This window comes from Rhodococcus sp. BP-241 (assembly GCF_019836145.1).
GTDB lineage: Bacteria > Actinomycetota > Actinomycetes > Mycobacteriales > Mycobacteriaceae > Rhodococcoides.
In genome coordinates this window covers 57,672-173,014 of sequence record NZ_JABUEI010000007.1, presented here as the reverse complement: position 1 = coordinate 173,014, position 115,343 = coordinate 57,672, and the positions used below count along the sequence as shown (strand labels likewise).

General features: G+C 69.5%; 106 protein-coding genes, 1 tRNA gene, 1 other RNA gene and 1 pseudogene (2 of these 109 cut by a window edge). 34 read left to right on the top strand and 75 right to left on the bottom strand.

Annotated features, from left to right (window positions below; genetic code table 11):
* From pyk to HQ308_RS15705, 8 genes are all read right to left on the bottom strand, one after another.
* Positions 1–999, bottom strand: the 5' portion of a protein-coding gene (gene pyk / locus HQ308_RS15740) for a pyruvate kinase (RefSeq protein ID WP_222647071.1). 420 nt of this gene lie to the left of the window's left edge; 999 of the gene's 1,419 nt are visible here — the first part of the coding sequence; it begins with the start codon at positions 997–999; the stop codon falls past the left edge of the window.
* Positions 1,000–1,098: 99 nt separating this feature from the next.
* Entirely contained in the window at positions 1,099–1,824 is a 726-nt protein-coding gene (locus HQ308_RS15735; RefSeq protein WP_222647070.1) for a TM2 domain-containing protein, read from the bottom strand.
* On the bottom strand, positions 1,802–2,812 hold the full coding sequence (gene lgt, locus HQ308_RS15730; protein ID WP_222647125.1) for a prolipoprotein diacylglyceryl transferase: 1,011 nt from the start codon (positions 2,810–2,812) through the stop codon (positions 1,802–1,804). Before lgt ends, HQ308_RS15735 begins: the two co-directional genes overlap by 23 nt.
* Positions 2,812–3,615, bottom strand: a complete 804-nt coding sequence (gene trpA / locus HQ308_RS15725) for a tryptophan synthase subunit alpha (protein WP_056448083.1) — start codon at positions 3,613–3,615, stop codon at positions 2,812–2,814. The genes lgt and trpA overlap by 1 nt, the downstream gene beginning before the upstream one ends.
* A 20-nt stretch (positions 3,616–3,635) precedes the next feature.
* The gene (trpB, locus tag HQ308_RS15720; RefSeq protein ID WP_027506783.1) at positions 3,636–4,895 is read right to left on the bottom strand and encodes a tryptophan synthase subunit beta; all 1,260 of its coding nucleotides are present in this window, start codon (positions 4,893–4,895) and stop codon (positions 3,636–3,638) included.
* A gap of 55 nt (positions 4,896–4,950) precedes the next feature.
* Positions 4,951–5,760: an indole-3-glycerol phosphate synthase TrpC gene (gene trpC / locus HQ308_RS15715; RefSeq protein WP_027506784.1), complete on the bottom strand. Its 810-nt coding sequence runs from the start codon at positions 5,758–5,760 to the stop codon at positions 4,951–4,953.
* A gap of 114 nt (positions 5,761–5,874) precedes the next feature.
* Positions 5,875–6,534, bottom strand: coding sequence for a TIGR02234 family membrane protein (locus HQ308_RS15710; RefSeq protein WP_222627037.1), 660 nt, complete (start codon positions 6,532–6,534; stop codon positions 5,875–5,877).
* Complete coding sequence (locus tag HQ308_RS15705; RefSeq protein WP_231476445.1) at positions 6,531–8,072, bottom strand: anthranilate synthase component I; 1,542 nt, start codon at positions 8,070–8,072, stop codon at positions 6,531–6,533. The genes HQ308_RS15710 and HQ308_RS15705 overlap by 4 nt, the downstream gene beginning before the upstream one ends.
* Positions 8,073–8,212: 140 nt before the next feature.
* Here HQ308_RS15705 and HQ308_RS15700 point away from each other — a divergent pair, with 140 nt between their 5' ends.
* The gene (locus tag HQ308_RS15700; RefSeq protein WP_222627041.1) at positions 8,213–8,719 is read left to right on the top strand and encodes a MarR family winged helix-turn-helix transcriptional regulator; all 507 of its coding nucleotides are present in this window, start codon (positions 8,213–8,215) and stop codon (positions 8,717–8,719) included.
* Positions 8,720–8,729: 10 nt separating this feature from the next.
* Here HQ308_RS15700 and hisI read toward each other — a convergent pair whose 3' ends face one another.
* From hisI to nadA, 13 genes are all read right to left on the bottom strand, one after another.
* The gene (gene hisI, locus HQ308_RS15695) at positions 8,730–9,092 is read right to left on the bottom strand and encodes a phosphoribosyl-AMP cyclohydrolase (RefSeq protein ID WP_056447928.1); all 363 of its coding nucleotides are present in this window, start codon (positions 9,090–9,092) and stop codon (positions 8,730–8,732) included.
* Positions 9,089–9,862, bottom strand: a complete 774-nt coding sequence (gene hisF, locus HQ308_RS15690) for an imidazole glycerol phosphate synthase subunit HisF (RefSeq protein WP_027506789.1) — start codon at positions 9,860–9,862, stop codon at positions 9,089–9,091. The genes hisI and hisF overlap by 4 nt, the downstream gene beginning before the upstream one ends.
* Positions 9,859–10,704: an inositol monophosphatase family protein gene (locus HQ308_RS15685; RefSeq protein ID WP_222647069.1), complete on the bottom strand. Its 846-nt coding sequence runs from the start codon at positions 10,702–10,704 to the stop codon at positions 9,859–9,861. The genes hisF and HQ308_RS15685 overlap by 4 nt, the downstream gene beginning before the upstream one ends.
* Positions 10,701–11,453, bottom strand: a complete 753-nt coding sequence (gene priA / locus HQ308_RS15680; protein WP_037186668.1) for a bifunctional 1-(5-phosphoribosyl)-5-((5-phosphoribosylamino)methylideneamino)imidazole-4-carboxamide isomerase/phosphoribosylanthranilate isomerase PriA — start codon at positions 11,451–11,453, stop codon at positions 10,701–10,703. The genes HQ308_RS15685 and priA overlap by 4 nt, the downstream gene beginning before the upstream one ends.
* A gap of 52 nt (positions 11,454–11,505) precedes the next feature.
* Entirely contained in the window at positions 11,506–11,745 is a 240-nt protein-coding gene (locus tag HQ308_RS15675; RefSeq protein WP_222647068.1) for a hypothetical protein, read from the bottom strand.
* Positions 11,742–12,410, bottom strand: coding sequence for an imidazole glycerol phosphate synthase subunit HisH (gene hisH / locus HQ308_RS15670; protein WP_222647119.1), 669 nt, complete (start codon positions 12,408–12,410; stop codon positions 11,742–11,744). Before hisH ends, HQ308_RS15675 begins: the two co-directional genes overlap by 4 nt.
* Before the next feature lie 59 nt (positions 12,411–12,469).
* Positions 12,470–13,087: an imidazoleglycerol-phosphate dehydratase HisB gene (hisB, locus tag HQ308_RS15665; RefSeq protein ID WP_222647117.1), complete on the bottom strand. Its 618-nt coding sequence runs from the start codon at positions 13,085–13,087 to the stop codon at positions 12,470–12,472.
* Positions 13,088–13,121: 34 nt separating this feature from the next.
* Entirely contained in the window at positions 13,122–14,258 is a 1,137-nt protein-coding gene (locus HQ308_RS15660) for a histidinol-phosphate transaminase (protein WP_222647067.1), read from the bottom strand.
* Positions 14,255–15,592, bottom strand: a complete 1,338-nt coding sequence (gene hisD, locus HQ308_RS15655; RefSeq protein ID WP_056447913.1) for a histidinol dehydrogenase — start codon at positions 15,590–15,592, stop codon at positions 14,255–14,257. Before hisD ends, HQ308_RS15660 begins: the two co-directional genes overlap by 4 nt.
* A 135-nt stretch (positions 15,593–15,727) precedes the next feature.
* Positions 15,728–16,195, bottom strand: a complete 468-nt coding sequence (locus tag HQ308_RS15650) for an SRPBCC family protein (protein ID WP_027506797.1) — start codon at positions 16,193–16,195, stop codon at positions 15,728–15,730.
* 37 nt (positions 16,196–16,232) lie between these two features.
* Positions 16,233–17,102, bottom strand: coding sequence for a carboxylating nicotinate-nucleotide diphosphorylase (gene nadC / locus HQ308_RS15645; protein ID WP_056447907.1), 870 nt, complete (start codon positions 17,100–17,102; stop codon positions 16,233–16,235).
* Positions 17,099–18,721 carry an L-aspartate oxidase gene (locus HQ308_RS15640; RefSeq protein WP_222647066.1) on the bottom strand — a complete coding sequence of 541 codons (1,623 nt, stop codon included), beginning with the start codon at positions 18,719–18,721 and terminating at the stop codon, positions 17,099–17,101. The genes nadC and HQ308_RS15640 overlap by 4 nt, the downstream gene beginning before the upstream one ends.
* A complete protein-coding gene (gene nadA / locus HQ308_RS15635; RefSeq protein WP_222647064.1) occupies positions 18,718–19,755 on the bottom strand; it encodes a quinolinate synthase NadA in 1,038 nt (345 codons plus the stop codon). The genes HQ308_RS15640 and nadA overlap by 4 nt, the downstream gene beginning before the upstream one ends.
* Positions 19,756–19,835: 80 nt before the next feature.
* Here nadA and HQ308_RS15630 point away from each other — a divergent pair, with 80 nt between their 5' ends.
* Positions 19,836–20,591: an NUDIX hydrolase gene (locus HQ308_RS15630; RefSeq protein ID WP_081821419.1), complete on the top strand. Its 756-nt coding sequence runs from the start codon at positions 19,836–19,838 to the stop codon at positions 20,589–20,591.
* On the opposite strand, the gene HQ308_RS22970 is transcribed toward HQ308_RS15630, so the two are convergent.
* Both HQ308_RS22970 and HQ308_RS15620 read right to left on the bottom strand, forming a co-directional pair.
* Positions 20,584–21,660: a GGDEF domain-containing protein gene (locus HQ308_RS22970; RefSeq protein ID WP_222647062.1), complete on the bottom strand. Its 1,077-nt coding sequence runs from the start codon at positions 21,658–21,660 to the stop codon at positions 20,584–20,586. The two genes, HQ308_RS15630 and HQ308_RS22970, sit on opposite strands and share 8 nt — an antisense overlap.
* 113 nt (positions 21,661–21,773) lie before the next feature.
* Entirely contained in the window at positions 21,774–22,349 is a 576-nt protein-coding gene (locus HQ308_RS15620; RefSeq protein ID WP_222647060.1) for a DUF2567 domain-containing protein, read from the bottom strand.
* Between the two features lie 66 nt (positions 22,350–22,415).
* Here HQ308_RS15620 and HQ308_RS15615 point away from each other — a divergent pair, with 66 nt between their 5' ends.
* From HQ308_RS15615 to treY, 4 genes are all read left to right on the top strand, one after another.
* A complete protein-coding gene (locus tag HQ308_RS15615) occupies positions 22,416–23,012 on the top strand; it encodes a TetR/AcrR family transcriptional regulator C-terminal domain-containing protein (RefSeq protein WP_222638640.1) in 597 nt (198 codons plus the stop codon).
* Entirely contained in the window at positions 23,009–23,938 is a 930-nt protein-coding gene (locus tag HQ308_RS15610; RefSeq protein WP_056447895.1) for an NAD(P)/FAD-dependent oxidoreductase, read from the top strand. The genes HQ308_RS15615 and HQ308_RS15610 overlap by 4 nt, the downstream gene beginning before the upstream one ends.
* An 80-nt stretch (positions 23,939–24,018) precedes the next feature.
* Positions 24,019–26,331, top strand: a complete 2,313-nt coding sequence (glgX, locus tag HQ308_RS15605; protein WP_222647058.1) for a glycogen debranching protein GlgX — start codon at positions 24,019–24,021, stop codon at positions 26,329–26,331.
* A 9-nt stretch (positions 26,332–26,340) separates the two neighbouring features.
* The gene (gene treY / locus HQ308_RS15600; RefSeq protein ID WP_222647057.1) at positions 26,341–28,689 is read left to right on the top strand and encodes a malto-oligosyltrehalose synthase; all 2,349 of its coding nucleotides are present in this window, start codon (positions 26,341–26,343) and stop codon (positions 28,687–28,689) included.
* Positions 28,690–28,768: 79 nt separating this feature from the next.
* Here treY and HQ308_RS15595 read toward each other — a convergent pair whose 3' ends face one another.
* The 15 genes and pseudogenes from HQ308_RS15595 to prfB all read right to left on the bottom strand — a co-directional run bounded on the left by HQ308_RS15595 (position 28,769) and on the right by prfB (position 42,708).
* A complete protein-coding gene (locus HQ308_RS15595; RefSeq protein WP_222647055.1) occupies positions 28,769–29,563 on the bottom strand; it encodes a DUF1295 domain-containing protein in 795 nt (264 codons plus the stop codon).
* Positions 29,560–30,855: a cyclopropane-fatty-acyl-phospholipid synthase family protein gene (locus HQ308_RS15590; protein WP_222647053.1), complete on the bottom strand. Its 1,296-nt coding sequence runs from the start codon at positions 30,853–30,855 to the stop codon at positions 29,560–29,562. Before HQ308_RS15590 ends, HQ308_RS15595 begins: the two co-directional genes overlap by 4 nt.
* Positions 30,852–32,126, bottom strand: a complete 1,275-nt coding sequence (locus HQ308_RS15585) for a cyclopropane-fatty-acyl-phospholipid synthase family protein (protein ID WP_222647115.1) — start codon at positions 32,124–32,126, stop codon at positions 30,852–30,854. The genes HQ308_RS15590 and HQ308_RS15585 overlap by 4 nt, the downstream gene beginning before the upstream one ends.
* Before the next feature lie 156 nt (positions 32,127–32,282).
* Positions 32,283–32,909 (bottom strand): annotated as a pseudogene (locus HQ308_RS15580) (DUF1365 domain-containing protein); the annotation flags it as partial.
* 41 nt (positions 32,910–32,950) lie between these two features.
* Positions 32,951–34,249 carry an NAD(P)/FAD-dependent oxidoreductase gene (locus HQ308_RS15575; RefSeq protein WP_222647052.1) on the bottom strand — a complete coding sequence of 433 codons (1,299 nt, stop codon included), beginning with the start codon at positions 34,247–34,249 and terminating at the stop codon, positions 32,951–32,953.
* A 59-nt stretch (positions 34,250–34,308) separates the two neighbouring features.
* Positions 34,309–34,965, bottom strand: coding sequence for an alpha/beta hydrolase (locus tag HQ308_RS15570; protein WP_222638647.1), 657 nt, complete (start codon positions 34,963–34,965; stop codon positions 34,309–34,311).
* Positions 34,966–35,087: 122 nt separating this feature from the next.
* Positions 35,088–35,458: a transfer-messenger RNA gene (gene ssrA, locus HQ308_RS15565) on the bottom strand.
* A 62-nt stretch (positions 35,459–35,520) separates the two neighbouring features.
* Positions 35,521–37,038 (bottom strand): SDR family oxidoreductase, encoded by a 1,518-nt coding sequence (locus HQ308_RS15560; RefSeq protein ID WP_051613594.1) that lies wholly within the window; start codon positions 37,036–37,038, stop codon positions 35,521–35,523.
* Between the two features lie 69 nt (positions 37,039–37,107).
* On the bottom strand, positions 37,108–37,977 hold the full coding sequence (locus HQ308_RS15555) for a DMT family transporter (protein WP_155957108.1): 870 nt from the start codon (positions 37,975–37,977) through the stop codon (positions 37,108–37,110).
* The gene (gene smpB, locus HQ308_RS15550) at positions 37,974–38,447 is read right to left on the bottom strand and encodes an SsrA-binding protein SmpB (protein ID WP_027506811.1); all 474 of its coding nucleotides are present in this window, start codon (positions 38,445–38,447) and stop codon (positions 37,974–37,976) included. The genes HQ308_RS15555 and smpB overlap by 4 nt, the downstream gene beginning before the upstream one ends.
* Before the next feature lie 87 nt (positions 38,448–38,534).
* Positions 38,535–39,440, bottom strand: a complete 906-nt coding sequence (ftsX, locus tag HQ308_RS15545; RefSeq protein ID WP_027506812.1) for a permease-like cell division protein FtsX — start codon at positions 39,438–39,440, stop codon at positions 38,535–38,537.
* 69 nt (positions 39,441–39,509) lie between these two features.
* A complete protein-coding gene (gene ftsE, locus HQ308_RS15540) occupies positions 39,510–40,199 on the bottom strand; it encodes a cell division ATP-binding protein FtsE (protein ID WP_027506813.1) in 690 nt (229 codons plus the stop codon).
* 53 nt (positions 40,200–40,252) lie between these two features.
* Positions 40,253–40,705: a hypothetical protein gene (locus tag HQ308_RS15535; RefSeq protein ID WP_056447871.1), complete on the bottom strand. Its 453-nt coding sequence runs from the start codon at positions 40,703–40,705 to the stop codon at positions 40,253–40,255.
* Positions 40,702–41,526: a mechanosensitive ion channel family protein gene (locus tag HQ308_RS15530; RefSeq protein WP_081821432.1), complete on the bottom strand. Its 825-nt coding sequence runs from the start codon at positions 41,524–41,526 to the stop codon at positions 40,702–40,704. Before HQ308_RS15530 ends, HQ308_RS15535 begins: the two co-directional genes overlap by 4 nt.
* Before the next feature lie 66 nt (positions 41,527–41,592).
* The gene (gene prfB, locus HQ308_RS15525; protein ID WP_027506816.1) at positions 41,593–42,708 is read right to left on the bottom strand and encodes a peptide chain release factor 2; all 1,116 of its coding nucleotides are present in this window, start codon (positions 42,706–42,708) and stop codon (positions 41,593–41,595) included.
* Between the two features lie 57 nt (positions 42,709–42,765).
* Here prfB and HQ308_RS15520 point away from each other — a divergent pair, with 57 nt between their 5' ends.
* The 4 genes from HQ308_RS15520 (at position 42,766) to HQ308_RS15505 (ending at position 46,612) form a co-directional block, all read left to right on the top strand.
* The gene (locus HQ308_RS15520; RefSeq protein ID WP_051613595.1) at positions 42,766–43,590 is read left to right on the top strand and encodes an inositol monophosphatase family protein; all 825 of its coding nucleotides are present in this window, start codon (positions 42,766–42,768) and stop codon (positions 43,588–43,590) included.
* Positions 43,591–43,629: 39 nt separating this feature from the next.
* Complete coding sequence (locus HQ308_RS15515) at positions 43,630–45,048, top strand: acyl-CoA dehydrogenase family protein (RefSeq protein ID WP_027506817.1); 1,419 nt, start codon at positions 43,630–43,632, stop codon at positions 45,046–45,048.
* A 31-nt stretch (positions 45,049–45,079) separates the two neighbouring features.
* Positions 45,080–46,300: an acyl-CoA dehydrogenase family protein gene (locus HQ308_RS15510; RefSeq protein ID WP_056447862.1), complete on the top strand. Its 1,221-nt coding sequence runs from the start codon at positions 45,080–45,082 to the stop codon at positions 46,298–46,300.
* A 102-nt stretch (positions 46,301–46,402) separates the two neighbouring features.
* Positions 46,403–46,612: a hypothetical protein gene (locus tag HQ308_RS15505; RefSeq protein ID WP_037186691.1), complete on the top strand. Its 210-nt coding sequence runs from the start codon at positions 46,403–46,405 to the stop codon at positions 46,610–46,612.
* A 99-nt stretch (positions 46,613–46,711) separates the two neighbouring features.
* Here HQ308_RS15505 and HQ308_RS15500 read toward each other — a convergent pair.
* A tRNA-Met gene (locus tag HQ308_RS15500) sits at positions 46,712–46,788 on the bottom strand.
* Between the two features lie 462 nt (positions 46,789–47,250).
* On the opposite strand from HQ308_RS15500, the gene HQ308_RS15495 reads away from it, so the two are divergent.
* Entirely contained in the window at positions 47,251–47,781 is a 531-nt protein-coding gene (locus HQ308_RS15495) for a transglycosylase family protein (RefSeq protein WP_027506819.1), read from the top strand.
* A gap of 400 nt (positions 47,782–48,181) precedes the next feature.
* Here HQ308_RS15495 and HQ308_RS15490 read toward each other — a convergent pair whose 3' ends face one another.
* On the bottom strand, positions 48,182–51,178 hold the full coding sequence (locus HQ308_RS15490) for a UPF0182 family protein (RefSeq protein WP_222638652.1): 2,997 nt from the start codon (positions 51,176–51,178) through the stop codon (positions 48,182–48,184).
* Between the two features lie 178 nt (positions 51,179–51,356).
* On the opposite strand from HQ308_RS15490, the gene HQ308_RS15485 reads away from it, so the two are divergent.
* Positions 51,357–51,995: a PPA1309 family protein gene (locus HQ308_RS15485; protein WP_231476446.1), complete on the top strand. Its 639-nt coding sequence runs from the start codon at positions 51,357–51,359 to the stop codon at positions 51,993–51,995.
* A gap of 17 nt (positions 51,996–52,012) precedes the next feature.
* Here the strand turns inward: HQ308_RS15485 and HQ308_RS15480 are convergent, their stop codons facing one another.
* A complete protein-coding gene (locus tag HQ308_RS15480) occupies positions 52,013–53,038 on the bottom strand; it encodes a PDZ domain-containing protein (RefSeq protein WP_056448064.1) in 1,026 nt (341 codons plus the stop codon).
* A gap of 133 nt (positions 53,039–53,171) precedes the next feature.
* Here HQ308_RS15480 and HQ308_RS15475 point away from each other — a divergent pair, with 133 nt between their 5' ends.
* The 3 genes from HQ308_RS15475 to HQ308_RS15465 all read left to right on the top strand — a co-directional run bounded on the left by HQ308_RS15475 (position 53,172) and on the right by HQ308_RS15465 (position 56,949).
* Complete coding sequence (locus HQ308_RS15475; RefSeq protein WP_027506823.1) at positions 53,172–54,551, top strand: zinc-dependent metalloprotease; 1,380 nt, start codon at positions 53,172–53,174, stop codon at positions 54,549–54,551.
* Between the two features lie 122 nt (positions 54,552–54,673).
* Positions 54,674–55,555: a hypothetical protein gene (locus HQ308_RS15470; protein WP_222627077.1), complete on the top strand. Its 882-nt coding sequence runs from the start codon at positions 54,674–54,676 to the stop codon at positions 55,553–55,555.
* 83 nt (positions 55,556–55,638) lie between these two features.
* A complete protein-coding gene (locus HQ308_RS15465) occupies positions 55,639–56,949 on the top strand; it encodes an AarF/ABC1/UbiB kinase family protein (protein WP_222647051.1) in 1,311 nt (436 codons plus the stop codon).
* Positions 56,950–56,972: 23 nt separating this feature from the next.
* Here the strand turns inward: HQ308_RS15465 and HQ308_RS15460 are convergent, their stop codons facing one another.
* The 3 genes from HQ308_RS15460 to HQ308_RS15450 all read right to left on the bottom strand — a co-directional run bounded on the left by HQ308_RS15460 (position 56,973) and on the right by HQ308_RS15450 (position 59,945).
* Entirely contained in the window at positions 56,973–57,317 is a 345-nt protein-coding gene (locus HQ308_RS15460; RefSeq protein ID WP_155957109.1) for a WhiB family transcriptional regulator, read from the bottom strand.
* Between the two features lie 151 nt (positions 57,318–57,468).
* Positions 57,469–57,726: a hypothetical protein gene (locus tag HQ308_RS15455; RefSeq protein ID WP_222647049.1), complete on the bottom strand. Its 258-nt coding sequence runs from the start codon at positions 57,724–57,726 to the stop codon at positions 57,469–57,471.
* An 89-nt stretch (positions 57,727–57,815) separates the two neighbouring features.
* On the bottom strand, positions 57,816–59,945 hold the full coding sequence (locus HQ308_RS15450; protein WP_056695803.1) for an ATP-dependent DNA helicase UvrD2: 2,130 nt from the start codon (positions 59,943–59,945) through the stop codon (positions 57,816–57,818).
* Between the two features lie 136 nt (positions 59,946–60,081).
* Here HQ308_RS15450 and HQ308_RS15445 point away from each other — a divergent pair, with 136 nt between their 5' ends.
* Complete coding sequence (locus tag HQ308_RS15445) at positions 60,082–60,309, top strand: mycoredoxin (RefSeq protein WP_037186837.1); 228 nt, start codon at positions 60,082–60,084, stop codon at positions 60,307–60,309.
* 20 nt (positions 60,310–60,329) lie between these two features.
* Here the strand turns inward: HQ308_RS15445 and nudC are convergent, their stop codons facing one another.
* Together nudC and HQ308_RS15435 are read right to left on the bottom strand one after the other, a co-directional pair.
* Positions 60,330–61,205 carry an NAD(+) diphosphatase gene (gene nudC / locus HQ308_RS15440; RefSeq protein WP_056448061.1) on the bottom strand — a complete coding sequence of 292 codons (876 nt, stop codon included), beginning with the start codon at positions 61,203–61,205 and terminating at the stop codon, positions 60,330–60,332.
* A gap of 87 nt (positions 61,206–61,292) precedes the next feature.
* Positions 61,293–62,363: a TrkA family potassium uptake protein gene (locus HQ308_RS15435; RefSeq protein WP_027506830.1), complete on the bottom strand. Its 1,071-nt coding sequence runs from the start codon at positions 62,361–62,363 to the stop codon at positions 61,293–61,295.
* 159 nt (positions 62,364–62,522) lie between these two features.
* Here HQ308_RS15435 and HQ308_RS15430 point away from each other — a divergent pair, with 159 nt between their 5' ends.
* A complete protein-coding gene (locus HQ308_RS15430; RefSeq protein ID WP_261769633.1) occupies positions 62,523–62,954 on the top strand; it encodes a hypothetical protein in 432 nt (143 codons plus the stop codon).
* Here the strand turns inward: HQ308_RS15430 and HQ308_RS15425 are convergent, their stop codons facing one another.
* Positions 62,955–66,311, bottom strand: a complete 3,357-nt coding sequence (locus HQ308_RS15425; RefSeq protein WP_222647047.1) for an ATP-dependent DNA helicase — start codon at positions 66,309–66,311, stop codon at positions 62,955–62,957.
* Entirely contained in the window at positions 66,308–69,697 is a 3,390-nt protein-coding gene (locus tag HQ308_RS15420) for an ATP-dependent DNA helicase (RefSeq protein ID WP_222647045.1), read from the bottom strand. The genes HQ308_RS15425 and HQ308_RS15420 overlap by 4 nt, the downstream gene beginning before the upstream one ends.
* Before the next feature lie 112 nt (positions 69,698–69,809).
* Between HQ308_RS15420 and HQ308_RS15415 the strand changes: the two genes are divergently transcribed.
* Positions 69,810–70,631 (top strand): alpha/beta fold hydrolase, encoded by an 822-nt coding sequence (locus HQ308_RS15415; RefSeq protein ID WP_222627086.1) that lies wholly within the window; start codon positions 69,810–69,812, stop codon positions 70,629–70,631.
* On the top strand, positions 70,628–70,930 hold the full coding sequence (locus tag HQ308_RS15410; protein WP_027506835.1) for an MGMT family protein: 303 nt from the start codon (positions 70,628–70,630) through the stop codon (positions 70,928–70,930). The genes HQ308_RS15415 and HQ308_RS15410 overlap by 4 nt, the downstream gene beginning before the upstream one ends.
* Positions 70,931–70,937: 7 nt before the next feature.
* Here HQ308_RS15410 and HQ308_RS15405 read toward each other — a convergent pair whose 3' ends face one another.
* A complete protein-coding gene (locus tag HQ308_RS15405; RefSeq protein WP_056447838.1) occupies positions 70,938–72,419 on the bottom strand; it encodes a PLP-dependent aminotransferase family protein in 1,482 nt (493 codons plus the stop codon).
* 75 nt (positions 72,420–72,494) lie between these two features.
* Here HQ308_RS15405 and HQ308_RS22665 point away from each other — a divergent pair, with 75 nt between their 5' ends.
* Together HQ308_RS22665 and HQ308_RS15400 are read left to right on the top strand one after the other, a co-directional pair.
* Positions 72,495–72,629 carry a hypothetical protein gene (locus HQ308_RS22665; RefSeq protein ID WP_261769634.1) on the top strand — a complete coding sequence of 45 codons (135 nt, stop codon included), beginning with the start codon at positions 72,495–72,497 and terminating at the stop codon, positions 72,627–72,629.
* A 33-nt stretch (positions 72,630–72,662) separates the two neighbouring features.
* Positions 72,663–74,459, top strand: coding sequence for an NTP transferase domain-containing protein (locus HQ308_RS15400; RefSeq protein WP_156380533.1), 1,797 nt, complete (start codon positions 72,663–72,665; stop codon positions 74,457–74,459).
* Here HQ308_RS15400 and HQ308_RS15395 read toward each other — a convergent pair.
* From HQ308_RS15395 to HQ308_RS15360, 8 genes are all read right to left on the bottom strand, one after another.
* Positions 74,401–75,129 (bottom strand): sirohydrochlorin chelatase, encoded by a 729-nt coding sequence (locus HQ308_RS15395; protein ID WP_222647044.1) that lies wholly within the window; start codon positions 75,127–75,129, stop codon positions 74,401–74,403. The genes HQ308_RS15400 and HQ308_RS15395 overlap by 59 nt on opposite strands.
* Positions 75,126–76,331, bottom strand: coding sequence for a uroporphyrinogen-III synthase (locus HQ308_RS15390; RefSeq protein WP_222647113.1), 1,206 nt, complete (start codon positions 76,329–76,331; stop codon positions 75,126–75,128). Before HQ308_RS15390 ends, HQ308_RS15395 begins: the two co-directional genes overlap by 4 nt.
* Positions 76,331–76,786 (bottom strand): nitrite reductase small subunit NirD, encoded by a 456-nt coding sequence (nirD, locus tag HQ308_RS15385; protein WP_051613601.1) that lies wholly within the window; start codon positions 76,784–76,786, stop codon positions 76,331–76,333. The genes HQ308_RS15390 and nirD overlap by 1 nt, the downstream gene beginning before the upstream one ends.
* A 101-nt stretch (positions 76,787–76,887) precedes the next feature.
* Entirely contained in the window at positions 76,888–79,401 is a 2,514-nt protein-coding gene (nirB, locus tag HQ308_RS15380) for a nitrite reductase large subunit NirB (protein ID WP_222647043.1), read from the bottom strand.
* Between the two features lie 47 nt (positions 79,402–79,448).
* The gene (locus HQ308_RS15375; protein ID WP_222647041.1) at positions 79,449–80,984 is read right to left on the bottom strand and encodes an FAD-dependent oxidoreductase; all 1,536 of its coding nucleotides are present in this window, start codon (positions 80,982–80,984) and stop codon (positions 79,449–79,451) included.
* Positions 80,981–83,146 (bottom strand): molybdopterin oxidoreductase family protein, encoded by a 2,166-nt coding sequence (locus tag HQ308_RS15370; RefSeq protein WP_222647039.1) that lies wholly within the window; start codon positions 83,144–83,146, stop codon positions 80,981–80,983. The genes HQ308_RS15375 and HQ308_RS15370 overlap by 4 nt, the downstream gene beginning before the upstream one ends.
* Complete coding sequence (locus tag HQ308_RS15365; protein WP_373425225.1) at positions 83,143–84,615, bottom strand: nitrate/nitrite transporter; 1,473 nt, start codon at positions 84,613–84,615, stop codon at positions 83,143–83,145. The genes HQ308_RS15370 and HQ308_RS15365 overlap by 4 nt, the downstream gene beginning before the upstream one ends.
* A 134-nt stretch (positions 84,616–84,749) precedes the next feature.
* On the bottom strand, positions 84,750–86,066 hold the full coding sequence (locus HQ308_RS15360; RefSeq protein WP_222647037.1) for an MFS transporter: 1,317 nt from the start codon (positions 86,064–86,066) through the stop codon (positions 84,750–84,752).
* An 87-nt stretch (positions 86,067–86,153) separates the two neighbouring features.
* Between HQ308_RS15360 and HQ308_RS15355 the strand changes: the two genes are divergently transcribed.
* On the top strand, positions 86,154–86,849 hold the full coding sequence (locus tag HQ308_RS15355; RefSeq protein WP_037186716.1) for a FadR/GntR family transcriptional regulator: 696 nt from the start codon (positions 86,154–86,156) through the stop codon (positions 86,847–86,849).
* Here the strand turns inward: HQ308_RS15355 and HQ308_RS15350 are convergent.
* From HQ308_RS15350 to HQ308_RS15340, 3 genes are all read right to left on the bottom strand, one after another.
* Positions 86,846–87,700, bottom strand: coding sequence for a TIGR02569 family protein (locus tag HQ308_RS15350; RefSeq protein ID WP_027506841.1), 855 nt, complete (start codon positions 87,698–87,700; stop codon positions 86,846–86,848). The two genes, HQ308_RS15355 and HQ308_RS15350, sit on opposite strands and share 4 nt — an antisense overlap.
* 82 nt (positions 87,701–87,782) lie before the next feature.
* Positions 87,783–88,961, bottom strand: a complete 1,179-nt coding sequence (gene moeB, locus HQ308_RS15345; protein WP_222647036.1) for a molybdopterin-synthase adenylyltransferase MoeB — start codon at positions 88,959–88,961, stop codon at positions 87,783–87,785.
* Between the two features lie 19 nt (positions 88,962–88,980).
* Complete coding sequence (locus HQ308_RS15340; RefSeq protein ID WP_051613603.1) at positions 88,981–89,994, bottom strand: DUF3152 domain-containing protein; 1,014 nt, start codon at positions 89,992–89,994, stop codon at positions 88,981–88,983.
* Between the two features lie 149 nt (positions 89,995–90,143).
* Between HQ308_RS15340 and HQ308_RS15335 the strand changes: the two genes are divergently transcribed.
* Positions 90,144–90,794 (top strand): TetR/AcrR family transcriptional regulator, encoded by a 651-nt coding sequence (locus HQ308_RS15335; protein WP_027506843.1) that lies wholly within the window; start codon positions 90,144–90,146, stop codon positions 90,792–90,794.
* An 82-nt stretch (positions 90,795–90,876) separates the two neighbouring features.
* On the opposite strand, the gene HQ308_RS15330 is transcribed toward HQ308_RS15335, so the two are convergent.
* On the bottom strand, positions 90,877–91,110 hold the full coding sequence (locus tag HQ308_RS15330) for a DUF3107 domain-containing protein (protein WP_027506844.1): 234 nt from the start codon (positions 91,108–91,110) through the stop codon (positions 90,877–90,879).
* 109 nt (positions 91,111–91,219) lie between these two features.
* Positions 91,220–91,951, bottom strand: coding sequence for a ferritin-like fold-containing protein (locus HQ308_RS15325; protein WP_051613614.1), 732 nt, complete (start codon positions 91,949–91,951; stop codon positions 91,220–91,222).
* A 320-nt stretch (positions 91,952–92,271) separates the two neighbouring features.
* Here HQ308_RS15325 and HQ308_RS15320 point away from each other — a divergent pair, with 320 nt between their 5' ends.
* Positions 92,272–93,942 carry a DEAD/DEAH box helicase gene (locus HQ308_RS15320; RefSeq protein WP_037186721.1) on the top strand — a complete coding sequence of 557 codons (1,671 nt, stop codon included), beginning with the start codon at positions 92,272–92,274 and terminating at the stop codon, positions 93,940–93,942.
* Positions 93,943–93,958: 16 nt separating this feature from the next.
* The gene (locus HQ308_RS15315; RefSeq protein WP_222647034.1) at positions 93,959–95,191 is read left to right on the top strand and encodes a PQQ-binding-like beta-propeller repeat protein; all 1,233 of its coding nucleotides are present in this window, start codon (positions 93,959–93,961) and stop codon (positions 95,189–95,191) included.
* A 3-nt stretch (positions 95,192–95,194) separates the two neighbouring features.
* Here HQ308_RS15315 and HQ308_RS15310 read toward each other — a convergent pair whose 3' ends face one another.
* A complete protein-coding gene (locus HQ308_RS15310; RefSeq protein WP_222647032.1) occupies positions 95,195–95,989 on the bottom strand; it encodes a ParA family protein in 795 nt (264 codons plus the stop codon).
* A gap of 96 nt (positions 95,990–96,085) precedes the next feature.
* On the bottom strand, positions 96,086–97,657 hold the full coding sequence (locus HQ308_RS15305) for a DHA2 family efflux MFS transporter permease subunit (RefSeq protein WP_222647030.1): 1,572 nt from the start codon (positions 97,655–97,657) through the stop codon (positions 96,086–96,088).
* Positions 97,658–97,829: 172 nt separating this feature from the next.
* Here HQ308_RS15305 and HQ308_RS15300 point away from each other — a divergent pair, with 172 nt between their 5' ends.
* Positions 97,830–98,489, top strand: coding sequence for an acid phosphatase (locus HQ308_RS15300; protein WP_081821426.1), 660 nt, complete (start codon positions 97,830–97,832; stop codon positions 98,487–98,489).
* Positions 98,490–98,516: 27 nt separating this feature from the next.
* On the opposite strand, the gene HQ308_RS15295 is transcribed toward HQ308_RS15300, so the two are convergent.
* Complete coding sequence (locus HQ308_RS15295; protein WP_027506850.1) at positions 98,517–98,939, bottom strand: hypothetical protein; 423 nt, start codon at positions 98,937–98,939, stop codon at positions 98,517–98,519.
* An 87-nt stretch (positions 98,940–99,026) separates the two neighbouring features.
* Between HQ308_RS15295 and HQ308_RS15290 the strand changes: the two genes are divergently transcribed.
* Both HQ308_RS15290 and HQ308_RS15285 read left to right on the top strand, forming a co-directional pair.
* On the top strand, positions 99,027–99,992 hold the full coding sequence (locus HQ308_RS15290; RefSeq protein WP_027506851.1) for a diacylglycerol kinase family protein: 966 nt from the start codon (positions 99,027–99,029) through the stop codon (positions 99,990–99,992).
* Between the two features lie 259 nt (positions 99,993–100,251).
* Positions 100,252–100,506 carry a WhiB family transcriptional regulator gene (locus HQ308_RS15285; RefSeq protein WP_027506852.1) on the top strand — a complete coding sequence of 85 codons (255 nt, stop codon included), beginning with the start codon at positions 100,252–100,254 and terminating at the stop codon, positions 100,504–100,506.
* A 75-nt stretch (positions 100,507–100,581) separates the two neighbouring features.
* Here the strand turns inward: HQ308_RS15285 and HQ308_RS15280 are convergent, their stop codons facing one another.
* Positions 100,582–102,096, bottom strand: a complete 1,515-nt coding sequence (locus HQ308_RS15280) for a sensor histidine kinase (protein ID WP_222647029.1) — start codon at positions 102,094–102,096, stop codon at positions 100,582–100,584.
* 52 nt (positions 102,097–102,148) lie between these two features.
* Entirely contained in the window at positions 102,149–102,364 is a 216-nt protein-coding gene (locus tag HQ308_RS15275) for a biotin/lipoyl-binding carrier protein (protein ID WP_027506854.1), read from the bottom strand.
* Between the two features lie 139 nt (positions 102,365–102,503).
* On the opposite strand from HQ308_RS15275, the gene HQ308_RS23075 reads away from it, so the two are divergent.
* A complete protein-coding gene (locus tag HQ308_RS23075) occupies positions 102,504–102,578 on the top strand; it encodes a 50S ribosomal protein bL37 (protein WP_110293457.1) in 75 nt (24 codons plus the stop codon).
* Between the two features lie 64 nt (positions 102,579–102,642).
* Here HQ308_RS23075 and rsrA read toward each other — a convergent pair whose 3' ends face one another.
* Together rsrA and HQ308_RS15265 are read right to left on the bottom strand one after the other, a co-directional pair.
* Positions 102,643–102,915 carry a mycothiol system anti-sigma-R factor gene (gene rsrA / locus HQ308_RS15270; RefSeq protein ID WP_027506855.1) on the bottom strand — a complete coding sequence of 91 codons (273 nt, stop codon included), beginning with the start codon at positions 102,913–102,915 and terminating at the stop codon, positions 102,643–102,645.
* Positions 102,912–103,538, bottom strand: coding sequence for a sigma-70 family RNA polymerase sigma factor (locus tag HQ308_RS15265; protein WP_037186858.1), 627 nt, complete (start codon positions 103,536–103,538; stop codon positions 102,912–102,914). The genes rsrA and HQ308_RS15265 overlap by 4 nt, the downstream gene beginning before the upstream one ends.
* A gap of 288 nt (positions 103,539–103,826) precedes the next feature.
* Between HQ308_RS15265 and HQ308_RS22660 the strand changes: the two genes are divergently transcribed.
* From HQ308_RS22660 to rsgA, 4 genes are read left to right on the top strand one after another with little or no spacing between them, the layout of a single operon-like run.
* A complete protein-coding gene (locus tag HQ308_RS22660; RefSeq protein WP_261776164.1) occupies positions 103,827–103,955 on the top strand; it encodes a hypothetical protein in 129 nt (42 codons plus the stop codon).
* A gap of 26 nt (positions 103,956–103,981) precedes the next feature.
* Positions 103,982–104,491, top strand: a complete 510-nt coding sequence (locus HQ308_RS15260) for an aminoacyl-tRNA deacylase (protein ID WP_222647028.1) — start codon at positions 103,982–103,984, stop codon at positions 104,489–104,491.
* A gap of 2 nt (positions 104,492–104,493) precedes the next feature.
* Complete coding sequence (gene aroA, locus HQ308_RS15255) at positions 104,494–105,780, top strand: 3-phosphoshikimate 1-carboxyvinyltransferase (RefSeq protein ID WP_308115792.1); 1,287 nt, start codon at positions 104,494–104,496, stop codon at positions 105,778–105,780.
* Positions 105,781–105,788: 8 nt separating this feature from the next.
* Entirely contained in the window at positions 105,789–106,766 is a 978-nt protein-coding gene (gene rsgA, locus HQ308_RS15250) for a ribosome small subunit-dependent GTPase A (protein ID WP_155957112.1), read from the top strand.
* Positions 106,767–106,785: 19 nt separating this feature from the next.
* On the opposite strand, the gene HQ308_RS15245 is transcribed toward rsgA, so the two are convergent.
* The 5 genes from HQ308_RS15245 to HQ308_RS15225 form a co-directional block, all read right to left on the bottom strand.
* Positions 106,786–108,036: a fatty acid desaturase gene (locus tag HQ308_RS15245; protein WP_027506859.1), complete on the bottom strand. Its 1,251-nt coding sequence runs from the start codon at positions 108,034–108,036 to the stop codon at positions 106,786–106,788.
* 79 nt (positions 108,037–108,115) lie between these two features.
* Positions 108,116–109,381, bottom strand: coding sequence for a fatty acid desaturase (locus HQ308_RS15240; RefSeq protein WP_056447798.1), 1,266 nt, complete (start codon positions 109,379–109,381; stop codon positions 108,116–108,118).
* Positions 109,382–109,524: 143 nt separating this feature from the next.
* The gene (locus HQ308_RS15235) at positions 109,525–110,640 is read right to left on the bottom strand and encodes a ferredoxin reductase (RefSeq protein WP_027506861.1); all 1,116 of its coding nucleotides are present in this window, start codon (positions 110,638–110,640) and stop codon (positions 109,525–109,527) included.
* A 100-nt stretch (positions 110,641–110,740) separates the two neighbouring features.
* Positions 110,741–111,256: a hypothetical protein gene (locus HQ308_RS15230; protein WP_222647112.1), complete on the bottom strand. Its 516-nt coding sequence runs from the start codon at positions 111,254–111,256 to the stop codon at positions 110,741–110,743.
* A gap of 48 nt (positions 111,257–111,304) precedes the next feature.
* Positions 111,305–112,729 (bottom strand): wax ester/triacylglycerol synthase family O-acyltransferase, encoded by a 1,425-nt coding sequence (locus tag HQ308_RS15225; RefSeq protein WP_222627115.1) that lies wholly within the window; start codon positions 112,727–112,729, stop codon positions 111,305–111,307.
* 253 nt (positions 112,730–112,982) lie between these two features.
* Here HQ308_RS15225 and HQ308_RS15220 point away from each other — a divergent pair, with 253 nt between their 5' ends.
* Positions 112,983–113,534: an Rv3235 family protein gene (locus tag HQ308_RS15220; protein ID WP_222647026.1), complete on the top strand. Its 552-nt coding sequence runs from the start codon at positions 112,983–112,985 to the stop codon at positions 113,532–113,534.
* A 30-nt stretch (positions 113,535–113,564) separates the two neighbouring features.
* Here HQ308_RS15220 and secA read toward each other — a convergent pair whose 3' ends face one another.
* Positions 113,565–115,343: the 3' portion of a preprotein translocase subunit SecA gene (secA, locus tag HQ308_RS15215; RefSeq protein WP_027506864.1), read on the bottom strand. Its footprint extends 1,134 nt past the window's final position; only the last 1,779 of its 2,913 coding nucleotides appear in the window; its start codon lies beyond the right edge, outside the window; its stop codon occupies positions 113,565–113,567.

The following is a 115,343-nucleotide window of genomic DNA, read 5'->3' as shown; positions in this document are numbered from 1 at the left end:
GACGGTCTCCACGATGCGTGCCATCGTGCGCACCGTCTCCATGACGAACTTGCCGACGGAGGTCTCGCCGGACAGCATGACGGCGTCGGTGCCGTCGAGCACCGCGTTCGCGACGTCGGACGCCTCCGCGCGGGTGGGACGCGAGTTCTCGATCATCGACTCGAGCATCTGCGTGGCGACGATGACAGGCTTGGCGTTGGCGCGCGCGATCTGGATGGCGCGCTTCTGCACCAGCGGCACCTGCTCGAGCGGGAGCTCGACACCGAGGTCACCACGCGCGACCATCACCGCGTCGAACGCGAGGACGATGGCCTCGAGGTTGTCGACCGCTTCCGGCTTCTCGATCTTGGCGATGACGGGGACCCGGCGGCCCACCCGGTCCATGATCGCGTGCACCAGCTCGACGTCGGCCGGCGACCGCACGAACGACAGTGCGATGAAGTCGACTCCCAGGGCCAGAGCGAACTCGAGATCCTCGGTGTCCTTGTCCGACATGGCGGGAACCGACACGTCCATGCCGGGGAGGGACACGCCCTTGTTGTTGCTGACGGGGCCGCCCTCGGTCACGCGGCAGAGGACGTCGTTGCCCTCGACACCGGTGACGACCAGACCGACCTTGCCGTCGTCGACGAGGAGGCGATCGCCTTCCTTGGCGTCCTGCGCGAGTTCCTTGTAGGTGGTGGAGACCCGATCGTGGGTGCCCTCGCACTCCTCGACCGTGATGCGGATCAGCTCACCGTTGGCCCAGGTGGTCTTGCCCTCCTTGAACCGGCCCAGCCGGATCTTCGGACCCTGCAGGTCGGCGAGGATGCCCACGGCCTTCCCGGTGGCGTTCGACGCCGCACGCACCCGCTTGTAGTTCGCCTCGTGGTCGGGGTAGTCGCCGTGGCTGAAATTCAGCCGAGCCACATCCATTCCGCTCTCGACGAGTTCCTTGATTCTCTCGTCGGTGGCAGTCGCCGGTCCCAGGGTGCATACGATCTTCGTCCGTCGGGTCACGGGCGCAAGCCTAGTCCCCGCCGGACCCGATTCCTATCGACGACGCCGCTCTATGTCCTGACAATTGGGCTACTGGCCAGTAGTTAACCGGGAGGTCGTTCAGGGTTTGAGAAGTCGGCCGTTCCCGTCGCGGACCTTGCTCACGAGCATCACGATGCCGTCGACGAGGCACCACAGCCAGACGGCCGCGTAGAGCGGGATACCGATCAACGCGCCGATGATCGTCACGGTCAGCAGGACGCTCACGATGAACGACACGAGCTGCGCGACGCCGAGCACCGTCGAGCCGATGTAGAACCGGCCGATGCCGAGCGGCAGACCGAAGAGCAGCGGGGCCAACTGGAGAACACCTGCCGTCACCTTCGACTTGTCGCCGAACGGTTCACCCGTCCCCATGTCTCGACCGAACGGCGCCATCGGATCGACGCCGTAGCCGCCCGCGAACGGTGGCTGCCCGTACTGCGGCTGCTGACCGTACTGGGGCTGACCGTACTGCGGCTGGGCGTACTGGGGCTGACCGTACTGGGGCTGGGCGTACGGGGTGTCCGCGGCCGGCCGTGCGGACCAGTCCGTCGACTCGGGCTCACGATTCCAGGAGCCGTACTCGCCGACCGGGTAGCCGAAGGCAGCCGTGTCACCGGCCGACGGTTCGGGGTACGTCCCCGGCGACGGGTAGGACGGGTAGGCGCCGGAACCCGGACCCTCGCCGAAACTGGCGTTGGTGTTCCACCCCGGACCGGGAGTGCTCCCGGTGACGTCGTCGGACCCCACGGGGTCCGAGCCGGTCGACTTCTTCGTCAGGTCAGGCTTGTCCGGATCGGTCACGTCCCTCGTCCTCACTCGTCGTCGGGGTGGTCACCTCGTCGGTGGATCGGTCCTCGTCCTTCGCCGGAGCATCGGCGTCCGCCTCGTCCGTCACCTCGCCGTCAGGCTCGACCTCGTCGGTCCGGGTGCGCAGCGTGGCCGGTTCCTCACGACCCTTGGGCGCGAGGACGACGTACGCCAGCGCGAGCAGGAAGACGATGCCGGAGGTGAACGAGTTGACGCGGATGCCGCCGATCAGCGTCGCGAAGTCGCTGCGCATCAGCTCGATGACGAAGCGTCCGGCGCAGTAGCCCGCGACGTACAGGGCGAAGATGCGGCCGCGTCCGAGGCGGAAGCGACGGTCGACCAGCACCAGGAGCACGACGACAACGACGTTCCACAACAGTTCGTACAGGAACGTCGGATGCACGACCCGCTCGACGATTCCGGTGGAGACGCCGGCGAGGGAGTCGACCCGACCGTTGGCGTCGACGCGTTCGTAGATCTCGAGGCCCCACGGCAGGGTGGTGTCGCGTCCGTAGAGCTCCTGGTTGAAGTAGTTGCCGATGCGGCCGATGGCCTGCGCGAGGAGGATGCCCGGCGCGACGGCGTCGCCGAAGGCCGGGAGCGGTATCCCGCGTCGCCTGCAGGCGATCCACGCGCCGACACCACCCAGGAAGACGGCGCCCCAGATGCCGAGACCGCCCTGCCAGATCTTGAGGGCGTCGATCGGATTGCCACCCTCGCCGAAGTACGTCGGCGCGTCGGTGATGACGTGGTAGAGCCGACCGCCGATGAGACCGAACGGCACGGCCCACACGGCGACGTCGAGGACGGTCCCCTTGTCGCCGCCGCGGGCGACCCAGCGGCGGTCACCCCACACGATCGCGACGACGATGCCGACGATGATGAAGAAGGCGTACGCCCGCAGTGCGAGCGGCCCGACGTACCAGACGCCCTGCGGCGGACTGGGGATGTAGGCGAGCACGGCGGTGTTCGCCGCGAGCATCACGACGCGGCCTTCGCCGACCGCACGCCCTCGGCGAGTTCTGCGGTGAGCGCGGAGACGGCGCCGACACCCTGGTCGACGGCGGAGACGAGCGCGGATCCGACGATGACGGCGTCGGCGTACGCGGCGATCTCCGCGGCCTGGGCACCGGAACGCACCCCGAGGCCGATGCCGATGGGGATGTCGGAGTGCACGCGGATGCGGGACACCAGTGCGGGCGCGGCCGAGGACACCGCATCGCGGGCACCCGTCACGCCCATGGTCGACGCGGCGTAGACGAAACCGCTGCTCGACTGCACGGTGCGCGAGAGACGCTCCTCCGTCGACGACGGTGCGACGAGGAAGATGCGATCGAGCCCGTGCTCCTCGGAGGCGCCGAGCCAGTCGCCGGCCTCGTCGGGGATCAGGTCCGGCGTGATCATGCCGAGGCCGCCCGCCGACGCGAGATTCGCGGCGAACTCGGTCACGCCGTACTTCATGACCGGGTTCCAGTACGTCATGACGACGGCCTTGCCACCGGCGTCGGCGATGGCCTCGACCACGGTGAAGACGTCGCGGACGCGGGCGCCGTTGGCCAGGGCGCGCCCTGCGGCGGCCGCGATGGTGGGGCCGTCCATGACGGGATCGGAGTACGGGACGCCGACCTCGATGATGTCGCAGCCGCTGTCGACGAGCGCGCGCACGGCGTCGATCGACTCGGGCACCGTCGGGAACCCGGCGGGCAGGTAGCCGACGAGGGCGGCGCGGTGCTCACCGCGGGTGTGGTCGAAGACCGGGCCCAACCGCGACGGACCGGAGTGCACCGGGATGGGGGTGGGGGTGCTCACGTCACGTTGCCCTTCTCGTCCAGGATGCCGAACCACTTCGCGGCGGTGTCGACGTCCTTGTCTCCGCGACCGGAGAGGTTGACCAGGATCATGGCGCCGTCACCGAGTTCACGGCCGAGCTTCACGGCACCCGCGATGGCGTGCGCGGACTCGATCGCCGGGATGATGCCCTCGGTCTTGCACAGCAGAGTGAAGGCCTCCATGGCCTCCGTGTCGGTGATGGGTCGGTACTCGGCTCGCCCGATGTCGTTGAGGTACGAGTGCTCCGGTCCGACGCCCGGGTAGTCGAGCCCGGCGGAGATGGAGTGCGAGTCGATGGTCTGACCGTCCTCGTCCTGCAGAAGGTACGAGAAGGCGCCGTGGAGGGCGCCGGGCGAGCCCGCACCGATGGTCGCGGCGTGGCGACCCGTCTCGATGCCGTCGCCGGCTGCCTCGTACCCGATCAGCCGGACGTCCGCGTCGTCGATGAAGGCGTGGAAGATGCCGATGGCGTTCGACCCGCCGCCGACGCACGCGGCGATGGCGTCGGGAAGCCGGCCGTGATCGTGCAGCATCTGCGCGCGTGCCTCCATGCCGATGATGCGCTGGAAATCGCGGACCATCATGGGGAACGGGTGCGGTCCGGCGACGGTGCCGAAGCAGTAGTAGGTCTCGTCCGCGTTGGTCACCCAGTCGCGCAGCGCCTCGTTGATGGCGTCCTTGAGTGTGCGCGAGCCGGACGTCACCGCGACGACGTCGGAACCGAGGAGCTTCATCCGGGCGACGTTGAGGGCCTGACGCTCGGTGTCCACCTCGCCCATGTAGACGAGGCACTCGAGGCCGAGCAGCGCACAGGCCGTGGCCGTGGCGACGCCGTGCTGGCCCGCGCCCGTCTCGGCGATGACGCGGGTCTTGCCCATCCGCTTGGCGAGCAGCACCTGGCCCAGCACGTTGTTGATCTTGTGCGAACCGGTGTGGTTGAGGTCCTCGCGCTTGAGGAAGATGCGGGCCCCACCGGCCTGCTTCGACAGATTCGCCGCCTCGAAGATCGGCGACGGGCGACCGGTGTAGTCGCGCTGCAGACGATCGAGCTCGTCGAGGAAGTCTCGATCTCCGCGCGCCTTGGCGTACTCGGTGGTGACTTCCTCGATGACGCCCATGAGCGCCTCGGGCACGTAGCGGCCGCCGTACTTACCGAAGTGTCCGCCGAGGTCGGGGTCGTGATCGGTGCGATCGGTGATGCCGTCGCTCGAGTTCGGAAGATAGCTGGTAGTCACGGTGTCGAGTCTGCCCGATGACACACCGGGACGACGAGCCGGGTGGAGCCTGAAATCAGCGCGCAGGCTTCGGGCAGGAGGGGTGCGTTCCGGCCGCGACCAGGTCACGCACCGCGGACCGCGGGTCGCCGCTGGTGACCAGTCCCTCACCGACGAGAACCGCGTCGGCACCCGCTCCGGCGTAGGCCAGGAGATCGGCGGTGCCGCGGACGCCGGACTCGGCGACCCGGATGATGTCCGACGGCAGGCCGGGCGCGATGCGGGAGAAGGTGTCCGGGTCGACGTCGAGTGTCTTGAGGTTGCGGGCGTTGACGCCGATGACCTTGGCGCCGGCCTCGAGCGCGCGGTCCGCTTCCTCCTCGGTGTGCACCTCGACCAGCGGGGTCATGCCGAGCGACTCGGTGCGGTCGAGCAGGGACGCGAGGGCGTCCTGCTCCAGAGCCGCGACGATCAGCAGGATCATGTCGGCGCCGTGGGCGCGAGCCTCGTGGATCTGGTACGGCCCGACGATGAAGTCCTTGCGCAGCACGGGGATCTCGACGGCGCGACGCACGGCGTCGAGATCGTCCAGCGATCCGCGGAAGCGGCGCTCCTCGGTGAGCACGCTGATGACGCGCGCTCCGCCCGACTCGTAGGCACCCGCGAGCACGGCGGGGTCCGGAATGTCGGCCAGCGCACCCTTGGAAGGGCTGGCGCGCTTGACCTCTGCGATGACGGCGATGCCCGGCTCGATGAGCGCGGCGGCGGCGTCGAGGGCCGGCCGCGCGGCGGCGGCGGCCTTCTTGACGGAGGCGAAGTCCACCACGGATTCACGGGCCTGCGTGTCGGCCCGTACACCGTCGAGGATCGAATCGAGAACGGTCATCGGTGTCCCCCGCGTCCTTCCGCCAGAGTGGTGAATGTCTGCTCGACATCGCAGTGGATGTGTGGCGCTGCTCATCCGGTGCGCTCAGAGTAGAGGCCGGAGTAACACCACCGACTAGCGGGTCTCACCGCCGCGGGGTCGGTCGTCGACACCGGTGGCGTCGTCGGTCACGGTCGGGTCGGCACCGGAGTCCAGCGCGTCCCAGATGGCCCGCTCGCTCGGTTCCTCGTCGGCGTCCACGGCGGCAGACCGAACGTCCTGTTCGGCGCGCTCACGGCGCACCGCGGGACTGTCGTACCGGGCCGACAGGCCGGCCTTGGAGCGGGACGTGCGCGCGACCACGACGGCGGCGGCCAGCGCGAGCAGACCGCCCAGGAGCGCGAGTGCGGCGGGCGCGCGGCTCGCCTCCGCGGAGAGGACCTCGGCACGACCGGGTAGTTCCGCCAGCGCGCCGGCGCGCTCCGGATCCACGCCCGAGACGATCAACTGCACCGCGGGGACGGCGGCTCCGACACCGACGAGCGCGACGAGCACCGCGAGCAGTACCGTCCACCGTCCGCGGATCGCGAACAGGGCCGCCACCGCAGCGATGGCCGCGATGGCCAACGGCGTGGTCGCCGCGGCCCACGTACCTCCGACGAGCGAGGACGTCTGCTGCTCCCCCAGCCCGTCCGAGCTGACGACCCGGACCCAGGTCATCCGCGACGACGCCCACAGCGCCAGCGCCGCGAGAGCCAGGAGCAGCGCGGCGAGACCGACGCCCCCGCGTTTCACTCGGCGCCTCCGACGGTGGTCACCGTCTCCGCTGCGGCCACCGCGCTGAGCACCGCCATCGCCTTGTTGCGCGCCTCGGTGTCCTCGTACTCGGCGACCGAGTCGGCCACCACGCCGGCACCCGCCTGGACGTACGCGGTGCCGTTCTTGATGAGGGCGGAGCGGATGCAGATCGCCGTGTCGGCGTCCCCGTCGAAGTCGAGGTATCCGACGATGCCGCCGTAGACGCCGCGGCGGGTCGGTTCGAGTTCCTCGATGAGCTCCATCGCCCGCACCTTGGGAGCGCCCGACAGCGTGCCCGCCGGGAAGCAGGCGCGGACGGCGTCGAGTGCGTGCCTGCCCTCGTCGAGCCGACCCGTCACCGTCGACACCAGGTGCATGACGTGGCTGTAGCGCTCGACGTGGCGGTACTCGGTGACCTTGACCGTGCCCGGCTCGCAGACCCGCCCGAGATCGTTGCGTCCGAGGTCCACCAGCATGAGGTGCTCGGAGTTCTCCTTCTCGTCCACGAGGAGGTCCTTCTCGAGCAAGAGGTCGTCCTCCTCGGTGGCGCCGCGCCACCGGGTCCCGGCGATCGGGTGCGTCGTCGCGACACCGTCGGCGACCGTCACGAGGGACTCGGGGCTCGACCCGACGATCGAGAACGCGGTCTCGCCGTCCGCGCCGGGGACGTGCATCAGGTACATGTACGGGCTGGGATTGGAGCGTCGGAGCATGCGATAGACGTCGAGCGGCGTCGCGGTGGTCTCCATCTCGAAACGCTGGGACAGCACCACCTGGAACGCCTCGCCCGCCTCGATCTCCTCGACCAGGCGGTGCACGTCGGCGCCGAACCCCTCGGAGGTCCGCTGGCGCCGGAACTGCGGCTCGGGTCGCGAGAACGACGCCACCGTGGACTCCGCGGCGGACGACAGTGCGAGGGTCATGCGGTCGAGCCGTGCCACCGCGTCGTCGTACGCCTCGTCGACCCGCTCGTCGGTGCCGTTCCAGTTCACCGCGTTGGCGATGAGGGTGATCGCACCCTCGTGGTGGTCCACCGCGGCCAGATCGGTCGCGAGGAGCATCACCATCTCGGGGATCTGCAGATCGTCCTCGGTGAGGTCGGGCAGTCGCTCGATGTGGCGCACCGCGTCGTAGCCGAGATACCCCACCATCCCACCGGTGAGCGGGGGCAGGTCCGGCAACCGTTCGGAGCGGAGCAGCTCGATGGTGGCTCCGAGTGCGTCCAGCGGATGGCCACCCGACGGGGCACCCGCCGGAGTCTCCCCCATCCACGCGGCCTCGCCGTCCACGACCGTGAGCGCACTGGGGCTGCCCGCACCGATGAACGACCACCGGGACCACGACCGCCCGTTCTCGGCTGATTCGAGCAGGAACGTGCCGGGCCGGTCACCGGCGAGCTTGCGGTACGCCGACAGCGGAGTCTCGGAGTCCGCGAGGACCTTGCGGACGACGGGGACCACGCGATGGACGGCGGCCAGTTGGCGGAACTGCTCCCGGGTGGTGGTTCCGGGTGCCGGGTCCTTCTGCGAATCCATGGGTGTCATCTTCCCGGGTGCCGTCCCGCCGGGTTCGGGAGGTGCCGAACGCGGTGGTCGCACGGGCGGTGGGACACTCGACGAGTCGGAAACCGAACTGGTCGGTCGTGATCCGGCACGAGGAGAGGAACGCGCACCCGATGACCGCGACACCGCCGTCCGAGACACACCCGGACGAGATGCGCTGGCTCACACCGGCACAGCAGGACGCCTGGCGCGTGCTGGTCGCCTTCGTGACCCGGTTGCCCGCCGCGCTGGACACCCAGTTGCAGCGCGACTCCGGACTGACGCACTTCGACTACTTCGTGATGGCGACGCTGTCCGAGGCTCCGGATCGTCGGCTGCGCCTACGTGACCTCGCGGACTTCGCCAACGCGTCGCTGTCCCGGCTGTCGCACGTGATGACCAAGCTCGAGCGCGCCGGATGGGCCCGGCGGGAGAGCATCAGCGGCGGCCGCGGCTCCCACGCCGTTCTCACGGACGAGGGGTACGCGAAGGTGGTCGCCACGGCTCCCGGCCACGTCTCCACGGTGCGGTCACTCGTGTTCGACGGGCTGGACGACGAGCAGGTCGAGACGATGCGAGCACTCGCCGAGGTCATGGTCACCAACCTCGACGCCGGCATCGCCCGCGACGGCGGTGGCTGACCGCCGGTACTCAGGCGGTCGGGGGCTCGCTCAGCAATACGTCTGCGTCGAAGCACGAGTGATCACCGGTGTGGCACGCGCCGCCGGTCTGATCGACCGTCAGCAGGATCGTGTCACCGTCGCAGTCGAGGCGGACCTCGTGGACGTACTGTGCGTGTCCGGACGACTCGCCCTTGACCCAGTACTCCTGCCGTGACCGCGACCAGTACGTGCCCTTGCGCGTCGCGAGCGTCATGGCCAGGGCCGTGTCGTCCATCCACGCGACCATGAGCACGTCACCGGTGCCGCGTTCCTGCGCGACGGCGCACACCAGTCCGTCGTCGGTGCGCTTGAGACGGTCGGCGATCGCCGGATCGAGAACGGGGGCGCTCATCGAACCTCCACACCGTCCGCGCGCAGAGCGCCCTTGACGTCGCCGATGGTCATCTCGCCGAAGTGGAAGACGCTGGCCGCGAGAACGGCATCGGCACCCGCGGCCACGGCGGGCGCGAAGTGCTCGACGGCGCCGGCGCCGCCACTGGCGATGACCGGGACCCGGACGGCCGCGCGGACAGCGGTGATCATGGCGATGTCGAAGCCGGCCTTCGTGCCGTCCGCGTCCATCGAGTTGAGCAGGATCTCGCCCACCCCGAGTTCGGCCCCGCGGTGTGCCCACTCCACGGCGTCGACGCCGGTACCGCGGCGGCCGCCGTGCGTGGTCACCTCCCAACCGGACGCCGTCGGCGCCTCGCCCTCGGGCACCGTCCGGGCGTCGACCGACAGCACGATGCACTGCGATCCGAATCGAGAGCTCAACTCGCGCAACAACTCCGGTCGCGCGAGCGCTGCCGTGTTGACGGACACCTTGTCGGCGCCCGCTCGCAGGAGCGTGTCCACGTCCTGCACGGTGCGGACACCGCCGCCCACGGTGAGCGGAATGAACACCTGCTCCGCGGTGCGGGTCACCACGTCGAGCATCGTGGCGCGACCACCGGACGACGCGGTGACGTCGAGGAAAGTCAACTCGTCGGCACCTTCGGCGTCGTACTTCGCGGCGAGCTCGACCGGGTCACCCGCATCGCGCAGATCGGCGAAGTTGACACCCTTGACGACGCGACCGGCATCGACGTCCAGGCACGGGATGACGCGTACGGCGACACTCATCTCCGGACTCCTTCCCGCGCGCGCGATGTCGGTGTGTACGTGGACGGCTCGCCGACTCCGGCGAGCACCTGCAGCAGTTCCTCGTGCACGCCGGGGGCTGCGGCGAGCACCGACGTCGAGGTCACCGTCCACGGCTCCCCCGCCAGATCGGTGACGATCCCGCCGGCGGCGCGGACCAGCATCGCTCCGGCGGCGTTGTCCCACGCATGGTGGCCGAACACGATCGACGCACCGAGTGTTCCCGCCGCGGTGTACGCGAGGTCCAGTCCGGTCGACCCGTGCATGCGGATCCGTGAGGAGACGCGGCTGATGTCCGAGAGCACCTGTACCCGATAAGCGCCGGGCAACCGGCCGCGGCTGTCGATGTTGAACGCACCGAATCCGACGATGGAGGAGGCGAGTGCGGAGGTGGGCAGCGCGGGGAGCGCCTCCCCGTCCCGGTGCACGGGTCCGCCCTCCACCGCCCAGAAGCGTTGGCCGATCAGCGGAAGCCACGTCAGACCGATGACCGGGCGCCCGTCGACGAGCAGCGACAGCAGGGTGCCCGCCGTGGGCAGCCCGAACGAGTAGTTGAAGGTCCCGTCGATCGGATCGAGCACCCACACGGTGCCGGACTCGACGGGTGGCCCGCCGAACTCCTCGCCGTGCACGGGGATCTGGGTATGCTCCTGCAGTTCCTCGACCAGCCGACGTTCGAGCTCGAGGTCGACCGCGGTGGCGAAGTCGTCCGGCCCCTTGGCCACGGCGCTGGGCGCGCCGGCGCCCGCGACGAACCGCTCGTGGGTGCCGTCGAGCAGGGTGCGCGCGGTGGCCGCGAGAGCGTCCAGGTCCACGGCGGTCACGTCGCCGACGATGCGCTGTCCGCGACGGCGGCGAGGGCCTCGGGCAGCGTGAAGCGGCCGGCGTAGAGGGCCTTGCCGACGATGGAACCCTCGACGCCCTTGTCGGTCAGCGTGGCGATGGCGACCAGATCCGCGACGGTGGACACTCCGCCGGACGCGATGACCGGCGCGTCGGTGACAGCGCAGACCTGTTCGAGCAGTTCGAGATTGGGGCCGGTCAGAGTGCCGTCCCGCGTGACGTCGGTGACCACGTACCGCGAGCACCCGTCGCGGTCGAGCCGCTCCAGCACCTCCCACAGATCGCCGCCGTCACTCACCCAGCCGCGACCGCGCAGGCGGTGCTCACCGTCGACGATGCGCACGTCCAGTCCCACGGCGACACGATCGCCGTACTCACCGATGGCGCGGCGGCACCACTCCGGATCCTCGAGTGCGGCGGTGCCGAGGTTGACGCGCGCGCAGCCCGTCGCGAGCGCTGCCCGCAGGCTCTCGTCGTCGCGGATGCCACCGGACAGCTCGACCTTCACGTCGAGTTCCCCCACCACGCTCGCGAGGAGGTCGCGGTTCGAACCGCGGCCGAAGGCGGCGTCCAGATCTACCAGATGCACCCACTCGGCGCCGTCGTTCTGCCAGGCCAGCGCGGCGTCGCGCGGAGAGCCGTAGGCGGTCTCGCTGCCTGCCTCTCCCTGCACGAGACGAACAGCTTGACCATCGGCGACATCGACTGCGGGGAGAAGTACCAGGCTCACGTTCGACGAGGTTACCGGCACGATCCGCGGCGACACCGGGCAGGGCGGCGCGTCAGTCGGACGGCTCGGACCCGTCGGGCTCCTCGCCGAAGGATCGGCGAACGGACGCCTTCGCCACCGGCGACGCGCAGACGCCTGTGGCGACGAGTCCGACGGCCACCACCAGCAGCCCCACCGGACCACTCGGCTGCAGCAGCCAGAGGACGAGCGTGGTCGCGGCGAGCACCAGGGTCGCCGCACCGAGGACGAGCCCGGTGTGGCGACCCAGTGAGAACTCGCGGGGCTCGCTCATCCGAGGGTGCGGAGCCAGTTCTCGAGCAGCGTGGCGCCGGCGTCGCCGGACTTCTCCGGGTGGAACTGTGTCGCGGAGAGAGGGCCGTTCTCCACCGCCGCGAGGAACTCGCCGCCGTGATCGGCCCACGTGAGAACCGGAGCGGCAAGCGACTCGCTCGGTGCCATCTCCCAGTCCTGCACGCCGTACGAGTGCACGAAGTAGAAGCGCGTGTCGGGATCCATGCCCGCGAACAGCACCGAGTCCTCGCCCGGGCGCACCGTGTTCCAGCCCATGTGCGGGAGCACCTCGGCCTGCAGCTTCTCCACGGTGCCGGGCCACTGGCCGCAGCCGGTGGCGGGCACGTCGAACTCGACGCCGCGGTCGAACATGATCTGCATGCCGACGCAGATGCCGAGCACGGGGCGGCCCCCGGCGAGCCGCTTGTCGACGAGCTCGTCGCCGCGCACCGACAGCAGACCGTCCATGCATGCGCCGAACGCGCCGACACCGGGCACGACCAGTCCGTCGGCCTGCAGCGCGACGCGGTGGTCGGACGTCACCGTGACGTCGGCGCCCACACGTTCGAGCGCGCGCTGCGCCGAGTGCAGGTTGCCGGAACCGTAATCCAGCAACGCGACAGACTTGCCTGCCCTTCCCGGCCGGCCTCCTGCCTTCCCGCCGATCTCCGGCCGGCCTCCGGCCTTCCCGCCGATCTCCGGCCGGCCTCCGGCCTTCCCGCTGCTCACAAGCTTCCCTTCGTCGACGGCACTCCCGAGACCCGCGGATCGGGCTCGACGGCCGCGCGGAGGGCGCGAGCGACGGCCTTGAACTCGGCCTCGGTGACGTGGTGCTGGTCGCGTCCGTACAGCACCCGGACGTGCAGTGCGATACGCGCATTGGACGCGATCGACTCGAAGACGTGGCGGTTGATCACCGTGGCGTACGGGGTTCCCGGGTAGCCGCCGATGATCGCGTGCAGCATGTGCTCCGGTTCCCCGGTGTGCACGCAGTACGGCCGACCGGACACGTCGACCGAGGCGTGTGCCAGCGTCTCGTCCATCGGAATGAACGCGTCACCGAAACGGCGAATTCCCTTCTTGTCGCCGAGTGCCTGGCCCAGCGCCTGTCCGAGGACGATAGCGGTGTCCTCGACCGTGTGATGCGCCTCGATCTCGATGTCGCCCTTCGCGTGCACCGTGAGGTCGAAACTCGCGTGCGTCCCGAGCGCGGTGAGCATGTGGTCGAAGAACGGCACACCGGTGGATACGTCGACGATGCCGGTGCCGTCGAGATTCAGCTCCACCGTGATGGACGACTCCTTGGTGGTCCGCTCGATGCGCGCGATGCGGTTCGGGGTCATGATGCTGCTCACTGGTCGGATCCTCTGCTGGGGTTCAGGTGGCGGGGGCGGACGAGTGGACGACGTCCTCGGACAGGTCGGCGCTGACGTCGAGGAACCGATCGTTCTCGGCCACGGTGCCGATGGTGACGCGGAGATGCCCCGCGATGCCGACGTCGCGGATGAGCACGCCCTGATCGAGGTACCGAGACCACACCGCGGGCGCATCGTCGAACAGGCCGAACAGCACGAAGTTGGCGCTGCTGGGCACCACTCGGTAGCCCAGGACGGCGAGCCGGGCGACGACGCGATCACGCTCGGCCGCCAGCTCGGCCACCGAGGCCAGCGTGTCGTCGGCGTGGCGCAGTGCGGCGCGCGCGGCAGCCTGGGTGAGCACCGACAGGTGGTACGGCAGCCGCACCAGGAGCAGTGCGTCCACGACGGCCGGAGCGGCCACCAGGTACCCGAGTCGCCCACCCGCGAACGCGAAGGCCTTGCTCATGGTCCGGCTGACGACGACTCGGCTGGGGAACTCGTCGATGAGGTCGACCGCGCTGGGCGCCGCCGAGAACTCGCCGTACGCCTCGTCGACGACGAGGATCCCGGTGGTCGCGGAGGCGAGACGCCGGAGGTCGTCGAGCGAGAGACTGTGTCCCGTCGGGTTGTTGGGGCTGGTGACGAACACGACGTCCGGCGTCATCGACTCGATCGCGGCCACGGCCGCGTCGATGTCCAGCGAGAAGTCGTCACGCCGATGCAGATCGAGGAACTCGGTCTGGGTGCCCGCCGAGATGATGGGGTGCATCGAGTACGACGGCACGAATCCCAGCGCCGTGCGTCCCGGCCCCCCGAATGCCTGCAGCAACTGCTGCAGGATCTCGTTCGATCCGTTCGCGGCCCACAGGTTGTCGACGGTGACGGGCACCCCCGTACGGGCCGCCACGTACGCGGCGAGATCCGTGCGCAGTGCGACGGCGTCCCGATCGGGATAGCGGTGCAGCGACGCTGCCGCCTCCCGCACGGAGCGGGCGACGTCCTCCACGAGCGCTGCCGACGGTGGGTGCGGGTTCTCGTTGGTGTTGAGCTGCACCGGCACCTCGAGCTGCGGCGCACCGTACGGAGACTTCCCGACGAGCGAGTCGCGCAGCGGCAGGTCCGACAGTGCGGTCCCGGCGCCGGGCGCGGCCGTCACGATCGGCTCTCGAACCGCACGCGGACGGCATCACCGTGCGCCGGCAGATCCTCCGCGTTCGCGAGGGCGACGACGTGCTTCGCGACGCCGTCGAGAGCGTCGCGCGAGTAGTCGACGATGTGGATGCCGCGCAGGAAGGTCTGCACCGACAACCCGGACGAGTGACGGGCGCATCCGGCCGTCGGCAGGACGTGGTTCGACCCGGCGCAGTAGTCGCCGAGGCTCACCGGCGACCACGGTCCGACGAACACCGCTCCGGCGCTGCGGATGCGGCCCGCCACCTCGGAGGCGTTCTCGGTCTGGATCTCGAGGTGTTCCGCGGCGTAGGCGTCGACCGTGCGGATGCCGTCGTCCACCGTGTCCACCAGCACGATGCCCGACTGCTCACCGGACAGCGCCGTCGCGACGCGTTCGGAGTGCTTGGTGGTGAGCGTGCGCTCGGCGACCTCGCGCGTGACGGCGTCCGCCAGGGCGACCGAGGTGGTGACGAGCACGCTCGCCGCCAGCACGTCGTGTTCGGCCTGCGAGATCAGATCGGCGGCGACGTGCACCGGGTCGGCGGTGTCGTCGGCCAGGATGGCGATCTCGGTGGGCCCGGCCTCGGAGTCGATGCCCACCGCTCCACGGCACAACCGCTTCGCCGCGGTGACGTAGATGTTGCCCGGGCCGGTGATCATGTCCACGGGCTCGAGCGGCGCACCGTCGGTGTCCACGCCGCCGTAGGTGAGCAGTGCGACGCCCTGGGCACCGCCGACCGCCCAGACCTCGTCCACGCCGAGCAACGCTGCCGCCGCCAGGATGGTGGGGTGCGGGAGGCCGCCGAAGTCCGCCTGCGGCGGCGAGGCGACGACGAGGCTGCCGACGCCGGCGACCTGCGCGGGGACGACGTTCATGACGACGGACGACGGGTACACGGCGTTGCCGCCCGGTACGTACAGTCCGACTCGCTCGACCGGGACCCACTTCTCGGTGACGGTTCCACCGGGGACGACGGTGGTCACGGTCTCGGACCGACGCTGATCCTCGTGCACGATGCGCGAACGCTCGATGGACACCTCGAGTGCCGCCCGCACGTCGGGATCGAGCTGGTCCAGAGCCTTCTCGAGCTCGGCGGCCGGGACTCGCACGGAGTCGGGACGCACGCGGTCGAACGTCTCGCTGTACTCGAGCGCCGCGTCGGCGCCGCGCTCACGCACCGCCTCGACCACCGGGGTGACCAGATGCAGCACCGAGTTCACGTCCACTCCACCCCGTGGGAGAACCGCGCGCAGCTCGGCGGTGGACGGAGAGCTGCCGCGTAGATCCACGCGTCGCAACTCGGTGCGGGCAGTCATGGGTGATCCTCTCGGGTCGAGCAAGGGCGCGCCGGTCGGCGCACGTCGATTATCGCTCGAGCCCCGACCGGCGCCCCGAGGGGGACGATCCACCTGGTCCCACCGACCGGCCTCCGGCCTGCCCGCACCATGGTCTCAGGAGTAGCGGGCTGCCAGCTTCTCCAGCGTCTTCGTGATGCCGTTCGCGTTCTGTGCCGTCTGCTTGGTCACCTCGAGCATCTTCGGGATCTTCGCCGTTCCGTAGACGAACGATTCCGTCACCTCTGTGGACGAGGGGCCCACCGCGACGAACTCCCAGCGCCACTTGTGGCCCAGCGGGTGCTGCCACTCGATCACCTTGGTGTCCCCGGTATCGGTGAACTCCGTGACGGTGCTGGTGATGCGGTAGGGCACGCCGAACTGCTTCATGCCCACCGAGAACTTCGCTCCGCGCGAGAGCGTCGTCGGACCCTTCACCGTGTCCTTCACCGTTCCGGAGCCGTCCAGCTCGCCGTGCCGGTGCGGATCCGCCACCTGAGCGAAGAGGTCGTCGGCAGGGGCGTTCACGGTCACGCGGCGGGCGATGACGCGATCGCCGCGGTCCACAGTGCTCACAGATGTCATGTGCGGTCCTGTGCCCGGATCCCGCTCACGCGAAACGTCACTCGAAGTCGAGCCCCAGGTCGAGCACCGTCACGGAGTGGGTGAGCGCGCCGACCGCGAGGAAGTCCACACCGGTGCCCGCGTACTCGGCGGCCGAGTCCAGGGACAGCCCGCCGGACGATTCGAGCTTCGTCGCGGGAGCTGCTCGATCCCTACGTTGCACCGCCATCTGCGTCTGCCACAGCGGGAAGTTGTCGAGCAGCACCAGGTCGACGCCCTCGGCCAGCACGTCGTCGAGCTGCTCGAGAGTGTCCACCTCGACCTCGCACGCGATGTCCGGCGCCGCGGCTCGGACGGCGCGCAGAGCCGCCACCACCGAGCCCGCGGCGACCACGTGGTTGTCCTTGATCAGTGCCGCGTCGCCGAGGCCCATGCGGTGGTTCTGCCCGCCGCCGGCACGCACGGCGTACTTCTGCAGTGCACGTAGCCCGGGCAAGGTCTTGCGACTGTCCCGTACGACGCATCCCGTGCCGGACACCGCGTCGACCCACGCCGCGGTCGCGGTCGCGATGCCGGACAGGTGGCAGAGAATGTTGAGCATCGTCCGCTCCGCGGTGAGCAGGGCCCTGGTCGGTGCCTCCACCGACAGCACCACATCACCCGGCTCGACCCGGGTGCCGTCGGCGATCCGGGAGAGCACGACGTGGTCGCCGATCACCTCGTCGAGCACCGCCAGCGCGGCGTCGAGGCCCGCCACGACGCCGTGTGCCCGCGAGACGACCGCGGCGCGGGTGCGCGCGCCCTCGGGCACCGTGGCGAGGCTCGTCACATCGGGCCCGTATCGGAGGTCCTCCTCCAGCGCGCGGCGCACGACGAGGAGGATCTCGTCCCGATCGACGGGGTCGAGAGCAGCGGCGGGTGTGGTCATGAGACTCCTATCGGGCCGACCTGGTCGGCGCTGCGGGCATTCCGCACGATCGCGAGGCTGCCGTCGTCGGCCAGCCGGAAGACGGTGCTGCGGCGCTGTGCGTCGTCGGACCGGGGGTGATCGGCGCGGGTGTGCGCACCCCGCGTCTCGGTGCGGGCGAGAGCTGCCGAGGCGGTCGCGGACGCCAGCAGTGTCAGTGCGGCGTCCTCGACGTCGTGGGTCGACCTGAGCTCGCGCGGGACAGCGGCTCCCACGATCGCCGCTGCCTCGCGCAGACCTGTGTCGTCGCGGACGACGCCGACGTGACGGGTCATCGCGGACTGGAGGACGTCCCTGTCGAGCCGGGGCGCCCGGTGTCGCGCAGACGGATCGCCGGACGTCAGGGAGCGGACGGACACCCGGTCTCGGGCGCTGCGAGCCACTCGGGTCCCCAGCACCACGCCCTCGAGCAGCGAGTTCGACGCGAGACGGTTCGCTCCGTGCAGTCCTGTGCGGGCCACCTCGCCCGCGGCGTGGAGCCCGGCGACGCAGGTGCGGCCGTACTCGTCTGTGACGACACCGCCGCATGCATAGTGCGCTGCAGGGGCCACCGGGATCGGCTGCTCCGTCGGGTCCACGTCCTGAGCGAGGCAGGCCGCGGTGACGGTGGGAAAACGCAGGGCCATGTCGGGCACGGACCGCGCGTCGAGAAAGACGTGATCGGCGCCGCTCTCGGCCAGCCGAGCGGCGATCGCCCGGGACACGACGTCGCGGGGAGCGAGATCACCCAGCGGGTGCACGCCCGCCATGATCGAGCGGCCGTCCGCGTCGACGAGACGCGCGCCCTCACCGCGGACCGCCTCGCTGACCAACGGGAGCCGCCCGCGGCCGCCGGGGCGGAACAGCACGGTCGGGTGGAACTGCACGAACTCGACGTCCGCCACGTCCGCGCCCGCCCGCAGTGCGAGAGCGAGGCCGTCGGCCGTGGCGCCGGACGGGTTCGTGCTGGCCGAGTACAGCATTCCGGTGCCACCGGTGGCGATCAGCACGGCGGGTGCGTGCACCACGCCGAGGTTCGCGTGGAGATCGTCCGGCGAGAGCGAGACGAGCACGCCCGCCACACCGCGATCGCCGACCAGGACGTCGAGCACGGTCGCGCCGTTCACCGTCGCGGGCGCCGCGGACGACAGAGCGCGCTGGATCTCCCGCCCCGTGGCGTCGCCGCCCGCGTGCACGATGCGGCCGACCGAGTGGCCGCCCTCACGGGTGCGGGCCATGGAGCCGTCCGCGCCGCTGTCGAACCGAGCACCGATGCCGGTGAGCACACTCAGCGCGTCGGCGCCGGCCCCGACGATCGAGCGCACCGCGGCCTCGTCGCACAGACCGGCGCCCGCGACGATCGTGTCGCGCACGTGGGCCTCGACGTCCTCGCCGAGCGCGACGGCCATGCCGCCCTGGGCGTACTGCGTCGCCGTACCCGCCGCGTCCTTGCTCAGCACCAGCACGCTCAGCCCGGACCGGGTCGCCTCGATCGCCGCGGCGAGACCGGCGACTCCCCCGCCGACCACGACGAGATCGGCCGCGGCCTCCCAGCCCGGAGCGGCAGCGACACTTCCGCCCGGAGTGGCCGCAGTGGTCACTCGCCGCCACCGGGCGAGCCGATGGCGATCATCCGCTCGACGGACGCGCGTGCGCGTTCGGCCGTCGCGACGTCGACGTGCACCTCGTCCTTGCCCTCCGCGAGGCACCGGAGCAGCGCCGCGGGGGTGATCATCTTCATGTACGGGCAGGACGCGCGGTCGTTCACGGCCTGGAAGTCGACACCGGGCGCCGCCTTGCGCAGCTGGTGCAGCATGCCGATCTCGGTGGCGACGAGAACCTGCTTCGCACCCGTGGTGCGCGCCGCGTCGAGCATGCCGCCGGTCGAGAGGATCTTGACGCGGTCCTCGGGCACGAATCCCTCGCCGGCGAGGTAGAGCGCGGACGTCGCGCAGCCGCACTCGGGGTGGACGTAGAGCTCGGCCTCGGGGTACGCCTGCGACCGTGCGGTGAGCTCGTCGCCGTTGATGCCGGCGTGGACGTGGCACTCACCGGCCCAGATGTGCATGTTGGTGCGACCGGTCTGCCGACGGACGTGGGCCCCGAGGAACTGGTCCGGCAGGAAGAGCACCTCGCGGTCCGGGTCGATGGACTGCACGACCTCGACCGCGTTGGACGAGGTGCAGCAGATGTCCGTCAGTCCCTTCACCTCGGCGGTGGTGTTCACGTACGACACGACGACGGCGTCCGGGTGCTCGGCCTTCCACTCGCGCAGCTGGGCCGCGTCGATGGAGTCGGCGAGAGAGCAGCCCGCCCGCTCGTCGGGAATGAGGACCGTCTTGGACGGCGCGAGGATCTTGGCGGTCTCGGCCATGAAGTGCACGCCGCAGAAGACGATGGTCTCCTCCTGCGCCTCGGCGGCGATGCGCGAGAGCGCGAGCGAGTCGCCGACGTGGTGGGCGATGTCCTGGATGGCGGGCAGCTGATAGTTGTGCGCCAGGATCGTCGCGTTCTTCGCCTCTGCCAGGCGCAGGATCTCCTCGGCCCACTCCGGGCCGGCATCGACGCCGGCGTAGCCCGTCGGTCCGTCGAAGACCGCGGAGTTCCCGCCGAATCGCGTGGTGGTGATCGCCATGTCGTGCTCCTCGCGTGCGTCCAGCGCTCGCGTGCGCCGGTGCCGATCCGCCGGAATGGACCCGACGGGGTTTTCGACTTATGATCGAAAACGTGATTCATCGTAGCACCGCCGCCGACGGACCGACCGGAAGTGCCCCCGATCCGGCCACCCGACCGGTGCACGAAGTGCTGTCCGTCGTCTTCCAGGTGCGCGAGCTGCAGCCCCGCGAGCCTGCCGAATTGTGCGTGCTGCTGTGGCAGCGCGCACTCGCCCCGGCACGCGGAACCTGGTCACTCCCCGGCGGGCTCCTCCGGGACGACGAGAACCTGACCGACTCCGCGCGACGTCAGCTGGCGGAGAAGGTCGACGTGCGCGAGGTACGCCACCTCGAGCAGCTGTCCGTCTTCTCCGATCCCGGGCGCGTCCCCGGCGATCGCCGCATCGCCTCGACGTTCCTCGGTCTGGTCCCCATCGTCGGGGACCCGCGACTTCCCGTCGACACTGCGTGGCACCCGGTCGCGACGCTCCCCGAGACCGCGTTCGATCACGGCACGATGGTGGCGCACGCCCGCGCGAGACTGGCGGCCAAACTGTCGTACACCAACATCGCCTTCGCGCTCGCGCCCGTCGAGTTCAGCCTGTCGACCTTGCGCGACATCTACTGCGCCGCACTGGGTTACCAAGTCGACACCACCAATCTCCAACGGGTGCTCACCCGGCGGGGCGTCATCGAGTCCACCGGCCACACCGCTCCCCCGGGCCCGTCCGGAGGACGTCCCGCCGCGCTGTACCGCTTCCGGGACAGCGCACTACGTGTGACCGACGAGTTCGCCGCGCTCCGACCACCTACGTGAGAGTGCCGTAGCCGACGACGGCATCGCCGCCGTCCGCCTTGGCGGAATACATCGCTCGATCGGCACAGATGAGAAGCACCTCCACGTCGTGCGAGGTGACGACCCGCTCCTCGCGAGCGACCCCGATGCTCAGACTCGACTCGTGGTCCGACCGCGCCGTGTAGGCGCTGCGCAGCCGCCGCGCCCGGTCGAGCACCTCGTCCATCGGCAGCGCGGTCACGACGGCGAATTCCTCCCCGCCGGTGCGGGCCGTGATCGACGGAGACGGGAACATCTCGTCGATGGTGTCCGCCGTCCGACGGATGACGAGGTCGCCGTGGTGGTGTCCGAAGCGGTCGTTGATCGACTTGAAGCGGTCGATGTCGATGACCACCGCGACGAGACCGTTCCGGGTGCCGAGCAGTTCGCCCGCCGCGACGGTGAGTCCCCGCCGGTTGCGCAGGCCGGTCAGCGGATCCACGTACGCGGCGGTGACGTCGCCGCGTTGCAGGAACTGCAGGCGGTAGATGGAGATCGGTGCGAGGAAGAGAACCATCACGATGAGCAATCCGTAGGTGACGGCGAGCGAGGTGCGCGCCGCTCCGAGCACGGACTCCGAGCCGATCGCTCGGACGAACAACCCGACGCACACCACCACGGTGAGGGAATGGTGGACGGCGAACACCCGCGGCGTGTGGAACGTCGCCACGTAACTGCTCGCGACGCCGAACAGGATCGCGCAGGGCAGCACGGCGAGCGGGTCGGACAGCAAGAGAAGCACCACGGAGAGTCCGACGTCTGCGTACACGACGAAGGCCGTCGACATCCGGCGTGAGGGCCACGGTCCGCGGATCCAGGCGAGCCCGACGCCGGCGGTCCCCACCGCGTTCACGAGCACGATCGTCAGTGCTGCTCCCGTCGGCGCGGTCGGCGGGGCGAGTCCGGCGACGACGTACAGGACGGAGAACAGGAGGCAGGACAGACCGATGAGGACGCGGGTCGAGCCGAGCGCGGTGTTCGTCTCGAAGTAGTGGACGGTCCACGCGTAATCGACGGGTCTGGTCAACCACCGCCGAATGGTGTTCGCCACGTCCTGGAGACCCTCGCCGTTCGAAGAGGTCGGCCCCCGCCCGCGGCCCGTCGTGGGCCGCCCTGAGAGCGCTCATTCAAGCAGACGAACCCGGCGTCCGAGACCCGAACGGATCACTCCTCGGGGGACTCGTCCCGACCCAGATCGTCCGACGGCGACAGCGCCGTGACGAGAACGAGCGTGACCGCCGCAGCCAGAGGTTGCGCGAGCAGAGCCAGCCACGTCGAGACACCGGGGGCGAGTGCGACGACATCGCCGCGAAGGGCGCCGTCGGCACTCGGATACCGCACCGCGCCCACGGCGAGGCCGGCACCGATCGCCGCGGCGGACGCCAGCGCCGACGCCACCACGATGTCGAGGACCAGACGCGGCCCTCGCTCGGCCACGCGAGCCCAGACGGCGACCGTGGTCAGCACCCCGGCCGCGGCGGTCACGCAGAGGAACAGAGCGAGTGCGTCGAAGCGATGATCGCTCTCGCCGGTCAACACGATCGCGCGGCCGTCACCGACGGCAGCGACGTGCTCCACGGGCGCGAGCAGAGCCCACAGGATCCCGAGGACGGCACCGACCACCGCGGTCGCGAGCACGATCCGGATCGAACGCCGGGTGAACGCGCCGCGCGACGGCCGACCCGCATCGCCGATCCCGGGTGCGGTCGAGGCGAACCCCGTCGTGTCGACATCACTCACGTCGGCCAGCCTAGGCTGTCACTGCGTGGCCGACGGGCCCGCGACACGAGTCGGGAGAGGTGCGGAATGCAGTTGCGCAGAGACGACGTCGTCGACGGCGCACTGACCATTCTCGACGACTACGGTCTCGCCGACCTCACGATGCGCCGATTGGCCGGCTCGCTCGGTGTGGCGCCCGGCGCGCTGTACTGGCACGTCGCGAACAAGCAGGCGCTGCTCGGCGCGGTGTCCGATCGCATCCTGAGCCGCCTCGACGCCGTACCCGCTGCCGTCACCTCCGATGTGCTGGACGCCGTGCGCGGCCGCGCTCACGGACTTCGAGACGCTCTCCTGGCTCACCGGGACGGCGCCGAGGTGGTCGCCTCCAGCCTGTCCGCCCGCACGGTGACGCACCCCGTGCGGACCACGGTCGTCGACGATCTCCGCGCCACCGGGCTGACCCCGGAGGACGCCGGACACGCCGCGGACGCCCTGCTCTACTACGTGCTGGGTGCGACGAGCGACGAACAGTCCCGGCTGCAGATGGAGTCCGCGGGTGCGCTGGCCGCGGATCGACACCCCGACGACGGTGACCTCGATCGAGATGCCACCGCTCGGTTCGATTTCGGCCTCGAACTCTTCGTCGACGGCGTCCGGAGCCGCGTCCGTACGCTGAACGAGTGACCTCCTCGACCTCTCCCGTCACCGTCCTCGGAGCCGGTATCGCCGGTGCCGCGTGCGTTCGCGTGCTCCGCGACGCCGGTGTCCCGTTCGTGCTGCGTGACCGGGGCCGCGCCGTCGGCGGTCGAATGTCGTCCCCCGAGTTGCACGGACGCCGAGTCGATGTGGGCGCCGGCTACTTCACCGTCCGCGACGACGGGTTCCGGGACGTCGTGTCCGACTGGGCCTCTCGCGGTCTCGTGCACGAGTGGACCGACACCTTCACGGTGGTGCGGGCCGGGGCGGAGCCGGAACAGAAATCGGGACCCACGCGGTGGGGAACGCCGGCGGGCCTGCGATCTCTGGTCAAGGACCTGCTGTCCGGCATCCCTGTCGACGCCACCGAGGCTCGGGCGTTGCCCGACGGACACGTGGTCCTGGCCATGCCCGACCCGCAGGCCTCCCGCCTGGTGACCGTGCCCGACGCCGTCGACTACGACCCCGTCGTCGCGGTGGTCCTCGGGCTCACCGACGACGACGCCGCCGGACTCCCCTTCCCCGACGCCGCCTTCGTGTCCGACGACGCGGACGTCGAGTTCCTCGCGCGCGACGGCGCACGCCGGGGCGACGGAGCCGCGGTCCTGGTCGCCCACACGTCCGCGCAGCGCGCCCGGCGACACCTCGACGATCCCGCCGGTGCGATCCCCGCCGTCGTCGACGCCGTCGCCGCGCTCACGGGCATTGGCACTCCGATCTGGACGCACGCCCACCGCTGGACCTTCGCCAAGCCCGCCTCCCAGCACGACGCGAGCCACGACATCGTCTCGCACGGAGACCGTCTGGTCGGCTTCGCCGGGGATCAGTGGTGCCCGGAGGGCTCGCCCCGCGTCGAGAGCGCCTGGCGATCGGGCACCGACCTCGGGCACGCGCTGATCGCACGACTGGGCTGAGCCCGGGCGACCGACGCTCCGGCCTGCGACGGACCTCGCCGACAGGTGTCCTTCGCCGCTGCCGGGATAGGGTTCCGAGCATGTCCGTCGACCATGCACACGAACCATCGATCCAGGTATGGCCCGGCAGCGCGTATCCCCTGGGCGCCACCTACGACGGCGCCGGAACCAATTTCGCGCTCTTCTCCGAGGTCGCCGAGGCCGTCGATCTCTGCCTCATCGACGCCGACGGTCACGAGACCCGCGTCCGCCTCGAAGAGGTCGACGGGTACGTCTGGCACGCCTACATCCCCCAGGTCCAGCCCGGCCAACGGTACGGCTACCGCGTGCACGGCCCGTGGAATCCCGGAGCGGGACAGCGGTGCGACGCGAGCAAGCTGCTGCTCGACCCCTACGGCAAGGCGTTCGTCGGATCGTTCGACGGTGACCGCTCGCTCTTCAGTTACGACATCGACATCCCCGAACGTCCCGTGCCCGCAGCGCAGGAGAACGACGACGCCGTGCATCCCGGCGAGGCGCACGTCGCCGGCCCCGCGGGATCGGCCACCGCGTCGCGCACCGTCGACGCGACCCGCGCCAACGTCGCGACTGCCAGAACCGTTGCACCCGAGCCCGATCCAGAGCCCGAGCCCGAGAACCACTTCCCCCAGCACGACTCGCTGGGGCACACGATGACGACGGTCGTCGTCAATCCGTTCTTCGACTGGCAGAACGACCGCTCGCCGCGTCGCCCCTACAACGAGACCGTCATCTACGAGGCCCACGTCAAGGGCATGACGATGACCCACCCGGACATCCCGGAGGATCTGCGCGGTACGTACGCCGGTCTCGGCCATCCGGCCGTGATCAGCCACCTGGAGAAGCTCGGCGTCACCGCCATCGAACTGATGCCGGTGCATCAGTTCATGCAGGATCAGACACTGGTGGACAAGGGACTTCGCAACTACTGGGGCTACAACTCGTTCGGTTTCATGGCCCCGCACAACGAGTACGCGTCCTCCCCCATGGCCGGTTCGGCCGTGTCGGAATTCAAGACGATGGTGCGCTCGTTCCACGAAGCCGGCATCGAGGTGATCCTCGACGTGGTCTACAACCACACCGCCGAGGGCAACCACATGGGTCCGACCATCGCGTTCCGCGGCATCGACAACGCCGCGTACTACCGGTTGGTCGACGACGACCCGTATTTCTACATGGACTACACGGGCACGGGTAACAGCCTGAACGTCCGTCACCCGCACACCCTGCAGCTGATCATGGACTCCCTGCGCTACTGGGTCACCGAGATGCACGTCGACGGCTTCCGCTTCGACCTCGCATCGACCCTGGCTCGCGAACTGCACGACGTGGACAAGCTGAGCGCGTTCTTCGACCTGGTCCAGCAGGACCCGGTGGTGAGCCAGGTCAAGCTGATCGCCGAGCCGTGGGACGTCGGTGAGGGCGGCTACCAGGTCGGCAACTTCCCCGGTCTCTGGACCGAGTGGAACGGCATGTACCGCGACACCGTCCGCGACTACTGGCGCGGTGAGCCGGCGACACTCGGCGAGTTCGCGTCGCGGCTCACCGGATCCTCCGACCTCTACGAGGCGACGGGTCGCCGCCCCGGTGCGAGCATCAACTTCGTCATCGCGCACGACGGCTTCACGATGCACGATCTGGTGTCCTACAACGACAAGCACAACGAGGCCAACGGCGAGGACAACAACGACGGCGAGAGCCACAACCGGTCCTGGAACTGCGGTGTCGAGGGGCCGACGGACGACCCCGAGGTGCTGTCGCTGCGCGCCCGTCAGATCCGCAACATGCTGGCGACGCTCATGCTCAGCCAGGGCACGCCGATGCTCGCGCACGGCGACGAGATGGGCCGGACCCAGCAGGGCAACAACAACGTCTACTGCCAGGACTCCGAACTGGCCTGGATGGACTGGTCGCTGGCGGAGACGAACGCCGATCTGGTCGAGTTCACGTCCCGCGTGATCGCACTCCGCAACGACCACCCGGTGTTCCGTCGACGACGCTTCTTCGAAGGCCGGCCGATCCGCAAGGCGGAGCAGACGCGCGACATCGCGTGGCTCACCCCGACCGGCGAGGAGATGACCGAGGAGGACTGGGACAGCGGCTTCGGCAAGTCGCTGGCGGTGTTCCTCAACGGCGAGAACATCCCCGAGCCCGACAACCGGGGCAACCGGGTCGTCGACGACACGTTCTACCTGTGCTTCAACGCCCATCACGAGCCGATCGACTTCACCACACTGGACGGCAAGTACGCCGACGAGTGGACCGTCGCGCTCGACACCGCCTCGGCCACCGGAGCCGACGATCGAGTCATCGTCGCCGGCACCGCTGTCGAGGTGCAAGCACGGTCACTGTTGGTGCTACGGAAAACGGGGTAAGGAAGCGACATGAGCCACGCGATCACCTCGACCTATCGATTCCAGCTACGGGGTGATCGCTTCACTCTCCGCGATGCCGCGTCGCTGGTTCCCTATCTCGCCGAACTCGGTGTCTCCCACGTCTATCTGTCGCCGATCCTGACGGCGGCCGAGGGCTCCACCCACGGGTACGACGTCACCGATCCGCGCACCGTCTCCGAGGCACTCGGTGGTCGAGCCGCTCTCGAGGACCTCGTCGCCGAGTGCCGGTCCCATGGCCTGGGCGTCGTGGTCGACATCGTGCCCAACCACCTCGGTGTGGCCACGGCGCGGGAGAACCCGTTCTGGTGGGACGTGCTGAGACACGGACGCGCATCGCAGTACGCCTCGTGGTTCGACATCGACTGGGCCGGTGCGGAGCGCATCGCGCTCCCCGTGCTGGGCGACGATGCCGACGTGAACGAACTCTCGGTCGACCGGTCGGGAGACGAGGCCACGCTGGCCTACTACGAGAACCGCTTCCCGGTGGACCCTGCGACCGACGACGGCGGGGACGACGCGAAAGCACTGCACGACAAGCAGTCCTACGAACTGGTCGGATGGCGCTCCGGGCGCATCGGGTACCGCCGGTTCTTCTCCGTCAGCGACCTGGCCGGTCTCCGTCAGGAGGACCCCGCGGTCTTCGACGCGACGCACGCCGAGGTCGGCAGCTGGTTCCGCGACGGTCTCGTCGACGGTGTGCGCGTCGACCATCCGGACGGGCTCACCGCACCGGCCGAGTATCTCGCTCGCTTGCGGGGCGTCGTCGGACCCGACTCGTGGCTCGTCGTCGAGAAGATCCTCACCGCCGAGGAGCCGCTCGACGTCACCCTTCCCGTCGACGGAACCACCGGGTACGACGCTCTCGCCGATCTCGGTGGGGTGTTCCTCGACCCGTCGGGCGAGGAGCCGTTGACGCGACTGTCGTCGGACGTCACCGGCCACGCGGGGGACGCACACTGGGTGCACGAGGCCGAGCGGACCATCAAGGCCGACACGGCGAGCACACAGCTCGCTCCCGAGGTGCGGCGCCTGGTCGCGGCGATCGCCCGCGACACCGGAACGTCGTTCGACGCCGACCTCGCCCGCGAGGCCGTGACCGAGATCGTCGCCCGCATGCCGGTGTACCGCTCCGACTACGCGCCGCTGGCCGGCATGCTGCCCCGCCTGCTCGGCGACGTCGCCGCGGATCGCCCCGAACTGGTTCCCGCCCTCGATGTCGTCGCGGCCGCCGTGGCCGCACGCGGCGAGGCGTCGGGACGTCTGCAGCAGGTCGCGGGCGCCGTGATGGCGAAGAGCGTCGAGGACTGCATGTTCTACCGCACGTCGCGGCTGGTCTCGCTCCAGGAGGTCGGCGGTGACCCGTCCCGCTTCGGTCGGTCGGTGCCGGAGTTCCACCTCCGCCTGTCCGAGCGGGCCCGGCTGTGGCCTGCCGCGATGACGACCCTCTCGACACACGACACCAAGCGCGGCGAGGACGTCCGGGCGCGCATCGGCGTGCTGTCTCAGGTGCCCGACCTGTGGCGCGCGTGCCTGAGCGACTGGGAGGAGCAGGCTCCGTCGCCCAACGGGTCCACCGGACTCTTCTTGTGGCAGAACATCGTCGGCACCTGGCCGACCGACGGCGTGGTCACGGACGAGTACCGCGAGCGACTGCACGCCTACGCCGAGAAGGCCATCCGCGAGGCGGGCTCGTACACCGGCTGGAACGACGTGGACGAGGACTTCGAGTCTGCCGTCCACACGTGGATCGACGGCATCGTCGACGGAGCGGTGGCGCCCTCGCTCACGACGTTCGTCCAGCAGATCGCTCCGCACGCATGGAGCGATTCGCTCGGACAGAAGCTCCTCCACCTGGCGGGTCCCGGCATCCCGGACATCTACCAGGGCACGGAGCTGTGGGAGGACTCTCTCGTCGACCCCGACAACCGCCGGGACGTGGACTACGACGCCTGCAAGGCTCTCCTGGACATCGACGGGACGCCGGCGCTCGACGCGAGCGGCGCCGCCAAGTTCCACGTGACCCGGTGTGCCGCACGGCTGCGCCGCGACCGTCCGGACAGCTTCGTGGGCGGGTCCTACGTTCCGGTGTTCGCGACCGGCGCCGCCGCCGACCACGTCGTGGCGTTCGGTCGTGGACCCGCCGACGGTGACGCCGACGTCGTCGCCGTCGCCACGCGGTGGTCGATGCGCCTCGGCGAGGCCGGATGGGGTGACACCTCGCTGGCGTTGCCGGACGGTGAGTGGACCGACCTCGTGAATGGTGGGTCGTTCAGCGGAACGGTCACCGTGTCCTCACTGCTCTCCGCGCTCCCGGTCGCGCTCCTCGTCCGACGGTGACCTGATCTCGAGGTGAACCGGTCACGCGCGCAGACCACCCCTCCTCGGGGCTGCGTGCGTGACCGGAAGTCGGGCCCGCTCAGGCCTTGCGGGGCGGGAGCGGAACGAAGTAGCTGGTGCGCTGCTGGTACTCGCGATATCCGGGCCGCTCCGCCATGTGCTGCTCGAGCAGCCGCGCACCCGTCGCGAACACGAGGAAGTACGTCATGGCAACCGGCGAGAGGACGGTCAGCACACCGGGCCAGTGCGCCGCGGAGACCAGGAAGATGCCCCACCAGACACAGGCATCACCGAAGTAGTTGGGGTGGCGCGTGTACCGCCACAAGCCCCGGTCCATGATGGTGCCCTTGCGGGACGCGTCCGCCTTGAAGGCGTCCATCTGACGATCCCCCACCGTCTCGAAGACGATGCCCAGGACCCACAGAGCGACGCCCACCGCAGTGACGACGCCGAACGATCCGTCGGACACGGCGGCGACCTGCACCGGCAGCGACACGAACCACAGCGCGACACCCTGCGTGAGATAGATCTTGCGGATCGCGTACACAGCGGGGCTGCCCGGCGCGTTCGACAGCATCTTCTCGTACCGCGGGTCCTCGCCCTTGCCCCGTGAGCGGCGGAACATCGAGACCGCGAGACGGGTGCCCCAGGCTCCGACGAGCACCAGCATCAGCACTCGCCGCCACCCGTCGCCGGACCCGGCCAGTGCCGCGGCGATCGCCACCGCGACGAAGCCTGCCCCCCAGCTCACGTCGACCACGTTGTGCCGACCGATACGGAAGCCGACGACCGCGGTGACGGTGAGGGCAACCGCCACCGCCAGCAGGGAGAACGCCGACACGACGGCCAGATCGGACCAGGAGAAGTCCGTCATCCGTGCGTCCGCACCAGCGGCATCGAGGACACGCCGCGGTCGTCGGGGCGGACGGACAGGATCTGGTCGACACCCATCCGGCCGTCGCGGAACGCCATTCCGCCGCCCACGAGGTACAGACGCCACACCCGCGCCACCTCGTCTCCGACGAGTGCGACCAGATCGTCCCAGCGGCTCTCGAAGGTCGCGTACCAGGCGTCGACGGTGCGGACGTAGTGCTCGCGCAGGGCGTGCACGTCGCGGACCTCGAGACCCGACTCCTCGATCATGGCGACCGTCGCGCCCACGGGCCGCATGTACATGTCGGGGGCGATGAACGACTCGATGAAGGCACCGCCGCCAGGGTTGTCCCCCGCCTTGCGCGACATCTGCTGCACCAGCACCCGGCCGCCGGGCACCACGTTGTCGTGCAGCGCCTTCGCGTAGATCGGATAGTTCTTCTCGCCGACGTGCTCGCCCATCTCGATGGACGCGACGGCGTCGAAGGGGCCGTCGGGCACCTCTCGGTAGTCCTGGATGCGGATCTCCACCCGGTCCTGCAGGCCGCGGTCCGCGATGCGCTTGTCGATGAAGGCCTTCTGCTCGCGGGAGATGGTGACGCCGACGACCTGCGCGTCGAAATGTTCCGCCGCGTGCAGGCTCAGCGACCCCCATCCGCACCCGACGTCGAGGAACCGCATTCCGGGGCGGCCGAGGCCGATCTTGCGGCACACGAGGTCGAGCTTGTCGCGCTGCGCGTCCTCGAGGCCGTAGTCGGGCGAGTCCGACGTCCAGTAGCCGCTCGAATACGCCATCTGCGGGTCGAGCACCATCTCGTAGAACTCGTTCGACAGGTCGTAGTGGTGGCTGATCGCCGCGCGATCGCGCACCAGCGAGTGCAGCCGACCCTTGATGACCGCCTGCGAGGCGGGGGCGGGAAGAGGGCGGGCCTGCTTCACCCCGACGACACCGAGCGACGCCGCGGTGCGGATGAGCTCGACGATCGCCTTCGGGCTGGGCCGCACGGCCGTCAGCCGACGGGTGCGCACCACGTCCCACACGTGCGTCAGCGCCTCGTCGAGGTCACCTTCCACGTCGAGTTCACCGGTGACGTACGCCTGAGCAGCACCCAGTTCCCCCGGGCTCCACAGCAACCGTCGCAGGACGTTCGGGCTGTACAGCGTCACCTTCGGCGCGTCGGTGGGGCCGGCGGTCGAGCCGTCCCACGCAGTCAGGTGCACCGGCAGCGCGCCGCCGACGAAGGGGGCGATCAGGTCTTCGAGCCGTGCGGCCACGGTGGGGGTGCCGGTCATCGGTCGCTCCTTCGTTCGAGCAGGATCTGCTGGACATCGATGTAGCCGGAGCCGAAACCGGCCTCGGAATAGCAGAGGTAGAAGTGCCACATGCGGGCGAACACGTCGTCGAAGCCCAGCATCCGGGCCTCCTCGCCGTGCGCGTGGAAGCGCTCGTCCCACAGGCGCAGGGTGCGGGCGTAGTGGTCGCCGATGGACAGACGCTCTCGCACGCGCAGCGTCGTCTCCTTCTCGGTGATGCTCTCGATCGCGCGGATCGACGGGAGGAACCCGCCGGGGAAGATGTACTTGTGTACCCACGTGTACGTGTTGCGCGTGGCCAGCATGCGCTCGTGCGGCATGGTGATGGCCTGGATCGCCACCTTGCCTCCGGGGGCGAGCAACGAGTCGATGGTGCGGAAGTACTCGCCCCAGTACTGGTGTCCCACGGCCTCGATCATCTCGACGGACACGATCGCGTCGTACTCGCCGTCGACCAGTCGGTAGTCCAGGAGATCGACCTGGACCCGGTCGGCGTGGCCGGCGGCGTCGATGCGCTTGCACGCGAGTTCCAGTTGCTCGGTGGACAGGGTCACCGACCGCACCGTGGCACCGCGTTCGGCGGCGCGGATGGCGAGTTCGCCCCAGCCCGTGCCGATCTCCAGGACGCGTGTTCCCGCGGTCACTCCGGCGCGATCGAGCAGTCGATCGATCTTGGACCGCTGCGCGGCGGCGACGTCGTCCCATCCGGGCTGCGGGGTCAGCGACGGGAACAGCGCGCTCGAGTAGGTCATGGTCTCGTCCAGGAACAGTTCGAACATCTCGTTCGACAGGTCGTAGTGGCGCGAGATGTTCGAGCGCGTGTTGCTCGTGGTGTTGGTCTCGGAGACCGGCTGCTTGGGGATGTACAGGCCGCGCAGGCGTTGCAACCACTTCGGGATGAGGGTCGCCATGCGTTCGGCGAAGACACCGAGTGCCGCCGTGAGATCGGGCGCGTCCCAGTCGCCGGCCATGTAGGCCTCGCCGAATCCGATGAGCCCGCTCTCCCCCACGCGCGCCGCGAAGTCGCGCGGGCGGTGGATCGTCATCACCGGGGCGCTGGGATCGTTCGCGCCACCTCCGATGACGACGCCGTTCGGCATCTCGACCCGGATCGCGAGATGCTCTGCCGCCCTGCGGAAGAGAGCGTCGGCGACGGGCGCGGCGAGGCGCGCTTTGACGGTGACCGGCGCCGTCGCGATGGAGGGCCAACGTTCGGCGTCGACGGTCGATGCCACGGCGTACTGAGTCATCCTGGTGCCTTCTGATCGAGGGAGTACTGCCGAGCCGAGCGGAGTGGAGAGCGGACCGTGCCGGTCCACCACGGCGGGTACGTCGCCGCGCATCGGCGGACGCGGAACCGTGCGGAGCCCACGCGCCCACAACCCGATCCCCTGACGCCGGATACGCGCGGTGACCACGTGCGGGGCGAGGGGGGCTCGTGCGAGAACGCCCAGGACGCGGCCCGTCGTCGCGGGGCGTCCGGTGCCGGACATGACCGCGACGAACGGGGGGTGCCCGTCCCGGAGCAGCGTGATCGACAGGGCGAGGGAGCCGTCGGGCTCCGGGAGGCGCATCGCGTACTCCCCGCTGACGTCGTTGAACGGCGAGACGTAGAACTCCTTGGGCGTGCGCGCCGCCCCGCGCGCGTCCGTGTCCAGCAGGTAGCGGTGACGTTCGCCGTAGGTGTTGTGCACCTCGGCGACCACGTGCTCGACGCGGTCGGCGACATCGTGCAGCCAGTAGACCGTCAGGGGGTTGAAGACGTACCCGAGAACACGAGCGTTGGTCAGCATCGTGATCCGCCCCGCGACGGGTACCCGGCCGTGTGCCCGGAGGAAGTCGTCGAGATTGGCCCGCAGCGTCGCCGACGGATCGCCCACATGGTCGGCGGCGTCGATCTTCGCGAACGGCGCGAGCGGACCGGGCAGCGACGGGAGTGCGTCGATGTCGACGAACCACGAGTAGCTGCGATACGTGAACTCGTTCTCGATCGGCTCGCGCCGAACGTGCCTGATGGAGGTCTCGTAGATCATGGCGGTGCGAGTACCGGCCGCGGCGCGGGTGTCGACGGCGGTCATGCCCAGACCCCGCCGAGACGTTCCGCCGCGCGCAGGCCCGAGGCCGCACCGTCCTCGTGGAAGCCCCACCCGTGGTAGGCGCCCGCGAAGGCGACCAGGTCGGTGTCGAGCTCCCCGAGTCGCGCCTGCGCGGCGACCGACTCGGACGTGTAGAGGGGATGCTCGTACCGCATCGTCTCGAGCACGGCGGACGGGTCGAGTGCGGCACCCTCGGCCGTGGGATCGTCCTCGTCGCCCAACGTCACGAGGTACCGGGAGCCGGTGTCGGGCAGCCGCTGCAGCCGTGACATGTCATAGGTGACCACCACTCCGCCCGGCGCCGCATCGCACGCCGGCATGCGGTAGTTCCACGAGGCGCGGGCACGCCGCAGACGCGGGAGCACGCTCTCGTCGGTGTGGAGCCGAGCCACGTTGGGCGAGTACGGCATGGCACCGAGAACGAGGTGCTCCGTCGAGGTGGGCTCGGCGAGCATCTTCAGCGCCTGCTGGGGATGCGTCGCGACGACGACGGCATCGACCGTCTCCGTGTGCCCGGAGGCGTCCTCGATCTCGACCGACCGGTCGCCCCGACGGATGGCGGCCACCGGTGTGCCCGAACGGATGTCGGCGATCGTCTCGGCGACACGCTCGACGTAGCGGGCGGATCCACCGGTCACGGTGCGCCAGGTCGGCGAACCTCCGACGCCGAGCATCCCGTGATGCTCGAGGAACGAGAAGAGGTACCGGGCCGGGTAGTCGAGGGCCCGAGACGGCTCGCACGACCACACGGCGGACACGAGGGGCGTCATGAAGTGCGATTCGAAGTACTGCGAGAACTCGTGCCGGGCAAGCACATCGGCGACCGTCGCATCGTCGTCGCCGGACGCGAGCAGCGCACGGGCGACACGGTGAAAGCGGGTGACCTCGAGCAGCATCCGCAGGTAGCGACCGCGGACCACGCTGCCGGGGCCGGGGATCAGCCCGGAGAGGCCCTGCCCACCCGAGTATTCGAGCCCGCATCCGTCGCAGCGGATCGACATGCTCATGTCCGATTCCTGTGTCGGAATGTCCAATTCGCGAAACAGTCGCTGCAGTGTCGGGTATGTCCGGTCGTTGTGGACGATGAAGCCCGTGTCCACGGGCAGATCACCCTGCGGGGTGGACACGACGTGGGTGTCCGCGTGACCGCCGAGACGGCCGTCGGCCTCGTACAGCGTGACGCGAGCAGTCTTCGACAGCACGTACGCTGCCGTGAGGCCGGCGACGCCGGCGCCGACCACGGCGATGCGCCGGTCGGTGTGAGCATCGTGAGCCATGTGTCTTCTCCCTACGTGATGCGATCGGCCGGCCGCTGTGCGTCGGACCGCTCGCAGTGTCACTCGGGTTTCGTAGACGACACCTCGCGCGATTGGTCGACGACGAACTCCCGTACCCGCCGCGACCATGTCCGCGGTGATCGAAGCATGAAGTGACCCGCTCCCGCCATCGGAACGAACGAGGCGTCGACACCGCGCGCGGCGGCGCGTTCGGTCGCGGCGCGGGACGCGACGGGGTCGGTCCACCGGTCGACGGTGCCGTGCAGGACCAACAGGCGCTGATCGGCGCGCAGGGTGTCGGTCTCCCTGCCATCGGGCCACCACGGCGCCAGCGCGACGAGAGCCACGACGTCGGGGTGCCCCGCGATCGCTGCTGCCGTGCGACCGCCCATGGAGTGACCGAGCACGGTGATGGGAGTCCCCGGTCCGTACGTGTCGCGGATCTGCTCGCACGCCCACCACGCGTCCGCGACGGGACTGCGGTCGGCGCCGTTCCAGCCGCGGTACCGGTACTGCAACTGGGTCACCGCGACCGATGGCCCCGTCGCGCGCCGGAGCATGCGCGTGAAGGGGACCATGCGCAGAGCCGACAGCTGCCACGGACGGGCACGGTCGTGGCTGGTCACCTTGCCGCCGTGCAGAACCAGCACCGCGGAGTCGGCGGGCCCGGACCGGAGCCCGTGCAGAGTCGGGGCCGCGACGTCGTCAACACTCATGGTTCTTGATTCGGGGCGCTCCGGCCGCTGGATGCCTGGCAGTGGCGAACGTCGCGCCCTCACTGCCGGACGTCAGGGGGGTGACACGACGACGGCCGGACACCCGATGGTGTCCGGCCGTTCGGTGGAGCTGCCGGGAATCGAACCCGGGTCCTGTGTCGGTTTGTCAGGGCTTCTCCGTGCGCAGTCTGCTAAGCCTCTACTCGGATCTCCAGATCTCGCAGACAAGCCTGGATGACGATCCCAGCCACTGTTTGATGTCCCACATCACTCCGTGACCGAGTGACCAGGTGAGCCCTCTAGCTGATGCCAGTACCCGACCCGAGGGCAAGATCGGACTGACAGACACGCAGTCGCTACTTAGGCAGCGAGTGCGTAGTCGCGCTGATTGGAATCGGCGCTTATATTTTTGCGATGACGCTTGCGGTGGTCTCTCGCCTGCACCGGCACGCTTCCCCTGACTAGACGCACACAGTCGAAACCGTTCAGCCCCTTTCCTCCGCTGTGGCGAAGTCTCGTCCCACCGGTCTTCCCGGTGGACACGTCAGTCTAACGTCATCCGACGCGGGTTTCATCCCGTTTGTCACCGGTGTCGGCCGCGCGTTCGGCCTTGCCCGTGATGTTCTCGAGCATTCCGCGGAAGATCACACCGTGGAACGGCATGATGGCGAACCAGTACAGCCGTCCGCCCAGCCCCCGCGGGAAGAAGATCGCGCGCTGCTCGTAGCGGGAGCGGGTCCCGCCGTCGCGCGGAAGGACGCGCAGTTCCAGCCAGGCACCTCCGGGCGCCTTCATCTCGGCGCGCAGACGCAGCAGCGACCCGCGCTCGATCTCTTCGACGCGCCACCAGTCGAGTGCCTCGCCGTTGACCAACCGACGCGGATCCCGACGACCGCGCTTGAGTCCCACGCCCCCGACGATCTTGTCCATCCAGCCGCGGATGACCCAGGCAGCGGGGAACGAGTACCACCCGTTCTCACCACCGATGCCCTCGACGACGTCCCAGAGCAGTTCCGGTGGTGCGTTGCAGTCCTGTGCGCGTTCGTCGACGTACACCACCTCACCGGCCCAGTCGGGGTCCGACGGCAGCGGATCGGAGGGGGCGCCGGCATCGGTCGCGTTGGACCACGTGGTCTCCACCTCCCCGTCCTCGATGCGCCGCAGCGCGAGGTGCACGGAATCGGCGAATGTGGTCAATCCACCCTCCGGCGGAGGGACGACCGTGTCGATGTCCTGTTCGTGGGCGATGGCGTCGTACTGCAGTGACTCGATGAGGGGCATGGCCAGTCCGCGTGGGATCGGCGTGACCAACCCGATCCAGTGACCGGCGAGTCGGGGAGTCAGCACCGGCAACACCAGCATGCGACGCTTGCGCAGACCCGCCACACTCGCGTACTCGTTCATCATCTCGCCGTACTGCAGGACGTCCGGCCCACCGATGTCCCAGGTACGGGAAGTCTCGAACGGAGCGGTCGCCGACTCGATCAGGTAGTGCAGCACGTCGCGGACGGCGATCGGCTGGATCTGGTTGTGCACCCACTTGGGGGTCGTCATGACGGGCAGTCGATTGGTGAGGTGCCGGATCATCTCGAACGACGCGGATCCGGAGCCGATGACGACACCCGCCTGCAGCACCACGGTGAAGACGCCGGACTCGATGAGGATCCGGCCCACCTCGGCACGCGATTCGAGGTGCGGGGACAACGCGCCGGTCACCGGGTGGAGGCCGCCGAGATACACGATGCGCTGCACTCCGGCGGCCTTCGCCGCTTCGGCCACGTTCTCCGCACTCCGACGCTCCGCCTCGGCGAAGTGGTCGGATCCCCCCATGGAGTGGACGAGGTAGTAGACGACGTCGACGTCCCGGAACGCATCGTCCAGCGACTCGCGATCACTCAGATCGCCCTGCACCACCTCGACGTCCGCAGCCCACGGCACGTCGCGAAGCTTCTGAGGCGACCGGGCGAGGACGCGAACCCGGTAGCCGGCCTCCGTCAGTCGCGGGGCGAGTCGACCGCCGATGTAGCCCGTCGCTCCGGTGACCACGACACGGGCGCCTGCTTCGGTGTTCATGCATTCCATTCGTAGCAGAGGAGCACCTCGAGTGTGGCGCCCACCCGGAGCGCGACCACCGCCAGGTGGTCAGGCACCCGCGGTGATCAGCCCGACCGCGCCCAGGGCGATGACCATGCCGACGATCTGCACCTTGGCCACCCGCTCCCCCAGCATCACCATGGCCAGCAGCACGGTCGCGGCGGGATACAGCGAGGCGATCACGCTGACGAGGGACAGCAGCCCACCCTGGAAGGCATAGAGCAACGCGGCGTTGGCGGCGACGTCCAGAAGAGCGATCCAGGCGGCCAGCTTCAGAACGCCGCCACGGGGGAACGAGAACATGCCGGTGCCGAGGGCGACCGCCCACACGAGGGCGGTGGCGGTGACCCGGTTTGCCAGCAACGGCCACAGACCCGCGTCGTCCTCCCCGGCCCGGTCGAGAAAGATGAACGTCAACGCGAATGCCAGACCGGAACCGACGGTCAGCCATGCCACCCGGGGCGTGAATCGCAGAGTCCGTCCGCCGGCCACGTCACCTGCGGCGTCGTCGGGTGACTCCTTGCTGACCATGAGCACGGCGACCAGCGCCAACGCGATGCCGATGTATGCCAGGACGCCGGGTCGCTCGCCCAGGACGAGCCCGACGCCGACCGGTACACCGGCCACCAGAACGGCCGTGATCGGCGACACGACGGCCATCGGCCCGGCGGCGAGTGCCAGGTAGAACCACCACACGGCGACACCACCGGCCAGTCCGGACAACGCACCCCACACCACGGACGACGCGGTGAGAGTGCCTCCGACGAACGGCATCACCGCCGCCACGACGAGTACCGAGACCGGGTACGAGACGATCACCACGCGCAGCGCGGCGACGCGTCGAGACGCGACTCCTCCGACGAAGTCGCTGACGCCGTACCCGAGCGCCGCGATCAGCGCGAGGACGATCGCGGTCAGCGCATTCCCTTTATGCGACGACCGAGCTCACGGGTGACCTCGCGTTCCGCCGTTCGGCGAGCCAGGTCCTGACGCTTGTCGTAGTCCTGCTTGCCCTTCGCCAGGGCCAGCTCGACCTTCACCTTGCCCTCGTTGAAGTACATGGAGAGCGGTACCAGCGTCATGTTGCCCTCACGCGTCTTGCCGATGAGGACCTCGATCTCCCGCTTGTGCAGCAGAAGCTTGCGGTTGCGCCGCGGCGCGTGGTTGGTCCAGCTTCCCGCCATGTACTCGGGAATGTGCAGGCCGCGCAGCCACACCTCGCCGTCGTCGACGGTGGCGAAGGCATCGGCCAGCGACGCCTTCCCGTCACGCAGGCTCTTGACCTCGGTGCCGACGAGGGCGACTCCGGCCTCGTAGACGTCGAGGATCGTGTAGTTGTGTCGCGCTTTGCGATTGGTCGCAATCGCCTTGCGACCTTTCTCCTTCACAGCTGGAACTCCTTCGGGCGCGGATGGACGTGACTTCTGACAACCATAAGGACTCCGTCCACCCGTTTGTTCCGGGTGCCGGGTGCGCTACTGCCGGACGTACAGGCGCAGGGTGATGTAGGAGGTGATCGTGGCCATGCCGACGCCGACCAGAAGCAGGATCGGCGAGACCAACAGGACGTCGCTCGTCGTCACCCGAGCCAGGATGTTGGCCTGGTACAGGTCGTCCAGCACCGAGTCGATGAACGCCGCCTTGGCGGTGAACAGTCCGGCGATGGCGAGCACCGCACCCACCAGCGATGCCGCGATGGCCTCGAGCAGGAAGGGCAGCTGCGTGTACCACCGCGTGGCGCCGACCAGGCGCATGATGCCCACCTCGGTCCGACGGGTGAACGCGGCGATCTGCACCATGTTGGCGATCAGCAAGACCGCCGCGACGGCCTGGACCACAGCCACCGCGAACGCGGCGTTGCGGACGCCCGCGAGGACGCTGAACAGCCGGTCGACCAGTTCGCGTTGGTTGAGCACGCTCTGCACACCCGGCCGCGCCCCGAACTCGTCGTTGATCACGCCGAACCGCTCGGGATCGCTGAGCTTCACCTTGAACGACGCGGGGAAGCTCTCGGGTGACACCAGGGACGCCAGCTCGGGCTGATCCTTGAAGACGCGATCGGTGGCGTCGGCGACGGCGTCCTCCCGGTTGAGGTACTGCACCGACACCACGGACGGCGTCGATTCGAGGTCCGTGCGGAGGCCGGCGCAGATGCCCGAGGTGCAGTCCGGGTCGGTGGTCGAGATGTCGTCGGTCAGGAAGATCTGGACCTCGACGCGATCCAGGAAGATCTGCTGCGTCTTCCCCGCCATCTGCACGACCAGCAGGCCACCACCGAACAGACCGAGGGAGATGGCGGTGGTCAGCACCATCGCGATGGTCATCGTGATGTTGCGGCGCAGTCCGGTGAGAACTTCGCCGAGAAGGAAACTAGCGCGCACGGTTCACACACTTTCTTCGAGAGGTCGTTGCGCCGAGGCGCGAGCAGGGGACGGAGCCGAGAGCGGGATCTAACGACCCACGCCGTACACCCCTCGTGCCTCGTCGCGGACCACCCGGCCGTTGTCGAGCTCGACGACGCGGCGACGCATCGAGTCGACGATGTGGTTGTCGTGAGTGGCCATGAGGATGGTGGTGCCCGTGCGGTTGATGCGCTCGAGCAGCAACATGATGTCCTGGCTGGTGTCGGGGTCCAGGTTGCCGGTGGGCTCGTCCGCGAGCAGCACGAGCGGCCGGTTCACGAAGGCGCGGGCCACGGCGACTCGCTGTTGCTCGCCGCCGGACAGCTCGGACGGCAGACGATCCGCCTTGCCGGACAGGCCGACCAGCTCGAGCACCTCCGGCACCGTCCGCTCGATCACCCCGCGCGGCTTGCCGATCACCTCGAGGGCGAACGCGACGTTCTCCGACACCGACTTGTTCTGCAGCAGGCGGAAGTCCTGGAAGACGCATCCCATGCTCTGCCGCAGCTTCGGCACGCGCCGCCCGGCGAGCTTGTTCACGTGGAAGTCCGCCACCGTGATGTCGCCCGAGGTCGGCATCTCCTCGCGCAGGAGCAGGCGCATGAAGGTCGACTTGCCCGAGCCCGACGGCCCGATGAGGAAGACGAACTCGCCCTTCTCCACCTTCACCGACACCTTGTCCAGCGCGGGTCGAGTCGAGGACTTGTAGGACTTCGAGACGTTCTCCACGCTGATCACGGGTCGCCAGTGTAGCCGCGCGTCCCGACGGTGCCGCTACAGCGACGCGCGGGTCAGTTCGTTCCGCTCGGCAACGGCAGACCGGGGATGGTCGGCAGCTGGAACCCGGGCGCTCGCGTCGTCGTGCCGGTGGTGGTCGTGGGCGCCGGCGCGGTCGTCGTGACACCGTCCTGCGGCGAGGCCGGATCAGTCGTGGTCGGCACGGGCGTCGTGGTCGACCGGAACGTGGTGGTCGTCGGGGCGTAGGTCTCCGCCGGGGGCGGCGCCTCGGACGACGACGGCGCGGGCGGGACGTACACCGGCGAGTTCTCGTTGAGGGTCGGGTCGAAGCGCACGTTGTTCCACAGCACCAGTACTGCCAGGAAGGCGAGCACCATCACCACGGTGGTCGTGCGGAAACGGCCGAGGATGCGCGCCGGTATGCGCGACATCCACCCGGGGCGGAACGTCGATCGCGGAGCGTCCGGGTGCTCGGTCGCCGAGCTCTCGGGTTCGTTCGAGGTCACTGTTCGCCTCCCACGGGACGGTCGGCGGAGAGTTCGGGCGAGACGGTGATGCCGTCGTTGCGCAGTGTCAGAGCGATGCGCGCGCGGAGCTCACGTCCCACCTCGAACTGCTTGCCCGGCAAGGTACGGGCGACGAGGCGCAGGTTGACCTGGTCCACCTCGATGCTCTCGACACCCATGACGGTGGGCTCGTCGAGCAGCAACTCGGTGAGCCGACCGTCGCGGTAGGCCTCCTCGCCCACCGACTTCAGCAGCTCGGTGACGCGCGAGAGATCCGCGGACGGCGGCACCGGCACGTCGATGACAGCGCGCGCCCAGTCCTTCGACAGGTTGACCGCCTTGACGATCTGCCCGTTGGGCACGGTGATCACCTCGCCCTCGGCCGACCGCACCCGCGTGACGCGCAGTGTCACGTCCTCGACGGTGCCGATCGCGTCGCCCGCGGTGCCGGTGATCGCGAGCTGGACCACGTCGCCGTACCCGTACTGACGCTCGGTGATGATGAAGAACCCGGACAGGATGTCCTGGACGATGCGCTGGGCACCGAAACCGAGCGCGGCACCGAGCACGGTCGCCGGAGCCACGAGGCTGGTGATCGGGAAGCCGAGGCGCTGCAGGACCCGGATGGCGACCAGCACGTAGATGAGTGCCACGACCACCCAGGTGACGACCTGCGCCACCGAGTGGCGGTGTTTCGCCGCCTCGGTGCGCACGAGCGCGTCGGTCTGCTGGTAGGTCCGGTCGATGCGGCCGGTGATCTTGCCGCCGGCCCACCCCACCGCCCGCGCCGCGAGCATGCCGCCGAGGATCCACAGGATCATCTCGAGGAAGTTGTTCTGGAGCCAGAAGACGAAATCGGGAGGCAGTGGCCAGAAGGCGCTCACCTGTTACTCCTGCTCTGCACGCATACGCCAGCGGATGCCCGACTCGATGAAGCCGTCGATGTCACCGTCGAGCACCGAGGACGGGTTGTTGACCTCGTACTCGGTCCGCAGATCCTTCACCATCTGGTACGGGTGCAGGACGTACGAGCGCATCTGGTTACCCCAGGAGCTGCCGCCGTCGCCCTTGAGGGCGTCCATCTCGGCGCGCTCCTCCTTGCGCTTGACCTCGAGCAGCTTGGCCTGCAGCACGCGCATGGCGGACACCTTGTTCTGCAGCTGCGACTTCTCGTTCTGGCAGGTGACGACGATGCCGGTCGGAATGTGGGTGAGCCGCACGGCGGAGTCGGTGGTGTTGACAGACTGACCACCCGGTCCCGACGAGCGGTACACGTCGACACGGATGTCGTTCTCGGGGATCTCGATGTGATCGGTGGTCTCGACGACCGGCAGCACCTCGACCTCGGCGAAGGACGTCTGGCGGCGACCCTGGTTGTCGAAGGGGCTGATGCGCACGAGACGATGCGTGCCCTGCTCGATCGACAGAGTTCCGTAACTGTAGGGCGCCTTCACCGCGAAGGTGGCGCTCTTGATGCCGGCCTCCTCGGCGTACGAGGTGTCGTAGACCTCCACGCCGTATCCGTGCTTCTCGGCCCAGCGGATGTACATGCGCATCAGCATCTCGGCCCAGTCCGCGGCGTCGATCCCGCCGGCGCCGGACCGGATGTTGACCAGCGCGTCACGCTTGTCGTACTCACCCGACAGCAGGGTCCGCACCTCGAGCAGCTCGACGTCGGTGTGCAGGGAGACGCGCTCGGCGTCCGCCTCCGCGAGCGCCTCGGCGGCGGCCTCGCCCTCTTCCGCCTCGGCGAGCTCGTACAGCACCGGAAGATCGTCGAGCCGCTGGCGCAGTGCCTCGACCCGCCGCAACTCGGTCTGCGCGTGCGACAACGCGCTGGTCACCTGCTGGGCGTGGTCCTGGTCGTTCCACAGCTCGGGGTCGGCAGCCTGGTGTTCGAGCTCGTCGATCCGGCGACGGAGTTCCTCGATGTCGAGCACCGACTCCACGGTCTTGAGGGTGGTGTCGAGTTCAGCGATGTCAGCGGATACGTCAGGATGCACGCGCCCGAGGTTACCGGCAACGACCGACGGGCCCGCACCGCAGTAACGTCCTGTGCCGTGACCGACCTCGCCGACGATCTCACCCTCGCCCTCCGTCTCGCGGACGCGGCCGACGCCATCACCACGGCGCGATTCCTGGCCGTGGACCTGCGCATCGAGGACAAGCCGGATCTCACCCCCGTCTCGGACGCGGATCTGGCCGTCGAGACCGAGATCCGGCGGCTGCTCGGCGAGGTCCGACCGGGCGATGCGGTGTTGGGCGAGGAGTTCGGCGGCGACGCCGTCCTCTCCGGGCGTCAGTGGGTGCTCGATCCCATCGACGGCACCAAGAGCTTCGTCCGCGGTGTGCCGATCTGGGCGACGCTGGTCGCGCTGCTCTCCGACGGCGTGCCGGTCGTGGGAGTGGTCAGCGCTCCCGCTCTCGCGCGGCGATGGTGGGCGGCCGACGGGCTGGGAGCGTTCGCACGCTTCGGTGCCGGCGAGCCGCGACGGTTGTCGGTGTCGTCGGTGGCGTCTCCGTCCTCGGCGAGCCTGGGATTCTCCAGCCTCAGCGGGTGGAAGGACGCCGGTCTGCGAGAGAACTTCCTGGATCTGACCGACGAGGTGTGGCGCGTCCGCGGCTACGGCGACTTCCTCTCGTACTGCCTGGTCGCCGAGGGATCGATCGATGTGGCCGCCGAGCCCGAAGTATCACTGTGGGACCTGGCTCCGCTCGACGTGCTGGTACGGGAGGCGGGCGGCCGTTTCACCGCTCTCGACGGTGCGGCGGGGCCGCACGGAGGCAGTGCGGTGGCGTCGAACGCGCTTCTGCACGACGCCGTCCTCGGGCGCCTGACGCGCCGACCTTACTCGACGGTAGACACCGAACTTACTGGCGAGTAAGATAGGTCCCGTCCACGACCGAACACCGAGAACAGCTGGGTGATCATGACGAAGAACGACAGCGCCCCCACGACCAAGACCGATGCGTCTCGGCGCCCGGTGCGCGACACGTCAGCGGTCGGGCTCAACCCGATCCGACGCGACGCCATCGGAACCGCGATGCGCGTGCTCACCAAGCTCTCCGGCTCCGACCTGGCCGAGAAGTACAACCTGCGCCAGACGATCGACCGTGTCACGTACGAGAGCACGAAGACCGGCTTCAAGACGCTCGGTGCCGCCACCCGGACCTTCTCCAAGGTGTCCGGCGGAGGCAAGCCCGAGCGTCTGCCCGAGTCCTCCACCAAGGGACTCGACTACTTCGACCTGACTCCCGACGACGAGCAGAAGATGATCGTCGAGACGGTGCTCGAGTTCGCCGAGGAGATCATGCGCCCGGCAGCGCACGACGCCGACGAGGCCGCGGCATCGCCGGACGACCTCGTCGCTCGCGCCGCCGAACTGGGCATCACCCTCATCAACGTCCCCGAGAACCTCGAGGGCGCGGCCAGTGAGCGCGGCGCCGTCACCAACGCCCTCGTCGCCGAGGCGCTCGCGTACGGAGACATGGGCCTGGCCCTGCCGATCCTCGCCCCCAGCGGCGTGGCGGTGGCGCTCACGCAGTGGGGCACCGAGACTCAGCAGAAGACGTACCTGCCGTCCTTCACGGGTGAGAAGGTGCCCAGTGCGGCTCTAGTCGTGAACGAGCCGCGCGCGCTCTTCGACCCGTTCGCGCTGCAGACCAAGGCGGTCCGCTCCCCCAGCGGCTACAAGCTCACGGGCGTCAAGAGCCTCGTGCCGTCGGCCGCCGCCTGCGAGCTGTTCATCGTCGCCGCCGAACTCGACGGCCGTCCCGCGCTCTTCATCGTCGAGTCGGACAGCGCCGGGTTGAGTGTCGAGGCGGACCCCAGCATGGGTCTGCGTGCAGCGGGCATCGGCCGACTGCATCTCGACGGCGTCGCCGTACCCGAGGCCAACCTGCTGGGCGACGGCGACGCGGACGCCCACGTGTCCGACTACACCGACGCCATCCGGCTCGCGCGTCTCGGCTGGGCGTCCATGGCCGCCGGCACATCGAAGGCCGTCCTGGACTACGTGGTCCCCTACGTCAACGACCGCACCGCGTTCGGCGAGCCGATCAGCAACCGTCAGGCCGTCGCCTTCATGGTGGCCAACATCGCGATCGAGCTCGACGGTCTGCGCCTGGTCATCCAGCGTGGTGCGTCCCGTGCGGAGCAGGGACTGTCCTTCGCACGCGAGGCCTCGCTCGCCCGACGACTCGCGACGGACAAGGGCATGCAGATCGGCCTCGACGGTGTCCAGCTTCTCGGCGGACACGGTTTCACCAAGGAGCACCCGGTCGAGCGCTGGTACCGCGATCTCCGCGCCGTCGGCGTTGCCGAGGGCATCGTCCTGATCTGATCCGACACCCCACCTTTCGATTGGAACTCTCATGATCAATCTCGAACTTCCTCGCAAGCTCAGGGCGTCGGCCAACCAGGCTCACCAGGTCGCGGCCGAGATCATGCGCCCCGTGTCGCGCAAGTACGACCTGGCGGAGCACGCCTACCCGGTCGAGCTCGACACCATGGCCGCCATGATCGAGGGCATGAGCGACGCCGGCGGTGAGATCGGCGGCGCCAAGGGCGGCCGTGAGGCCAAGGGCGACGCTCCGAAGCCGAGCAAGACCGCGAATGCCAACGGCGGCAACATGTCCGCTCTGGTCAACGTCATCGAGACCTGCTGGGGCGACGTGGGTCTGACCCTGTCCATCCCGTACCAGGGCCTCGGCAACTCCGCCATCGCCGCCGTCGCCACCGACGAGCAGCTCGAGCGCTTCGGCAAGGTGTGGGCCTCGATGGCCATCACCGAGCCCTCGTTCGGTTCCGACTCGGCCGCCGTGAGCACCACCGCGGTACTCGACGGTGACGAGTGGGTCCTCAACGGCGAGAAGATCTACGTCACGGCCGGCGAGCGCTCCACGCACATCGTCGTGTGGGCCACCGTCGACAAGACCAAGGGCCGCGCCGCGATCAAGTCCTTCGTCGTCCCGCGGGACGCGCCGGGCCTGTCCGTCGCACGCCTCGAGCACAAGCTGGGCATCAAGGCGTCCGACACCGCAGCCCTGCTCCTCGACAACTGCCGCATCCCGAAGGACAACCTCCTGGGTTCCCCGGACGTCGACACGGACAAGGGCTTCGCCGGCGTCATGCAGACGTTCGACAACACCCGTCCTCTGGTCGCCGGCATGGCCATCGGAGTCGCCCGTGCAGCGCTCGAGGAGCTCCGGTCGATCCTGACCGACGCCGGAGTGGTCATCGACTACGACGCTGCCACCTACAGCCAGTCAGCCGCTGCTGCGGAGTACATCCGGCTCGAGGCCGACTGGGAGGCTGCTTACCTGCTCGCTCTCCGCGCTGCGTGGATGGCGGACAACAAGGAGCCCAACTCGCTGCAGGCGTCGATGTCCAAGGCGAAGGCAGGCCGTAGCGCCACCGACATCACACTCAAGGCGGTGGAACTGGCCGGCACGCTCGGCTTCTCCGAGCACCTGCTGCTCGAGAAGTGGTCACGCGACTCGAAGATCCTCGACATCTTCGAGGGCACCCAGCAGATCCAGCAGCTGATCGTGGCTCGCCGCGTGCTCGGGAAGACGTCCGCCGAGCTGAAGTGACGGTCACGCGACCCTGAGAAAGGCCCGGCACGTGTGCCGGGCCTTTCTGCTGTTCTGGCAAGCTGGAACGGACGAAGCACGGCGAACACGAGGGAGACTGCCATGTCGGACTGGGCGAAGAAGATCGAGGACAAAGCCAAGGGCCTCGTCGCGGAGGCCGAGGTGGGCCTCACCCACCTCGAGGGTGCGGACGCCGTCGATCTGGACGAGACGGACGACTCGGGGGACCGTACGGACGCCGGCGGGGACGTCGACGAGAACGACGCGCCCAGCACGGGCATGACGTCGGCGGATCCCGACATCTCTCACTGAGCACCGGGCACCGACGTCGCTCTGATCCGATCGAGTCGACGCCGGTGCCTGCGGCAACGCGAAAGGCCCGACAGTCTGAGACTGTCGGGCCTTTCGTAGTGGTAGCGGGGACAGGATTTGAACCTGCGACCTCTGGGTTATGAGCCCAGCGAGCTACCGAGCTGCTCCACCCCGCGTCAGCGTCGAGAACCTTTCGGCTCCGTCTGCGGTGCAAGCTGTACTGCGTTCTTGCTGAACAAGAAGTTACCGGACGGCGTCGGTGAATTGCAAATCGCCTGCTGAGCAACGAGATCGAGCCTCGGAGGGTGACCGCGGTCTCTTTTCACCCGTGTTCCCCCTCACATAACGACGGGGTCACGAAGAGGACACGAGACGGTTGTCATCCGTCATGACCTGCAGAGATGTCACGAACCCACCATCTCGCCCGTTTCCGACCTCGCCAGAGGGCCGGGTGACGGCTCGTGATTGTTTCGTTACCGTCGCGCTCGGCCCGAAACAAGGGCCAGGCCGACCCGCCGCTGGATTCTTCTGCCCCGCGGGATCGGAGACCCGACTCGATGGGGGCAGGGATTCGAGCGAATGCAGGCGTCACTCGCCTGCGCGCTCACGTCGACCAGCGCTGAGAGGATCTACCCCGCATGACCACTGCACGTAACTTCACCACCCGCGCGCTCGGATGGGCCGCCGTCACCGGCGCCGTCGTCGCCGCACCGCTCGTCCTGAGCACCGGAACGGCCTCCGCAGCACCCGCCCACAACTGGGACGGCGTCGCACAGTGCGAGAGCGGCGGCAACTGGGGCATCAACACCGGCAACGGCTACTACGGTGGCCTGCAGTTCTCGCAGAGCACCTGGGCGGCCAACGGCGGCTCCGGCACCGCGTCCAGCGCCTCCAAGGCCGAGCAGATCCGCGTCGCCGAGAACGTTCTCGCGACCCAGGGCGTCGGCGCATGGCCCACCTGCGGCCAGTACCTCTCGTCGGGCACCACGTCGGTCGCCGAGGCGCCCGCACCGGCACCCGCTCCCGCGCCCGCTGCACCCGCCGCACCGGCACCCGTGCAGTCCGCCGTCGAGCAGGGCGCAGCACTGGCCCAGCAGTACGGCGTCGGCCAGCAGTACCAGGACTTCGTGGCCGCCAACTCCGGCGTCCTCGCGGGCCTCGCTCGCTAGAGCATCCTCTCGAACGTCCGAAGCGGGCGCACCCGATCATCGGGTGCGCCCGCTTCGTCGTGTGCGGTGGGTGCGCGCTGTCGCGCCACCACGCACCGGCACTGCACGGGGTGTGCACACCCCCTCCGCGCACCCACACCCCCAACAGCCGACTGGAAAGGGTGCGCCGCCACCACAACAGGTGTGCGCTCGGCCGGACCGGGCGGCGCGCCCCCGCCGAGCCACCACGCTCCGGCACTGCACGGGGAGCGCACACCCCCTCCGCGCACCGCACACCCCCAGCAGCCGACTGGAAAGGGTGCGCGGCCACAACAACAGGGTGCGCGCGCAGCCAAGCCGCCACACAGCGACGCCCCGCCCTCGTGAATCGAGGGCGGGGCGTCGCGTGGTGCAGAGCCGACTAACCGCCGGTGCTGTTGTACTGGTCGATCGCGCGCTGCAGGTTGTCGAACGCGGTACCGAGCTGGGCGAAGTCACCCGACTGCTGCGCGGTCCGCACTGCTGCCAGCGCACTGTTGAGGTTGTTCACCGCCGCCGTCCGGTCGACGGGCGCAGCGGGTGCGGCCGACGTGGACGGAGGCGTGGTGGCAGACCCCTCGGTGGGTGCCGGGGTGGTGCCGGTCGACGAGCCGTTGTCCGGCTGCGGCTCTGTCGCCTCGCCGCCCGGCGCGGTCGCCACGCTGCCCGTACCGGAACCGAACACCTGGTCCAGTGCCTCGGCCAGCGTCGCCGCGTACCCGACGCGGACACCGCCACCTGCACCCGGCTCGCGATAGCTCACGAGTACGCGAGACAACTGCGGGAACGTGGAGGTGTTCGTCGTGTTGCGCTCGGTGTACAGCGGCTCGACGTACAGGATTCCGCCGTTGGCGATGGGCAGTGTCAGCAGGTTGCCGTACTGGATCCTGTTGGACTGCTGCAGCAGCGTTCGGTCCGACGCCACACGGGTGTCCGACGTCATCGAGTTCTGCGCCTGCTGCGGACCCTGAGTCTGCGTGTCGGTGGGCAACTGCAGCACCGTGAACTCGCCGTAACCCTCCGGATCGGAGCGCACGGAAATGTACGCAGACAACAGCTCTCGGTTGAAGCCCACCATCGCACTGGTCAACCTGAACGACGGCTGGCCCGTGTCCGGATCACCGATCAGGACGTAGTACGGCGGCTGGTTGAGGTTGGTGCCACCCTCGACGGTCGGGTCACTGGGAACCGACCAGAACGCATTGTTGGTGAAGAACTCGCCGGGATCGTTGACGTGGTACTTGGCGAGCATCTCGCGCTGGACCTTGAACAGGTCCTCGGGGTAGCGGAAGTGCTGACGCAGTTCGTCGGAGATCGCCGACTCGGGCTGGACCGCACCCGGGAACGCGCCCATCCACGCGGCGAGGACGGGATCGTTGTCGTCCACCTGGTACAGGTTCACCGACCCGTCGTAGGCGTCGACGGTGGCCTTGACCGAGTTGCGGATGTAGGACACCTCGTCACGCGGAAGCAGTCGACCGGTGTTGGCGTCGATGCTGTCCTGCACCAGTCCCTCGAGCGAACTGCGCTGCGCGTAGGGGTACTGGTCCAGCGTGGTGTACGCGTCGACGATCCAGACGATCTTTCCACCGACCACGGCCGGGTAGGAGTTGCCGTCCGCGGTCAGCCACGGTGCGACCTTCTGCACGCGCTCACGAGGATCGCGGTTGAAGATGATCTTCGAGTCGTCGCCGATGGCGCCCGAGAAGAGGATGTTGCGTTCGGTGTACTTCGCCGCGAACGCCAACCGGTTGAACCAGTTGCCGATGCTGACGCCACCCGAACCGGTGTAGGTGTAGCGCGAGGTGTCGGTGTCGTACTCGCGGCCGTCCGAGCCTTCGCTGCCACCGACGATGGCGTAGTCGGGGTTGGACGACGCGATGACCTCGCCGTAGTAGATGCGGGGCTGCTCCACCGGGATGACCTGGTCGTCCGCGGCCTGCGACGCGAGGTCGCTGACGGTGTAGATCGGGTACCCGGAGTTGCTGTTGGACTCGGTGCTCGTCGCGTCCTGCACGGCGGCGTTCACACGGTTGGCCGGGGCCGCCACGAAACCGTTGCCGTGCGTGTACACCGTGTGGCGGTTGATCCAGTCGGTCTGGTTGCCGGTGAGGCTGTTGGGAGACAGCTCACGCGCCGCGACGATGTAGTCCTGGAGCTGCCCGTCGATCTCGTAGCGGTCGACGTCCAACGTGGACGGGAACCCGTAGAAGTTCTTGAGCTGCTGCTGCTGGGTGAAGGTGCGCGAGAGCACGTTCGGATCGAGCAGACGGGTGTTGGCGATGGTGGTCTGGTCCGCGGGGACGTCCCGAGGCGACGCGGAACCGACGCCCGTGTAGTCCTCGTAGGTCACGGTGTCGTCCGTGATGCCGTAGGCGGCTCGGGTGGCCTCGATGTTCCGTTCGATGTACGCCCGCTCCTTGTCGGCAGCGTTGGGGCGCACCGAGAACTGCTCGACGACCAACGGCCAGACGGCGCCGACGAGAATCGACGACAGGACGAGAAGCGCGGTGGCGAGTGCCGGGATCCGCAGATCGCGCAGGAAGATCGCCGCGAAGAAGGCACCCGCACAGATGACAGCGATGGCCAGCAGGATGAGCTTCGCGGGCAGGACGGCGTTGATGTCGGTGAAGCCGGGGCCCGTGAACGTGGGCTCCTTACGGCTGCTCGACAAGAGTGCGTAACGATCGAACCAGTACGCCACCGCCTTGAGGACGACGAAGGTGCCGGCGAGCACGGCCAACTGGATGCGCGCCGACTTGGTCAGCGCACCCTCGCGGCCGCTGAGGCGCAGGCCGCCGAAGATGTAGTGCGTGACCAGTGCCGCGAAGAAGGCGATGACGACGGCGACGAAGAGCCAGTTGAGGATCGACCGGTAGAACGGCAGATCGAAGGCGTAGAAGCCGACGTCCAGGTTGAACTGCGGATCCTGCACGCCGAAGGATCCACCGTGCAGGAACATCTGCACCGTGACCCAGTTGCCCTGTGCGACAAGGCCGGAGAGCAGGCCGATGACGACCGGGATGCCGATACCGAACACGCGCAGACGCGACATGACGGTGGTGCGGTAGCGAGCGATGGGATCGTTCGGTCCGGCCGTGGGCACGAAGACCGGACGCGACCGGTAGGCGACGGTGAGAGCACCGAACACCGTGCCGCCCACCAGCAGAGCGACGACGAGGAACGTGATCACGCGAGTGAGGAGCACCGTCGTGAAGACGTTGCGGAAGCCGACCTCCCCGAACCACAACCAGTCCGTGTACGTGTCCACCAACCGGGGACCGATGAGCAACAGCGCGGCCAGAACCAACGCCAGGACCAGTAACGTACGGCTCCGTCTCGACAACGACGGCAAACCGGTTGGGGGCCTCATGCCCACGTGCCACACTCCAAGATCTCGCGCGCCGTCGCCTCGTGACACCACCGTGACGACACCACATGTCCGTTTTCGACCACTGTACGGACACCCTCGAACGCGGAGTGTCCCGCCGTGGCGACGTCCACGACTCTAGCCCTCGATGCGAGGATGGAGCGGTGAGTGACAACGAGGATGCATCGTGACCGGGAGCGAGTGGTTCGATCCCGAATCCGGGGACGCCCGCGCCGAACGCGCCCTCGCCCGCTGTGTGCGCGAGGTCGTCGACTACGTGGACGCCGGCGGGTGGGACCAGGGGCCTCAGTTGTTCGCGTTGGTCCCGACCGAGGATCTGGCGGCCGCGGAGCCCAGCCTGCTCGACCAGCTCGAGGACGGCGCCGACCTGACCCCTGTCGCCCAGGAGCGGCTGCCCGCCGACGTCGCGGGCGGATCGCACGCGCTCGACGAGTTCCTCGGCACGACCACCTGGCCGGCCTCGGTCGCCGGGTGCGCACTGGTCGAGGAGATCGTCGTTCTGCCGCCCGAGGCCGAATCGGATCTCGACAGCGCCCTCGCTCCGCTCCTGGCCGATCGCGACGCGGCGGACCAGGCCGCGCGCCTCACGGCCGAGGAGCACCCCGACCGGCGCGACGGGCGGCTCATCGTCGCCGTACTTCGGGACGGTCCGTCCATCGCCCTGCTGCAGCTGCGTCCCGAGAACGAGGACGACAGCAGTTTCGACGAGGCGCCGGAGCTACTGACCTACGAGAACCTGGCGCCGAACGTCGTCGCGGCGCTGCACGCCACGCTCGACGCGGATCCCGAGGACGAAGACTACTGACGTTCGCACCCGGATCGTCACGAGCAGGACGGGGCGTCTCCCCCACCGGCCAGAGCGTCGAGCGACCCGATCGCATCGTCCAGGCTCGTGACCTTCACCAGGCGTAGCCCCTCCGGCGTCCGCGGCGCCGCCTCGGCGCAGTTGTCCGCGGGAACGAGGAAGATCGTCGCGCCGGCCTCGCGTGCGGCGACCAACTTGTACGGGATCCCGCCGATGGGACCCACCACGCCGTCGGCGTCGATCGTTCCCGTGCCGGCGACGAAGGCACCGCCGCTGAGGTCGCCGGGACTGAGCTTGTCCACCACCGCCAGCGAGAACATCAGTCCGGCGGACGGGCCGCCGACGTCGGCGAGATTGAACTCCACGGTGAACGGCACGTCCGGTGTCTCCTCCGGGGTGATGCCGAGATAGCCGCGCTCGGCGTCGTCCGGACGGGCGGCGACGGTGACGTTCTCCGTCGTCGTCGCGCCGTCCCGCGTGACGTCCACCGAGATGGTCGTGCCGGGATTCACGGCACCGACAGCTTTCTGGACGTCGGCCACAGTGGACACGGGCGCGCCGTCGATCGCGGTCACTCGGTCACCCTCCTCGAGGACGCCCGCCGCGGGGCTGTCGTCGCCGATCTGCGCGACCGTGAGCACCGTGGGCAGTCCGAGGTGATCCAAGGCGGCGAGTTCCGCACTGTCCTCGGATTCCGCGAAGTCGGCCTGGTTGGCGTTCTCGACCTCTTCTCGGCTGCGATCGGGCGGGTAGATCTCGTCGCGCGGGACCAGCCCCTGCCTGCCGCTGAGCCAGAGGCCGAGGGCGTCGAACACCGTCAACTCGTCCCGCACCGCCACGGTCGTCATGTTCAGGTGGCCGGACGGCCGATCGACGTCGGTGCCCTGGACGTCCACGACGGGCTTGCCGTCCACCTCACCGAGTGTGTCGAACGTCGGTCCGGGCCCGAGGGCCGCGAACGGAACGGTGACCGCAGATCCCAGAACTCCGAGGACGACCACCGGCAACAGAGCGACCAGGAGCGTCGCGATCCTTCGATTCACGTCACCACAGTAGAGAACGACACCGTCAACGCTGTCGGGGAGACGCGTCGACGTCGCCCGGGGCGTCGCTGTGTTCGCGCTCGGCGCACTCGGCATCGCCGCCGAACCCGTGTTCGGCTTGTACCGTTGAACCATGACCAACACGCCTTTCGGATTCTCCAATTCCGACGACGACCCGGACAAGAACGAGGGGTCGAGCGGCGGCTCCGGCACGCCCGGAGGTGGTGCAGGCGGATTCGGTTTCGGCGCCGAGGGTTTCGATCCGGCGGCGCTCGGCCAGATGTTCACGCAGATGGGTCAGATGTTCAGCGGGATGGGATCCGGTGCCACATCCGGACCGGTGAACTACGACCTGGCGAAGAAGCTGGCCCTCCAGCAGATCGGGTCGACCACCCCCGTGCGGGAGGGATCGAAGTCCGCCGTCGTCGACGCGGCGCACCTGGCGGAGCAGTGGCTGAACGAGGCCACCATCCTCCCGGCCGGCGCGGTACGCACCGAGGCGTGGACTCCGCAGGAATGGTTGGACAACACGCTCGACACGTGGAAGCGGTTGTGCGATCCCGTTGCCGAGCAGATCTCCGGCATGTGGACCTCCGCGTTGCCGCCGGAGGCGCAACAGATGGTCGGTCCGATGATCGGCATGCTCGGTCAGATGGGCGGTATGGCGTTCGGCTCACAGCTGGGCCAGGCCCTGGGCCAGCTCGCCAAGGAGGTCCTCACCTCGACCGACATCGGCCTGCCGCTCGGCCCCTCGGACACTGCGGCGCTGCTTCCCGATGCCGTCGCGGTGTTCAGCGAGGGCACCGAGCTGCCCGAACGCGAGGTGCTGGTGTTCCTGGCCGCGCGCGAGGTCGCCCACCACCGTCTCTACTCGCACGTGCCGTGGCTGCGTCAGCGCGTTCTGGCCACCGTCGAGGAGTACGCGCGCGGCATTCGGATGGACTTCGGTGCCATCGAGGAGGCGGCCCGCGGTATCGATCCGTCCGCGCTCACCGACCCGAGCCAGCTGGAGAAGATCCTGCAGCAGGGTGCGTTCGAGCCGCAGACGACCCCGGAGCAGAAGGCGGCCCTGGAGCGCCTCGAGACACTGCTGGCCCTCGTCGAGGGGTGGGTGGACACGGTGGTGACCACCGCTCTGGGCGAGCGGCTGCCGGGAGCGTCCGCGCTGTCGGAGACGATGCGGCGCCGTCGCGCGTCCGGCGGCCCGGCCGAGCAGACCTTCGCGACGCTCATCGGCCTCGAATTGCGGCCGCGCAAGGTGCGTGAAGCAGCCGATCTGTGGCGTCGACTGACCGACGCTGCGGGTATCGACGGCCGCGACGGTGTGTGGGCCCACCCCGATCTGCTGCCCGACACCGCGGACCTCGACGACTCGTCGTCCTTCATCGATCGCATCGTGGGCGGGGACACCGGGTCCTTCGACGACCCCATCGCTCAGCTCGAGGAGTTCGAGCGCAAGCGCGCGGCCGAGAAGAAGGCCGAGGGAGACGACGAGGGCCCCGCCCCCGTCTGATTCCGCCGACCTGCGACTTCCCGACGCCCGCGTGACTGCGTCGCAGCTCTGAGCGTCGTACGCCTGTGGACAAACGGCGCGCGACACCCCGTCCGCAGTGTGGGGCGTGCCATCGTCTGCGCATGACGGAGACACGCCACGCGAGCTCGCCCGAGATCGCCCGTACGCGCGCCGACCGGGACGGCCTCCCGCACCTGGCCGAATCGGTCACGCTCCTCGTGCGCCGAGACGGTCGGCTGCAGGTCGGCTGGCATCCCGAGCGCCGGGTGGTCCTCACCCCGCCGGACGGCGTGACGCCGGCCGTCATGGCCTCGGTGCTGCGTCTCCTGGACGGACGGCGGTCGATACCCGACGTGTACTGGCGTGCAGCCGAACTCGGCGTGGACGCGGCAGTGCTCACCGCGGTGCAAGCCGAACTCGAACGACTGGGCGTGCTCGGACGTCGTCGCCCGCGGTCGTCCGCCGTCCGCACGGTCCTCGTTCTGGGACGCGGTCCCCTGTCGGATGCGGTGTCCATCGGGTTGTCCCCGACGGGCCGCGTCCAGCGCCGGCACGTGTCACTCCCCCACAGACACGCGGACGTCGACTGCGTGGTCGTGGCGGACACCGTGCTCTGTGCCCCCGAGGTGTCCCGGGTGCTCATGGACGACGGCATCCCGCACCTTCCCGTGCGGCTGCGCGACGGCGTCGGCGTGGTGGGACCGCTAGTCCTTCCCGGACACACGCCCTGCCTCGAGTGCGTCGAGCTGACGCGGTGCGACTACGACCGGGAATGGCCGCACCTCGCCGCGCAGCTCCTCGGCACCGTCGGGTCCGCGAGCGGCGCCACCATCGCCGCCACCGCGGCGTTCGCGGTCGCGCAGGTCACCGAGTTCCTCGACGCACACGCGGACTCGCCCGCACCGATGACCGTCGGGCACAGCCTGGAGGTGGACCTCGTCGCCGCGGCCACCCGCCGTCGCCGATGGCCGCGTCACCTGTTGTGCACCTGCGCTCGTCGGTGACGGACGGTGTGACGTGTCACGGATGCGCGGCCGGGTCTCGGCCGGTCGCGGCGCGTCGGCCGATCGTCAGACATGATGGAGTCATGCCCGACATCCCCCGCAGCAGTTCCGCCCGGACAGCCAAGCTGGCCAGCATCCCCCTCGGGATGGCAGGCCGCGCAGCGATGGGCTTCGGACGCAAACTCGCGGGCGGAAATCGTGCGGAGATCGACGCCGAACTCAGCGCCAAGGCCGCCCAGCAGATGTTTGCCGTCCTCGGCGAACTCAAGGGCGGAGCGATGAAGTTGGGTCAGGCTCTCAGCGTCATGGAGGCGGCCGTACCCGAGGAGATGGCAGAGCCCTACCGCGAGGCGCTGACCAAGCTGCAGGCCGAGGCGCCCCCGATGCCGATCGCGACGGTCCACCGGGTGATGGATCAACAGCTCGGCACCGGGTGGCGCTCGCGTATCTCCGACTTCGACGACACGGCCACCGCGTCGGCCTCCATCGGGCAGGTGCACCGAGCGACCTGGTCCGACGGTCGCGACGTGGCGGTCAAGATCCAGTACCCGGGTGCGGACGAGGCACTGAAGGCCGATCTCAAGACGCTGTCGCGTTTCGTCGGCATCCTCGGCACCATCGTGCCGGGAACCGACGTGAAGGCCGTCCTCGACGAGATGTCGGCGCGCACGGAGGAGGAACTCGACTACCGGATCGAAGGCGAGAACCAGCGTGCGTTCGCCGCGGTCTACGACGGGGACGAAAGATTCGCCGTGCCTCGTGTCGTGGCGAGTGCTCCCAAGGTGGTCATCACGGAGTGGATGGAAGGAACGTCCCTCTCCTCCGTCATCGCCACCGGAACCGCGGAGCAGCGCAACACCGCCGGCGAGAACCTGGCCCGTTTCCACTTCGAATCGGCGGAGCGCGTCCGCCGCATCCACGGCGATCCGCACCCCGGCAACTTCAAGTTGCTCGCCGACGGCAGGCTCGGCGTCATCGACTTCGGTGCGTGCCTCACTCTCCCCGACGGTCTGCCCCCGGAACTCGGTCGGATGGTGCGACTCTCGCGCGACGAGGAGTTCGACGAGCTGACGGAACTGCTGCGCGAGACGGGATTCGTGATTCCCGGCCGCGAGGTCACCGAGCAGGAGATCGCCGACTATCTCCGCCCCTTCACCGATCCGATCAAGACCGACTCGTTCCACTTCACTCGAAAGTGGCTGCAGGGCACGGCAGGCAAGGCCGCGGACTTCAACGGCCCGCAGTTCCGTACGGCCCGGTCCCTCAATCTGCCGCCGCGGTACGCGGTGATCTTCCGCGTTCTCCTCGGATCGGTGGGCATCTGCGCCCAGCTCGACGCAAATGCTCCGTACATGGCGATTCTCACCGAGTGGATGCCCGGGTTCGCCGAGTAGCCGGGCGACACCCGCACCGACCGTCAAGCACAGACGACGGACGGTGCGGGTGAAACCGGGTTCTTGCGGGGACGGCCGCGAGACCGCTTGCGCGCGATGACGACTCCCTGATCGAAGATCTCGCCGCCCCACACTCCCCACGGCTCGGCACGGTCGAGCGCCGCGTCGAGGCACCCCGACCTGATGGGGCAGTGTGCGCACAGCTGCTTGGCGCGTTCGAGACGGTCGGGCGACTCGGCGAACCAGAGATCCGGATCGGCTCGGCGGCACGGCAACTGATCTGCGACGAAGTCGTCGATGGCGGCCACGGACCGATCGGTCGTGGTGTCGTCGGTGCGGCATGTCGTCCGGGTGGTGGCGGGTGACACGTCGTTCTCCTCTTCTGCTGCGATTCACGGTGGTGTCGAACTCGACAGATCTGGCGAGATCCGTGAACGGCGTCGAGGGGTGTCCCACGACGAAGGCCACGGTTCGCAGGTGCGAATCCGTGGCCTTCGACGAAGGAATGCTGTGCGGTGCCTATCGAGTGATGTCCCGATCGACTCCGGTGCCCACGGATGCGCGATGCGCCCAGCGCTCGCGGTGACGGCGCGGCAAGGGTGCCACTCCGAAACCGGTCGTGCTCAGTGCGATTGCTTCGGCGACTGCGCCTGCGCCGGCTTTGTTCATGCCGGTGCTGCAGACGGCAGACTTCTGCTGCAGAAGCGCTGCGGTGGTGTAGATCTCCACGGGTGACACCTCCTTCGGCGGCGAGTCGGAATCGAGCAGGTCACGCACCGGAAACCCTCACGGGGCGCGCGGTACGAAATACACAGTAAACGGCTGCCTCAGACCGCACAACCCTTTTTCGACCTGCGGAGATGCGCTCACTCGGTGGCGGAGAGACGGGCGTCGACGAGCGCCAAGACGTCGGCTCCGAACCGCTCGAGCTTCTTCGCCCCGATACCCGGGATCGCGACGAGCCCGCGATCGTCGCGTGGCCGTTGCTCCGCGATGGCCGTCAGCGTGTTGTCGCTGAAGACCACGTAGGCAGGAACCTTGAGCGCCTTCGACGTCTCCGACCGCCAGGTCCGCAGGGATTCGAGCAGAGCGATGTCGACGTCGGACGGGCAGTTCTCACACCGGCCGAGCATGGTGGCCACCGTGCCGATGACGGGCTTGCCGCACACACGGCAGACCGGCCGCTTCTTGTGGACGGTGGGTGCGGCGATGCGCGATGCGGGCGACGACTCGGGAACCAGGTCGACCAGGAACCGCGAACGCCGACGCGACTTGCGACCGCCCTCGTTACGGGCCAGCGCCCAGGACAGTTCGAGGTGCTCCCTGGCGCGCGTCACACCCACGTACAACAGGCGACGCTCCTCCTCCACCGCGGCCTCGTCGGGCGACGAGTTGTTGTCTCCCAGAGCGTGACTGATGGGCAGCGTGCCGTCGGTGAGACCGACGAGGAAGACCGCGTCCCATTCGAGTCCCTTGGCGGCGTGCAGTGACGCCAGCGTCACCCCCTCCACCACCGGAGGGTGCCGAGCCTCCGCGCGCATCGCGAACTCACGCACCAGTCCCTCGAGATCGAGATCGGGTACCTGGACGACGAGATCCTCGGTCAGCGCGACGAGAGCCCGCAACGCAGCCCACTTCTCCCGCGCCTGAGCACCGTTGGGTTCCGTCGCCGACAGTCCCAGTGGAGCCAGCACCGCCTCCACGAGCCGCGGCAGGCCGGCCCCGCTGCGTGCGTCGGACGGCAGGTCGTCTCGGGCGGCGCTCGATCGAACGGCGGCGACGGCCGACCGGACGTCCTGCCGCTGGAAGAAGCTCTCGCCGCCGCGGATCTGATACGGAATCGCCAGATCCGTCAGCGCCTTCTCGTGCGCCTCGGAATGAGCGTTGATGCGATAGAGCACAGCGATCTCGGACGGCGCCGTGCCGGTACGGATCAACCGTTGAACGGTGCGCGCGACTCCCGCTGCCTCGGACACCTCGTCGTCGTACTCCACGAAGGTGGGGTCCGGTCCCGCCGCGCGCTGTCCGATGAGCTGGAGCCGTGTCCCCGCGATGCGCCCCTTCGCCGCGCCGATGACCTTGTTGGCGAGCCCGACGACCTCCGGCGTGGACCGGTAGTCGCGCTCGAGGCGCACCACCGTCGCCTCCGGGAACCGCCGCGAGAAGTCGAGCAGGAACCGCGGTGTGGCCCCGGTGAAGGAGTAGATGGTCTGGTTGGCGTCGCCGACCACCGTCAGGTCGTCCCGATCGCCCAGCCAGGCGTCCAACACACGCTGCTGCAGTGGAGTGACGTCCTGGTACTCGTCGACGACGAAGCACCGGTACCGCTCGCGGAACTCCTGTGCGACGGACGGGCTGTTCTCGAGCGCCGCCGCCGTGTGCAGCAGCAGATCGTCGAAGTCGAGGAGCACAGCATCGGGATCGCGGTTCTTGAGTTCCTCGTAACCCTCGTAGACCGCGGCGACACGATCCGCGTCGGTCGGTGTGTCGCGGTGCAGTCGTGCGGCGGCGGCCGGATAGTCCTCGGGCGCGATCAGCGAGGCCTTGGCCCACTCGATCTCACCCGCCAGGTCGCGGACACTGTCGGTGGACGTCGAGACGCCGGCAGCGGAGGCGGCCTGCCCGACGACGCCGAACTTGCGATCCAGCAGACGCCAGTCCGTGTTTCCCACGACCTGCGGCCAGAAGTACTTGAGCTGCCGCATCGCGGCGGCATGGAACGTGCGCGCCTGCACCTGCCCGTCGGACGACTGCCCCCGGATACCGAGGACGCGGAGCCGTTCGCGCATCTCCCCCGCAGCCCGCGCGGTGAACGTGACGGCGAGGACCTGACTCGGCTTGACGTGCCCGTCCGCGACGAGGTGGGCGATGCGACGGGTGATCGTCCTGGTCTTGCCGGTTCCTGCACCCGCGAGCACACACACGGGGCCTCGCGGAGCGAGCACGGCGGCCGACTGTTCGGGGTCGAGACCCTCCACCGCATCCCTGTCGTTCACGTGGCCATCATGTCAGCCCGCACCGACACCGCCGGCGCGCCCACCGCCCGATCGGAACAACCGTCGATGACTCCGCGTTGAGAGTTGCGTGACCACAGCACAGCAGAAAGACACAGCCCACGTGCCCGCAGTGACGATGTACTCGACGACCTGGTGCGGCTACTGCCGACGTCTCAAGACGCAGCTCGACGAGAACGGCATCGCCTACACGGAGATCGACATCGAGAAGGATCCCGCGTCCGCCGAGTTCGTCGGAAGCGTCAACAACGGAAACCACGTCGTGCCGACTCTGAAGTACGCCGACGGTTCCACTGCGACCAACCCCAGCCTCGCGCAGGTCAAGAAGGCCATCGGCCTGAACTGAGGCGTGGGCGCTCGCGTTCGTCAGGACTCGAGCGCCGCCCACGACTCCACCATCGCGCGGGCGATGGAGATGCTTCCCGGAAGCAGGAGCGGAGCGTCCTCCGAGGCGCTCCAGTCCCCGGCGGCGAGGGCGGTGCGTACCTCGTCACGGGTGAACCATCGCGCCTCCGCGATCTCACCGTCGTTGAACGACAGCGGTTGTGAGGCGTTCGCGCGCGCCGCGAACCCGATCATCACCGAGCGCGGGAACGGCCAGGGTTGACTGCCGAGATAGGTGATGTCGGACACGTCGAGACCGACCTCCTCGCCCACCTCGCGGCTCACGCACGTCTCGAGCGACTCCCCCGCCTCCACGAAACCGGCGAGCACCGACATCCGACGCTCCGGCCACATCGGCTGGCGTGCGAGGAGGACGCGGTCCGCCCCGTCGTGCACGAGGACGATGATCGCGGGGTCGGACCGAGGCCACTCCTCGTGGCCCGTGAGGGTGCTGGTGCGGGACCACCCCGCCGACGAGAGCACGGTCGGTGATCCGTCGCGCGCACTGAACGCCGCTGACCGGTGCCAGTTCAACAACGCCACCGCCGTCACGACCAGCCCCGCCGACGACTCCGTGAGGACGTCGCCGAACGACCGCAGATCCGTCACCTCGCCGGCGAGTGCGGAGACGGAGACCGCCCAGACGTGGTGGTCGTCGACGACTCCCAGGAACACCGCGTCCTCCGGCGGCGAGTCCGCCGTGTCGACGGCCGGTACGAGCGCCACTCGACCGTCCTCGACCGGCACGCGACCCTGACTGTCCACGCGCAACAGCCGTGCGGTGGGCCACCCTGCGGCGAGTGCCGCGTCGTCGCGACGCAATTCCTCGGCGCGGTCGATCGGGGAACGCGAGAGCATGGGCTCGGACAGAAGTCGGAAGGACACGTCACGACCCTACTGACCGGGTCCGACGGCGGCAGATCCGGTGCACCGCAGTGCGGCTGGTCAGTTGGAGACGCGTCGGATGTAGAGCAGTCTGTCGTCCGCCTCGATCGCATCGACCTCGGGCGAACCGACCCGCACCAGGCGACCGTCACGGACCACACCGAGCACGATGTCCGACAGGTGGCGGGGCGATCCGCCGACCTCGTCGCGTTCGACCTCGCGCTCGGCGATCGCGAAGCCCGCCTCGGGGGTCAGCAGATCCTCCATCATCTCCACGACGCTCGGCGTGGTCGTCGCGATACCCAGCAGTCGCCCGGCGGTCTCCGAGGAGACCACCACGGAATCGGCGCCCGACTGGCGCAGGAGATGCACGTTCTCCGCCTCGCGCACCGCGGCCACGATCTTCGCCTTGGGCGCGATCTCCCGCGCCGTGAGCGTCACCAGCACGGCGGTGTCGTCCCGGTTGGTCGCGACGATGATCGACGCGGCGTACTGAGCACCGGTCAGGCGCAGGACGTCCGACCGGGTGGCCGAGCCCTGCACGGTCACCAGGCCCAGGTTGCTCGCCGCGTCCAGGGACGACTGATCGGTGTCGACGACCACGATGTCCGAGGCCGACACCCCGTCTCCGAGCATCGCGGCGATCGCGGTGCGACCCTTCGTGCCGTACCCGACGACCACGGTGTGATTGCGCACGTTGCGCCTCCATCGCTGAATCTTGAACGCCTGGCGCGAACGTTCGGTGAGCACTGACAGGGTGGTGCCGACGAGCAGGATCAGGAAGAAGACGCGCAGCGGCGTGATGACCAGGATGTTCACCAGGCGCGCGGACGGGGTGATGGGCGCGATGTCGCCGTAGCCGGTGGTCGACAGCGACACGGTCGTGTAATAGAAAGCGTCGAGGAAGGACAGCTGATTGTCCTGGTTGTCGGCGTACCCGTCCCGGTCCACGTAGACGACCATGGCGGCCACGAAGAGCGTGGCGAGCGCGATGATGATGCGCTGGTAGATCGCCCGCCAGGGGCTCTGCTCGAACTCCGGGATCCGCAGGACACCCACCAGTGCGAAGTCGGGGCGATCCGTGAGTCCGGTGTCGGTGTTCAGCAGCCGATTCCGCAACCGTCCTGCCATGAATGTGGTCCTCGTCCGTCGCTCGTGGTCGTCGATCCGCCTCGTCGGCTGCCGTGACTGTATCGGAGCATCGAGCCGCCGACCCCCATCAGTCGCTGCAGAACTCCGGCGCTCCACCGTCCTGTTGGCAACGAGCAGACGATGGTGCAGGCTGCGACCATGACGCTCCGTACCCTGCCGCTGCTCGATTCCGTTCGACTCCCGTCGCGCCGACGGGCGGCGGACACGGCGGCGCAGCGACTCGCGGTCCTCCTCGGCGGAGCCGGTGTCCTGCACTTCGTCACACCGGCGCCGTTCGATTCCCAGGTGCCGCACGTGCTCCCCGGATCACCGCGGACGTACACGTACGTGTCGGGAGTGGCGGAGCTCGGACTGGCGGCCGGACTGATCGTTCCCCGCACTCGTCGCCTGACCGGCGCCGCGGCCGCCGCCTTCTTCGTGGCCGTGTTCCCGGCCAACCTGCAGATGGCCGCGTCGTGGTTGCAGAGCGAGAAGACCTCGACCGCGATGAAGGTGGGGGTCGTGGCTCGACTGCCGCTGCAGATCCCGCTGATCACGCAGTCCTGGAAGGTGTACCGCGACGCGCGCTGATCACGTCGCCGGGTCCGCGCCCGCCGTGGAGATGATCTCCGCCAACCGTTCCGCGTCCGGGAGATCCGTCGGAGACACGGTGACTCCCGATCGCACGTAGTGGAAGGCCGCCCGCACCGTGGTGAGGGGCACCGGCTCGGAGCGGGTCGCCGACATCAGCTCCGCCCAGGCGAGTCGGTAGGCGGCGAGCTGGATCGCCACCGCACGTTCCTCGGCCGGTGTCGGCTGCGCGCCGGTCTTCCAGTCCACCACCGTCCAGCCACCGTCGGAGTCCGCGAACACGGCGTCCATCCGTCCCCGCAACACGACTCCACCGACCGACGTCTCGAACGGGACCTCCAACTCGACGGGACTGCGCAACGCCCACGGTGACGCGTCGAACGCACGCTGCAGCTCCTCGAGGTCCGTGTCGGCGGCCGAGGCGCCGTCCGCCGCGCCGGGCAGCTCGTCCAGGTCGAGCAGGCGGGTCGCCCCGAAGCGTCGTTCGACCCAGGCGTGGAACGCGGTGCCGCGACGCGCCAAGGGGTTGGGCGCGAACGGGACCGGTCGCCGCAGCGTCGATGCCAGGGCGTCCGGATCCGCGACGAGGTGGACCACCTGGCTCACCGACATGGTGTCGGGCACGACGACGTCGGTTTCCGGCCGCGACACCGCATCACGTTCGGCGAGAAGCAGTTCGACGTCACGCGCCCACCCGTCGGGATCGTCGTCGTCCGGATTCTCGGACGACGATTCCTCGACCGATGCCGACTCGACTAGTGCGGCGCGCACGGCTGCAGACCCCATGATCACGTCCTCACGGCGGGCACCCAGTGGATCGGCCGGCCAGAGTGCCGTCAGTTCGACTGTCGCGTAGGGGTTGTCGGCTCCGTCCGGCGGAGTGGGTTCCCAGTGCTGCACGGTCCCGATCTCCGCGCCGCCGATCGCCGAGGTGGTCTCGACGAGGCCGTGCAGTTCGGCGAGGAACGACGAGGGACCCTTCGGCGACGAGGCGCCGGGAGCCCAGTGGTGCGCCGAGACCAGCAACACCCGCTCGGTGCGCGTGAGGGCGACGTAGAACAACCGTCGGTCCTCGTCGAGTCGGCGACGTGCGAGCGCAGCCTTGTGTTCGGTGACGGCGTCGGCGATGTCGCCGCGGTGCGTCGCGCCCTCGAGATCGAGAACGGGGACGCCCCCGGCGTCGTCACCCGGAATCGCCCTGTCACCGCGCAGGGACGGCGGTAGCTCGGCCACCGAGCCCAACCAGGACGCGGACGACCTGGTGGACGGGAACACGCTCTCGCAGACGTGCGGTACCGCCACGACCTCCCACTCCAGACCCTTCGCGGAGTGCACGGTGAGCACCTGCACCCGGTGCGGGTCGACGTCGACCTCGCCGGGCGCGAGGCCGTCCTCGACGGACTCGGCGGCGGACAGGAAGGACAGCAGCCCGGTGAGAGTCGCCGTCTGCTGATCGCCGTACTCCGCGACCACCTCGGCGAAGGCGTCGAGATGCTCGCGCCCGCCCGCGTCCCCCGACGGACGACGCGCCCCCGCCTCCACGTCGATCCCGAGCACTCGCTCGACGTCGGCGACCAGATCGGGAAGTGGCTGACCGAGCCGGTGGCGCAGTGACTGCAGTTCCCCGCCGAGGGCGAGAATGCGCCGATGTCCCGCCTCGGAGTAGCGCGACGGGTCGCCCGGATCCGCCAGGGCGTCCACCAGCCCGGACTGTTCCGATCGCTCCCCGGGCATGCCGTCCTCGAGCGCGCGCCCCAACTCCTCGGCGTCGGTGACCGTGCCCGTCCGCCCGCGGCCGGTGTGCGCCGCGATCTCCCGCGCTCGCCTCCACAGGGCACGCAGATCGGCGGCACCCAGTTGCCAGCGCGAGCCGGTGAGAACGCGCATGGCGGCGCTGCCGGCCAGCGGGTCGCTCACCAGCCGCAGCATCGCCACGAGGTCGGCGACCTCGGGCGTCCGGAGCAGCCCACCGAGTCCGACGACCTCGACCGGCAGGCCTGCGCCGCGCAGAACCTCGGCCATCGGCCCCGCATCGGCGTTGCGCCGCACCAGGACCGCCGCGGTGGGCGGAGTGCGCCCGTCCTCCCGCGCCGTGCGGTACTCCCGCGCGATCGCCTCGGCGATCCACCGGCGCTCGTCGTCCACCGTGGTGGTCAGCGCGAGCCGGACATCGCCGGGCACCGCACCGGGACGCGCGCGCAACTCGTCCACCGCGACACCGCGCATGCGCAACGGGGCAGCCACCGCATTGGCCAGCGCGAGCGCCTCGGGCGGGTTGCGCCAGCTGGTCGACAACTGACGCACCGGGGCCGGGTAGCGCGCCGAGCGTGGGAAGTCGGTACCGAACCGGGGCAGGTTGGCGGCGGACGCACCGCGCCAGCCGTAGATCGACTGCATCGGGTCGCCGACGGCGGTCACCGTCAGAGTGGCGTCACGGCCACCCCCGAACAGCGAGGACAGCAGGACCCGCTGCGCGTGACCGGTGTCCTGGTACTCGTCGAGCAGCACCAGCCGGCACCGCGTGCGCTCGTCGCGGCCCACGTCCGGGTGGTCCGCCGCGACACGGGCGGCCAGGGACATCTGCCGCCCGAAGTCGAGCAGTCCGTCACGGGTCATGACCTCGTGGAGCCGCGCCACCAGGGGCAGCAGATCGAGCCGGTGTTCCTGCACCTGCAGTATGCCCAGCAGGTCCTTGGTGGGACCGCCGCTCTTCTGCTTCGGGCCCGGTGGCAGATGGTGGATCAGCTTCTCGAGCTCTGTGTGGGCCTCTCCCGGGTCGCCCGGTTCGACCAGGTGCTCGGCGAGCTGACCGGACAGAGCGAGCACGGATTCCGTGATCGACGCCGGTGCCCGGTCCAGTGGGACGTCGCCGTCCCATGCGGCCACCACGCGGTGGGCCAGCTGCCACAGCTCGGTCTCCGACACGAGAGTCGTGGACGGTTCGAGCGGCAGCACCATGCCGTGGCGTTGGAGCAGTCGGCCCGCGTACGAGTGGTACGTGCTCACCTCGGGCTCGCCCGACAGGACGGTGCGCCGCAGCTCACCGGACGCATCGAGACGCCGCAGCAGGTCGGACCCGGCCAATCGGGCCAGCCGTTGGCGAATGCGCGTGGTGAGCTGCTGGGCGGCCTTGCGCGTGAAGGTCAGGCCCAGCACCTCCTCCGGCCGGACCAGACCGTTGGCCACCATCCAGACCACTCGCGCCGCCATGGTCTCCGTCTTGCCGGCACCGGCGCCGGCGACGACCAGCAACGGACCGCGCGGAGCCGCGATGATCTCCGACTGCTCGTCGGTGGGCGGGAACTGGCCGAGAGCGACGGCGACCTCGGCGGGGCTCACTCGGGCCACGTCTCTCATCCTTCGGTCACCTGCCTGCCTCTGTCCTGTGCCGGGCAGGACGACGCTATCGGGCAGTGCCGACAGCCGTCGTTGACGCGAGCCTCGAACACCGGGCCCCGCGTGGCACGCGCCGCGTCGACGACGACGGTGCGCCACTGCTCGAGGGTCTCCCCCGTGAGTGCTGCCTGCGCTCGTTCGGTGGCACCGGTCCTGGTGTGCGGCTTGGCGACGTAGACCAACCGCCCGCCGCCGGGACTGCCGGCCGGTTCGCCCTCGACCGCACCGGCGGCGAGTGCCACCTGATACGTCGCGAGCTGCGCGTGCTCGGCCGTCGCCGCGGCCGTCGCCGCGTTCTTACCGGTCTTGACGTCGACGACCACGGGTCGTCCGTCGGGGTCACGTTCGAGCCGATCGATCCGTCCGCGCAGCGCGACGGCGGGCTCGTCCGGCGTGCGCGGTTCCAACACCCCGTCCACCGGCACCTCGACACCGGCCTCCGTCAGCTCGCCGCGTGAGCGTGACATCCACTCCTGGAACGTCTCGATCATGGTGGCGGTACGTGCGAGCTCCTTGCGCGAGAACCACGCAGATCCGAGATCGACTGCCACCCAAGCTTTCTCCAGCTCTCTGCGCACCTCGTCCGGCGGCACCCGACCGGCCACTGCCTGCACCAGCGTGTGCACCAGCGTTCCGGTGACCGCGTGCACGGTGTCGCCGTCGGTGCCCCCGTTGCGTTCGAGCGCCCACCGCAGGGGACACGCGGTGAGCACCTCCACCGTGGACGGCGACAACGACACCGGCCCGTCCGCCGGATCCCACAGCGGCATCTCGGTACTGGTTCCGGACAGCCCGTACCACTCGTCCGGGTGGGCGCCGCGCACCCCTTCCCTCGCCAGTCGCGCCAGGTGCCGTGCGGCGCGCGCACGGCGGTCGGGGTCGTTCTCCGCGACACGACGGTCGCACACGACCGCACGCAGCTCGGCGACCAGAGCGGGCAGCGCGAGCACCCGGCCGAGAGGCGCGGTGGGGCCGGCACCGGAGTCGCTCTCGTCGACGTCCGAGTACCGCACGGCATCGGACGCGAGCAGGTCGTCCACGAACCTCGACCGCACGGTGTCCGCGCCACCGGTCACCGAGTCGACGGCGGTGACGAGCAGGCTCGACCGTGCGCGGCTGCACGCCACCAGGAACAGGCGACGTTCCTCCGCGAGCAACGGTGCGGTCCGCGAGACCCGATCGTCCAACTCGCGATCGCCGTCGGAGACGCCCGCGGCGAGATCCACCAGGGCCTCGACCCCGAGCAGCGATCCGCGCGGGCGCAGCGCGGGCCACAGTCCCTCCTGTACGCCCGCCACCGCGACGACGTCCCACTCGCGCCCGACCGCGGCATGGGCACTCAGAATCCGCACCGCGTCGGGAACGATCGCGGGACGCCGCCCGTCGCCCACGGGAACCTCCTGGTCGGTGACGTACTCGACGAACCCCTCCAGGGTGCCGCGCGGGAGTGCGTCGACGTACGCGGCCGCGGCGTCGAACAACGCGACGACGCTGTCCAGATCCCGATCTGCCTGCACGCCGAGAGGCCCACCCCGGGCGGACGACGCCACCCACCGGCGTTCGAGCCTGGTGGCACGCCACCCGGCCCAGAGTGCGTCCTCGACGCGACGACCGGCCGGGCCCACCGCCTTCGCGATGGCCGTGACCACGGCACGGACGCGGGTGAGCGGTGCCTTCTCGACGTCGGACAGACGTGCGACGAGCGGGTCGACCGAGGAGCCGATCATCGCGGCGCGCAGCAGCACGGACGAGTCCCGCTCGCCGCCCTCGGCCACGTCACCCCGCCGTAGCCCGCGACGCAGTCTGCGGACGGCGAGCGGATCCGCCCCTCCGATGGGACCTTCGAGCAGTGCCAACGCAGCGTCGTCGGAGAACACCGCCGCCGACCGCTCGGGTGCGCACCGGGCAGCGGCGACCGCACGCATCGCGAGCAGTAGTGCAGCCGCACCACGGTGCCGATGCAGGGGCACGGCCGTGGCGGACGACACCACCGGCACCCCCGCGGCGTGCAGCGCGCGACGCAGGGACGGCAGCGACCGCGGAACGGAGCGGACGACGACGGCCATCTCCGACCAGGGCACGCCGTCGGCGAGATGCGCACGGCGGAACGTGTCGGCGATGGCGGTGGCCTCCTTCGCCGTCGAGGACGCGACGACCACCCGCACCGGCGGAACCGCGCGGGTCTCCTCCTCGGCCGACGGGTGTACGTCCTCCGCCCTGTCGTCGCGGAACTGCGTGCCGACACGGTGTGCGACCCGACCGGACAGGTGCGCGGTGAGCGCCCGCTGCACCGAGCCGACACCGGAGTCCGAACGGTGGTTGCGGGACAACACGACACGACGACCACCGTGCCCGTCGTCCAGATCGGTGAGGAAGTGCGCGTCCGCGCCGCGGAAGGAGAAGACCGCCTGATCGGGATCGCCGGCGACGACGGTGGACGACGCACCGGCGGAGAGCAGCCGCACCAGCTGGGCCGCCTGCGGATCGAGGTGCTGGGCATCGTCCACCAGCACGTGGCGGATGCGCCGACGTTCGGAGACGAGCAGGTCCGGATCCGTCGCGAACGCCGTGAGCGCTGCACCCACGAGCTCGGCCGCGTCCAGTCCGGGCGACGTGGCCTCCGGAGTCTCGACGCCGACCGATCCTCGAAGCAACATCGCCTGTTCGTACTGTGCGGCGAACTTGCCCGCAGCTACCCACTCGGGCCGAGAGTGCTTCCGCCCCCACGCGATCAGGTCCTCCGGACCGAGCCCGCGTTCCGCGGCGCGCAGGACGAGATCACGGAGCTCGGACGCGAAGCCCACCAGTCCGAGCGCCGGGCGCACGCGCTCCGGCCACCGGGCGGCGCCGTCCGCGATCTCACCGCGGAGCATCTCGCGGATCACGGAGTCCTGCTCCGCGTTGGTGAGGAGACGCGGCGGCGGATTGCCGTAGGCGGACGCCTGCAACCGCAGCACGGCGAAGGCGTACGAGTGCACCGTGCGTACGAGTGGCTCGCGTGTCGCGCGGGGCTCGGAGGACACGCCCAACAGCCCGGCGGTGATCTGCTCGCGCATGTCGACGGCCGCCTGACGCGAGTGCGTGAGCACCAGGACCGACTCCGGATCGCTTCCCGGCGCCGTCATCCGCGCCACCGCCACATCGGCGACGAGCGCGGTCTTCCCGGTGCCCGGACCGCCCAGAACCTGCCACGGCCGGGAGTCGCCGGGCTCACTCGGCGCGACCAGCGGCGCACACTCCTGCGGCCACGTGCGCACCTGCGCGACACGGTGCGTCCGGCGCACCAGCCGGATACCGCCACGGGTGACAGCCGCGTCTCCGGTGGTGCCCGCGCCGTCGTCGTTCATGAGGCGCATTGCATCATGGGAGTCCGACACACCCCCAGTTCCCACACAGCCCCCTCTCCGAGACCGACTCGGTTCCGCCACCGCGTCGACACTCGACCGCTCAGGAGACCCCATGCCGACGACCTCCGAATCCCCCGCCCCCACGACGGATGCCGACGACGTCGCCGTGTACGGCCCGGCGTCCGGACCGGTGGTCCTGGCGATCCACGGCATGACCGGCCACGGCAGGCGCTGGCATCGGTGGAGCGAGCACCTGCCCGAGGCCCGCGTCGTCGCTCCGGACCTGGTGGGTCACGGCAGGGCACCGTGGACTCCGCCGTGGTCGATCGAGCGCCAGGTCGATCGGCTGGCCGACGTCCTACGGGCCCACTCGGCCGGGCCCGTCGTCGTGGTCGGCCACTCCTACGGGGGCGCGCTCGCGATCCATCTCGCGAGGTCGTTCCCGTCGCTCGTCGCGGGACTGGTGCTGCTCGATCCCGCCATCGGCCTGTCGCCGGACTCGATGCTGGAGACGGCGCAGTCGACGGTGCTGTACGACGACTACACCGATGCCGCGGAGGCACGCTCGGAGAAGCTCCACGGCGCGTGGTCCGACGTCCACCCGGCTCTCGTCGACGAGGAGATCGCCGAACACCTGGTGGACACCGACGACGGGCGAGTGCGATGGCGGACGTCGACGGCCGCCGTCGTCGCGTCGTGGGGCGAGCTCGCGCGCCCGTTCGTGCTGCCGCCCAGTGACATTCCGGTCACCGTCGTGCGCGCCGCGCGGGTGGACCCGCCGTACCTCACACCGGAGTTCCGGGACGCACTCGTCCGCTCGTCGCCGGACGTGCGGATCGTCGACCTGGACTGCGACCACATGGTGCCGCAGGCGAAGGGTCCCGAATCGGCCGCTCTGGTCGACGAGATGATCCGACGCGTGACGACGTCGTGAGCCGCATCACCGACGAACAGGTCGAGGCCGTGCGCGCCGTCGTGGCCGCAGTCCCCCCGGGCAGTGTCACCACGTACGGCGACATCGCCCGGGTCGTCGGACTGCCCAGCCCACGCATCGTCGCGTGGATCATGCGGACGGACTCCTCCGATCTGCCGTGGCACCGGGTCATCCGTGCCGACGGCCGCCCGGCTCCCCACCTCGTGACACGTCAGCTCGCGGCGCTGGCCGAGGAGGGGGTGTCGTCCGTCGACGGCCGCATCGCTCTGGCCTCGGTCCGGTACCGCCACGAGCCCTGATCGAGTGTCAGACCATCGCTTCGGGGACGGCGTGCGACGGAACGCTCTCGCGGGGCCCGGCATCGACTCCCGCTCCCACCAGTTCCGCCAGGACGGCGACCGCGTCCTCGATCTCCTCGGGGCTGCGGGAGAACGGGATGCGTTGGCACTCGTCGAAGGCGTATCCCGTCCCGAAGCGTGACCCGGGGGCGAGCAGCAGTCCGCGCCCGCGGGCCGATTCCACCAGGTCCGTCGACCGGACACCCGGTGGCAATGTGCACCACAGCGACAGTCCGCCGCGCGGCCGGTGGAAGGTCCAGCCCGGCAGCGACCGCGTCACGGCCGCCATCGCCGCGTCGCGACCCGCCCGCAGCTGATCGGCGCGGTGCGTCACCACCGCGTCGTACTCGCCGAACAGTTCCACGGCCGTGTACTGATCCATCATCGACACCGAGAGCTGCCGCCTCGCGTAGGTCGTGGCCACGCGCGCCAGGTGCACCGGGTCCGCGCGCACCCACCCCACCCGCAGCCCGCCCCAGACGGTCTTGCTCAACGATCCGACCGTGATGCAGGCGCGGTCCGGGACCGGTGCGCCGAACGGCTCGACGTCGGCGTCGCCGTCGAGACGGAGGTCGGCCGACGCCTCGTCCACCACGGTCACCACGGCGTGCCGATGCAGCGTGGCCGCGAGCCGACGCCGGGACGTCTCGGGCAACACCGCTCCCGACGGGTTGGAGTGGTCGGGCATCAGGTAGGCCAGTACCGGATCATGTTGCCGCGCAGCCCTGTCCATGTTCTCCACGAACGTGTCGGGATCATCCGGATCGATGGCCACCGGAACACACTTGCCACCCACGGCTCGCACCATGTCGATGGCACCCGGGTAGGTCGGGTGCTCGGTCAGCACACGATTGCCCTGTTCGACGAAGGTGTCGATCACGGCGTGCAACGCATCGCTGGCGCCCGCGGTCACGAGAATCTGGTCGGCGCTGGTGGGGAGCCCGCGAGCGGAGTAGTACCGGGCGATCGCCTCGCGCAGTCGGCCCACACCGGTGGGCACGTAGCCGACGTGCAGGCCCGTCGTGCTCAGCGCGCGGGCAGCAGCGTCGTAAGCGGGTCCCAGCAGGGCCGAGGCCGGCGGTGCGGCGTTGACGAACTCGAGCACGCCCGGTTGGGTGCCGCGCAGGATGCCGCCCCACGGCTGACTGTCCCCGCGCGGAACGACGAAGGTGCCCGCCCCGTGCACCGACACCGCGATGCCGTGCTCACGGAGTTCGCGATAGGCCGACGCGACCGTCACCCGGCTGACCCCCAGCACCGACGCGAGGACGCGCTCTGCGGGCAGGCGGGCATCGGCGGCCACCGCGCCTTCCTCGACGAGACGGTGCAGTTCCTGCGCGAGTCCGAGATACAGGGACCGACTGTCCCGCGCGACGGCGGTCATGTCGATCGCGGCGGCGAGTGCGCGCGCCGACAACCCGTCGCGCAGCCGTGCGGGAGTGGATGCCATGCCGCCACTATGCCACAGTCCACTCGAGTCCAGTGGACTGCTCCATCAGGCCTCTCGCCGGTCGAGACTCTGTCCATGATCGTCATCGGAACACTTCTGGCCCTGTCCACTCTCAGCATCGGGTTCGGCGCCGTCGCCGTCGCGGGAGGCGGTCGCCACTCTCTCGAGGGCCCACCGCGCAGTCGGCCCGTGTCCACCACCGGTCGATGAGGCTGCCGCGTCGCCTCCACTACTGTGGATCACATGTCGGGACGCACAGCGCGCACGGACGCGCTGATACTCGCCGGCGGACGCAGCTCACGAATGCAGGGAACCACCAAGCCTGCCGCGCTCGTGGACGGAGTCACCCTCGTCGATCGGGTGCTGGGAGCGACGTCGTTCTGCACCGTCACCGTCCTCGTCGGACCGGACGACGTGACTGCCGACCCGCCGGGACCGAGGCGTGTCCGCCGCACCCGCGAGGACCCGCCGTTCGGAGGCCCGGTACGTGCGTTGGCGGCCGGGCTGGCCGTCACCGTCGACGACGGTGACGGTCCGCGGGAGAACGACGTCGTGTTGACCCTGTCCGCCGACCTGCCGTACATCACCGAGCCTGCACTCCGACTGCTCGTGCGAGAACTGCTGCGAGACACGACAGTCGAAGCAGTGTTCGGAACCGACTCGACCGGTCGCACCCAGTACCTCGTGGGCGCCTGGCGTCGCGACGCCCTCGTTCGAGGCGTCACCGCCGCGCTCGCACGCTGTCCGGCGGACGCCGAGCGCGGCCCGTCCATCCGCGACGCCCTGCCGGACGTCGTGGGCACCGTGGCGCTCACCGGCATCGACGACGTGGACACGCCCACCGAACTCGCGGCCGTCCGCACCGCGTCGAGACGCCCCTCCGTCGAGGTGGCGCGCGTCCTCGTGGGGAGCAGACTCACCGCGATCACACCTCGTACCGCGTCCCTGGCCGACAGCCTCGGCGGCACGCTCGCGGAGCCGCTGATCGCCGCACGCCCGTTTCCGAGCTTCGTCACGTCCGCGATGGACGGCTACGCCGTGCGCGGCGACGGACCCTGGCACGTCGACGACGCCGTGGTGGTCGCCGGCGCCACCGACGACGTCGTCCTCGACACCGGCCACGCGGTGCGCATCGCCACCGGCGCAGCGGTTCCGGCGGAGGCGGGCGTGGTACGCGACGAGTTCGTCGTTCTCGACGACGACGGTCTGCTCCACCGGTCGGACGGCGCACCCGTGCGCGACGACGCCCGCAGTGTCGCCGAGGACTGGGACGGCGGAAGCGAACTCGCGCCGGCGGGCACCGTCATCTCCCCCGCCGTCGTGTCGGCCGCGCTCTCTGCCGGCGTGATCCGGGCGTCGACGCGCCCCGCCCCGACCGTCCGACTCGTTCTCACGGGCGACGAGATCGGCGACGACACCGCGCCGGTGGCCGGGCGCATCCGCGACACCATCGGGCCGGTCATGCCGACGTACCTACGGTCGTGCGGGTTCGCACTCGCCGACGTCGCGCACTGCGCCGACACCGACGATGCCTTCGACGCGGCGATCCACGGCGGTGCGGACTCCGCACCGCCGGACGTCGTCGTCATCATCGGCGCGACCGGCGGCGGCGCCGCGGATCGACTGGACGACGCACTTCGACGTGCCGGAGCACACCGTGTCGTCGACGGACTCGCCTGTCGCCCCGGCGGTTCCGCCTCCGTCTCGGAGCTGCCTGATCATCGCGTGGTCCTGGGTGTTCCCGGCAATCCGTATGCCGCCGTCACCACGGTGATGCTGCTCGGGCCCGCCATCGCCGCGGCCTTGACCGGACGGTCCGTCCCGATACCGCTGACCGGAACACTGGCCACCGAGGTCGATGCCGGTGACGTCACTCGAGCCCTGCCCGCGTCCTACCTCGGTGCGGGTACCTGGCGGTGCGAGAGCTCCGTGCGTACAGCACATCTCGCCGCGCTGGTGGGCCGTGACGGCATCGCCGTCGTCACTGCGGGCCGGAGTCCGGGCGCTCCCGTCGAGATCGTGCCGCTGCCGCAGAGATGACGTCGACACCCTCACGGTAGCGATCGACGAGCAGCTGCACCACTCCCCCGTGCAGCCCCAGCGGTTCGGTGACACCGTCCGCTCCAACGGACCGCAACCTCGTGTGAAAGAGACCGGGCGCCAACAGGTACGAGGCGACGAAGACCTTCTCCCCAGTGGCCTTCAGAGTGGGGACCAGGTTCGCCGCGCGCGGCTCGCCCGTGGCGACGTAGGCGACGGTGACCGCCGATCCGGTGACGGCGGCGAGCTGATCCGCCGCGGTGTGCACGTCGTCGAGGGCCCGCACGTCGGAGGAGCCCGCCGCGGCGAGGACGATGCGATCGCCGGTCGTCCATCCGATCTGCTCGAGCCTGTCACGCAGTACCCGCGCGAGGTCGAGATCCGGGCCCAGTGCGCGGGTGACGTGGACGTCGTCGTGACCGCTCTCGGCGATTTCGCGGGGCACGTCCGCGTGCACGTGATAGCCCGAGGCCAGGAAGGCGGGCACGACCACGACGGGACCGTCGACATCGCGCAGAACCTCCGACGGAGTGGGTCCCAGCACGTCGACGAAGGCGACCCGCACCGGGCCCACGTGCGGAGCCACGGCGTCGGCCAGCGCGGCGATCACCTCGACGCCGGCGGGGTTGCGCGTGCCGTGCGCGACGAGGACCAGTCGAGGATTGCTCACGACGCCTCCCCCGTCCGGCCGAGGCCGCCGCCCGGAACACTCGACACGGCATCGAGCAGGTCGTCCGCGCTGTCGTCGACGGCGAGGCGGTATCCCCGCTTGACGACGGTCTGGATCGCTCTGGGTGCGCCGAGCGCGGACCGCACTCGCGCCATGGCCGTCTCGACGGCATGGGTGTCGCCGCCCCCACCCGGCAGAGCGGCGAGCAGGTCCTCGCGGGAGACCACCTGTCCGGGACGGCGAGCGAGAGTCTTCAGCACGGCCATGCCCGCGGGTGACAGAGCCTTGGGTGTGCCGTCGACGACGACGCACGCGCCGAGAACGCGCAACTCGTGACCGCCGGCCCGGACGATGCCCGCTCGACGCGGAAGTTCGTCGGCGACGTGGCGCACGAGAGCTCCGACACGCGCCCGCGCGGGCGCCGTCGTGGGAACACCCAGTACGTCGAGCGGAGCGGAGGTCACGGGCCCGACGCACACGGCGAGCACCCGATCGCGGAACGACTGCAGCATCGGTTCCAGCACACCGTTCTCCTTGGCGCGCATCAACATCGAGGCCACGGCGGGGGCACTGGTGAAGGTCACCGCATCGAGGTCACCACACAGTACGGCCTCGATCATGCGGTCCATCGGTGCCGAGTCGTCGGGTTGCACCCAGCGGTAGACCGGAACCGGGATGACCGTCGCGCCGGCCTCCCGCAGCACCTCGCAGAAGTCCGGAACCGGCTCCCACTCGGTGGTGGCGCCGTGCAGTTGCACCGCGACGCGGACGCCGTCCACACCCTCCGCCAACAGATGTTCCAGCACCTCCGCGGACGACTCGGACTCCGGTGACCACTCCTCGCGCAGACCTGCTGCACGGATGGCTCCCTTGGCCTTCGGCCCACGGGCCAGGATGCGGGTGCCTTCGAGGGCCCGAGTGAGCTCCTCGGCGTCGCCCCACCCGTCGGCGGCCTCCATCCAGCCACGGAAACCGATGCCCGTGGTGGCCACGGTGACAGCCGGCGGAAACTCGATGATCTCGTGGGTACGACGACCGAGCTCCGCATCGTCCGACAGCGGAATGATCCTGATCGCCGGGGCATGCACCACGTTCGCTCCGCGCCGCACCAGCAGCGAGGCCAGTTCGTCGGCGCGTCGAGCCGCGGTGACGCCCACGGTGAACCCCGCGAGGGGAGCGTCGGACGAGGTCGGCTGATCGATCACGGGGATGTCGTCTCCGTTCCACTTCTCGGCCGGACGGATGTGCCCGAGGTCTGGGTCGATGCGCCCGAGGGCTGGGCGGACACTGCGACGACGCCGTCGATCACGGTGACCTCGTGTACCGCCAAGGTCGTGTCCGGATCGTCGAGGCAACGGCCGTCCACCAGCGAGAATACCTGCTTGAGCAACGGCGACGCGACGGTCGGCTCGCCGCCGCGGTCCCCGACCAGTCCGCGCGACATCACGGCGGCCCGTCCGAAGGGGTCGATGTTGCTCACGGCGAACAGCTCCTCGTCGCCGGTGCGGAACAACGCCACCTGCGCCCCGGAGGGCAGCAACACGGCGACTCCCCGACCCGGAGTGAGTTCCGAGAGTGCGAGCGCGGTGATCCACTCGTCGGTGTCGCCGCTGGTCACGGTCGTGGAATGGCGAGGTGCTGAGTCGATGACAGTCATGGTGGTCCTCCCTGGGGACAGTTCTACGGGGCTGGTGTTACTCGGCCGTTACGGCGACATGACGGGCCACATCTCGGCCGGCCTCCGGCCTTCCCGACCACTCACCCGACCGGAACGGACGGCATCCCCATCAGGACCGGAACCTTGCGGGCACCGGACTCGTCGAACGAGACGGTGGGGTCGGACTCCTCCGGGGCGTTGACGAACGAGACGAAGCGCGCGAGCTTGGTCTCGTCCTCCAACACACCCCGCCACTCGTCCCTGTAGCCCTCGACGTGCGACGCCATCGCTGCCTCGAGGTCCGCGGCGATACCCAGGCTGTCCTCGCACACGACGGCGCGCAGGTGGTCGAGTCCGCCCTCGAGACTCTCGACCCACGGCGCCGTGCGCTGCAGGCGGTCCGCCGTGCGCACGTAGAACATGAGGTACCGGTCGATGTACCGGACGAGAGTGGTGTCGTCCAACCCCGACGCGAGGAGTTGCGCGTGCTTCGGCGACTGCCCGCCGTTGCCGCCGACGTACAGGTTCCAGCCACTCTCGGTGGCGATGATGCCGACGTCCTTGCCGCGCGCCTCGGCGCATTCGCGGGCGCAGCCGGACACACCGAACTTGATCTTGTGCGGGGACCGCAGACCCCGGTAGCGCTTCTCGAGGTCGACGGCCATGCCCACGGAGTCCTGCACGCCGTAGCGGCACCACGTGGACCCGACGCAACTCTTCACGGTGCGCAACGACTTCCCGTAGGCCTGACCCGACTCCATGCCGGCGTCGACCAGTCGCTTCCAGATGGCGGGGAGCTGCTCCACGCGCGCGCCGAACATGTCGATGCGCTGACCACCCGTCACCTTGGTGTACAGACCGAAGTCGCGTGCCACCTCACCGATGACGATCAATTGTTCGGGAGTGCACTCCCCACCCGGCATCCGCGGCACGACGGAGTAGGTGCCGTTCTTCTGGATGTTGGCGAGGAAGTGATCGTTGGTGTCCTGCAGTGCAGCCTGCTCACCGTCGAGGATGTGCTCCGAGGACGTGGACGCCAGGATCGAGGCCACGACCGGCTTGCAGATGTCGCAGCCGGCGCCGCGGCCGTGAGCGGCGACGAGACCGGAGAACGTGCGGATGCCCGCGCCGGCGACGATCTCGAACAACTCGCGCCTCGACTGGGAGAAGTGCTCGCACAGGGCCTTCGACATGACCACGCCCGACGCGGCGAGCAACTGCTTGATCGTGGGGAGACAGCCACCGCACGTGGTGCCGGCGTCGGTGCAGGACTTGACCGAGGCGATGTCGCAGGCGCCCGCAGCGATGGCCGAGCAGATGGTCCCCTTGTCCACACCGTTGCACGAGCACACCTCGGCATCGTCGGGAAGCGCTCCGGCGCCGAGCTTCTCGCCGCTCGGCGAGATCAGTGCAGCCGGATCGCCCGGGAGTTCGCGGCCGACGAGCGGGCGCAGCGTCGCGTACGCCGACGCGTCCCCCACGAGGATGCCGCCGAGCAGAGTCCTCGCGTCGTCCGACAGCACGAGCTTGGCGTAGGTGCCCTTCGCGGCATCGTTGAGCACCACCTCGAGTGCGCCCTCGGTGGCGCCCATCGCGTCTCCGAAACTGGCGACGTCCACACCGAGCAGTTTGAGCTTGGTCGAGAGGTCCGCGCCCGGGAACTCGGCGGTACCGCCGACGAGCCGATCGGCGACGACCTCCGCGCTGGAGTACCCCGGAGCGACGAGACCGTAGCACCGGCCCTCGATGGCCGCACACTCGCCGATGGCGTAGATCGCGGGATCCTCGGTACGGCAACCGATGTCGGTGAGTATGCCACCACGCTCGCCGACCGGGAGGCCGCTGGTGCGGGCGAGAGCGTCCTGCGGGCGGACACCCGCCGAGAACACCAGAAGGGCGGCATCGATGACGCTGCCGTCCGCCAGAGTGACGTCGATGCCGTGATCGTTCTCGGCGATGGCCGAGGTGCCGACACCGGCGTGGACGGTGACACCGAGCTCGGTGACGAGCTTCGCCAGGACCGCACCGCCGCCCTCGTCGACCTGCAGCGGCATCAGTCGCGGCGCGAATTCCACCACGTGCGGCGTCATGCCCATCTGCTTCAGGGCGTTCGCGGCCTCGAGACCGAGCAGGCCGCCGCCGACGACCACTCCCACTGCGCCGGGGCCGGCCGCGTCGGCGCAGGTGCGGATACGATCCAGGTCGTCGATCGTGCGATAGACGAAGCAGCGATCGAGGTCGTGCCCCGCGATGGGGGGGACGAACGGGTAGGACCCCGTGGCCATGACCAGCGCGTCGTACGGCACCACCGCACCGTCCGAGGTGGTGACCACCCGAGCGTCGCGGTCGATCGACTCGGCCCGCACGCCGGTACGCAGGGTCACCGCGGTGTCCCCGACATAGTCGTTGCCCGCCAACGCGAGTTCCTTGTGGTCCCAGGCGCCGACGTAGGACGAGAGCCCGACGCGGTCGTAGGCGGGGAGGGCCTCCTCGCAGAGGACGGTGACGGACCACTCGCCGGCCGTGTCGCGTGCACGCAGCGCCTCGACGAACCGGTGGCCCACCATTCCGTGTCCCACCACCACGGCTGTGCGGTGAGCGGTCTGGTCGGTCATGACAATCTCCTCGGGAAACGGTGAACGGGTGGTGTGACTCGGGTCGGTCATGCGGTGACCGGGAAGGCCGGAGGCCGGCCGTTGTCGGGGACCGGGAAGGCCGGAGGCCGGTCGTTGTCGGGGACGGGATCCGCTCGGTGCAGCCAGTCGCAAAGGCCGTCGACGACGCCCACGCAGCTACCGCAACCGGTGGTGGCGCGGGTCTTCTCGGCCATGGCCTCGGGGGTGTGGGCACCGCCGCGCCACGCGCTGACCAAGTGCTTCTTGGTGACGGTGTTACAGCGGCAGATCACGGCTGCGTCGGGCATGGTCGACGGGTTGGCGCTCTCGGTGGGGCCACCGACGAGGTGCCCGAGCAGCAGGGTCATACGGTCGACGGGGACCAGCGATCCGCCGTCGAAGTACTGGCTGAGCGTTCCGACGACTTCCGGGTTGCCGAGCATCACCGCGCCGACCAGGCGGTCCTTGCGGACGACGACCTTCGCGTACCGGCCGCGGGTGGGGTCGCTCATGACCAGGACCTCGGACTCGATGTCGTTCGGGTCGACGTCGATCTCGCCCATCGAGGCGAGGTCGACGTCGTGCGCCTTGAGGCGGGTGATCTGCGCGGTGCCGTGGTACTCGGCGCGGGACGCGCTGCCGCACAGCTGGTCCGCGACCACCCCGGCCATTTCCCAGGCGGGCTGGACCAGGCCGTAGACCTCACCGCGGTGCTGGGCGCACTCGCCGATCGCGCGGATGTGCGGGTCGGAGGTGCGCAGGTCGTCGTCGACGACGACAGCGCGGTCGACGTCGAGCCCGGCCGCGACGGCGAGGTCGATGTTCGGACGGATCCCGGCCGCGACGACGACCAGGTCGGCGGGCAACGCGCTGCCGTCGGACAACACGAGTTCGCGCGTGCCGTCGGGCGCGGTACGCAGAGCCTCGGCCCGAGCGCCCAGCGCCACGTCCATCCCCAGCTCTCGCAACACTCGGGTCAGCACGGCGCCGCCACCGGCGTCCATCTGCTTCTCCATCGGATACGCGCGGGGGTGGACGATGGTGACGTCCGATCCGCGCATGAGGGCGCCGCGTGCGGCTTCGATGCCGAGAAGCCCGGCGCCGATCACGACGACGCGGGAACCGGGTCCCGTTGCTGCGGTGATGGCGTCGCAGTCGGCGAGAGTGCGGAACGCCACCACACCGTCCGCGGGGTGACCGTCGGCGTCGGTCATGCCGGGCGCGGGCGGCAGGAAGGACCGCGAGCCGGTGGCGAGGACGAGCGTGTCGTAGGTGTCCGTGGACCCGTCCGAGCGCGTGATCGTGCGCCGCTCGCGATCGATCGACGTGACCGCGACCCCGATGTGCGTCTCCAGACCGTTGCGCTCGCACCAGTTCTCGGGCTTGATTCGAGTGTCCCTCGGGGTCAGGTGCCCGGCGACCACGTTGGAGAGCAGGATGCGGTTGTACGCGGCGTGATTCTCGTCGCCGTAGACCACCACCTGGACGCGGGCCGCATCCGCGTCGCGTCGGTGGATCTCCTCCTGCAACCGGGCACCGGCGAGGCCGTTCCCGACCACGACGACGCGATGAGGTGCACTCATGCCGTCTCCCCGTCCGTCGCGCCGACCAGGTGCGCGGCGATGCGCACCGCGCAGACCTTGAACTCGGGCATCCGGCTGGTGGGATCGAGTGCCGGGTTGGTCACGAGGTTGGCGCGCGCCGCATCGGCGAAGTGGAACGGCAGGAACACCGTGTCGAGCCGCATCGACGCGTCGCACCGCACGCGGGCGACGACCGTTCCGCGGCGCGAGACGACGTCCGCGTCGTCGCCGTCCTCGAGCCCCGCGCGACCGGCGGTGTCCGGGTGGACCTGGACGAACATCGGGCCTGCCGCCTCCGACAGGGACGGCACGCGCCGGGTCTGCGCACCGGACTGGTAGTGCGTGAGCACCCGCCCCGTCGTCGCGAGGAGAGGAAAGTCGGCGTCGGTGGGTTCTGCGGGCCCGACCTGGTCGACCGTGACGAAACGCGCTCGCCCGGTGGGTGTCTCGAAACGATCCAGGAACAGTCTCGGTGTGCCGCCGTGCGTCTCCGACGGTACCGGCCAGTGCAGCGCCTCCCCGGCGTCGAGACGCTCGTAGGTCACGCCCGAGTAGTCGGCGATGCCACCGCGGGACGCTCGGCGCAACTCCTCGAACACCGTCCGTGCGTCGCGGGGGAAGCGGTCGGCGGGCTGGCCCAGGCGAACGGCGAGATCGGCGAGGATGTCGAGCTCCCCGCGCGCGCCCTCGGGAGCGTCCACGGCCCTGCGCCGGCGCAGGATGCGGCCCTCGAGGGAGGTCATGGTGCCCTCCTCCTCGGCCCACTGCAGCGTCGGCAGCACCACGTCGGCCATCGCGGCAGTCTCGGAGAGCACGAAATCGGTGACGACGAGCATCTCGAGTGAGGCGAGCCGATCGACGACGTGACCGGCCCGCGGGGCCGAGACGGCGATGTTCGAGCCGTGCACCATGAGCGCGCGGGGACCACCGGGAGTGCCGAGGGCGTCGAGCAGTTCATAGGCGCTCAGTCCCGCACCCGGGAGTGCGGACTCCTCGATACCCCAGAGGGCGGAGATGTGTTCACGCGCTGCGGGATCGGTGATCTTGCGGTATCCGGGAAGCTGGTCCGCCTTCTGCCCGTGCTCGCGTCCGCCCTGTCCGTTGCCCTGGCCGGTGATGCAGCCGTATCCGGTTCCGTGTCGTCCGCACAGCCCCAGCACGAGAGAGAGTCCGATGACGGCCGAGACCGTGTCGGTTCCGGACGCGTGCTGTTCGGCGCCACGGGCGGTGAGCACGTAGGCGCCCGTACCCGCGTCCCGTGACTGCGCCAGCAACCGCACCGTCTCCCGCAGGCGAGCGACGGGAACGCCGGTGACGCGCTCGGTCCGCTCCGGCCACCACTGCGCCGCCGCCGTCCAGAACTCGTCGAAACCCTCGGTGCGTGAGTCGATGTAGTCGCGATCGGCGTACCCCTCGACCACTGCCAGGTGCACCAGGCCCAGTGCGAGGGCCAGGTCGGTGCCCGGCGACAGTTGCAGGTGCACTCCGCCGGCGGACAGCGCCCGGTCCACCGTCGCGGTGCGCCGTGGGTCGGCGACGATGAGCCCGCCCGCGTCGGCGGCGGTCCGGAGATGCTGCACGAAGGGGGGCATCGTCTCCGCGACGTTGCCGCCCAGCACCAGCACGGCCCGCGCGGAACCGATGTCCGCCAACGGGAACGGCAGTCCTCGGTCGATTCCGAACGACTTGTTGCCGGCGGCCGCGGCCGACGACATGCAGAACCGCCCGTTGTAGTCGATGTTCGACGTGCCCAGCGCGACACGGGCGAACTTGCCGAGCATGTAGGACTTCTCGTTGGTCAGCCCGCCCGCCCCGAAGATCCCGACCGCGTCGGCGCCGTGCTCGGCCCGGACGCGTCGAAGCGTCGTGGCCACCGCGTCGAGTGCGGCGTCCCAGGTCGTCGGGACGAGTTCCCCGTCGACACGCACCAGTGGTGTGGTGAGCCTGCCGGGCACTCGCAGCACCTCGGCGGCGGTCCACCCCTTCTGGCAGAGACCACCCTTGTTGGTCGGGAACTGGCGGGCCTCGATCCCGGCGCTCGCTGCATCCGTGCCGGTGACGGTCATCGCGCACTGCAACCCGCAGTACGGGCAGTGCGTCGCCGTTCCTGCTCGGTTAGTCGGTGGCCGAAGGGTCTCCGGCACGGATGCAGCGACGGTCATACGGTGACCACGTCCTGCTCGTTCGCGGTACGCGCGCCGGATCGGCGGAGGTACACGGCCCACGTGGCCGCGGCGCAGAGGACGTAGAAGACGAGGAAGACCCAGAAGGCGGACGTCGCCGACTTCTCCGCGCCCGAGTACGACGCGCGCAGGACCAGGTTGATGCCCACTCCACCGAGCGCGCCGATCGCACCGGCGATACCGATGAGCGCACCGGACATCCGGCGGGACCACGCGGCCTGCTCGGTGGCCGACATCCCCACCAGCAACGTCGACTTCGACGCGAAGATCGCCGGAATCATCTTGTAGACGGAGCCGTTACCGAGCCCCGAGAGCACGAACAGCAGGATGAAGCCGACGACGTAGAACACCATCATCGATCCGGTCGCCGCTCCTGCCGTGGCGTCGTCCGTCATCGACGTCGCGACCAGGATGCCGGCGGAGAAGATCATCGCGACGAAGGTGTACATCGTGATGCGGCCGCCGCCGACGCGGTCGGCGAACTTGCCGCCGATCGGTCGGGACAGGGAACCGAGGAGCGGGCCGATGAACGCGATCTGAGCGGCGTGCAGGGAGGCCTGTGCCTGCATGGCCGGGGTGACCGCACCCCCGTCGGCCAGACCGGCGAGGAAGTTGATCTGCAGGATCTGCCCGAACGCGAAGCTGTAGCCGATGAACGACCCGAACGTGCCGATGTAGAGGAACGCGATCCACCACGAGTCGGAGAAGCGCAGCACGTCGATCATGGAGCGGCCGTTGGTCTTCTGGTTGTCCAGGTTGTCCATGTACAGGGCCGCGCCGACGGCGGCGACCGCGATCAGGACGAGGTAGACGGCGCACACGATCTCGGGTGCGGTGTTGCCCACCGTCGCGATGACGAGGAGCCCGATGAGTTGGATGACGGGGACACCGATGTTGCCGCCGCCTGCATTCAGTCCGAGAGCCCACCCCTTCTCACGCTGGGGATAGAAGGCGTTGATGTTGGTCATCGAGGAGGCGAAGTTGCCGCCGCCCAGTCCCGCGAACGCGGCCACGACGAGATACGTCGTGTACGAGGCGGGATTCATCATGAAGTACAGCGTCAGCACGGTCGGGATCAGCAGGACGAGGGCGCTGAAGATCGTCCAGTTACGGCCGCCGAACTTCGCGGTGGCGAACGTGTACGGGATCCGCAGGATGGCACCGACCAATGTCGGCACGGCCACCAGGAAGAACTTCCCGGCCGGGTCGATGCCGTACTGCGCCATCGGCATGAAGAGCACCATCACGGACCAGATGGACCAGATGGAGAAGCCGACGTGCTCCGCGACGACGGACCAGATCAGGTTGCGGCGGGCGATGTGCTTGCCGCCGGCCTCCCAGGCCTCGACGTCCTCCGCGTCCCAGTTCGTGATGTGGTGCTTACGAGCGACTGCACCGGGGGCACCGGTGGGCGCCGTGGCAGCGCCGGTATCCGACAAGCTGGTCACGAGTGGCCTCCTGATCTCTGGGGAAGCCCAAAGATAGGAAAACCATGTTGCGGGGGCGCTGCACGCTGTGACCCGTGCGTGAACTTGACCTCACGTCCGTGTTTCCGGGTCGGTGAGGGTCTGCTTCGTGAGGGTCAGGGTCGCGACTGAGCCTGGCGAACGGGCCCGTCCTCGAGGACGCGCGGACGGCAGGCGGCCTTGGCGGCGACCAGCAGCACGGCGATGCCGCACGTGAGGAACGCGAACGACCACTCCCAGCCCCCGGTGTTCTCGTGCAGCACACCGAAGAGAATGGGGCCGGCGCAGGCGATGGTGTACCCGACTCCCTGCGTGAAGCCGGACAGGGATGCCGAGCCGACGGCCGTGCGCGTGCGCAGATTGATGAGCGTGAGCGACATCGGGAACGTCGTCGGACCTGCACCGACCAACACCAGCCACAGCACCGTGCCCGTCGCGGGCGCCCACAGCAGGCCCGCGAAGCCTGCGAGATAGCAGACCGCGCAGCCGATGACGATGGGATAGGGGTCGACCATCCGACTGGTGAAGGACGGCGCGAGCAGGGAACCCGCGAGACCGACCGCGGCGAACACCCCGAGCGAGGCACCGGCGGCACCCTCGCTGATGCCGGCCTCGACCAGGAGGGAGGGCAGCCACGTCAGCATCGAGTACGTGACCATGGACGTCATCGCGAACATGCCGGCCATCCCCCAGCCGAGCGAGGTGCGCCAGACCGGGACGGGCGGCGCCACCGGCTGGGCCGACGGCTCGGTGAGCGGCCCGTCGAGCTCGGCCTCCACGGCGGCGTCCTGCGCCGGAGACTCCGCACCGCGCACCGCGGGGGCGGCGGGGCGAGTGCGTCGCGTCAGCACGATGGCCGTCCACGGCACCACGGCGGCGACGGCGGCCACACCCCACATCGCGAGCGACCAGCGCCACCCGACCGCGTCGGCGACGGGGACCGCCGTGAGCGACGGGACGATGGTGCCCAGCTGCAGGAGGCAGATGTAGACGGTGCTCATCATGGCGAGCCGGTCGGAGAAGTAGCGCTTGACCAGCGGCGGGATGACCACGTTGCCGATACCCATACCGGCCAGGGCGACCGCCGAGAGCAGCGCCAGCGACCCGAGCCCGGGGGCGAACGCCCGCGCGAAGATGCCGACACCGGTCAGAGCCGCCGCGGCGAGTGCCGTCCGTTCGAGTCCGAGACGAGTCGCGATGACCGGGGTGAGCACGCCGAACAGCGCGAACATCGCGGTCGGGAGCATCCCGAGGAGCCCGATGGCGCCGGCGCCGAACCCGAGGTCGTCGCCGATCCGGGGGAACAGCGGCGACACCGAGGTGACCGCTGCCCGAAGTGTGAACGCGGACAGGATGAGTGCCGCGAACACCAACAGCCGTCCCTGCAGTGTCGAGCGTGACCCGGGCTCGGCAATGGTGGCGGTCGCAGTCATGGGACGAATCATAGGATGATCCGACCTGTCTGGCAAAGGACTATTAGACTGGCCGAGACCGACACCACACGAGAGAAAGACACTGACGTGCAACCCGTACGCCGACAGAGCCTCATCGGGCAGGTCACCGACCAGTTACGAGGCGAGATCGAGTCCGGGACGTGGGCCGTCGGTACGCGGATACCCACAGAACCGGAGTTGACCGAGCTGACCGGCACGGGACGCAACACCGTTCGCGAGGCCGTCCAGGCGCTGGTGCACGCGGGCATGCTCGAGCGGCGCCAGGGATCGGGCACCTACGTGCTCGCGTCGTCGGAGATGCCGTCGGCCCTCGGCAAGTACTTCTCGTCCGCGCGGCGACGCGACGTCCTGGAGCTGCGGCGGGCGCTCGACATCACCGCGGCCACACTGGCCGCCGAGCGGCGGACCGACGAGGACGTCCGGATGCTCGAGGACACCCTGGCGCATCGGACCGCACTGTGGGACGTCGACCGCACCCGGGCCCTGCATCTCGACGTGTCCCTGCACCGTGCCATCGTCGCGGCCAGCCACAACAGCATCTACCTGGAGGTCTACGACTTCCTGCTCCCCAGTATCGAGGAGACCATCCTCGACCACGACGCCGATTCCGACCGTGCGTTCCACGAGGAGCACGCGGCCCTGGTCCGAGCGGTCGTGTCCGGGGACGCCGACGCGGCGGCCACCGCCGCACGCTGCTTCTTCACCGAGCTCGCCGCGGACGGTGCCGACGATCGGGACACCGGCGCACTGCCGACCGACTAGAGGATCAGGCGCACCAGATCGGCGGTACGGGCCAGACCGGGAAACGCCTCGGCGGTCGAGCGCGGATGCAGAGCGTGCACCGCGAGGCGGAACATCACCGCCCGCAACAACATCTGCGGCCACTCGGGGAGATCCTCCCAGCGGCCGATGAGCCCGTCGTCCGCGCCGCCCCAGGAGAGCGCGTCGACGACCACCACGGCCGCGGCCCACGACGCGGGGCGCCAGTACGGGGTGATGTCGGTGATACCGGGAGCCTGCACGCCGTCGAACAGCACCGTGCCGAACAGATCTCCGTGCACCAACTGGTCGGGCTCGCGCACCGGCCGACGCAGGGTGGCCAGCTGACCGATCACCTCGACACTGCGCACACCGTCCGGCGACGTCGGCTCCACCGCTCCCCCGGCACGGGCGGAGCGGAACGGAACCTGTTCCCACGCAGCACGATCAGCGGCGACGAACACGTCCACGTCACTCCACGGCGCGACCGGCGTCTGCGTCAGGAACCGCGGTTTTTCGAGCTGCGACGTCGCGACGTGCAGCCGGGTCGCCAGCGAGACGACCTCGTCGTGGCGGGGTTCGGGAACCCCCTCGATGTACGTGTCCGCGCGCCATCCGGACACGACGTAGCGGCCGTCGGTCGACCGCACCGGCCGTGCGAGCCGAACCCCCTCCACCGCAAGGGTTTCGCGCACCTTCGCCGACCAGGCGCCGCGGGCGTGATCGGCCACCGGGGACAGGACGACGTCACCGAGACGCCAACCGCCGTCCCAGTCCGCTCCCAGAGCCACCGGCGCGACGTCTCGGAGCCCGAACGTGCCGATGACGTGCTGGGGAGGTTCCGCCGATGTCATGACGGCCACCGTACCGCCGCCGCGGTGCGAGTCCGCAGACCCCGGTGAGCGCGTGTCCCGGCACGCGTGACCGAACCCGGTGTCAGTACGTCGGGACGGTGGGGTCGACGTCGCGCGCCCACGCCTCGAGTCCGCCGCGCAGGTGGTGGACGTCGGCCATGCCGGCGGACCGCAGGACCGCGAGTGCCTCGGCCGAGCGGACACCCGTCTTGCAGTAGAGCACCACCGGCCGGTCCGTCGGCAGCGACGCGACCGCGTCACCGGCCACCACCGTCGGCAGAGGCATCAGCGTTGCGCCGTCGAGGTGCACGATGTCCCACTCGACCGGATCCCGCACGTCGATCAGTGCCACCGGGGCACCGCCGTCCAGCAGCGCGCGCACGGCCGCCGGATCGAGGTCGCCGTCCACCGAGTCCACCGACGGCAGGGGCGAGGCCACACCGCAGGACACCTCGTAGTCCTCCTCCACCTCGGACACCCGCACGCGACCGGGGTCCCGGCGCAGGGTGACCGTGCGGAAGGTCATGGTGCGCGCGTCGTAGACCAGCAGACGCCCGAGCAGCGTGTCGCCCATGCCCGTCACCAGCTTGACGGCCTCGGTCGCCATGATCGAGCCCACGACCCCGCAGAGCACGCCCAGCACGCCGGCCTCCGAACACGACGGCACAGTGCCCGGCGCGGGCGGATCCGGGTAGAGGTCCCGGTAGTCGACGCCGAGACCGCCGGGTGCGGCATCCCAGAACACGGACACCTGCCCGTCGAAGCGATAGATGGATCCCCACACGTACGGGATGCCGGCGACGGCGGCCGCGTCGTTGACGAGGTACCGCGTCGCGAAGTTGTCGGTGCCGTCCACCACCAGGTCGTACTGGCGGAAGAGGTTCACCGCGTTGCGGGGCTCGAGCCGGACCTGGTGCAGCCGGACCTCGATGGTGGAGTCCACAGCCCGGATCGACTCGCGGGCGCTGACCGACTTCGGCCGACCGATGTCGGCCTCGCCGTGGATGATCTGTCGCTGCAGGTTGGAGGCGTCCACGTCGTCGAACTCGACGATGCCGAGGGTGCCCACGCCCGCCGAGGCGAGATACAGCAGCACGGGCGAACCCAAGCCGCCGGCACCGATCACCAGGATTCTCGCGTTGCGTAGACGCCGCTGGCCCAGCACTCCGACGTCGGGTAGCAGCAGGTGTCTGCTGTACCGAGCGACCTGCTCGCGGCTCAGCTCCGGGCCCGGTTCCACCACCGGGTCGACGATCGTCATGCTCCTCGTACCTCCCCGGTCATGCCCTGGGGTACGGCCAGGGGTTGAAGCGACAGGTCTTGCCGTCCATCGGCACCACGCCCGCAGGATCGAGTACCGCGATGTCGTCGTTCGCCGTGCCGAAGGTCTGCTGCATCATGATCGGGGCCAAGCCACCGTCGGTCTCGCAGGGCTGGTGCGCCTGGTACCCGATCGCGTGGCCTACCTCGTGGTTGATCTGGTACTGCCGATACGACCCGATGTCGCCCTGGAACGCCACGGCGCCGCGCACCCAGCGCGGCTCGTTGAGCACCACCCTGCCGATACCGGGGTTGTAGCAGGACACCTCGAGCTGGATGTCGTACCCACACGCGTCGCGGATGGTCATCTGCGACGTCAGCGAGACCCGGAAGTCCGGATCACCGGTGTCGACGCGGCGGAAGGCGAAACGCTGATCGTTCGTCCAGCTCTTGGGATTGGCGAGAGTCTGGTCGACGAGGCGACCGAACGACTCGTCGCCTCCGAAGCCCGTCGTGTCCACGCCGTCCTCGATCTCGACGGTGTAGGTGAACGTGCGTTCGGTGCCCTGGCCCACCTGGTCGGTGACTCCCGGCACCACGCGCCACGTGCCTGCGCCCTGCACCGCGAACTGACCGCCGTCGGGCAGCTGACCGCTGGACACCGTCTCGGCGAAGTTCCCGTCGGCCTGCGGCGGGACACCGATGATGCCGGTGTCGTCGGTCGTGTTGCTCAGCGCGGGGAATCCGGGTGCCGAGTCCGTCGTGGACGCGGTTCCGGGATCGCGTATCGCGTCGACGACCACGAGTACCGTCACGACCGCGAGGATCGGGATCGCGTAGGCGCGCCAACCGTAGGTCGACGTGAACCGCCCCAGCCGGCTCTGCTTCCGGGCGCTGCGCTCCGGCCGTGCGGCGCGTGTGCGTCCGGGATCGACCGCGGTGGGATCCCACTGGGCGCGCAGAGGCTGATGCGAGCGTCGCGCACGGTCGTCACGCGTCGCAGGCTCTCTCTGCGGTTGCCGTCGGTCACTCACCGATCCAGGTTCTCACACGCGTCTGCGGCCTTCGGTCGGCGCGCCGGGGTATCGTCGTCACGATCCGGAAGAACTTTCATGCCGCGTAGTTCCGATGTCTGAGTGATCCTCGTCCACCGGTGTCGCGGCGGATGGGACACACGAAACACATGACAGACGTCGCCGACCGAAGCTCCTCCGTGGGCGGGACCGGGAGTGGCCGGCGCAGTGCTCGACTGCCCCGTGATGCACGCCGCGCCCAACTCCTCGCCGCTGCCGGGGAGATCTTCGTCGCCCGCGGGTACCACGCCGCGGGGATGGACGAGATCGCGGAATGCGCGGGCGTCAGCAAACCTGTTCTGTACCAGCACTTCCCCGGCAAGCTCGACCTCTACGTCGCGGTGCTGCAGAACTACGTCGACAGCCTCATCTCGGGTCTGCGCCAGGCGCTGCGGTCGACGACGGACAACCACAAGCGCGTCCGGGCCGCCGTGCTCGCGTTCTACGATTTCGTCGACAACGACAGCCAGGGATTCCGCCTGGTGTTCGAGTCGGACCTCATGGGCGACCCTCAGGTCCAGAGCCGCGTCGATCAGGCCACCGAGGCCTGCGTCGACGCCGTGTTCGACCTCGTCAGCCACGACTCCGGACTCGACCCGCACCGCGCCCGCATCCTCGCCGTCGGCCTCGTGGGCGCGAGCCAGTTCACCGCCCGCTACTGGCTCGAGGCGGATCGCCCCATCACCAAGGAGGAAGCGGTGGACACCACCGTCACCCTCGCCTGGGGTGGACTCTCGCACGTCCCCCTGCAGTCCCAGTAGGCGACGCACCCCGGTCTCACGACCACGACGGCCCCGCACCAGCAGGTGCGGGGCCGTTCCTCGTGAGCGGTGGGCGCGTCGGTCAGGCGGTGCCGGACGACGCGAAACCGACCCGACGACTGTCGGACGGACCGATCTCCACGTACGCGAGCTTGCCCGCGGGCACCAGGAACTTGCGGCCCTTCTCGTCCACCAACGACAGCACACCCTCGCCGCCGAAGGCCTTCGAGACCAGGGTCTCCACCTCGTCGGGCGTCTGCGCGCTGTTGATGACCAATTCCCGTGGGCTGTCCGAAATTCCGATCTTGACCTCCACGGCCGACCTCCGAAACGTTGTCGCGAACCTGCTGTCCACTTCAGGTTAGAGCAGCACCGGCCGCCGGTGAGTGCGTGACGCACACGCCCACAGCGAACACCGACACGAGTCAGACGAGGCCGAGAATCGCCATCCGCTCGGAATGCCGGACCTGCATGCGGTCGAACAGCGCCACGATGCCGTTGAAATCGCCCGACGCCGTCATGACCAGTTCGGTCAGCTCCTCGCGCTGCGCCAGGACGAACTGCGCCTGGGTGATGGCCTCCCCGAGCAGGCGGCGTCCCCAGAGCATCAACCGGTCCTTGTCCGCGGCACTCGCCGCGACACGCGCCACCACCTCGGTGACGACGAACTCCGAGTGGCCCGTCTCGGCGAGCACCTCGCGCACGGTGGCGGCGATGTCGTCCGGGAGGCTGTGCGCGATCTCGCGGTAGAAATCGGCGGCGAGGCCGTCGGCGACGTAGGTCTTGACGAGCACCTCCATCCACGTCGAGGGCAGCGTCGAGGCATGGTAAGCGTCGAGAGCGGCGGCGAAAGGCTCGGTGACCGACAGGACGTCCCGCCCGCGCTCCGCGAGGGCCGCCTCGAGCACCTCGAAGTGGTTCATCTCGGCGGCCGCCATGCTCGCCATGGCGATGCGGTCGCCGAGCGTCGGGGCCATTCGAGCGTCGTCGACCAACCGGTAGAACGCCGAGATCTCGCCGTACGCGAGAACGCCCAGGAGACTGATGATTCCGGGGTGATCACCCGGCACGGTTCCCCCGGTCGCAAGGCCCTCGTCGGACCCGGACGGGACGTTCGGAGTGGACCCGCCGTGCTGTGGATCCGAATCTGTTCGCATGGCTGCCGAGACTACCGTCGACACGGCTCGCGCGAGCGGAACCGCGGCGTCGGGTGCCGACCAGGTAGAATAGGTCGCGAGCACGCTCCACCGGTGCCGGCAGCAGGGACCGAGACGGTCCGCACGCCGGCTCGACGCACCGTGGTCACCTCCGTCGGAGGCGATCGCGGCGAGCACCGGGAGCCGTGCTCACGACATTGTGCGCGCACCTGATTCGTGTCTGCCGCCGATCGTGTCGCCGCATCTGCGGCCGACCCCGATCGCGCCTGTCGACGAATCGAGGGTTTCGACACCGGCCGCGGAGCGGCCTGGCCCTCGTCGTGCGTGCGAGGCGAGAGACGAGAAAGGCCGAAACACTGAGCAAGATCACTGTGGACCACGAGACCGACGACGTGGCGGAGACCACCGTCTCGGCCACCCTGGACACCACCCACACTCCCCCGACCTTCGCCGAGCTGGGCGTTCACCCCGAGATCGTCCGTGGGTTGACCGACATCGGCATCGAGCGCACGTTCGCGATCCAGGAACTCACACTTCCCCTGGCACTCGCAGGCGACGACCTCATCGGCCAGGCCCGCACCGGCATGGGCAAGACGTTCGGCTTTGGCGTCCCGCTGCTGCACCGTCTCGCCACCGGTCCGGCCGACGGCTCGGGCACCACGGTCCTGGACGGCACCCCGCGTGCGCTGATCATCGTTCCCACGCGCGAGCTGTGCGTCCAGGTCACCTCCGACCTGGAGAACGCGTCGAAGCACCTGCACTCGGCCAACGGTCGCGTGAAGGTCATGTCGATCTACGGCGGACGGCCCTACGAGGCCCAGATCGAGACCCTGCGGACCGGCGTCGACGTCGTCGTCGGCACCCCCGGACGACTTCTCGACCTGGCCAAGCAGGGCCACCTCGTCCTGGGCAAGGTCGGCGTCCTGGTGCTCGACGAGGCCGACGAGATGCTGGACCTGGGCTTCCTCCCCGACATCGAGCGCCTCATGAGCATGGTGCCGGAGAAGCGTCAGACCATGCTGTTCTCTGCGACCATGCCCGGGCCGATCATCACGCTCGCCCGCACGTTCCTCACTCGGCCGACGCACATCCGCGCCGAGGAGGCCGAGTCCTCCGCGATCCACGAGCGCACCGCCCAGCACGTCTACCGGGCACACGCACTGGACAAGGCGGAGATGGTCGCGCGGGTGCTGCAGGCCGAGGGCCGCGGCGCCACGATGATCTTCACGCGCACCAAGCGCACTGCCCAGAAGGTCGCCGACGATCTGGCCGAGCGCGGATTCTCCGTCGGCGCCGTCCACGGTGATCTCGGGCAGGTCGCCCGCGAGAAGTCGCTCGCGGCGTTCCGCTCCGGCAAGATCGACGTGCTCGTCGCCACCGACGTCGCGGCGCGCGGTATCGACATCGACGACGTCACCCACGTCATCAACTACCAGTGCCCCGAGGACGAGAAGACGTACGTCCACCGCATCGGACGTACGGGTCGTGCGGGCCGCACCGGTATCGCCGTCACGCTGGTCGACTGGGACGACATCCCCCGCTGGCAGCTGATCGACAAGGCCCTGGGCCTCGACATCCCCGACCCGGTGGAGACGTACTCCAGCTCCGAGCACCTGTACGCGGAACTGAACATCCCGCACGGCACCACGGGCAGCATCGCGAAGCGGCGCGCCGAGACTCCCGCCGCCGAGAAGACGGACACCCGCTCGAGCCGGAGCGAGAACTCCGACCAGGCGTCGGACGGCGAGGCCACCACCACGTCGCGCCGGAGCCGGTCACGTCGCCGCACCCGCGGCGGGGGCCACGCCGACGCTGCCGCCACCGCGGACAGTTCGGCCACGACAGGTCCCGCCGAGGCGTCCGGTGACGGATCCACGTCGGACAAGCCCCGTCGTCGCCGTCGACGCCGGTCGTCCGCCGGGTCCGCGGCGCACGCCGGTGAGAACGGCGCGTCGGCGGAGGCCTCGTCGTCCGCCGGTACGTCCGACTGACCGTCACGTACCTGACGTGCTCGCTCCCGAACGGCGCACCCGCGTCGACGTGATCGCCGCTGTGGTGATCGTCGTGGTCGTCCTGGTGGGCGCCTCGGTGATCTGGTTCCGCAGCGACGCTCGCGGCACCACGTCCGTGGTCGCCGACGTGCCTCTCACCGCCCCGGCGTCGGCATTGTCGGTGCCCGAGTCGTTCTCGGAGATCTGGCGCGCCGACGACACCGGAACCGGGGCACCGACCACCGTCGGCGGAGCCGTCGTCGTCTCCACCGACGACGCGGTGACCGGACTCGATCCCGCCACCGGCTCGCCGTCCTGGTCCTACACGCGTGACCGGGCCCTCTGCTCGGTCGTGGGGGCGTGGGACGCGGCGGTGGCGGTGTTCCGGGACGGCCGGGGATGCGGCCAGGTCACCGAGCTCGACGGGTCCACCGGAGCGCGCGAGGACCAGCGCACCAACGACGCCGACGACCCGGTCCGGTTGTCGTTCGACGGCACGTACGTGACCGAACTCGGCGCCACGCGCCTCGAGCTCTGGCGCTCCGACCTCGTGCGCACCCTCGAGTACGGGCGTGTCGACGCCCCGGTCAACCCGCGCAGCCAACCCCGCACCGGATGCGACCTCGTGTCGAGCGCGTCCGCGAGCACCCGCCTCGCCGTGCTGGAACGGTGTCCCGGTGAGGAAGGCCTGCGCCTGACGTCGATGAACCCCGCACCGAAGGACAACACGGTGCCCGACGTGTACGGCTCGACCATCCTGGCCGACGTCCCCGCGGACGCAGCGGCAGCACGCGTCCTCGCGGTGGTCGGGGATCGTCTCGCGGTCTACCTCCCCCCGGCCGGGAACGAGGTCGCCCGAGTGGCACTCTTCGACGGGTCCGCCAACTTCGTCTCCGCGCAGGCCGTGACCGCCGACGTCACCACACCGTCCGCCGACGCCCTCGCATCCGACATCGTGCGTACCGGTTCCGTCGTCTCCTGGTGGACGGGCGCCGACACCGTCGGCTTCACGCAGTCCGATCTGTCACAGCGCTGGGTTCTCGCCGGAACTCTCGGCGCGGGTGCCGTGATGGCCGGTCAGCTCCTCGTCCCGGTTCCCGGCGGTATCGCGGTGGTGGATCCGGAGAACGGCGTCGCCTCCCGCACGATCGCGGTGGACCGCGGCGAGTACACCGGACCGGTCGCACTGTCCGTCCTCGGCACCAGCGTGTTCGAGCGCCGCGGTGCCGAGACCGTCGCCCTGGGCTGAGCCTCAGGCGTCGGCGTCGTACGTGGCCAGGGGTGCACCCTCGGTCCAGTGCGCGGCCAGGTTGTCGGCGAGCTCGCGGTACGCCTGAGCACCCTTGTTCTTACGTCCCGCGATCACCGAGGTGCCGGACGCCGACGCTTCCGCGAACCGCACGGTGCGCGGGATCGGCGGCGCGAGCACCGGGATGTCGTACCGACCGGACACGTCCGCGAGGACGTCACGGCTGTGCGTGGTGCGGGCGTCGTACAGGGTCGCGAGAGCGCCCAGGAGTGTCAGATCGGGGTTGGTGATCTGCTGGACCTCACTGACGGTGCGCAACAGCTGACCCACACCGCGGTGAGCGAGCGTCTCGCACTGCAGCGGGATCAGCACGCTCGTCGCGGCCGTCAGCCCGTTCAGGGTGAGCACGCCCAGTGAGGGCGGGCAGTCCAGCACGATGACGTCGTAGTTCTCGAGGAGGGGCGCGAGAGCGCGTTTGAGGGTGTACTCGCGGCCCGGACGCATGAGCAACAGCGCCTCGGCGCCGGCCAGGTCGATGGTCGCCGGGAGCAGGTCCACACCCTCGTCCGTGCCGAGCACGGCGTCGCCCACGGGAACCCCGGCGGTGAGGACCTCGTGGATCGAGGTCTCCAGCTTGTCGGGGTTGTGCCCCAGCGAGAAGGTCAGACTTCCCTGCGGGTCGAGGTCCACCACGAGTACTCGTCGGCCCAGAGCGACGAGCGCCGCTCCCAGCGATGCCACGGTGGTCGTCTTGGCGACGCCACCCTTCTGGTTGGCCACTGCCAGGATCGTCGTCACAGCACGATCTTGGCATCACTCGGTGTGTCGAGCGACGTTCGGCCCGGCGTGGCGTGATGCCGCACCGGGCCGAACGGGGTGGACCGGAGGCCGAGCTCAGTGCAGCATCGCACCGCGCGCGACGGCGTCACCCTGGTCTGCACGCTGGAACTTCTTGCGCGGCAACAGGAGTGCGGGCACAAAGGTGAACGCGACGATGATCGTGGCCACCAGGAAGGTGCCGCCGAACGCGTCGGCTGCCTGCGCCAGTCCGGCCTGCACGGCATTCGGCCCGATCTGCTCGGCGATCGCCGGGTCACGCTGTGCCGCGATGGCGGGTCCCGCAGCCGCCCGGTCGAGCAGCTGGTTGGTGAGCACCACCGAGATCACGGCCGTACCGATCGACCCGGCCGACTGCTGGATGATGTTCATCAGCGACGAACCGCGGGCGACGGACGCGTCGTCCAACGTCTGGAGCGCGGCGGTCATGATCGGCATCATCGTCGCGCCGAGTCCCAACCCCATGACGAACAGGGCGCCGAGCAGGACGACGTACGAGGTCGAGGATCCCACCTGCGTGAAGACGGCCATGCCCAGCGTCACGAACACCATGCCGGTGATCACGATCTTGCCCGGCCCGATCTTGTCGGCGAGCTGTCCGGCGATGGGCATCGACACCATCGCCCCGAGTCCCTGCGGGGCGAGCAGCAGGCCGGCCATGAGCGTGGTCTCCCCGCGGACCTGCAGGAAGTAGCTCGGGAAGATCAGGCCCGCGCCGAAGAACGCGATGGCGAACAGGCTCATCGCGATCACCGCGACGGACAGGTGACGGTTGGCGAACAGCCGCAGGTCGATCAGCGGGTGCTCGGTCCGCAGGGCGTGGCGCACGAACGCCGCGACCAGGACGAGCCCCACGACGGCGGAGACCAGTACGCGAGCCGACATCACCGTTCCGGTCTCGGGGATCGAGGAGACGCCGAACAGGAAGAGCGCGAGGCCCGGCGACAGCAGCAGCATGCCGACGAAGTCGAAGGACTGCGAGGGCTCGGGTGCGTCCTTCGGGAGGATGACCCACGCGGCCACCAGCGCCACGGCGCCGATGGGCACGTTGATCAGGAAGATCCAGTGCCAGCTCGCCGCGTCGATGAGCCACCCGCCGAGGATCGGGCCCGCGATCGGACCGAGCAGCATCGGTACGCCCAGGACGGCCATGACACGACCGATGCGCTCGGGACCGGCGGCGCGGGTCAGGATCGTCATGCCGAGCGGCATGAGCATGCCGCCGCCGAAGCCCTGCAGGACGCGGAACACGATCAGCGACGTGATGTCCCACGCGACGCTGCACAGCATGGATCCGGCGACGAACAGGATCAGCGCCAGGATGTAGAGGCGCTTGGTACCGAACCGGTCCGCGGCCCAGCCGGTCAGCGGGATGACGGTCGCGAGAGCGAGGGTGTAGCCGGTCATGGTCCAGGCGACGTTGGCGTAGGACGTCTGGAACTCGAAGGCGAAGGTCGGCAGCGCCACGCTCACGACGGTCACGTCGAGGATCGACATGATGGCGCCGATGACGATGACGGCGGCGATCTTGAGGACGGCCGCGTCCAGCCCCTGACCGGTGTCGACACCACCCTGCCCGGGGGTGTTCGGGGACCCCTGCGCGCCATGCTCGGTGCTCTGATCGGTCATGCGGAGTCTCCTGGCTGATCTGTATCCGCCGGCATCGAGGCCGGGTGTCGCGTGATCGGACCAAGGAAGTAAACACCCCACCGGCGGCGATCACCAGCGGATTTCACGAGACCTCCGTCACCGGGACGACCTCCGTCATCGACGCGGCGCGACCCGGGAGCATGATCGAGCCATGGCAGACCCCGACCCCCGTGATCCGGCACCCGCATCGTCCGGAGGGTCCGGGACGTCGCCGCGGCGCTCCGACGCCAGACTCGTGTTGATCCGTCACGGTCAGACGGAGTGGGCGGCGAGCGGTCGACACACCGGACGGACGGACATCGCTCTCACCGCCGACGGGGAGGACCAGGCCCGCGCCGCCGGGGACCGCATCGCGGCGCTCGGGCTCGAACGTCCCCTGGTGGTCAGCAGCCCCCGATCGCGGGCGCTGCGGACGGCGGAGCTGGCCGGACTCACCGTCGATCGGGTGTGGGACGCGCTGGTCGAGTGGGACTACGGCGACTACGAGGGCCTGACCACTCCGCAGATCCGGGAGACCGCGCCGCACTGGACCGTCTGGACGCATCCGTCACCGTCCGGCGAGACCATCGACGCCGTGTCCGCACGGGCCGATCTCGTCCTGTCCGTCGTCGTTCCCACCCTCGCCGAGCGCGACGTCGTGCTCGTCGGGCACGGCCACTTCTCCAGGTCGGTCATCGCGCGGTGGGTCGAGCAACCGGTGACAGAGGGAAAGCGCTTCGCGCTGGCGCCCGCCGGCTTCACCGTGCTGGGGTACGAGCACGAGTACCGGCAGATCCACACCCACAACGTGGATCCTCGCCTCGGTTCCTGAGCTGCCCGGCGTCGGTCGGAGAGCCGCTCAGGCGTCGTCGGTCTCGACGTAGTCGTCGGCGAGCCACCTCGTGGCGGGGCCGCTGAACAGACAGACCAGGACGCCGATGACGACGATGCCGAGCAACGAGCCCAGCACGGGCCGCCCGGAATCGGTGAGGAGCGACCAGACCACCGGAAGCAACAACAGCTGCGCGACGATCGCGATGGCGCGGCCCCAGCGGTGCCCGAGGATCAGGGCGATGCCACCGGTGAGCACGGCGCCCCCGAGTGCGGCGAACCAGATCGCGGTGCCGAAACCGTTGATGACGCTCTCGTCGGCGCCGGCGGCGCCGCGGATCACCAGGACGAGTGCCACCACGACCGCCGTGGCGCCCTGCACGGACACCAACAGGCCCGCGGCGCGCACCGGTGCCGGAACACCGGAATCGGGCAGCTTCGGACGCACCAGGCCACCCTAGAGCACACGCGCGAGGTGGCCGACGGTCACGCGCCGGTGGTCGTGAGCCGCCGCCGCTCGCGTCTACTCTGAGTGATCGTGCGAGCCATCCTCATCGTCAACCCGAACGCCACGTCCACCACGGCTGCCGGCCGAGACCTGGTGGCGCATGCGCTCGCGAGCAGGGTGTCGCTCAGAGTGCTCCACACCACGCACCGTGGACACGCGAGCGAACTCGCGACCGAGGCCCGCCGGGCCGGTATCGATCTGGTGATCGTGCACGGCGGCGACGGAACGGTGAACGAGGTGGTGAACGGACTTCTCGGTGTTCCTGCCCCGACCTCCATGCAGTCGGTCACCGTGGGACCCGTGCCGCTGCTGGCGGTCGTCCCGGGCGGATCCGCCAACGTGTTCGCTCGCTCGCTGGGCATCGCGCGGGACCCGGTCGAGGCCACCAACCAGCTCATCGATCTGCTGGAGTCGGGAACGAGCAGGCGTATCGGCCTGGGGCACTGCGACAAGACATGGTTCCTGTTCAACGCCGGCCTCGGATGGGACGCGGACGTGTGCGACGCGATCGATCGAGGCCGCAAGGGCGGCGAGGCGGTCACGCCCTCGCGCTACGTCCGGACCGCGGTCACCACGTTCTTCCGCCGCAAGCGTCGCGACCCGCACCTCACCGTGGAGACCGACACCGGCGAGGCCGTGACGGGCGTTCACTTCGCGTTCGTGACCAACTCCGATCCGTGGACGTTCCTCGACGCACGTCCGGTCCGAACGAACCCCGGCACCTCGTTCGACAGCGGACTCGGCATATTCGCAATGCGATCCACGAAGGTGTTCACGACGTTGCGAGTGGTCGTGCAAATGCTGTCCGGAACGTCCGGTCCGCATTCACGGGCGCTTCTCCGAGAGGACGACGTGAAATGGATTCGCGTGCGTTCGGTGGAACCGACCGGCCTGCAGGTCGACGGCGACTACCTGGGAGAACGCACCGAGGTCGAATTCGCGTCCGCACCGGACGCCCTCGCCGTCGTGGCGCCTTTACCTGGCGATACCCCGTAGGCCAAGCTACTGTGTTTCACATCTCCCGATCCGGGTACCAGACGTCGGGTGTGAAACCAAATCGGGTCCAGTGAGCTTGGCCACCCGCACCGCGTCATCTCTTGACTTCTGCTTGGTTCGTGAAAGCATTCACAAGTAACAGTGCGGAAACATTGGTTGCCGCGCTCGCGAACTGCAGGACAACAAGCCCACGATCCGGACGTGAGTCCAGGATCAGTTATTCGACAGCGCCGTCGTGCGCTCAGTGAGGAGTAAGAGGATGGATTGGCGCCACAAGGCTATCTGTCGCGACGAGGACCCGGAACTGTTCTTCCCGGTGGGAAACAGCGGCCCGGCACTCGCACAGATCGCTGATGCCAAGGTCGTGTGCAACCGGTGCCCCGTCACCGCGGACTGCCTGTCCTGGGCTCTCGAGTCCGGTCAGGATGCGGGTGTCTGGGGCGGCATGAGCGAGGACGAGCGTCGCGCGCTGAAGCGTCGTAACGCGCGTACCCGCGCACGCTCGGCGGTCTGACACAGCTCGCAAGACGCACGCAGGCCCGGCACCGCATGGTGCCGGGCCTTTTGTGTGTCCGACGGGCAGCCAGTGTCAGCCGCGTGGTTCTCGGCGTCCGAGCGGGACGCGGAGCTCGGCAGCGGTGCCCCCGTCCGGCCCGGCCGCGACGCTGATGGTGCCGCCCAACTCCACCGTGACGAGTGTCGAGACGATCTGCAGTCCCAGCCGGTCGGACGCCGACGCGTCGAAGTCGTCGGAGACTCCACGGCCGTCGTCGCGCACGGTGACCTCCAGCATGCGTGAGGACCGTCGGGACTCGATGGTCACACGGCCTCGCGCACCCGGATCGAACCCGTGCTCGAGCGAGTTCTGGACCAGCTCGGTGAGCACCATGACCAGCGGGGTCGCCCGTTCGGCCGGGAACACGCCCAGGCTGCCCTCGCGACCGACGGTGACGTCCGCGGACAGCGAGCCGATGTCGACCATGACGGGAACCAGGCGGTCGACCACCTCGTCCAGGTCGACGACCTCGTCCACCGACGTCGACAGCACGTCGTGGACGAGGGCGATGGAGGTGACCCGGCGGACCGACTCGCTCAGCGCGACCTTGGCCTCGTCGTTGTTGGTCCGGCGAGCTTGCAGACGCAGGAGAGCAGCGACGGTCTGCAGGTTGTTCTTGACCCGGTGATGGATCTCGCGGATGGTCGCGTCCTTGCTCAGCAGCGCGCGATCTCGACGCTTCACCTCGGTGACGTCCCGGACCAGTACCAGAGCGCCCACGGACGTGCCGGCCGGGCGCAGCGGAACCGTGCGCAGCAGCACGGTGGCACCGCGAGCGTCCACCTCCATCCGTCGTCCCCCGGCGGACGTGACGGCCGCTCCGATGGTGGCGGCGATCTCCTCCGCGTCGAAGGGATCGGTGACGAGCGACCGGGTCGACGCAGCGAGGTCGTGGCCGGGGAGATCTGCCGTCAACCCCATCCGGTGGTAGGCGGACACCGCGTTGGGGCTCGCGTAGGTGACCATGCCGGCGGTGTCGAGGCGGATGAACCCGTCGCCGACGCGTGGGCTCGAGTTGACGTCCGTCTTCTCGGACGGCGAGGGGAACGACCCCTCCGCGATCATGTCGGAGAGGTGGTGGGCGCAGTCGCGGTACGCGGCCTCCAGCAAGCTCGGCGGTCGGCCGGAGACCGGCGCGGAGTCACGCGTCAGCACGGCGACCACGCGGCCGTCGACGCGCACGGGAACGGCGTCGTGGGGCGGACCCTGATCGTCGGGGAGGCGACCACCGCCGCGCACGATCGACGCCGTGCGCAGGCACTCCGCGACCTCGGGATGTTCGGTCTCCCCGACCACCGCACCGACCGTGTCCGACGGGATCACCGTGGGGGCCGTCGTCGGACGACACTGCGCGACGCACACCACCGTCGCCGTGTCCGACGACGTCACCGCACGCGATCCGGGATGGTCGACGGGCACCCAGAGCAGCAGGTCCGCGAAGGAGATGTCCGCGAGGATCTGCCACTCCCCCACGACGCGTTGCAGATGATCGACCGCCGTACCCGGCAGGTCGGTGTGCTCGGCGAGCATCTCGGACAGCGTGGACACGACGAATCACCCTGTCTCGGTGCGGCGTCGGCTGATCAGAGTGGTGACCGGATCAGGAGATGACGGCGATCAGGTCGCCCTGCTGGATGACGTCGCCCACGGCGACTCCGATGGACGTCACGGTGCCCGCGGACTCGGCGAGCACGGGAATCTCCATCTTCATCGACTCGAGCACCACCACGGCGTCGCCCTCGTTCACGTGATCACCCTCGGCGACGACGATCTGGAACACCGTCGACACCATCTCGGCTCGGACGTCCTCGGCCATCACGGTCCCCCTGTTCCGTTCCGCTCGTCTGCACGCGCGTGTCGACTCGTTCGGTGAACGGACCACGCCGGAGGCACGGCCGCTCGTCGTACAGCCAACCACACGTGAGAAACTGGGTGGAACAGGAAGGAGATCCACCATGGGCAAGCGAGGACGCAAGAAGCGCAGCCGTAAGGGAAATGCAGCCAACCACGGCAAGCGCCCCAACAGCTGATCACGAGCACCACACGACGAAGGGCCGGGACGCACAGCGTCCCGGCCCTTCGTCGTGTAGGCGGTCAGTCCTCGGTGGCGGTGATGGTCACCGACCGCCGGATCTCCAGCGTCAGGCGCTCCCGCAGGCCTTCCGGAGCCCGCTCGCCGCCGCACTTGCGGCCGACCAGAGACTTGATCTTCTCCTCGATGCCGTACTGCGCGAGGCACGAACCGCAACTGTCGAGGTGACGCTGCACGCGCTGCCTGCTGGCCTCGTCGCACTCGTTGTCGAGCAACGTCCACACGTCGGCGATGACGGCCGAGCAGTCCAGGTCCTCGAACTCGTTGCCGCTCATCGTGCTACCTCCTCGGTCGCCGCGGCGGACCGGTTGAATCCACGGTCGCGAGCGACCTCCGCCAGTTCGTTGCGCAGTTGCTTGCGGCCGCGGTGCAACCGCGACATCACGGTGCCGATGGGCGTGCCCATGATCTCGGCGATCTCCTTGTACGGGAAGCCCTCGACGTCGGCGTAGTACACCGCCATGCGGAACTCCTCGGGCAACGCCTGCAGCGCCGCCTTGATGTCGTCGTCGGGCAGGGCGTCCAGCGCCTCGACCTCGGCCGACCGTAGACCGGTGGACGAGTGCTCAGCGGTGGCCGCGAGCTGCCAGTCGGTGATCTCGTCCGTCGGGTACTGCGCCGGCTGGCGCTGCTTCTTCCGGTACGAGTTGATGTAGGTGTTGGTCAGGATCCGGTAGAGCCACGCCTTGAGGTTCGTGCCCTCGCGGAAGCTCTTGAACGCCGTGTACGCCTTGACGTACGTCTCCTGGACCAGGTCCTCGGCATCGGACGGGTTCCGCGTCATCCGCAGGGCCGCGCCGTACAGCTGGTCGAGCAGCGGGAGCGCGTCACGCTCGAACCGCGCCGTCAGATCCGCAGCGTTCTCCCGCGAGCGGATGCCGTCCTCTGTCTCGAGGATCGCAGGATCGACGGCGCCCGTCGTGGTGCCGGTCTCGGTCTGTGGCTGATCCGTCACGCTGGCCCCTCTCGTGTGCCCCGCGGCGACCGCCCCGTCCTCCGAGGTGTCGACCTCGGACGTCCGGGAACCGGTGAGCTCACCGTGGTCGTCCGGACTCCACTTTACCGATGGGATCACCACCACATTCGTCAGCGTCGCCGAGAGCCCCTCGGCTCCGGAGCGCTCCGGTGCAACGACGTTCACACGCCCTCCTCCGTCGAGCGGCGGCGCACAGTGCGCGCCGTCCTGATGCTGCGTGCAACAGCCGTGGCCGCCGTCGTGTTCCCCCCGCTGCCGGACCGTCTCCGCGAGTACGGCCAGAATGTCGTGTACCAGCAGCCGATCACGACGTTCTCGACGTACTCGCGGGGCGGGTGATCACGGTGGGAAGGGACCACGACGCCATGGCCGGATCGGCTACTCCCGCGACGACGATGCTGACGCGGCTCGGAATCGAGTTCACCGTCCACACCTACGAGCACGACCGCGGCACCGAGCAGTACGGCGACGAGGCGGTCGACGCACTGTCCGCCGGCCTCGGTGTGTCGGCGGATCGGGTGTTCAAGACCCTGGTCGTGTCGACGGGCTCCTCGTTGGCGGTCGCGGTTCTTCCCGTGCCGGACATGCTCGCCCTGAAGTCCGTCGCCGCCGCCCTCGGGGCGAGCAAGGTGTCGATGGCCGATCCCGCAGCCGTGTGCCGGTCGACGGGCTACGTCCTGGGGGGCGTCTCCCCGGTCGGTCAGCGCACGCCCCTGCCCACGGTCGTCGACACGTCGGCACTCGGGCACTCGACCCTCTTCTGCAGCGGCGGTCGGCGCGGTCTGGAGATCGAACTCTCCGCACAGGATCTCGTGCGGGCCACCGCCGCGACCGTCGCGGACATCCGACGCGCGTCCGCCAGTGAGAGACTGTGACCGTGACGTCCTGGATCGCGCCCCTCGCCCCGCAGCCCGTCCGTGCGACCGTCGACCTCCCGGGGTCGAAGTCGATCACCAATCGCGCCCTGATCCTCGCGGCGCTCGCGCACGGACCGTCGACGGTGACCGGTGCTCTGCGCAGCCGTGACACCGATCTGATGATCGATGCGCTGCGCACCCTGGGTGCTGTCGTGCAGTCCCCCGACGACGACGGGACGACGGTGCGGGTCACCCCCGGACCCGGCCGCGGCGGCGACGTGGACTGCGGGCTGGCCGGCACCGTCATGCGCTTCGTTCCCCCCGTGGCCGCGCTGGCCACCGGTCGCTCGCGCTTCGACGGCGACGAGCACGCCCGCTCGCGCCCGCAGCAGACCATTCTCGACGCGCTCCGCGCCCTCGGTGTTCCCGTGAGCGGGGACCGGTTGCCGTTCGTCGTCGACGGCACGGGCCGGGTCCGCGGGGGCACGGTCCGACTGGACGCGTCCGGGTCGTCCCAGTTCGTGTCGGGGCTCCTGCTCTCGGCGGCGCGGTTCGACGAGGGCCTCGTCGTCGAGCACGTCGGTCCCCCGGTGCCGTCGATGCCTCACATCGACATGACGGTGGAGATGCTGCGCGAGAGCGGGATCGAGGTGGAGACTCCCAAGGACTCGGGCGTTCCGAACCGGTGGCGCGTGCATCCCGGCGCCGTGGCTCCGGTAGACCGTGTCGTGGAACCGGACCTGTCCAACGCGACCCCGTTCCTCGCCGCGGCGGCCGTCACGGGCGGTGAGGTGACCGTGCCCCGGTGGCCTGCCCGGACGACGCAGCCCGGTGACGCGTTCCGCGACATCCTCACGTCGATGGGGGCCGAGGTGTTGCTCACTGCCGAGTCGCTCACGGCGCGGGGGCCCGAGAAGCTCGAGGGCGTCGACGTGGACCTGCACGACATCGGCGAGCTGACCCCCACGGTCGCGGCGATGGCGGCCCTGGCCGGGTCCCCCTCGCGCCTGCGCGGGATCGCCCATCTGCGCGGGCACGAGACGGATCGGCTCGCCGCACTCACGGCGGAACTCGGTGCTCTGGGCTGCGGTGTCGAGGAGACCGAGGACGGCCTGATCATCGAGCCGGCGCCGCTGCACGGCGGACCCTGGCGGGCGTACGCCGACCATCGCATGGCCACGGCGGGCGCCGTGATCGGTCTGGTCGTCCCGAGCGTCGAGGTCGACGACATCGACTCCACCGCCAAGACGCTGCCGGGGTTCGCGACCCTCTGGAGCGCCATGCTGGCCGGAGGTGGTGCACGCTGATCCGGCGGGTGTACGACGAGTCGGACGTCCGCGTCCGGCCGGGCAAGGGCACGCGCCCACGAACGAAGACGCGGCCCACCCACGCCGACGCCTCGGACGCGATGGTGGTGTCGGTGGATCGCGGCCGGTGGGGCTGCGTGATCGACAACGATCCCGAGCGCCTCGTGGTCGCCATGCGAGCGCGCGAGCTGGGCCGGACCCCGATCGTCGTCGGTGACGCGGTGGGCATCGTCGGCGACGTCTCGGGACGCGTCGACGCCCTGGCCCGCATCGTCCGCGTGGACGAACGACGAACGGTTCTGCGGCGCACCGCCGACGACACGGATCCGTACGAGCGTGTCGTGGTGGCCAACGCGGACCAGCTGCTGATCGTGGTGGCGTTGGCCGACCCGCCACCCCGCTCGGGCTTCGTCGAGCGCGCGATGGTGGCAGCGTTCGTGGGTGGTCTCCGACCCGTGCTGTGTCTGACGAAGGACGACTTGGCGTCGTCCGACGAGTTCGCCGCCGTCTTCGCCGACCTCGACGTGCCGGTGGTGCTGGTGGGCCGGGACCGTCCGCTGGACGAGCTCCTGGCGATGATCACCGGGAAGTCGTCCGCGCTGATCGGCCACTCGGGGGTGGGCAAGTCGACCCTGGTGAACCGGCTGGTGCCGGAAGCACATCGCGCCGTCGGCATCGTCTCCGGCGTCGGCAAGGGACGGCACACGTCGACTCAGTCGGTGTCGCTGCATCTTCCGGGTGGAGGCTGGGTCATCGACACTCCCGGTATCCGGTCCTTCGGGCTGGCCCACATCTCGCCGGAGGATGTCGTCGCGGCGTTCTCGGACCTCGCCGTCACCATCGAGGACTGCCCGCGCGGCTGCACACACCTCGGGCCGCCGGCCGACCCGGAGTGCGCTCTGGACACCCTGACAGGACAGCAGGCGAACCGCGTCGCCGCGGTTCGCCTGCTGTTGGTGGCCGTGATGTCGAACGACTCCTACTGACGGAGCTCCGACCGATCGATCAGCGCGAGAGCAGCTTTCGCAGTCCCGTGCCGCCCTTACCCTGCTTGATCGCGCTCAGCAGACCGGAACGACGTCCGGTCACCGGGTCGACCGTCGAGGTGACGTTGCCCCCGAACTTGCGCTCGGATGCCGTCTCCGGTGCGTCGTCCGCCGTGGCCTTGAGGTACTTGTCGGGGAGCGACAGCTTCGCGATGGTGCGCCAGGACTTGCCGTACTGGGCGAGGAAAGGCCCTGTGGTGTACGGCAGGTCGTACTTCTCGCACAGTTCGCGGACCCGCACACTGATCGCGGCGAGCCGGTTGCTCGGCAGATCGGGGAACACGTGGTGCTCGATCTGGTAGCAGAGGTTGCCCGACATGAAGGCGAGGGTCGGTCCGGCGTGGAAGTTGGCGCTGCCCAACATCTGTCGGAGGTACCACTGCCCCTGCGTCTCGTCCTGGAGGTCGTGGCGCGTGAACTTCTCCGCACCGTCCGGGAAGTGACCGCAGAAGATGACGGCGTTCGTCCAGATGTTACGGATGACGTTCGCCATGATGTTGGCGGTCAACGTCTTCCGGTAGGACGCGGCGGGCGACAGCGACGTGATGGCCGGCGTGATCGCATAGTCCTTCAGCATCTGGCGGCCGACCTTGTCGCCGACCTCCTTCAGCTTGCGTCGCGTCTCCTCCTTGGGCACACGGCCTTTCACGGCCTTGCCCAGCTCGAGATGCTGTACCGCCACGCCGTACTCGAACAGGAGCATCAGCAGCGTGTTGTACACGAGGTTGCCGGCATTGAACGGGACCCACTTGCGGTCACGCGTGACGCGGATGAGGCCGTAGCCCACGTCGTCGTCCATGCCCAGCACGTTGGTGTACTTGTGATGGATGTAGTTGTGGGTCTGCTTCCAGTGCTCGGACGGACCGGTGTTGTCCCATTCCCACGAGGTGGAATGGATCTCCGGGTCGTTCATCCAGTCCCACTGGCCGTGCATGACGTTGTGGCCGAGCTCCATGTTCTCGACGATCTTCGAGACACCGAGCATCGCGCTACCGGCCCACCACGCGGCGCGGTGGTTGCTGGCGAGCATCGTGGTGCGGCCGAGGGCCTCGAGGGAGCGCTGGAAACGGATGGTGTTGCGGATGTACCGCGCATCCTTCTCGCCGCGCGACTCTTCGATCTCCCGACGCAACGCGTCGAGTTCATGGCCCAGCGCCTCGACGTCGGCCTCGGTGAGGTGGGCATATTCCTTGACGTCGGAAATCGCCATGTGGTCACTCCTCGGCAGGTGGTCGATGCCCGTGTGGGCCTGACCGTGGTTACTCTACCGGAAGTTACGCACCCGTAGGTTACGCCGTCGTATCTGTGACCCGCTTCACTGCCTGACGCGCCTCGAGCCGCGCCTCGTGCAGGGCCGACCGCAGTCCGCGCTTGCGACCGGTGACCGGATCGAACCGCACCCGGTCCACGACGGAGGAACCGGAGCTCTGGAAACGGCGCTCCGAACTGGTCTCCGGCGCATCGTCCGACGTGCGACGAAGCAGCTGGTCGGGCAGCGACAGCTTGAAGATGGTGCGCAGCGCCTTCCAGTACTGGGTCGCCAGGTTGCCGGTGGTGTACGGCAGGTCGTACTTGTCGCACAGGGCGCGCACCCGGACGGCCACCTCGGCGTACCGGTTGCTCGGCAGGTCCGGGAACAGGTGATGCTCGATCTGGTAGCAGAGGTTGCCGCTCATGAACGCCATCGTGGGGCCGGCCGTGAAGTTGGCGCTGCCGAGCATCTGCCGGAGGTACCACTCCTCGTGGGTCTCCGTCTCGAACTGGCCCATCGTGAACTTCTCGGCGCCGTCCGGGAAGTGACCGCAGAAGATCACGGCGTACGCCCACAAGTTCCGCACCACGTTGGCGGTGAGGTTCGCCCCGAGTGCACGACGCCACGCCGGACCCGCGAGCAGCGGGAAGAGCACGAAATCCTTGCCGACCTGCGACGCGACCTTCCGAGCGAACTCCTTGTTAGGCTCCGATAGCAGCTGCGTCGCGGGAACACCGGCCTCGAGCTTCGCCGCGTCCAGGTCGTGCAGAGCGATGCCCCACTCGAACGTCAGTGCCAGCACCAGGTTGCCCAGGGGCTGCACCAGGTTGCGTGGCCGCCACTTCTCGTCGCGGGTCATCCGGAGGATCCCGAAGCCCACGTCGTGGTCCATGCCGACGATGTTGGTGTACGTGTGATGCGAGTAGTTGTGCGCACGCTTCCAGTGCGCGGACGGACCGGTCTGGTCCCACTCCCACGAGGTGGAGTGGATCTCCGGATCGTTCATCCAGTCCCACTGACCGTGAGAGACGTTGTGGCCCAACTCCATGTTCTCGATGATCTTGCTGGCCGCCAGCAGACCTGCGCCCACCAGCGCGGCCGAGCGCCAGCGGGAACCCATGATCGCGAGCCGCCCGCCGACCTCGAGCGCGCGCTGCAGCGCGATGGTGCGGCGGATGTACTCCGCGTCCTTGCGTCCTCGGGTGTCCTCGACGTCCCGACGGATGGCATCGAGTTCACGACCGAGGGACTCGATGTCCTCGTCGGTCAGATGTGCGAACTCCAAGATGTCCGTGATGGCCATGCTGGTCTACTCCCCGGATCGCGGTATGCCGTTCCTCGCACCGATTCGGTATCGGCGGGCAGGCCTTTCCGAGAATAGCGGACGAGCCTGTGCGCAGGGTGTGTGTGCGATCACCCCTGCGGCGCGACCCGGGGCCGACGGAGTCAGAGTTCGAGCGTGCAGTCCCCGGCAGCCGCGGAGATGCACGTCTGGATCCGCTCGCCGTGCGCATGCTCCTTGCCCGAGCGCAGATCTCGGACGTGACCGTCGGTCAACGGCACCACGCACGTCTGGCAGATACCCATGCGGCAGCCGAAAGGCATTCGCACACCCGCCTTCTCACCGGCCTCCAACAACGTGGTGGCGCCGTCCACCGCCACCGTGCGGTCGGAGACGGAGAACGTGACCGTGCCGCCGTCGCTCGGCGCGCCGGTGCGCACGATCTCGAAACGCTCGGTGTGCAGGTTCTCCGAGATGCCTGCCTCCCGCCACACCCTCTCGATGTCGTCGAGCATCGCCGCCGGACCGCACGCCCACGTCTGACGCTCGCGCCAGTCCGGGTAGTGCTCGTCGAGCGAGCCCAGATCGAACTTGCCGTCCGAGCGGGTGTGCTGCACGTGGGACACGACCGAGTCGTACTTCGCGTCGAGCGCCGCCAACTCCGAGGCGAACATCACGTCGTCCGCCGTGGGAGCCGAGTGCACGTGCACCACGTCGGGCATGTGGCCGCGCGAGTCGAGACTGCGCAGCATGCCGATCACCGGTGTGATGCCGCTGCCGGCCGTGACGAACAGGATCTTGGCGGGCGGCGGCTCCGGAAGGGCGAAGTTCCCCTTCGGCGCGGCGAGCCGCACGATCGTGCCCGACGGCACACCGCCGACGAGATGCGAGGACAGGAACCCTTCCGGCATCGCCTTGACGGCGATGGAGATCTGCTTGTCCTTCCAGTCGGGCGGCGACGTCAGGGAGTACGACCGCCAGTGCCACCGACCGTCGACGTGGAGGCCGATGCCGATGTACTGCCCCGGCCGGTAGTCGAAGTCGAAGCCCCATCCGGGCTTGATGACGATGGTCGCGGCGTCGCCGGTCACCTTCTCGATCCGCACGATGCGGCCGCGCAACTCGCGCGCGGACCACAGTGGATTTGCCAGGTGCAGGTAGTCGTCGGGAATCAACGGCGTGGTGATGCGCGCGAACGCACCGCGCACCACGTTCAGCGACGGCCGCCGCGGGGACGACACACTCGCGGCCGGGGCTTCGAGCCAGTCCTTGATTCCCATGTCACATCTCCTCGGTCGAGCGGCCACCACGGACGCAGTCGACGACTGCGACGAAACAGGGCGGTGTCGGAGCGGTTCCGGTGTCAGAGCAGTTCCGGTGTCAGAGCAGTTCCAGGAGAAACGGTATCTCCTGCGGTGCGTACCAGGCGAGTTCGTGATCCTCGACGTCGCCCAGCACGAACTCGGCGTCGGGATCCCCCAGGTCGGCCGCGTCCACCGCGGCGACAGCGGCGCTCACGGCGGACTCGGCCGCCGCGAGATCGACGTGGACCGCCGCCACCTCCGTCAGGGAGAGCGGCGCCGGCAGGCGGACCACGGCGTCGTCGAGATCGGGACGCAGGGTCACCGGATCGACGTCGGCGGCGATGACGACGCGGCGGAAACTCGGAGTGGCGTCGGCGACCTCGTCGGCGTCCCCGTCATCGTCGGAGTCGAGTTCCGGCTCACCGCCGATCAGGCGCAGCGACGCCCGCGCGGCCTCCCGCAGCGCGACGTCGGCCAACTCGTCGTCGTCACCGGCGACGTACGCCTCCCGCAACGTCGGTGTCACGGCGAAGGCCGTCCGACTGATCGGCGAGAACTGACCCTCGTCCACCAGTGTCTGCAACATCCGCATGGTCGCCGGAACGAACACCCTCACCTGCGCCTCATTCCCTCACCGTCGTCAGCGGACGTTCTTGTCGTCGCGCGCCGCGTCGACCAGTTCCTCGAGTGCCTCGTGCAGCAACGTGGTGATCACGTCGATGTCCGGCATCGCTGCCCGGTCCGCGTTCACACCGTAGTAGACGTTGCCGTCGTACGACGTCAGGCCGATGCTGAGCGCCTGATTGCGCACGAGCGGCGGCACCGGATACATCTCGAGCATGCGTGCACCGCCCGCGTAGAGCGGGAACTGGGGGCCGGGGGCGTTGGTGACGATGATGTTGAACATGCGCTGCGACAGGCTCGACCCGACGCGCGCACCCATCGCGTGCAGCGTGGCCGGCGCGAACCCGGACAGCGTGATGAGGGTCGACGCCGTCACACCGCGACTCTGTCCCAGGTGAGCCTCCGTCGCGTGCGACACGTGGGACAACCGCACCACGGCGTTCGGTTCGCCCACGGGCAGATCGATGAGGAAGGACTCGACCTCGTTGGGCGGCACGTCGCCCTCGTCGCCCGTCCCCGTGGCGGCCGCGTGCACCGACAGGGGCACCATCGCGCGCACCGTCGTGTACGGGCCGATGGGCTCACCGCGCGAGAGCAACCAGTTCCGCAGAGCACCGGACACGACCGTGAGCACGACGTCGTTGACCGTCCCCCCGAACTTCGACCGCACCATCCGGTAGTCGTCGAGATCGGTCTTGGCCACCGAGTACCGGCGGTTGCGGGAGATGGTCGTGTTCAGTGGACTCGTCGGTGCCGTCTGCGCCGCGGTGCGGACCACCGCCGCGAACTTGCCCACGGCGCGTACCGCCTCGCCGGCGGCGCGGGTGACGTCACCGACGGCTCCGCGCACCGCCTCCACGCCCTCCCCCGGCCGCGACACCATCTCGGCGAGCGCCCGGGCGACGAGCGCCTTCTCCGACGGTTCCCGCGCGGGCATCCACAGTTCCTCGGCCATCGGAGTCGGAGCCTTGGTGGCGTCCAGGATGACCTGACTGATCTCGAGCGCCTTGTCGCCGTCCACGATCGACGAGTGCGACTTGGTGAAGATCGCGAACCGGTTCCGTGCCAGACCCTCGACCAGGTACATCTCCCACAGCGGACGCGTGCGATCGAGAGGGCGTGAGGTGAGTCGCGCGACCAGGTCGTGCAGCTGTTCGGTGGATCCCGGCTTGGGCAGCGCGGAACGCCGGATGTGGTACGTGATGTCGAAGTCGCGGTCGTCGACCCACACGGGGCGAGCCAGGCCGAAGGCCACCTCGCGCACCTTCTGGCGATAGCGCGGAACGAGAGCGAGCCGGCTCTCGACGAGGGTGAGCAGTTCGTCGTAACTGAAGCCCCCGCGCGGGAGCCGGAAGATGGCGAGCGACCCCACGTGCATGGGAGTCGTACTGGCCTCCAGGAAGTAGAAGGACGCGTCCTGAGTGGTGAGTCTGGTGGCCAACGCGCGAATCCCCTCGGTCGAGTGTGACGGGTCCCAGTCTCGCACGACAGATGAGACCGACCACGCTCACGATCGTCCTCGTGGTCCGCGCCGTGTCGGTTCCCCGTCGTCCTCGTCGGAATTCACCGACCCTGACGGGCTGCGGTGTGACGACGCCCCGCGTCTGCCTCGACGGGCCGGAACCGCGTCCGTGCGTGCAACACTCGCCGCACACCGGCCGTGGCCGCACAGGTACGAGCATGGAGGGGAACGCATGACATCGGAGGTCGTTCACGTGGCGCGGTTGCCGAGATCCGAGCCACCCGAGGTCGGCGCGACTCCCACGCGTGCACGCCCGACGACCCGGTCCGCGGGCCGAGCACTCTCGTCGCCGCGCCCCGGCCCGCACTCGGGACGATCGACCTCGCGACCGACCCGGCCCGTCGTCGGACCGTCGGAGGCCGACGCGCGCACCGCCGCCGCGGCGCGGCACGTCGCCGATCGCGTCCTGCGTCTGACACTCGAGGTGGTGGACCGTCGCCGACCCGCGGCGTCCCTGCGCGCGGTGCTGTCACCGGCCATGGTCGGAATGGCGACAGCCCTGTCGACGGCGGCCGTGCCGGGCCGAACACTCGGTGTCGCCGTCGTCCGGACCGTGCACGTGCGCGCCGCCGGTCGGGTGCCCGATGGCGCCGGGCACGGCGACGTCGAGGTCTTCGGCACCTACTCGCGTGGTGACCGCGTGTTCGCCGTCGCGGCACGACTGACGGCACGGCGCAACACCACCGGTCCGGCCTGGGTGCTCACGAGCCTGCGCCTGTCCTGAGGCGGCGGTCGCCGCCCCCGGACGAGCAGATCACTTGCGCCGCTTGGCCTTCGGTGCGCGCTTGACCGGCTTGACCCCGGCCCGAGCCGCCTCGCGGCGCTCGCGTCGGGTGCCGGAGCTCGACTCGCCCGTCGGCGACCCCGACCCGGCGCGGCGGACCGAGGTGCCGCCCGTCTCGTCGGGACCGGAATACGTCAGGCGACCGGTCGACTCGTCGTCCAGCCCCTTGGCGCGCAGCGCAGCAGGTGCGGCGGGCCGCGGTTCGGGCGCCGATTCCGCAGTGGGTTCGGGTCTACGCTGCGCCGGCGCGGCGGGGGCGGCCTGCGCTGCGGGGGCGGCCTGCGCTGCCGGCGCCGGTCGGGCTGCGACGGGCGACTGCAGTCCCGCGCCCACCTGCAGGCCCGCGGAGGCCGCGGGGCTCGGCGCCGCCGCCTCGACCTGCAGGTTGAAGAGGAACCCGACGGACTCCTCCTTCAACCCGTCGAGCATGCCGGTGAACATGTCGTAGCCCTCGCGCTGGTACTCGACGAGGGGATCGCGCTGCGCCATCGCGCGCAGACCGATGCCCTCCTTGAGGTAGTCCATCTCGTAGAGGTGCTCACGCCACTTGCGGTCGAGCACGGACAGCAGCACCCGTCGTTCGAGCTCGCGCATACCGCCCTCGCCCGCGATCTCGTTGATCTCCGCCTCACGCGTGGCGTAGGCCGCGCGGGCGTCCTCGAGCAGCGCCTCGCGCAGGTCGTCCCGCGACAGGTCGCCCTTCTCGCCGAACTCGTTCTCCGCTGCGAGGTCGGTGTGCTGCACGCCCACCGGGTAGAGCGTCTTCAGCGCGGTCCACAGCTGTTCGAGGTCCCAGTCCTCGACGTAGCCCTCCGAGGTGGCGCCGTCGACGTACGCGGTGACCACGTCGGTGATCATCTGCTCGACCTGGCCCTCCATGTCCTCTCCGCGGAGGATGCGGCGACGCTCCTCGTAGATGACGGTGCGCTGCTGGTTCATCACCTCGTCGTACTTCAGGACGTTCTTGCGGATCTCGAAGTTCTGCTGCTCGACCTGCGTCTGCGCGCTCTTGATGGCCTTGGAGACCATCTTGGCCTCGATCGGGACGTCGTCCGGGAGGTTGAGTCGCGTCATGATCGACTCGAGAGCGGCACCGTTGAATCGGCGCATCAGCTCGTCGCCGAGCGACAGGTAGAACCGGCTCTCCCCCGGGTCGCCCTGACGACCCGAGCGTCCTCGCAACTGGTTGTCGATACGGCGCGAGTCGTGCCGCTCGGTACCGAGGACGTAGAGACCGCCCGCGTCGCGGACCTTGTCCGCGTCCTCGCGGACCTGGTCCTTGACCTTCTCCAGCGTGGGCTCCCACGCCGCCTCGTACTCCTCCGGCGACTCGACGGGATCGAGCCCCTGCCCGCGCAGCGCGAGGTCCGCGATGATGTCCGGGTTGCCGCCGAGCACCACGTCGGTTCCTCGACCCGCCATGTTGGTGGCCACCGTCACCGCGCCGGACCGGCCGGCCTCGGCGATGATGGTCGCCTCCTGCTCGTGGAACTTGGCGTTGAGCACGTTGTGCGCGACACCGCGCTTGGTGAACTGCTTGGACAGGTACTCCGAGCGCTCGACACTGGTGGTACCGATCAGAACCGGCTGACCCTTCTCGTGCCGCTCGACGACGTCGTCGACGACGGCACTGAACTTGGCTTCCTCGCTCTTGTAGATGAGGTCGCCGTTGTCCACACGCACCATCGGGCGGTTGGTGGGAATGGGGATGACACCGAGCGAGTACGTCTGGTGCAGCTCGGCCGCCTC

Excerpts from the sequence above, each read along its gene's own strand:
- HQ308_RS15705 (WP_231476445.1), bottom strand. The coding sequence starts at position 8,072 with ATGGATTCGCAGAAGGACCCGGCACCCGGAACCACCACCCGGGAGCAG.
- HQ308_RS15230 (WP_222647112.1), bottom strand. The coding sequence starts at position 111,256 with ATGCGGATGTTGCAGACACTGGTGGACGAGGGTCAGTTCTCGCCGATC.
- HQ308_RS15575 (WP_222647052.1), bottom strand. The coding sequence starts at position 34,249 with ATGGCTCACGATGCTCACACCGACCGGCGCATCGCCGTGGTCGGCGCC.
- HQ308_RS15590 (WP_222647053.1), bottom strand. The coding sequence starts at position 30,855 with ATGACCGGCACCCCCACCGTGGCCGCACGGCTCGAAGACCTGATCGCC.
- HQ308_RS22660 (WP_261776164.1), top strand. The coding sequence starts at position 103,827 with ATGCTGCGTGCAACAGCCGTGGCCGCCGTCGTGTTCCCCCCGCTGCCG.
- nadA (WP_222647064.1), bottom strand. The coding sequence starts at position 19,755 with ATGGCGATCACCACCACGCGATTCGGCGGGAACTCCGCGGTCTTCGAC.
- trpC (WP_027506784.1), bottom strand. The coding sequence starts at position 5,760 with ATGACCGTTCTCGATTCGATCCTCGACGGTGTACGGGCCGACACGCAG.
- HQ308_RS15475 (WP_027506823.1), top strand. The coding sequence starts at position 53,172 with ATGACCAACACGCCTTTCGGATTCTCCAATTCCGACGACGACCCGGAC.
- HQ308_RS15675 (WP_222647068.1), bottom strand. The coding sequence starts at position 11,745 with ATGAGCGAGCCCCGCGAGTTCTCACTGGGTCGCCACACCGGGCTCGTC.
- HQ308_RS15505 (WP_037186691.1), top strand. The coding sequence starts at position 46,403 with ATGTCGGACTGGGCGAAGAAGATCGAGGACAAAGCCAAGGGCCTCGTC.
- HQ308_RS15275 (WP_027506854.1), bottom strand. The coding sequence starts at position 102,364 with ATGGCCGAGGACGTCCGAGCCGAGATGGTGTCGACGGTGTTCCAGATC.
- nudC (WP_056448061.1), bottom strand. The coding sequence starts at position 61,205 with ATGCTCTCGCGTTCCCCGATCGACCGCGCCGAGGAATTGCGTCGCGAC.
- HQ308_RS15375 (WP_222647041.1), bottom strand. The coding sequence starts at position 80,984 with ATGAGTGCACCTCATCGCGTCGTCGTGGTCGGGAACGGCCTCGCCGGT.
- moeB (WP_222647036.1), bottom strand. The coding sequence starts at position 88,961 with ATGACGATCGTCGACCCGGTGGTGGAACCGGGCCCGGAGCTGAGCCGC.
- HQ308_RS15585 (WP_222647115.1), bottom strand. The coding sequence starts at position 32,126 with ATGACTCAGTACGCCGTGGCATCGACCGTCGACGCCGAACGTTGGCCC.
- HQ308_RS15285 (WP_027506852.1), top strand. The coding sequence starts at position 100,252 with ATGGATTGGCGCCACAAGGCTATCTGTCGCGACGAGGACCCGGAACTG.
- HQ308_RS15700 (WP_222627041.1), top strand. The coding sequence starts at position 8,213 with ATGACCGCGACACCGCCGTCCGAGACACACCCGGACGAGATGCGCTGG.
- HQ308_RS15470 (WP_222627077.1), top strand. The coding sequence starts at position 54,674 with ATGACGGAGACACGCCACGCGAGCTCGCCCGAGATCGCCCGTACGCGC.
- HQ308_RS15570 (WP_222638647.1), bottom strand. The coding sequence starts at position 34,965 with ATGAGTGTTGACGACGTCGCGGCCCCGACTCTGCACGGGCTCCGGTCC.
- hisI (WP_056447928.1), bottom strand. The coding sequence starts at position 9,092 with ATGAGCGCCCCCGTTCTCGATCCGGCGATCGCCGACCGTCTCAAGCGC.
- hisB (WP_222647117.1), bottom strand. The coding sequence starts at position 13,087 with ATGACCCCGAACCGCATCGCGCGCATCGAGCGGACCACCAAGGAGTCG.
- HQ308_RS22665 (WP_261769634.1), top strand. The coding sequence starts at position 72,495 with ATGATCGTCATCGGAACACTTCTGGCCCTGTCCACTCTCAGCATCGGG.
- HQ308_RS15400 (WP_156380533.1), top strand. The coding sequence starts at position 72,663 with ATGTCGGGACGCACAGCGCGCACGGACGCGCTGATACTCGCCGGCGGA.
- nirB (WP_222647043.1), bottom strand. The coding sequence starts at position 79,401 with ATGACCGACCAGACCGCTCACCGCACAGCCGTGGTGGTGGGACACGGA.
- HQ308_RS15350 (WP_027506841.1), bottom strand. The coding sequence starts at position 87,700 with ATGACATCGGCGGAACCTCCCCAGCACGTCATCGGCACGTTCGGGCTC.
- HQ308_RS15300 (WP_081821426.1), top strand. The coding sequence starts at position 97,830 with ATGGCAGACCCCGACCCCCGTGATCCGGCACCCGCATCGTCCGGAGGG.
- HQ308_RS15630 (WP_081821419.1), top strand. The coding sequence starts at position 19,836 with ATGATCGAAAACGTGATTCATCGTAGCACCGCCGCCGACGGACCGACC.
- HQ308_RS15305 (WP_222647030.1), bottom strand. The coding sequence starts at position 97,657 with ATGACCGATCAGAGCACCGAGCATGGCGCGCAGGGGTCCCCGAACACC.
- HQ308_RS15425 (WP_222647047.1), bottom strand. The coding sequence starts at position 66,311 with ATGAGAGACGTGGCCCGAGTGAGCCCCGCCGAGGTCGCCGTCGCTCTC.
- HQ308_RS15240 (WP_056447798.1), bottom strand. The coding sequence starts at position 109,381 with ATGGCCATCACGGACATCTTGGAGTTCGCACATCTGACCGACGAGGAC.
- HQ308_RS15615 (WP_222638640.1), top strand. The coding sequence starts at position 22,416 with ATGCAGTTGCGCAGAGACGACGTCGTCGACGGCGCACTGACCATTCTC.
- HQ308_RS15260 (WP_222647028.1), top strand. The coding sequence starts at position 103,982 with ATGGCCGGATCGGCTACTCCCGCGACGACGATGCTGACGCGGCTCGGA.
- HQ308_RS15415 (WP_222627086.1), top strand. The coding sequence starts at position 69,810 with ATGCCGACGACCTCCGAATCCCCCGCCCCCACGACGGATGCCGACGAC.
- HQ308_RS15650 (WP_027506797.1), bottom strand. The coding sequence starts at position 16,195 with ATGACATCTGTGAGCACTGTGGACCGCGGCGATCGCGTCATCGCCCGC.
- hisF (WP_027506789.1), bottom strand. The coding sequence starts at position 9,862 with ATGAGTGTCGCCGTACGCGTCATCCCGTGCCTGGACGTCGATGCCGGT.
- HQ308_RS15360 (WP_222647037.1), bottom strand. The coding sequence starts at position 86,066 with ATGACTGCGACCGCCACCATTGCCGAGCCCGGGTCACGCTCGACACTG.
- HQ308_RS15370 (WP_222647039.1), bottom strand. The coding sequence starts at position 83,146 with ATGACCGTCGCTGCATCCGTGCCGGAGACCCTTCGGCCACCGACTAAC.
- HQ308_RS15435 (WP_027506830.1), bottom strand. The coding sequence starts at position 62,363 with ATGGCAGGACGGTTGCGGAATCGGCTGCTGAACACCGACACCGGACTC.
- lgt (WP_222647125.1), bottom strand. The coding sequence starts at position 2,812 with ATGCTCGCGGCGAACACCGCCGTGCTCGCCTACATCCCCAGTCCGCCG.
- HQ308_RS15405 (WP_056447838.1), bottom strand. The coding sequence starts at position 72,419 with ATGGCATCCACTCCCGCACGGCTGCGCGACGGGTTGTCGGCGCGCGCA.
- nadC (WP_056447907.1), bottom strand. The coding sequence starts at position 17,102 with ATGACCACACCCGCCGCTGCTCTCGACCCCGTCGATCGGGACGAGATC.
- HQ308_RS15560 (WP_051613594.1), bottom strand. The coding sequence starts at position 37,038 with ATGAACACCGAAGCAGGCGCCCGTGTCGTGGTCACCGGAGCGACGGGC.
- HQ308_RS15220 (WP_222647026.1), top strand. The coding sequence starts at position 112,983 with ATGACATCGGAGGTCGTTCACGTGGCGCGGTTGCCGAGATCCGAGCCA.
- HQ308_RS15510 (WP_056447862.1), top strand. The coding sequence starts at position 45,080 with ATGATCAATCTCGAACTTCCTCGCAAGCTCAGGGCGTCGGCCAACCAG.
- HQ308_RS15445 (WP_037186837.1), top strand. The coding sequence starts at position 60,082 with ATGTACTCGACGACCTGGTGCGGCTACTGCCGACGTCTCAAGACGCAG.
- nirD (WP_051613601.1), bottom strand. The coding sequence starts at position 76,786 with ATGACTGTCATCGACTCAGCACCTCGCCATTCCACGACCGTGACCAGC.
- HQ308_RS15430 (WP_261769633.1), top strand. The coding sequence starts at position 62,523 with ATGACGCTCCGTACCCTGCCGCTGCTCGATTCCGTTCGACTCCCGTCG.
- rsrA (WP_027506855.1), bottom strand. The coding sequence starts at position 102,915 with ATGAGCGGCAACGAGTTCGAGGACCTGGACTGCTCGGCCGTCATCGCC.
- HQ308_RS15420 (WP_222647045.1), bottom strand. The coding sequence starts at position 69,697 with ATGAACGACGACGGCGCGGGCACCACCGGAGACGCGGCTGTCACCCGT.
- hisD (WP_056447913.1), bottom strand. The coding sequence starts at position 15,592 with ATGACTGCCCGCACCGAGTTGCGACGCGTGGATCTACGCGGCAGCTCT.
- treY (WP_222647057.1), top strand. The coding sequence starts at position 26,341 with ATGAGCCACGCGATCACCTCGACCTATCGATTCCAGCTACGGGGTGAT.
- HQ308_RS15335 (WP_027506843.1), top strand. The coding sequence starts at position 90,144 with ATGACAGACGTCGCCGACCGAAGCTCCTCCGTGGGCGGGACCGGGAGT.
- HQ308_RS15495 (WP_027506819.1), top strand. The coding sequence starts at position 47,251 with ATGACCACTGCACGTAACTTCACCACCCGCGCGCTCGGATGGGCCGCC.
- HQ308_RS15465 (WP_222647051.1), top strand. The coding sequence starts at position 55,639 with ATGCCCGACATCCCCCGCAGCAGTTCCGCCCGGACAGCCAAGCTGGCC.
- HQ308_RS15245 (WP_027506859.1), bottom strand. The coding sequence starts at position 108,036 with ATGGCGATTTCCGACGTCAAGGAATATGCCCACCTCACCGAGGCCGAC.
- HQ308_RS15235 (WP_027506861.1), bottom strand. The coding sequence starts at position 110,640 with ATGGGAATCAAGGACTGGCTCGAAGCCCCGGCCGCGAGTGTGTCGTCC.
- HQ308_RS15325 (WP_051613614.1), bottom strand. The coding sequence starts at position 91,951 with ATGCGAACAGATTCGGATCCACAGCACGGCGGGTCCACTCCGAACGTC.
- HQ308_RS15530 (WP_081821432.1), bottom strand. The coding sequence starts at position 41,526 with ATGATCCTGTGGATCCTCGGCGGCATGCTCGCGGCGCGGGCGGTGGGG.
- HQ308_RS15595 (WP_222647055.1), bottom strand. The coding sequence starts at position 29,563 with ATGACGGACTTCTCCTGGTCCGATCTGGCCGTCGTGTCGGCGTTCTCC.
- glgX (WP_222647058.1), top strand. The coding sequence starts at position 24,019 with ATGTCCGTCGACCATGCACACGAACCATCGATCCAGGTATGGCCCGGC.